Here is a 112,218-nt window from a genome sequence, read left to right on the forward strand (position 1 = left end):
ACGAACTTCAAGGCGTTGCCAGAGCATTTGCAGCCTTGAACCCGTGCGCACGCACAGACACAGACCCGCTTCCGCGAACACCTAAGGCGTTCGCGGAACAGTCACATGACTTATGGGCAGGGCTGCGGAATTTTACGAGTTTTTTCCACCGGCAAGGTTAAACGCCTGTGGATGGGCGGCGGGTCAGATCCAGCCGCCGAGTTCGCGCCGGACAATGTGGGCCAGCACGTCCATGCCAAGATCGCTGTCATTCAGGCAGGGGATGTGGCTGAAATGCTCGCCGCCGCTTTCTTCGAAGATCTCCCCGGCTTCGCCGGCAATTTCTTCCAGTGTTTCAAGGCAATCGGCGACAAAGCCCGGGTTCATCACCGCAACGTTCTTCACACCGTCCTTGGCCAATTGCTCGACGGTCTTGTCCGTATAGGGCTGCAGCCATTCTTCCGGCCCGAACCGGGACTGGAACGTGACCCGTAGTTTCTCCGCGTCCCAACCGAGAACCTCGCGCATCAACCGCGTCGTCTTCATGCAATGGCAGTGATAGGGATCGCCGCGTTTGAAATAGGACTGCGGAATGCCGTGATAGGACGTCAGCACCACGTTCGGCTTGAAATCGAGGCTTTCCAGATGCCGCTCAACTGATTTTGCGAGGGCGGTCACATAGACCGGGTCGTCATGATAGGGCGGCACGGTGCGGATCGCAGGCTGCCAGCGCATCTTCAACAGCGTCTTGCAGACAACGTCATTGACCGTCGCCGTGGTGGTTGCCGAATACTGAGGGTAAAGCGGGAAGACAAGGATCCGGTCACAGCCTTCGTCCTTCAGTGCCTTAAGCCGGTCCGGAATGGACGGCTGGCCGTAGCGCATCGCCCAATCGATTTTCAGCCGTCCGTCCGAATCCCCCATCATCTCGGTCAGCTTGTCCGACTGGCTGCGCGTGATCGTGCGCAGGGGCGACTCGTCCTTTTCCTTGTTCCAGATTTCCTCGTAGGCCTTGCCGGATTTGCCCGGCCGGGTCATCAGAACGATGCCATAGAGGATCGGATACCAAATCGCCCGCGGCCACTCGATGACACGCTTGTCCGACAGGAACTCGCGCAGGTACCGACGCATCGGCCAATAATCCGTGCCATCCGGTGTGCCCAGATTGACCAGAAGCACACCCACCTTGCCGCTCTTGACCGAAGGATGGTCTTTCGGCAAGTCGAGTTTCCTGAATGCGGCTTCCTGGTCGGCTGTGATCGGCGCGGTCGGTTGAACGGTCATCTGCGGGATAAGTCCTAAAACGGTCTGTCTGTCTGACGCCATACATAGGCCAAGCAAGGGGCTGGGCCAATGCGGCATTTGTCATACGCAGAACCAAGGCTGCAGATCACCAGAAAGTCTGATGGAAAATCAACAGGCAAAGACCTCCTCCTGAGAAGGACCGACAGGTCCGTCTCGAAGGAAGGAGAACTTGCTCCCGAGTATGCCGCCCATCCTTCCAGACAGCGCTTGCGCGCTTCCTCAGGACGGGACTGAAATTTGCATCAACTCCGGAGGCACGTTTGTGCGTTGCTCCCAGCCTCAGCCATATTCCCGTTCATCGGCAATCACCTTGCCGTCATTCGGCAACGCACCCGGGGCAACCGTCAGGACATCTCCCTTGAGATGGGTAACTTCGCGCAGTGTTGCCGCGACCCGCTCCGGCAAACCGTTGCCGGCGACTTCGGTTTCCACCGTCAGTGTCATGGCGTCGGCTTCGCCAACGCGGCTGACGGCAAGACGGGCCTTGCTGATTTCCGGATGAGCCGCAACGATCTGCGCGATCTGGGCCGGGTCGACGAACATGCCCTTGACCTTGGTGCGCTGGTCCGCCCGCCCCATCCAGCCCGCAAGCCGCATGTTGGTACGCCCGCACGGCGATTGTCCGGGGATGATCTTGGAGAGATCGCCGGTGGCAAAACGGATCATCGGATAGAGGCTGTTGAAGTTGGTGACCACCAATTCGCCCACCTCGCCATCTGCGACCGGCTCGCCGGTTCCGGGCCGCACGATCTCGACGATGTAATCCTCGTTGACAACCATGCCCTCCCTGGCTTCCGTCTCATAGGCGATGACGCCAAGATCCGCGGTCGCGTAACACTGGCCGACACGGATACCGCCAGCCTCGTATTCCTCGCGCAAGGACGGGAACAGCGCCCCACCCGAGACCAGGGCCTTCTTGATGGAGGAGACATCCCGGCCCTGGTCCCGGCCGCGATCGAGGAGGATCTTCAGATAGTCCGGCGTGCCGACGAAACCGGACGGTTTGAGCACCTCGATCGCTTCGACCTGACTGTCCGTATTGCCGACACCGGCAGGAAAGACCGTGCAGCCGAGCGCAATTGCGCCCTGGTCCAGAATGAAGCCGCCGGGCGTCAGGTGATAGGAAAAGGTGTTGAGAACGACATCGCCCTTGCGGAAGCCGGCCGCGAACAGGCTACGCGCGCCGTTCCACGGATCAAGCCCGGGCGCCTGAGGCTCCCAGATCGGACCCGGCGACATGAAGACCCGGGCTGCGCCCGACAGCTCACCTGCCAGAAATCCACCGAAGGGCGGCTGCGCCCGCTGCTTTTCCAGAAGCTCCGACTTGCGCAGTACCGGCAGACCGGCAAGCGCGGCCCGGTCGGTAACGGCAGCAAGGTCGCAGCCGTCCAGATGCGCGGCCCACCCGGTGGATTTACCGGTGGCATGGGCCAGAAGGTCCGGCAATCGGGCAAAAAGGTCCCGTTCGCGCAGAGCGGCGTCTTGCCGCTCGCGCGCGTCAAACTGAATGTCGCTCATGGTCGTCTCCGCCTGTTTCGGCCCTGTGTCTGAAACCCCGTCAGGCCAGCCAGCGCTTCCTTCGCTTGTAATGTTTGACATTCCGGAACGAGCGGCGGCCCTCGCCGCCAACGCCCAGATAGAATTCCTTGACGTCCTCATTCTCCCGCAATGCCTTGGCATCGCCGTCGAGAACGATGCGGCCGGATTCCAGGATGTAGCCGTAGGTCGCGTATTTCAGCGCCACGTTGGTATTCTGTTCGGCAAGCAGGAAGGACACGCCTTCCTTGTCGTTGAGCTGGCGGACGATCTCGAAGATTTCCTCCACGAGCTGAGGTGCCAGACCCATGCTCGGCTCATCCAGCAGGATCATCTTCGGCCGGCTCATCAGAGCGCGGCCGATGGCACACATCTGCTGTTCGCCGCCGGAGGTGTACCCGGCCTGGCTGCCACGCCGCTCTCGCAGACGCGGAAAATAGTTGTAGACCATCTCAAGGTCTGCCTTCACGGCGCTGTACCCGTCCTTGCGGGTGTAGGCGCCCGTCAGCAAATTCTCTTCAATGGACAGGTGGCCGAAACAATGCCGCCCTTCCATCACCTGGATGCATCCCCGCCGAACCAGATCGTTGGGTGACAGGGCCTGAACTTCGTCGCCCTCGAAGACGATCTTGCCTTTCGTCACTTCGCCGCGCTCGGCGCCAAGCAGGTTCGAAATCGCTTTCAGCGTGGTCGTCTTGCCTGCTCCGTTCGCGCCGAGCAGTGCCACGATCCCGCCCTTGGGGATGGTCAGCGACACGCCCTTCAACACCAGGATCACGTGGTCGTAGATGACCTCGATATTGTTGACCGACAGGATTGTCCCGGCAGCGTCCCGAGCGCCCTGTGAACCGGGCTGTTCTACATCCAGCAATGCCATTCCCTCTTCTCCCTGGAAGCTCCGCCGCACGTTGATGCGGCGCGGCGGAGCGGACTGCCTATCAGTTCGGGCAGGGTTCGGTGCGCGCCGGCCACGGCGCGTTCTTTTCTGCATATTCCGCCGCGGCTGCTTCCAGCAGCGGACGGACCACATCGGTCATCGGCTCGATCCAGTCGGAAGCCTGACGCCACTTCTTGCCGTCCCACTCCTGGATGAACACCGGATGGCTGCCGGCATGGTCTTCACAGGTCACTTTCATCGGATGCGCAAAGCCCTTCAGACCGAGTTCAGCCAGACGGGCTTCGTCCAGGTTGAGAGCTTCCAGACCAAGACGCATGTCTTCGCCCGTGATGACCTTCTTGCCGGTCAGTTCCTGCGCGGTGCGAATGCCTTCCGCGATGATGACCGAGTTCAGGACGCCGCGGTTGTAGAGCGTGCTGCCGATGGTGCTTGCATCGGTGGAGGACTTGCCCGCATCGACAACATGTTTCTTGATGTCATTGAGAGCCGGGAAATCGGCACCGACACCGGAGAAGTTCAGAGCCTTGTAGCCCTTCGCGCCTTCGCCACCTGCGGAAGCATCGTCGTCACCCGCGGACCACCACACACCGATGAACTTGTCCATCGGGAAGCGGATCTTGACCGCTTCCTTGACGGCGGTCGGGTTCATCGCACCCCAGCCCCACATGACCATGTAGTCCGGACGGTCGCGGCGCACGTTGAGCCACTGTGAAGACTGGTTCTGCATTTCCGCACCCGGAACCGGGTACTGCAGCAGCTCGAAGCCGTATTTCTCGGCAAGCTGTTCCAGAAGCGGCAGCGGCTCGCGGCCGTAACCGGCATCGAGGAAGATGTAACCGATCTTCTTGCCCTTGAGATTTTCAAGGCCGCCTTCCTGCTCACCAATGTACTTGATGACCACGGATGCGCCGTCCCAATAGGTGTCCGGCACGTTGAAGATCCACGGGAACGTGGAACCGACAGCGGCTGCCGACAGGCCGTAGCCCATCGAAAGAACCGGAATCTTGTCGACACCGGCCTTCGGAATGAGCTGCAGCGTGATACCCGTGGAATACGGGTTATAGACCAGCGCGCCCTTGCCCTTGGTGGCTTCGTAGCACTCCACGCCTTTCTGGGCGTTGTAACCGGTTTCACACTCTTCCAGCGCCAGTTTGACGCCACCGATGCCGCCATCGCGCTCGTTCAGCATCTGCAGATAGTCATGCATGCCGTTGGCGATGTGGATGCCGGATCCGGCATAAGGCCCGGTCCGGTACGTCAGAAGCGGCACATAGTTGGCATCTTCTGCCTGGACCGCGGTCGTCATGGCGCCGGAGAAACCGACCCCAAGCGCAACAGCGGTTCCCAGCGCGAATTGCTTAATGCTTTTCATATTCTCCTCCCACGCGGCATCGAAAGGAATACCGCCGGACCGGTTACGCCATTCCTCACCGGATCGGTCCATGTCCGGATGGCGGGCGAAAAGGCTGGCAGCCCCTAGTATGGGAACGGCCAGACCCTGAGCTTCTGCTTCGCGATCTGCCAGAGCCGCGCGAAGCCGTGCGGTTCGACGATCAGGAAGAAAATGATGAGCGCACCGACGATCATGAAGGTCGCGTGTTCCACCGTTTCCGCGGCCAGGTCGAAGCCGAGAAGACCCGGCACGAATTTCAGAATGACCGGCAGGATCCAGATGAAGGCAGCCCCCATGAAGGCCCCGCCGAGACTGCCGAGGCCGCCCAGGATGACCATGAAGAGCACCTGGAAGGACAGCCGGATGGAATAGGACGACGGTTCGGCCGCATTCAGCCAGAAGAACACCATCATCGCACCGGCGACACCGCAGATGTAGGACGACACGGCAAAGGCCATCAGCTTGGTCTGCAGCGGACGGATGCCCATGAGTTCGGCCGCAATGTCCATGTCGCGGATCATCATCCACGACCGGCCGATGCGGCCGCGCAGCACGTTCGCCATCAGGAAGGCGATCAGAACCGTGATCCCGAGAACGATGAAGTAGCGTGCCAGCGGCGTTGCCTCGGCCCCTGTGGCGATGATGCCGAAGACTTCGCGGCGCGGCACTTCAATCGCGCCGGAAGCGTTGTAATTGTAGAGCCACGGAATACGGATGAAGCACCATTCCAGGAAGAACTGGGCCGCAAGCGTCGTGACCGCCAGGTAAAGCCCCTTGATGCGCAGACTCGGCAGACCGAAGACCGCGCCGATGGCAGCCGAGAACACTCCGGACAGAAGAACCATCACGATGACATTGGCATCGGGAAAGATCGACGTCAGCTTGTAGGCGGCATAAGCGCCAACCCCCATGAACGCTCCCGTTCCGAGCGATAGCTGCCCGCAAAAGCCGGTCAGGATATTCAACCCGATTGCCGCCAGCGAGAACACCAGGAACGGGATCATGATGGAGGTCAGGAAGAAGTCATTGGCAAGGGCCGGAATGACGGCAAATGCGGTGATGAGAATGACGGCCAGGCCGACGCGGTCCTGGAGGATCGGGAACAGCGCCTGATCCGCCTTGTAACTCGTCTTGAATTGGCCAGCTTCGCGATAAAACATGGGTCAGAAATCCCTAGATCCGCTCGATGATACGTTCGCCGAAGAGGCCCTGTGGCCGGAACAGAAGGAAGATCAGGGCGATGATGTAGGCGAGCCAGGATTCGATCCCGCCACCGACAAGACCACCCCAGTAGAGTTCGCCGATCTTCTCGCCGAAGCCGATGATCAGGCCACCGACGATGGCGCCCGGGATCGACGTGAAGCCACCGAGGATCAGCACCGGCAAGGCCTTGAACGCGACGATTTCCAGCGCGAAGGACACATCGGACCGCGCGCCCCACATGATGCCTGTCGCCAGAGCCACGAGGCCGGCTGCGAACCAGACGATCGCCCAGATCTGGTTGAGTGAGATCCCGACGGAGAGAGCGGCCTGGTGATCGTCCGCCACGGCCCGCAGGGCTCGTCCGATCCGCGTCTTGTTGAAGAAGACGCCGAGCGCCGTCACCATCACCACCGCGATCACGGCTGCGGCAATGTCGATATGCTGCAGGATGACGAGACCCCGGTCGCCGAATTCGAAGGCGGTCGACCCGGTCGGCAGCCCCAGTTGTTCGGTGATCATCTGCTTCGGCTCGCCGCCGAAGACGAATTCGCCGAAACCGACGAGGAAATACGTCAGGCCGATGGTGGCCATCAGCAAAATGATTTCCGGCTGGTTGACCAGAGGCCGCATGACCACCCGTTCAACGCCATAGGCCAGAACTCCCATCACGCCGATGGTCAGGATCAGCGCCAGATAGGCGGGTACGCCGTTTTCGTTGAGGCCCACCAGCGTCAGGCCGGCGAACACTACCATGATGCCCTGGGCGAAGTTGAACACCCCGGACGCCTTGAAGATCAGCACGAAGCCCAGTGCGATCAGCGCGTAGAGAATTCCGGCGACGAAACCTTCCCACAGGACCTGCAGGAAGAAATCCGGCATCTGGTACATCTGTACGAAGGGATCGATGAAAATATCGTAGAGCATGGTTCGTCCCTCCTAGTGGCTCACACCGAGATAAGCGTCGATAACGGCCTGGCTGGCCTGCACTTCCTCCGGTGGCCCGTCGGCGATCTTCTTGCCGTAGTCGAGCACGACCACCCGGTCGGAGAGATCCATGACAACGCCCATGTCGTGTTCGATGAGGGCGATCGTCGTGCCGAATTCTTGGTTTACGTCGATGATGAACCGGCTCATGTCTTCTTTTTCTTCCAGGTTCATGCCGGCCATCGGTTCGTCGAGCAGCAACAGGTCCGGTTCCATTGCCAGCGCGCGGCCGAGTTCGACCCGCTTCTGCAGGCCGTAGGGCAAACGCCCGACCGGCGTCTTGCGGATCGCCTGAATTTCCAGGAAGTCGATGATGTCCTCGACCTTGCGCCGATGTTCGATTTCCTCGCGCTCCGCCGGCCCGCGCCACAGAAGCTGCCAGAAGAAGTTCTTGTGCATCCTCAGGGATCTGCCGGACATGATGTTGTCCAGCGTGGTCATGCCCTTGAACAGCGCCACGTTCTGGAACGTCCGGGCAATGCCCTGGCTGGCAGCCTCGTAAGGCTTCATCTTGCGGCGCACCTGACCCTGCCAGGTGATCGTGCCTTCCTGCGGATGGTAGAAGCCATTGATGACGTTCAGCATCGACGTTTTGCCGGCCCCGTTCGGACCGATGATCGCGCGGATCTCGCCCTTCTGGATGTCGAACGAAATGTCGGTGATCGCCTTCACCCCGCCGAAGGTCAGCGAGACGTTATCGACCCGCAGAAGCACCTCGCGCTCCGCCGCCTCCTTTGCGTCTGCCGGCGGCAGCGTCTTTTCCGTAACAAAGGCGTTCATTCGGCGGCCTCCTGTACGCCCGCTCCGGCGTCATGGGTGGTCATTTCGCGGATCTCGACGGTGGCTTCGATGGTTCCCTTGCGGCCGTCTTCGTAGGTCACTTCCGTGCGCACATGCTTGGAGGTGGATCCATCGTAAAGCGCGTCGATCAGCGGACCGTAACGTTCGGCAATAAAGCTCCGGCGAACCTTCTGCGTCCGGGTCAGTTCGCCGTCATCCGCATCCAGTTCCTTGTGCAGGATCAGGAACCGCTTGATCTGCGCACCCGCCATCATCGGTTCGCGGGCGAGATCCCGGTTCACCTGATCGACATGGCTTTCGATCATGCCATAGACATCGCGGTGGGCGGCAAGTTCCTGATAGGACGCATAATTGACGTTGTTGCGCTCCGCCCAGGAGCCGACCGCGGTCAGATCGATGTTGATGAAGACCGCCACCATGTCCTTCTCGTGACCGAAGGCAACCGCCTCCTTGATGTTGGGGAAGAACTTCAGCTTGTTCTCGATGTATTTCGGCGCGAACAGCGCACCGTCATTGAGCTTGCCGACATCCTTGGCGCGGTCGATGATCTTCAGGTGGCCGTTCTCGGCGATAATGCCCGCGTCGCCCGTGTGCACCCAGCCGTCCGGCGTCTTGGTGCTGGCGGTCGCTTCGTCGTTCTTGAAATAGCCGACGAAAACGCCCGGCGACCGGTACATCACTTCGCCGCTTTCGGCGATCTTCAGTTCCACATCGGGGGCAGGTTTGCCAACCGTGTCACCGAAGATCTCGCCGTCGGGCTGCAGCGTGATATAGACGCTGGCTTCCGTCTGGCCATAGAGCTGCTTGAGGTTGAGGCCGAGCGAGCGGAAGAACTGAAAGATCTCCGGCCCGATGGCTTCCCCGGCCGTGTAGCCGACCTTCATCCGGGTGAGGCCCATGCGGTTCTTGAGCGGCCCATAGACGCAGAACTCGCCGAGGGCATAGAGCACTCGGTCCTTCAGACCGACCTTCTCACCGTTCAGGATCTTCTCGCCCACCTTGCGGGCGACATCCATGAAATAGTCGAACATCGCGCGCTTGGCTTTGCCGGCATCTTCCATGCGCACCATGATCCGGGTCAGCATGTTCTCGAACACGCGCGGCGGTGCGAAGAAATAGGTCGGCGCGATTTCAAGCCGGTCCACATCGATCGTGTCCATGCTTTCCGGGCAGTTGACGCAATAGGCGGCGGTAAAGGCCTGCGCCAGCGAAAACACATGGTCGCCGATCCAGGCCATCGGCAGATAGGCGAGCACTTCCTCGGTCTCGTTCAGGTGGTCGAACTTGTTGCCGTTACGCGCCGAAATTATGAGATTGTCGAAGGACAGCATCACGCCCTTCGGCCGCCCGGTGGTGCCGGAGGTGTAGAGCATCACCGCAATGTCGGAGCCCTTGGCCGCCCGGAACCCGGCCTCCCAGTCGGCCGCCAGAGACGGCGTTGCCGAAATCAGTTCCCTGCCCTTGTCCTGGACCGAAGCATAGCTGTGCAGGTGCGCGTGATCGTAGTCGCGCAGGCCGCGCGGCTCGTCATAGATGATCTCGCTGAGTGATTTCACCTCGTCCGCCATCGACAGCAGCTTGTCGACCTGCTCCTGATCCTCGACCACCGCGAAGGTGACTTCGGCATGTCCGAGCACGAAGGCCATTTCCTCGGCAACACTGTCCGAATAGACAGGTACCGGAACGGCGCCGAGCGCCTGTGCGGCGACCATTGCCCAGTAAAGCCTCGGACGGTTGGCGCCGACGATGGCGATCTTGTCTCCGGCCTTCAGACCCAGAGATTTCAAACCGATGGAGAATGCGCGGATTTCTTCACACACCTCGGTCCAGGTCCAGCTTTGCCAGATCCCGAAATCCTTTTCCCGGAACGCTGTCCGGTCACCGAAGACTTGCGCATTGCGCATGAGAATCTTCGGAAAGGTGTCCTCCTCGCGCGATGAAGCGCTGGCCGACCCTACCATGAACTGTTTCTTCCCCTGAAGCACCCTGCGTTCGGATGAACACAGATGAGATGCCACGTCATTTTTGTCGATCAACAGTCCGCTGTCCGGCACGTTTGACCGTAAGCGGCTTGATCTGGAAGGCGCCCCAATTGTTCGGGGTCGTTACCTGAAGGGTATGAAACAATCTGACGCGCCAACCTTCAACCGGTAAATTGTTAAAGGTGAATAGGCCAGGAGCTCCAAACCCGATAGACGCAGGCTAGGAGGCCGGATTTTCAGCAATATGTTTCAATCATGTCGAATTGTTGCAATTGCGCTGCAGGTGCGAAAGGCACCCTAGGGCGTGGCCTCATAAATGAAGACGAAATGGCGTGAGAAATGGCGAAGCCGCGTTAGGAAGGGTGCGCTGAGCGGGCTTTCTGCCCGGTCAAGCAGGTTGACGTCACGCGGTGAAGCCATTTCCACGTCCTTCGGATTTGACCGGATTGGTCCTCCTCGGCGTTGCGAAAGCTTGAAAATGAGCCACATTTCCTGCGCTGCCGCGCCTTGAGGCAGACCAATCCGCCTCAAACCATTTCGTCTTCATTTATGAGGCCACACCCTAGGCAAGCGGCATCGCACTCTTGCGCACGACCAGCCATGGCTCGAGCTGAACGCTGCCATTGTCTTGCCTCTCTCCGCCGAGAAGGTTGAGCAGCAGCTTTGCCGCCTGCTCGCCAACCGCGCGGCGGGGCTGGTGGATCGTCGTCAGCGGCGGCAGGTAATGCGCCGCGATGTCGATATCGTCGAATCCGACCACCGAAACATCTTCCGGAACGCGAATGCCGGCTTCGTTCAGCGTGGAAATGAAGCCGAAGGCGGTCCGGTCGCTGGCACAGAAAACTGCGGTTGGCCGGTCTGGCAGCTCCATCCAGGCCTTCGCGGCCCTGACACCGGCATCCAGGGTGTAATCCCCTTCGAAGATCCAGGCTTTCGCCGGGTCGAGGCCCGCGCCCCCCAACGTTGCCCGGAACCCGTCAAGCCGGTCCCGGCCGGGCTTGTGCGACAGCAGTCCCGTGACATGGCCGATCTTAGAATGTTTCAACTCGAGCAGGTGAGACACCGCCAGATCCGCGCCCATCAGATTATCGACTACGGAGATGGGAACGGCCGGATCGTCGCTCCACTCGCCGGCAAGGACGATCGGCGGCGCTTTTGGGTTGGACGCCCTGATCCGGGAAATCGAGAAATGCCCGTCCAGAATCACGATCCCGTCGCAATTGTTCTTGCTGAAATAATCGCTCAGCCGCGAATGCGACATGGACGGTTTGCGGGTGTCGGCAATCAGCACCTTCAACTGCCGTTCCGCGCAGACTGTTTCGATGCCCTGCAGAATATTTGAAAAGTGGGAGTTGCCGATATCGGGAACGAGGGCAACGATTGTTCCTGTGTCCCGGCGACGGAGATTGCGCGCCGCATGATTGAGGACATAGCCGGTCTTCTCGACCGCCTCGGATACCCGGCGTCTTGTTTCGGCGGTCACCCTGTCCGGCGTCGTCAACGCACGGCTGACCGTCGCCGTCGACACATTGGCTGCGCGAGCGACATCCTGAACTGTGGGATTTTTCTTTTTGAATTCGGACTTTGGCATTTGCGCGAATGTTAGCCGAGAACATTCTGGCGCCGCACGTTTTTTCAAACGCGGAGGAAAAGAATTTTTCCGACCGGATGTCTCCACAGTCCGGATACACATCTGCCAGTCAGGTCTTTCCTGCAAGACCACTGTGCCCCGCCCCGAAACGGGGGAGGCCCGGCAGTTTGGAGTCTGCCGGGCCGATTGACTGACTGGAGGTCATTTTTAGTCAGTCAGAGTCTAACCATAAGATTAGAACGTGCGCTGCATACGAACACCGAAGAGGAGTTCGTCCTGGTCGCCCTGAGTGTCGGTGTCGACGTTTGCGTAACCAACGTCAGCACCCATCACGAAGCCGGAGACCGGCTCCCACTGAACGGAACCGTCGATTGCGTAACGGGTCACGTCGTTCAGGCCAGCGGCGGCGTCGATGTCGGCATAGGAACCGTCAAGCGCGAGGCCGATCGTGGAAGTTGCCTGGATGTAGGCGCCAGCGGACAGCGAGTAACCGGTGGAGGTGTCGCCGCCGTTGTAGTCGGCTACGCCGTCATACGTGGTGATGTAGGACAGAGCGCCGTCAGCGTAGAAGCCCTGGAAGAAGATGTTCGAACCGGAGTTGAGCATCGGCAGGTTGATGGCAGCGCCACCGCCAACTGCCCAACCAAGGGAGTCTTCACCACCATTGTTGGTGCGGTTGGCTGCTGCATCCGGGTAAACCTGGTGCAGAGCACCGGACAGCTGTGCGGAACCCCAACCCTGGGAAACGCCGAGAGCTGCAACGACGTCAGGGGTACGGGTGCCGCCGTAGTTGCCGTATTCACGATCGGAACGGTCTTCCAGAGCGATGGTCGCGGAGAAGCCGTTGCCGAAAGCTGCGGTGTAAGCGATCTGGTTGGTCGTTACGTCGGACCAGTCACGATCGACGACACCGACAAAAGCCTGACCGGTGAAGATGTCGAAGTTCGAGGTCAAACGACCAGCCGTCAGACCGCCCCACTGAATGTAGGCGTTGTCCAGCGTGGTGCTGTTTTCACCGTTGGTAACGGTGGAGTAGATGGACACGTAGGTGCGCAGGGTACCGAATTCGGTTGCTGTGCGAGCGTCCAGGTACAGGTAGCCGCGAGACAGCCAGGAATAACCATCGGAATCGCGGTCACTGAATGCGCCATCTTCCAGAACGTTGTTGACAACGACCTGGGTACGAACACGGCCACCAACGCGCAGGCAGGTTTCGGTGCCCGGGATGTAGTAGAAGCGTGCGCCGTATGCGTCACAAACGCGAACATAGTCGACCGGCTCCGGTGCTACCGGAAGGTCAGCCGCCTGGGCGGTGGTGGCAGCAGCAGCTGCGGCCGCGCCGAGCATCAGACTCTTGAGTTTCATTACATTACTCCAGTTTCAAATTCGGTCGGAAGGCTGAAGGAACGGATTCGAATACTTTGACGCGACCCCTTCAAACTAACCCTTAGACTACCAACAACAAGCATTTACTTGCACCCCGTTGGCCGTCTCCGCATCAAAAAGCCAGTTCCAACGCAGGAATTCAAGTGCGAATTTCCCTCCGGAGAACATTGGAATTTGGAGTCATATTTTTGCAACACATTGAAAATCAGCCATTTTTTACAATTTTTCACTTTTTCATTTTTCCCCTTGAACTCCCCGAACTCCATCCCCATATGGCTTGCCCCACACTACTTTAAATACTTTACGAATATTTAGGTGTTTTTTCTTTGATTTGCTTCATCGGAAATGAAGAAATTCGTGACTACACTGTTCAGTGTACAGATTACAGAGTCAACGCAATCAAGAAAGAAGAAATCATAGAATTGATTTTGTCAGATATTCCTGGGGTTTTTCGGGGCTTTCTGAACAAATCAAAATTTGCGATCAGTATTTCTTGAAAACTACAGTCGGGATTATGCAAAACGAAAACCCTCGGGTTTCCTAAATCAGTGAAAATCTCTCGACAGAATTTTTATTTGATAAAATTGTGATAGCTACTTGAAAACGGAAGTCATTGGGGAAATATATTTGGGACGGATTGCCTGCGCGCGCGGCACCGCCCTGCCCACGCCCCTCTCCAGCCCCCAATTTCGGAAAAGGAAGTCCCATGGCTGAATCAGAAGAAGGCGCGACATACGATTCGCCGAACCTGATGGCACTCACCGCGGGAATCGTTTCCAACTACGTGACGAACAATCCGGTACCGCAACAGGACCTGATCGAACTCATTCTCGATGTCCACGTCGCCCTGGAAACTGCAACCAACAACACACCAACCGTGTTTCGCGCTCCGCTGGTTCCGGCAGTGCCGATAAAGCAGTCTGTCACACCGGAATTCATCGTCTGTCTCGAGGACGGTAAGAAGTTCAAGTTCCTGACGCGTCACCTGAAGACGAAATTCAATCTGACGCCGGCAGAATACCGCCGCAAATGGGGCCTGAGCGCGGATTACCCGATGGTTGCGCCAAACTATGCGCAAAAGCGTGCTGAAATGGCCAAGGCGGCAAAGCTGGGTCACAGGAAACGCTGACGCGTCGACAAGGTTTTGAGGACCGGGTGCGCAATGCTATATTCCCGGAATGGACTTCAGTCAGATGAAACTCAGCCCGCAGGCCCGCAAGGCGATCATGAAAAACGATCCCTCGGCGCAAATGAAGGCCATGGTCGAGCTTGCACCGGGAAAAACCCCCGATGACCTGGCCATGCGCGACACCGGCACAGGCGGTCCGGAACTTTTGTCCTGGAGCCCGAATAGCCGCATGATGACGCTTCTGGTCACCGCTGAAACTCTCAACGCGCTCGCCAAGGATTCCGCTGTCACCTATATCCAGGTCGGCGGAGCGATGCGGCGCTGAGGGCGCCGCATCCTGTTATCAAAACGTCCAGACAATCAGATCACAGCGTCCGTGCGTCCGGGCTGATCCGGATCGCGCAAGAGACGCAGGGCGCGCGCAGCGTTCACCCTGCCGAAACCCCATGCGACGTCGAACCCCGGCGTGCCGTCGGGATTGTCCGACGTGGCCATGAGAATGTTTGCTACCTGAGGCGCTGACAGGGACCGGGCTTCCTGAAACAGCAAGGCGACGATACCGGCAACATGGGGCGCAGCCATGCTGGTGCCGGATTTGGGCACCCGCACCGGATGGACCCCGCCATTGCCATTGCTCCGCCCGCCTTGCGCGCCGGACGCAACGATGTTCGTTCCAGGTGCGGCAACTTCGGGCTTGTACCGGTTGTCCCGTGTCGGACCCCGGCTGGACGAGGCCGCTGGCGCCAGAGAATGGTGGCTGTAATTCGCAACGGCAATCGCCCGCCGTGTTGTCGCCGGCGTGCCAAGCGTGCGGACAGGATCGAAATCGCCTCCCTGGAAAAAGGATTGGTCGGCATAATTATTGTTCTTGTCCCGCAGGTCACGTTCGATCCAGGCATCGAACTGCCCGTTCTCCCCTTCCAGCGCCTCCAGCTTCACGGTCCAGACGCCGGATCTGAGCATGCCGAGTCCGAACGGCGCTTCCAGTTGCATGTAGATCCGCGCTTGCCCGTTCAAACTCGAAAACCGCTCCGAATCGATGAAGACCTCATCTTGAAGCAGGGATTTTCCGGGGTTTACGGGCCCGTATTGTGTCCCGTCCGGTGCAATCAAGGTCACTGCGAACCTGTCGACACTGGAATACCAGATCTCCAGTTCACTCGACGTCCTGTCCGTTCCCGTCTGGGTGACGGAGCCATCGGGCAAAGGCATGCCGCCACCCGTTTTCCAGCGCAGTTCCCGGCTTTCGCCCGTCTTGATTCTCCCTGCCGCATGCCCATGCCAGACGTGCTCGTTGCCCGCCGCGCTCACGAACGCCCGTCCCAACGGCTCCAGAAGCCGGTCGATGGCCCGTTCGACGAGGCTTTCCCCGTCATGGCTACCCCCGTTCTGCCCGAGGCTCATATTGATGACGCAAGGCATGTCGAGCGCATCCGCCTTGCCCATGATGTAGGCGACTGCATCAACGACATGGCTGGAATCGGTGAAGGTATTCGACCCGTCGCGCGTGTCCGGCTGAACGAAAATCAGCGTGGCTTCGGGGGCGGCTCCCAGATGTGTGCCTTCCGCAAAATTATCATCATGCGACCTGCCATTGCCTGCCGCGATGCCGGCAACATGCGTGCCGTGCGAGCCGGCCTCCGCCCTGTGGCGGACAACGCTGAAGGGATCGGTTGCGTTCAGCGCCTGGTTGATCTGGTCGGCCCCATATTCCACCCCATAGGCGAAATCATCCGGTGCACGCTCGCCCTGCCGGGCATCCAGGCGCTGGTCCCAGAGAAAAGCCAGCCGCGTGGTGCCGTCCGGGTTGCGGAAGTCGTCAAGCGTGAAATCCATACCGTAGTCGATGATGCCGACCAGAACGCCTGCGCCCATGCGCCCCGGAACCCCGGAACTGCCCTGATGAACCGTATCGGCCTTCGTTTCGGCAAGGGAACTCTCCAGCATCGGGAACCAGCGCCGTCCGGCCTCAACCGTTTCGACCAGCGGGTGCCCGTTCAGCTCCACCAGGCGGTTCATGGGAAGCGACACGGAATAGATCTTCCCGGCCACATGCACCCAGTTGAAATCGGCAAAAGCCTCTGGGGGATGCTCCGTCTGAAGTTCGACGAGAACGCGCCTGACTTCGCCAAGCGGGGCCGAACCGGCCGAAGCGCTCTCCAGGGATTCGGGAGCGGACGGGGAGACGTCGAGGTTGGTTTCGTCTTCAAATGATTTCAATTCCGCCTCGGCTGCATACCGGCGCAGCCTCGGATCAAGTTTCTTTAATTGCATGGATGCCTCCATCGCAGGAAAAACAAAGTCAGAAAAACCCGGCCAGCATATCACGAAAGGCGAAGTTTTTCGGCCTGCACGTCACGTAGGTCACCTCTTGTGAACCCGGATCGCATTCTCTTCTCGGATGAATGGTCAAACCTGTTTTTCGGGCTTACTCTCACCCCATGGAGGAAACACAACAGCTCAAGACGCAGCTTGATCTGATGCAGGCGGCGCTTGACCATATCAATCAGGGCTTTTCGGCATTCGACGCCGACCTCAGACTTGTCGCGTGGAATCGGGGCTTGTGGGAAATGCTAGATTTTCCTCAGGAGCTGGCCCGGCGCGGCACGCATCTGGAGGCTTTCCTGCGCGTCAATGCCGAGCGCGGCGAATACGGCCCGGGCGATATCGAAGGCAAGATCCAGCGCCGGCTGGAACGGGCGAAGCTGTTCGAGCCGCATTATTTCGAACGCATCCGGCCCAATAGCCAGGTCATCGCCGTTTCGGGCACCCCCCTGCCAAAGGGGGGATTCGTCACCACCTACTCCGACGTCACCGAGGACCGCCGCCGGCAGGAAAAGCTGGAACGCACGGTGGAAGAGCGCACCCGCGCGCTGCAGCAGTCTGAAGACTGGCTTCGGCTGGTAACGGACAACATTCCGGCCCTGATCGCCTACCTGTCCCCCGGACCGGTGTTCCGCTTCGCCAACCGCCGCTATGCCGACTGGTTCGGCCACTCGGTCGCCTCCATCGCCGGCCGCCCGGCTCCGGAAGTGGTTGGCGAGGAGCTTTTCAAGGAGCTGGAGCCGCACATCAACCGCTCCTTCGAAGGCAACGCCGTCAGCTACGAATATCAGCGCAACCGTTCGGACGGCAGCATCGCCTATATGCGCTCGACGCTCATTCCCGACATGACCAAGGACGGCAGGACCCTCGGGATCTTCGTGCTGTCGCTGGATGCCACCGACCAGAAGCAGGCGGAAGCAGCGCTCGTGCAGTCCCAGCGCATGGATGCGGTCGGCAAGCTGACCGGCGGCCTTGCCCACGACTTCAACAACCTTCTCGCCATCCTGATGGGCAACCTTCTGTCCCTCGGGCGAATGGAAACACCGCTCGACCGGGACACGCTCGACAGCAAGCTGTCACCGATGCTTGAGGCGACCAAGCGCGGATCGGACCTGATCCAGCGCCTTCTCGCCTTCAGCCGCGGCAAGGCCATCGATCCGCAGAACGTGTCTCTGGCCAAGGTGATCGCCAGCGCTGGCCGTCTGCTCGAAGGCTCTCTGCCGCCCTCGGTCGACGTTACGATCACCGCTGAGAAGGCTGAAATCGGCGCCTGCATCGACCCGACACAGATGGAAACCGCGCTGATCAACCTGGCCTTCAACGCCCGCGACGCGATGCCGGATGGGGGCGCGCTGACCATTGCACTCGACACCTGTGAGCTGGACGCCCGTGAAGCCGAAGACCTGGGCATTCCATCCGGCAAATTTGCGCGCATTACCGTTGGCGACACCGGCGGCGGCATGGATGCGGAGACGCAATTACGGGTCTTCGAACCCTTTTTCACCACCAAGAACTTCGGCACCGGCAGTGGCCTCGGCCTGTCCATGGTCTATGGGTTCATTCGCCAGTCCGGCGGGGCGATCCACATTTCCAGTGCCCTTGGCGTCGGCACCTATCTGACCCTTTATCTGCCCTACCAGCGCATTGCCGCCTCCAGCGGAGCGGACACGGAGACAGATGAAGCGGCTCCATTGAAGCCTGGCCAGGGCGAACTTCTGCTCCTCGTGGAGGATGATCCGGATGTCGCCAACACGGTGACGGATCAGTTGCAGAACCTCGGCTACGCGGTTCTGAGGGCCGAAAATGCGGAGGATGCGCGCAGCCTGGCCCTGGACCTTCCGGAACTGCGCGCCGTTCTCAGCGACATCATCATGCCAGGACAGATCAACGGTCTGGCCCTGGCACGAGAAATCCAGCAGAAGCGGCAAGACCTCGGCATCGCGCTGATGTCCGGCTATGCCGACTGGTCGGACCTTGCAGGACAGGAAAGCGCCTGCGAATTTCCGGTCTTGGCGAAACCTTTCGCAGATGCTCAACTTGCAGACACGCTGCAGAAGATTCTCTCACCCGCACCAGATTCAGCCTGATGGTTATGCAAAGAGTATTGCTGATGATCCATCCGACCGATTCTGGAAAACCTTTCCCGCTTGCCGGACGCAGTTGCCAGGCAACCGCGCTCAAGCGAACCATCCGATGGATCGAAACCGGCACCCTTTGACCCAGGACACAGGAACGCGCCTTGCAGACACGCTCCCTCCAGGCAGCCAAACGCACAGTTTTCATTGTCGATGACGAACCGGAGATCGGTAACCTGCTTCTGGATGCCCTTCTCCAGTTCGAGATGGAGGGCAAGGTCTTTGCGACGGCCGCGCAGATGCTGACCGCGCTCAGCCTGGAAACGCCGGATGCCTGTATCGTCGACCTTGGATTGCCTGACATGGAGGGCATGGCCCTTATCAACGAGATCAGACGCCGGTCTTCGGTGCCGATCATTGTGCTATCGGCACGCGGGCATTCGACCGACCGTGTCATGGGGCTGGAACTGGGCGCCGATGATTATGTGGTCAAGCCGTTCGACCCGCGCGAAGTGGTGGCCCGCATCCGTTCGATCCTGCGCCGTTCTTCCGACCTGCCCTCGAAAAAGGCGAGCGTCGACTGCGCCAGGTTCGAGGGGTGGAGCTACCAGCCCGCCTCCCATTGCCTGACCTCGCCGGAAGGAGAGGAAACGTTCCTGTCGACCGGTGAGGCCACCTTGCTGGAAGCGCTGCTGAGAGCACCCAAGCGTGTGCTCTCCCGCGATTATCTGCTGGAACATGGCGGCCGCGACGAGAGCCTTGACCGATCGATCGACGTGCGCATTTCGCGCATCCGCAAGAAGCTCAACCGCAAGAACGAACCGGCCCACATCCGAACCATATACGGTTCCGGCTACATGCTTGCCTGCGACGTAAAGTGGAGCTGAGGCGAGGCCCGGTCATTCTGCCTCCATGGCCCCGTTCCACGCCGTGCCCTGCTGAAAATCGACGGCACCAGCATCGTTCCTGAACGGCAAACTCAATTGACGTTATTCAAACAAAAAGCGGGAGGATTTCTCCTCCCGCTTTCCAATCTTTGTCACGTCAGGATCAGAAGCTCAGGCTGATATCCCGGTGGCTGGACAGACATCCGGCAACATCCAGCGCCATGCCCGTCGGCAGACGATCCTGCGCTCTCACACCAATGTTGGACGCCACGACCTCATCGAAGGCATCCAGCTTCGGCAGGATCTCCTCGGCCCCTTTCCGGCGCCAGGCAAGGTCCGCATCGAGCGCCGCAATCGACTTGTCGATTTCCGCAACAGCTTCTTCCGCATTCGGCTCACGACTGCGCATGATCTTGCGGGCTTCGTTCAGGCCATCGCGAATATCGCTCGTGCCCTCCGCTTCGCCGACCCGCGACCGCATGGCCGAAATCGCCTCTTCGGCAGCCTTCGACTCAAGCGTCGGCACCTCGGCCTTCAGGGCTTCCAGTTCCGGCTTGAAGCTTGCGACCAGATCGGCACTCTTGAGGATCGCTTTCAGCTCCACGATCGGCTCATAGGCCTGGTCGACGGTCCGGCGGTAGCTCAACCTGGCGACATCCTCTGCCTTCTGGATCTTGGCGAAGGTTGCGTAGGTGTCCTTCCAGTCGGACGGGATCTGCGCAATCAGGGCATCGTGCCGGGCTTTCAACTCCTCGATACGAGCCTGAGCGCGTTCGCCCTGTGCGGCGGTGTAGATACCGGTCTCACCCGAGCGATCAACGATCACCTGAAGATCGGCGATACGTTCATCAAGTCGAAGGGCATCGCGTTCAATGGCACGAACCTCGGTATGGATCGGCTTGTAGGCCCCCGCCGCGGCCGCAACATCCGCCTCTGCGGCATGGATGGCTTCCATCTGCGGCAAGGCTTCCTTCGCCTTTTCCAGTCCTTCCATGACATCATCGCGCAGATCTTCCGGCAGATAGCTCATGTCAACGGATTCCATCGACTGGATCGCAGACAGGATCTTGTCGCCATTCTGCTGGAAGTCCTCATAGATGAGTGTTTCCATGCAGTACTGCAGCCGCGGGTTCTTCGGCGGCGGGGCTGTCTCGGACAGGAGTGACGAGCGGTTCGGCAGGTAGTTTACCAGCTGCGGGTACAGCCCCACGATGCCAAGCGCCAGCAACTGCAGGCAGATGAATGCAACCACACCCTTGTACATGTCCAGCGTCTTGACGACCGCCGGGGCAACACCGCGCAGATAGAACAGCGCGAAGCCGAAAGGCGGTGTCAGGAACGAGGTCTGGATGTTCAGGCCGATCATCACGCCCAGCCACACGGCGGTGACGTTGGCTTCCGGATCGGCAAGCAGGATCGGGGCAACGATCGGCACCACAACCACGGCAATCTCGATGAAATCGAGGAAGAAGCCGAGGATGAAGATCACCAGCATCACGATCAGGAACTGGGCCCAGAACCCGCCCGGCAGACCCTGCAGGAAGTTCTTGACCAGTTCTTCCCCGCCGAAGGCGCGGAAGGCCGACGTCAGCATGGCGGCACCCAGAAGGATGATGAACACCAGCGCGGTGGTCTTGGCGGTTTCCACCATCACCCCGCGCAGCGTGTTCTCGAACTTCAGCGTGCGCCAACCGGACCACAGGATCGCGATCAGAAGCAGCGAAACGGCGATGATTGCCAGGGTCAGGGCAAGCACATCGTCACTGGTCTGGATCAGCTTGATGTTGACCGAGCCGAAGAAACCGACCACCACGGCCAGGCCGAGCAAGGCCAGAATGGCGATGATCGCCGGGCTGTAGGCCCCGCGCTTGCCGTCCCGAAGGCGGTAGCCGGCCATGACCATCGCGCCAACAGCGCCGATGGCACCGGCCTGGTTCACGGTGGCAACACCGGCGATGATCGAGCCGAGCACCAGGAAGATCAGCGCCAGCGGCGGCACCAGGGTCAGCACCACCTTGCCCGCAAACGCACGGGTAAAGGTGCCTTCTTCATGGACGGCCGGTGCCGACTTCGGGTTCATCAGCGCAAAGCCCAGGATGAACAGCATGTAAAGGCCAACCAGGACGAGCCCTGGCAGGAACGCACCCAGGAACATTTCGCCGGCACTGGTCGAGACCACTGAATAATCCGACGGCATCGAAAGCTCACCGGTGCTCGTCTTGTAAAGCGTCTGGCGCAGCGAGCCAGCCTGATCGACCGCGCTGGCAAGCTGGTCGGCCAGAATGATCAGCACGATGGACGGCGGAATGATCTGCCCCAGCGTACCGGATGCGGCGATGGTGCCGGTTGCCAGCGGCACCGAATACTTGTTGCGCAGCATGGCCGGCAGCGAGATCAGGCCCATGGCAACGACGGTTGCCCCGACGATGCCGGTGGTGGCCGCCAGAAGAGCACCGACGAAAACCACGGAGATACCAAGGCCGCCCGGCACCGGGCCGAACAGCCGGGCCATGGTGACGAGCAGATCTTCGGCGATCTTCGACCGCTGTAGCATGATGCCCATGAACACGAACAGCGGAATGGCGATCAGCGTATCTCGCTCTGCCTCCCAGTAGATTCCCCGGAAGTTGGTCACCCCCGCGCTGAGCCACTGGCTCGGCCCGCCGTGCGAGAAATAGGCGCCGGGATCCCCGGCAAACAGATACCCCGAGCCGGCAGCGATGCCGATGGTCAGGATGGCCGATCCGGGGAGCGCGAAGGCAACCGGGAAACCGGACCCAAGCGCGATCGCCATCAGAACGACGAGGAGAAGAAGGAAAAAGAGTTCCATATCAAGCGGTCTCGTCAGGCTCTATTGAACAGTGTGGCTGTCATGATCCCGGCCGCCCGGTTCGCCGCGAATGTCGGCAACCGCGTCCAGGAAATAGGCCACGAACTGGATCATCATGGAAACGGCGAAGACGCCAAGGAAACCCGCCATGAGATATTTCACGTAAAGACCGAAACCGGCCTGCGTGGTCTCGTAGGTCAGGATCGGGCTGTTGATGATGTTCTGCTTGCCGCCCATGCCGATGACCAGGATGACGGTGCAAAGGCTGATGCCGAGCACGACGGACCCGACGGCATTGACGATGCCCTTGGCCCTCGTCGACATGCCCGCGTAAAGGATGTCGACCCGCACATGACCTTCCTCCAGCAGCGTGTAGGCACTGGCGAACAGAAACAGCGCCGCATACCAGAACCGGACAAGATCGGCGAGAAAGGCCTGCTCGTAGGAGAACACGAAGCGGCCGATCACGATCATCAGTTCGGCCGCAACCACCAGCAGCGCGAGCCAGGTGAAGCCGAGCGTGCGCGTGAAGGCTGCGATCACGAGGGACAGTGCGATCAGCGGCATATGCAGATAAGGACCGCGGAACTGGGACTTGCCGAGATCGTCGGCGAGCGCCTGCCCGACGACATCGGGCAGAAAGCCCTCGATGCGCAGGAACGAGATCGCGCTGTCGACCAGCCCGACGATCAGCACGGCAAAGAAGCAGGCCCTGATCAGATAGGCGTTGATGTTGCTGATGCGGACGCTGTCTTCACGCAGCGTGTTCCCATTCGTCCGCACATAGCCGAAGGCCAGCAGCATCAGCGCCGCATAAAGCGCAAGCTGCACCCAGGACCACAGGATCGGCATGGAGCCGTTGGCCGCGCCGCCGAAGATGGGTGCGATACCTGGAAGGTCTTGCCAGTAGGTCAGGTAGTTGTTGAGCAGATACGCCGTCATGATCGCCAATACGATCCAGCCGCACAGGCGGAAGAAGCGGGCGCTCTCCGGCGAGGCTTGACCACCGGAATTCATAACAGGCGAGCCGTCTTGAACATTGTCCAAGGCCGTCATCGTGGCTGTGCCTTTTTGTCTTTGTCAATGAAGAAGGGACGGGATTTCTCCCGCCCCTTTTTATCGCTCTGCCAGTTACTTCGGAATGCCGAGGTAACGGTTACGCTTGTTGCTGTAGGCGATATCGGCGATTGCCATGTAGCTGCCGATTTCCTGACGCGCGTTGATGACGCTCTCGAAGATCTTCTTGGACAGCGCGGAATGATCCATCGCTTCTTCCAGAACTTCCTGAGCGGCTTCACCGAAGCTGTCGTAGATCTCGTCGGAGAACTCACGAAGTTCGACGCCGTGCTCGTTGATCAGACGGCTCAGGTACTTACCGTTGTTGGCATTGGTTTCAGCCATCGTGTTGGAGTTTTCTTCCGCACACGCTGCAACGATGATCTGCTGATCGACCTTGTCGAGGCCGTCCCAGAATGCCTTGTTCATGCCCAGAGCAAGCATTGCGCCCGGCTCGTGCATGCCCGGATAGTAGTAGTACTTGGCAGCTTCGTAGAACTTCATGAAGTAGTCGTTGAACGGACCAACCCACTCGGTCGCATCGATAGCGCCGGAAACAAGGTTTTCGTAGATCTGGCCGCCCGGCAGGGACACCGGAGACGCGCCGAGTTTCGCCATGACGTCGCCGCCCTGACCCGGAATACGCATCTTCAGACCCTTCAGGTCGTCAGCGGTTTCGATTTCCTTGTTGAACCAGCCGCCCATCTGAACGCCGGTGTTGCCCATGGCGAAGTTCTTCAGGCCGAATTCACCAGCCAGCTCATCCCACAGTTCCTGGCCGCCGCCGTATTTGATCCAGGCGTCCATTTCAGCCTGGGTCAGGCCGAACGGCACGGCAGTGAAGGCTGCCCAGCCCGGATGCTTGCCTTTCCAGTAGTAGTCGGCGCCGATGTAGGCCTGTGCGTTGCCGGAAGCGACTTCGTCGAAGGAGTCAAATGCTCCGACGCGTTCGCCAGCGGCGAAATACTGAACATTGAGGCGGCCTGCGGTCAGCTCTGCAATACGGGCTGCCAGGCGCTGTGCCGGAATGCCGAGACCCGGGAAGTCGCGCGGCCAGGTGGACACGATAACCATTTCCTTGGTGCCCTGCGCGATTGCCGGTGCGGCAAGCAGGGACCCAGCGGCAACACCGCCGGCGCCAATACCAGCCTTTTTGATAAACGAACGACGATCCATTAGTTTCCTCCCTAATCGGACCCGATTTCGGACCGGGTACACACTTGCACCGATCTCGAAGTATGTCTAGTTGACCGAGCGTCTGAAGCGCTATTCGTGGTTCTGCGCAGCTTCTCAGTAATACTACCGAGAACCAAGCAAGAGAGATGATCGTTTGGCGCGCAATCGCGCAATAAGAGAGCAAAATTCGTGACCTTCAAGACCAAATTGCTTCTCATCACGATTCTGCCATTGATAGCCGTCTCCGTCCTGATCGGCGCGGCCACCTACTATCAGTCGCGGGAACTGATCAATACCCAGACGCGGGCGGTGGAACAGCGCATCCTGTCCTACAAGCGTCAGGAAATTCGAAACTACGTCAGTCTTGTCCTCACCTCGATCGAGCAGATCTACAAGGAGGAACCGGGCGGACGGGAAGCCGCGCAGCAAAGGGTCAAGGAGATCCTTCAACATCTGACCTTCGACTATGACGGCTATTTCTTCGTCTACACGCTCGACGGCACCAATCTGGTACACCCCAAACTGCCGAAGCTTGTGGGTGGCAACTGGTGGGATCTTCAGGACGACAACGGCGACTTCGTCATCCGCAACCTGATCGAGGCCGCCAAGAACGGTGGCGGCTTCCATCAGTATGTCTGGCACAAGCCCTCGACAGGCACGGTAGAGGAAAAGCTCGGCTACGCCATTCTGCTCGAAAAGTGGGGCTGGATGCTGGGGACTGGCCTTTACACCGACGATATCGCCCGCGAAGTGACCGCCATCCGCACGGATTTTGCCCGCTCCATCCGCCAGACCCTGTTCGTGACCTTCATGATCACGCTCGCAGCCATCGTCATCGCCGGCTTCCTCATTGCCGGGGTGCGTTTTTCCGAGCAACGTTTTGCCGACAGCAAACTGAAGGAGCTGACCAACCGGATTTTCCAGGTGCAGGAACAGGAGCGCAAGCGTGTGTCCACCGAGCTGCACGACAGTATTTCCCAGCTTCTGGTATCTGTGCGCTATGGTGTGGAAATGATCCACAGCGAGGCCAACCGTGAACCTGAGCTTCAGGCCCAGGCAGCCAAATGCCTGAAGACACTGGATGGAACAATTGCCGAGGTCAGGCGGATATCACGAGATCTCAGACCCAGCGTTCTTGATGACATGGGCCTCGCCGCCGCCCTCGGCAGTCTCGGCAAGGAGTTCCAGAATCAGTCCGGCATCACCGTCAACGTCCAGGCCGAACAATGTCACAGCCGCTTGTCGGAAGGCGCCAAGACTGCGCTCTACCGCGTTGTGCAGGAGTGCATGACAAATGTCGCACGCCACTCCCACGCCAGCGAGGTCGCAATCTCCCTCAAGGTCGGCGTGCAGCAACTCGTCCTCTCGGTTGAGGACAACGGCGTCGGCCTTCCACGACCTTTGCCGAAATCCGGTGGCCTCGGCTTCCGTAACATGCGGGAGCGGATCGAGACCTACGGCGGCCGGTTAACCCTGAGCCGGCGTGCTTCCGGCGGAACCCGTATTAAAGTCCAGATGCCGCTCGACAATGCGGCGGCAAAAGCGGCATGATAAAAAGATGACAGTTCATTCACCTTCACCGCGCTCGTTCACCAGGCCCATCCGCGTATTGCTGGCAGACGACCATGAACTGGTTCGCGATGGCATCCGGGCCCGGCTTCAAAAGGTGGCTGACCTCGAAGTGGTCGGTGAAGCAACGAACGGTCGAGAAGCCCTGACGCTCGCCCATGATCTGCGCCCGGACGTTCTCCTGATGGATGTGTCCATGCCGGTGATGAACGGGCTGGAAGCGGCAACGCAGATGCGCAAGTTGCTGCCCGAAATCGCGGTACTGATCCTGTCGGTCTACGATAACCCGGAATATGTGCGCGGCGTCGTGCAGGCAGGCGCGCGCGGCTACATCCTGAAGGATATTTCAGCCGCCGAGATGATCACCGCCATCACCAGCGTCGCCAGTGGCGGTTATTATTTCTCCTCCGCGGTTGGCCCGACCCTCGTCGGCGCCGGCACCTCCGCGCCGGTGGAAGACCCTTACGGCCTGACCGACCGGGAGCGCCAGGTTCTGACGGCCATTGCCAGGGGACAACCCAACAAGGAAGTCGCCAAGGAACTGGGCATCAGCGTGCGCACGGTCGAATCCCACCGCCTGAACCTGCGTGAGAAGGTCGGCAACAAGAATGCCGCCCAGCTCTACAAGGTCGCGCAGGATCTGGGATTGCTGGACTGATCCGGCTCGGCTAAATCTGTTAGGGTGTGGACCCATTTCTCATGCCATTTCGTCTTCATTTATGGGTCCACACCCTAGCCAAACTCTTCCGGAGACGCGGGTCTCCCATCTGACAGGCATAAAATGACCAAACCACTCGTCCTGGTAACCGCCGACGTGAAAACCATCGAAGGCTACAACTGGCACGCAGCAACCTCGACGTATCTGCAGGCCGTCCTGAAAGGCTCCGACGCCATCCCGATGATCCTGCCGTCCCTCGGCGCTGATCTGGATCTGGATGCCGCTCTGGATCAGGTCGACGGCGTGCTGGCGACCGGATCCCGCTCCAATGTCAATCCGGAGCTTTACGGCGAAGAACCGACGGAAGAGAACGGTCCTTACGATCCGTCCCGCGATTCCACGACATTGCCGTTGCTCAAACGCGCTGTCGAACGCGGCATTCCCGTCTTTGCCATCTGCCGCGGCATGCAGGAATTGAATGTTGCCCTTGGCGGCACCCTGCTGACCGAGATCCAGACCCTTGATGGCCGGGGCGATCACCGCGCGCCGACATCCGAACGTCAGGACGAACGTTTCCGGATCGCTCACCCGGTGGAAGTCGCAGCCGGTAGCTGCCTGGCAGCCGTTGTGGGCGACGAGCCGATTGAAGTGAACTCGCTCCACCGTCAGGCCGTCGGCAAATTGGGCAATGGAATGATCATGGAAGCGGAAGCCGAGGACGGCACGATCGAGGCTGCCTCCATCAAGGACAGCCCCGGCTATGTGCTGGCAACCCAGTGGCACCCGGAATATTGGGTGTCCACGGACGGCCCGTCAAAAAAGCTGTTCGCGGCCTTCGGGGATGCCGCACGCGCCTACCGTGTGAAACGTCTGGGACTGTGACACCGCCCTGAGGCGAATGAGCATCAGCCCCAGCCGAGCGTTGCAATCAGCAATGTGAGGCCCAGCAGGAAGACAATGGCTGCGCCGACGATCTCGATCGTCCGGTGAACCTTCTGCGCCATCGGGCTGCCTTCGCCGAAAAGCCGCACGGCAAGTTCCTTGGCCCCGACCGCCATGCCGGCTAGCAGCGAAACGGTGATCCCGGTTCCGACCGCCATCGCCAGCGTGGAGGCGATGCCGGCGGCTATCATGCCCTGGGACAGAGCGAACACCAGAACCACCAGCGCGCCGGTGCAGGGCCGCAGTCCCACCGCGAAAATGATCGACACCGCCCGGCCAAGGGTAATCCTGCCCTGCAGCATGTCTGGCGTCGGCGCATGGGCATGACCGCAGGTCGCGCAGACACCATCTGCACCGATTTCATGGTGATGGTCATGATGGTGGTGATGATCGTGAGGGTGATGGTGGCCATCATGGCCATGGTGAGCATGACCGTGGTGACCGGCAGCCGACGCCCCCGCAAGGGCGAACTCGGAGCCCGACTGCCGCGCGGCCAGGCCGACCGCCAGCGGACGGAGCGCCTTCTGCCACAACAGCCAGCCCCCGAGGCCTGTGATCAGCACATAGGACCCGATTTCAAACCACCGCGCTGTGTCCTGTATCGCGATGCTGGTGAGATTGAAGACCACAGCCAGACCGCCAACCAGCACGATAGCGGTTACCGCCTGGGCGAAGGCCGAAGCAAACGAGAGAATGATCCCCTTGCGCAGGGTCTCGTTGTTGGCAACCACATAGGACGTGATGATCGCCTTGCCGTGCCCCGGGCCCGCCGCATGGAAAATGCCATAGGCGAAGGAAAGCCCCATCAGCAGCCAGGCGGCATGCGGATTGTTGCGGAAGGACCTGAGGCTTGCGACCAGTGCCTGGTAGAATTCTTTTTGCTTGACCGCAATCGTGCCGAAAATCGTATCCAGGAAGCCGGCCTTCGGCGCGGCCACCTGTTGTTCCGCCGGTTTTGCCGTATCAAGCGCGGCCGTGATTGCAGCGGCCGCATCACTTGGCGGGGTTGCGGCGCTGGAGGCGGTATCGGTGGGGGTCGATGCGGTGTCCGGCGTCACCGCCTGCGGTGTTTCCGGCGAGGCGGTCGAGGCAGCTATGGCATCGCCGCAGGCAACCAGCATCTGGTTGACCTGCGAAGCGGCGACGGACTGAAGCTCGGGCGGAAGGTCCCTCTGGTCGGCGCCGATCTGCGCAAGCGCATAGGCTTCGGCATCGTCGAGGGGCGGCGGCTCCTTACGGCTCACACGGCAGGTGCCTGGTGCGTTTTTCGTTCCCAGTGCGTCTTCACCGGCACCGAAGCGAAAATCGACATAATACGTCGGGTCGTAGACATCGAGCGTGATCAGGTTCTTGGCGTCGCTGGGCTGTTTGAACGGCAAGGTGAAATGCAGTTCCAAGAGGTCCACATCTTCCGGCATGGAGCCGCCGTTCATGCGGACGTCTTCCTCCATGGCCTCAAAGTCCTCGGGTTTCATCACCCAATAGTCCTTGAGTGGAACCTTGACCACTTCCAGCCAGTAGTCCGTCGGGGCGTCGAAATCGAACTCGACACGGGTGTTGTCGCCGAAGGTGAAATAGCCGTAGTCGGCCATGCTCTCCACATTCACCTTTGCCAGCTCGCTCAACTCCTCGCGGGAGTAATGACCGTCGCCGTCCTTGTCGAAGCCCTGGATTGCGAATGCGGAAAAGGCATCGTCGAAACGAAACACATGCTGAAGGGCAACCGCCTGTCCGGCATCGTCGAAAACCAGCTTGCTTCTGGCCTCAACGAAGACATGCGGATGCGCGCTGGCGCTCGAAAGAGCAGCCATCAAAAAGCCCAGGCCGAGCAGAAAACGGCGAGAGGCCGCAGGTAGAATCTTGGCCGTGAAGGCGGAAAGCAAGCGCAACGGGGTCACCCACTGATCAGATGTAATAAGTTTACATGACACGCAGTGCGTTGTTTGACCAGAGAAGACGGCAGGAAGATGACCGCGACTCTTTCGCAGCGCGAAACGCGAACGGAAAGATTTTCACAGCTGAGCTCATCACATGGAATGTTTGTGCTCAAATTGGCCATCTACCGAGAAGATAAAAGACATTATTCCCGATATCTGGCCTAAAATATTCACAACAATAACCCAATCACCGAGCCAGCTATGAACGCCTTGCATAAATCTGTTCACCACAGCGCCGTTTTCGATCATCCGGAGATGGGCGATCACGAAGACATCGTTTTCGTCCAGGACAAGGCCACGGGCCTGAAGGCAATCATCGCCGTCCACGATACCACGCTTGGTCCAGCTCTTGGCGGCTGCCGCGTCTGGCCCTACGAACATCCTGCTGACGCCTTGACGGATGCCCTGCGCCTGTCTCGAGGCATGACCTACAAGAACGCCCTTGCTGGCCTCGATCTCGGTGGCGGCAAGGCTGTCATCATCGCGGACCCGCGCCGTGACAAGTCCGAGGCTCTGATGGAAGCATTCGGCCGTCATGTGGAGCGCCTGTCCGGCACTTACATCACCGCGGAAGATGTCGGCGTGTCACCGGACGACATGGAAGCCGTCGCCCGTCAGACAGACCACGTGCGCGGCACAAAGGCAACCGGCCTCGGCGACCCCTCGCCCTATACGGCTCTCGGTGTTTTCGAAGGCATCAAGGCATCCGCCAAATTTGTCTTCGGCAGCAGCGATCTGTCCGGCAAGACCGTTTCCGTGCAGGGCCTCGGCCATGTCGGCTTTGACGTTGCCCGCCAGCTTCACCAAGCCGGCGCAAGGCTCATCGTCTCCGACATTCACGCACCGGCCGTGCTGCGTGCCATTGATGCGTTCGGCGCCACCGCGGTGGATCCGGCCGAAGCGCATAGGGTCGAGGCAGACATCTTTGTGCCCTGTGCGCTTGGAGCAGGTCTCAACGCCCGCACGGTTCCGCAAATCCAGGCCAGGATCGTGGCTGGCGCTGCCAACAACCAGTTGCAGACCCCGGCGGACGGCATAGCGCTGAAAAAGCGCGGCATCCTCTATGCTCCGGATTATGCAATCAACGCCGGAGGCGTGATTTCCATCGCGTTGGCAACCGCAAACAGCGGCGACAACGTGGTCCGGGACAAAACCATCGCGATCGGTGAAACCCTGGCAAAGATCTTCGACCGGGCAGCGCACGAGGACACCACGCCGGAACATGTGGCGGACACGATGGTGGAAGAGCGTCTGGCGAAGGCAAAGGCGGCCTGAGCACCTTTGAAGACTGACAAGACGGCGGCCGAAAACCGCCGTTGACGGCTTGGCCCGCTTCCCGGCTTTGCCTGGTCGGCACGTTGTTCGGCAACGCACGAACAAGTGCCACAAATCCTCAAGGGATCAGCGTTCAGCGTTCAGCGTTCAGCGTTCAGGAAAACTGGCTCTCGTTCGAGACTTTGAACATCTGCCTTACAAGACTTTTTGCGTCTTCCACGGCCACTTCGCCCATTTCGGCATAACAGGCCGTGACACCTTCATGCAGCAGATAGAGCCTGGAAGCGAAGCTTTCCTGTCCGCTCAACTCGCCGAAGAATTGCAGCAACTCACCCTTGTGCCGCTTGACCATTGCCGCGATTTCGGTGCTGCCGGGATTGGCCGCAAGCGCCTGACGAAACAGACATTCCTTACCGGCGGTCATGCGCATCCAGCCCCCCAGCTTGTCGAAAAGCTGAACGGTGGCCTCCAGTCCGGGGGAACTCACGCCTTCGCGCACGTAAGACAGATAACGCCGGTGCCTATATTCAAGAGCTCCCAGCACCATGGCTTCGCGCGATGGAAAATGACGGTAAAGCGTCCGCATGCTGACACCGGCACCGGCCCTCAGCTCGGGAACGCTCGGTTCGGCGAACCCGCGGCTCCAGAAGACCTCTTCAAGACGTGCAGCAATGTGCTCTTGCGCGTTTTCCATGAATAAACCTTCGGTTTTACATTTGATTTTTTCAAGGAAAACCTTCACCAAAAGATATTTTAAGTAATTTCCCTTAAAATCCAGAATAGAGTAATTTTCAGATCTTGATCATTCAGCAAAGTATAAAAAGGCCGACGAATTTAGGCACGAAAGGAAATATCGAGAATGCTCAAGACAACTCACATATAAAAAAATTTAGTCAGAGTTTTGACCGGTCGAATACCACTCGACCAGAAAATCAACAAAGGCCCGCACCTTTGCGCTTAGATGACGCCGATGCGGATACACTGCATAAATACCACGCATCGGCTCTTCATGCGACTCCAGAAGCAGAACCAGCCTGCCGTCACGAATCTCCTTGGACACGAAAAACAGCGGCGTCCGCAGAAACCCGAGGTTACAGAGCGCTGCGTCTCGCGCCGCGGCGGCGCTGTTGACTTCCAGCGGCCCCTTCACCGTAACCGAGGTTCGCTCACCGTTGGTGTGGAAAGCCCAGTTCTGCTTGTAGCGGTAGTTCGTATCGATGATGCAGGGCCGCGTGGAAAGATCGGCGGGCACTTTGGGCGCGCCGTAGGTTTCGACGGTCTTGGGCGTGGCGCAAACCACGGTGCGAAAGGGGGCAATCTTTCGGGCGATCAGGCTGGAATCTTCGAGCTGTGCGACCCGGACTGCAAGGTCGAAACCTTCTTCCACCAGATCGACGAAACGGTCTTCCAGCCTGAGATCCAGGTTGATCTCCGGATAGCGGACAAGAAATTGCATCATCGCCTGGTTCAAAAGGTCGTCGCCCATCGAACGGGGCGCGGACACGCGCAACCGGCCACGCACCTCCTGATGCGAAGACTGTACGGAAGCTTGCAGATCATCGATCCGCTGCAGGATTTCCGATGCTTCCTTGTAGTAGGCCTCCCCGACTTCGGTAAGGGACACCTGACGCGTGGTCCGGTTCAGCAGACGCACGCCCAGTTCGTCCTCCAGCTCGCCAACATATTTGGAAACCAGCGCCTTGGATCGCCCCATTTCACGGGCCGCTGCGGAAAATCCATTTGAATCGACAACTTGAATGAAGCAGCGCATCCGCGTAATTGCGTCCATCCGGCATCCTTCCCGTTCGGGCCATCGCAAAGACCCTGCTTAGCGTATTTTCCAGCGGACGGTCAAAGGCTTCACCGAGCGGGTTCCGGCCGGACGATCACTCCCGGACGGGCCTTTTCCGACGACCAACGCGGACGGCACCGATCAGAAGACGCATAACCAGAAGCCCGCCAAGCGCTCCGACACCTGCGCTGGCAAATCCGGCGGGTGTCACCGGCACGGCCGGCTCGTAGTCCGTGGCCGTTGCCTGCGCCAGGGTTGGATCGAAACCGCGTGCAAAGATGATCATACGGTCCAGCGGCCCGGCCGTTTCCAGCTCTGCACGCTGCAACTTCAGCCGGCTCAATCGGATTTCGGCATTCAGCATGCTGTCGCCGCGCGACCTGATGAAGGGATCCTCGGAGGATTTCTGGCGCGCAATGGCTTCTGCCGGCGTCAGCCCGTGGCGGGCGGCATCGCGGTTGAAGTCGGCCAGTATTTCTTCCAGAGCATCGATGGCTCCACCAAGCCGCTGGCGGTATTGCTGCGTGAACTCTGGCAACTGGGATGTCGCGGTTCCACTCAGCAACATGACGATCAGCATCATGATACGTGCCATCGGATGTCAGGACCTCCCTTGCCTGCCACTGGCGGTCAGTCCTGCAGACTGATAATCCCGGCTTCCGCGGTTTCCGTTCCAAAGACCAGCCGAACGCCATCGGCGTCCCACGTCATGCTCGACACCGGGCCCAGACCTGGCCGCCGCAGCAGCACCTCGGCATTGTCCTCGAAACGGCACATCAGGATCATGCCGTCCTGATAGCCGACCGCAACGACATCTTCCTTCGGATGGCAGGCAACGGCACTGACAAGATTGTCGCCCCTTGTGCCCAACTGCAAGGGCGTCTGTCCCATCGGTCCGGTCTTGCCGAAGAACGGCCAGAGGATCGCGGCATTGGCACCGGACGTTGCCAGATACCGTCCCTTGACCGACCAGCTGAACGACTTGACCTTGGCCGGATAGCCCGTCATGCGCATGTCCTGGCTGTCCGAAAGGCGCCAGCCATGCAAGGCGTTTTCCTGCATAGCGGAGACAACATACTTGCCGTCAGGCGAGAAGCTTACCCCCAGATGCGCGCCCTTCCAGCTCAGATCGACCGGCGCCCCCTCCGTCCCGGCCCACCAGAGCGTTACGCCGTCGTAGCGCCCGACCGCAAGCCGCATGCCCTTGGGCGCGAAGGCCAGTCCGCCGACAGCACGGTCATGGGCAAATTCCTTTTCCCGTCCATCCGCGAAACGCACCCAGGCGGTGCGGCCGCTGGCGAAAGCCAGCGCACCGGAGGGGCCGGCGGCAATCAGGTCGATCCACTTGCGCGGCCGTTCGGCAACGCATTCGCTCGACCCGTCCGTCGCACTCACAAAGATGCAGCCGTCGTCGCCGGACGTGATCAACCCCTTGCCGTCGATGGTCGGCTCGGCCGCCAGAAGCCCCGCCTTGTGAGGTCTCAGTTTCGTTTCGCCCTGTCCGGAAAGAACGATGTCGCCTTCTCCGGACGCAAAAAAGGCAGTGTCTTTCAGATAGCCGGCGCGGACGACGTAGCCATCCACCTCAACGGGAGCAACTGTCGGCAAGTGTCTTCTTCCTTATTGCGCGGCGCAGGCCTGGAAACTGTCTTTCAGAACATCCCAGTTGAGATCGCGGCCGATGAACACCAGGCGGCTTTCGCGCGGTTCATCGTCTTTCCAGTCGCGCTGATGATCGCCTTCTACAATCATGTGAACGCCCTGGATGACATATCGTTGCGGATCGCCCTTGAAGGCAAGGATGCCCTTCAGGCGCAGGATGTTCGGACCCTGAACCTGCGTCACCTGGTTGATCCAGGGAAAGAACATGTTGGGGTCGAGATCGCCTGCCTTCAACGAAATGCTCTTCACCGAATGGGGATCGTCATGGTGATGATGGTGATGCCCGTGCCCGTGCCCGTGCCCGTGTTCGTGCCCATGCCCGTGATGATGATCATGGTCGTGGTGGTGGTCGTGGTCGCAATCGGGTCCGCATTCATCGGCATGGTGGCCATGCTCCAGGAAATGCGGATCGAGCGAGAGGATCCGGTCGAGATCGAATGCCCCCCGGTCGAGCACCTTGGCGATATCGATGCCGCACCGCTCGCTTTGGTGAAGCACGGCATACGGATTGATCGAGCGGATGCGCGCCTCGACGGTGGCCAGTTCTTCGGCCGATACGAGATCGGTCTTGTTGACCAGGATCACGTCGGCAAAGGCAATCTGGTCTTCGGCCTCTTCGGTGTCTTCCAGCCGCTGAAGGACATGGCGGGCATCGACCACGGCAACGACAGCGTCAAGTTTGGCAGCCGCGCGCACATCGTCGTCCATGAAGAAAGTCTGCGCGACAGGGGCCGGATCGGCAACGCCGGTGGTCTCCACGATGATCGCGTCAAAGGCGTTCTTGCGCTTCATCAGGTTCTGCACCGTGCGGATCAGATCGCCCCGTACCGTGCAGCAGATGCAGCCGTTGTTCATTTCGAAGATTTCTTCGTCGGATTCGACAAGCAGATCGTTGTCGATACCGACTTCACCAAATTCATTGACGATGACGGCATACCGCTGACCATGGTTTTCGGTCAGGATCCGGTTGAGAAGGGTGGTCTTGCCGGCCCCCAGATACCCCGTCAACACGGTAACGGGAATCTGTGCCTGGCTGTCCTGGGTCGCAGTCATTGCGCGCTTTCCTGGCAGGAGAAAAAGGGTCGCCCGCCGGTCAGCGGGCCGCTTGGGCGCGAATATAAGCATTTCGCTGCCGCATTGGGAGGGTACCCGGGAAATTTCCCTCACCTGCTCCCGCCTGTGGACACTCGCCCGAACGCTTTGTCCGTTCTTCAGCCTTTTCAAATCCTTGTCTGCAGCATTAACGTCGCCAGCAGGAAGCGCGCACAGGCATGGAGACCGAAATGCTGCACACGATTGGCGGATTTGACCGGATTGGCGAGGAAAATGCGTTTGCCGTGCTGGCACGGGCAACGCAACTTGCCGAACAGGGACGCGACATCATCAATCTGGGCATCGGCCAGCCGGATTTCAAAACACCGGATCACATCGTGGAAGCGGCCATCAAGGCCCTGCGCGACGGTCAGCACGGCTACACACCGGCAACCGGCATCGCCCCCTTGCGCGAAGCCGTTTGCGCCGATCTCCTGAAACGTCATGGTGTGGAAACCGATCCCGGCAACGTTCTGATCGTTCCGGGCGGCAAGGTCACCATGTTCATGGCGATCTTGATGTTCGGCGAACCGGGCAGCGAAATTCTCTACCCCGATCCGGGCTTCCCGATCTACCGGTCGATGATCGAGTTCACCGGCGCCCGTCCCGTACCCGTTCCGATCCGCGAGGAAAATGACTTCGCTTTTTCCGCCGAAGAGACGCTGTCGCTGATCAACGACAAGACCCGGTTGCTGATCCTGAATTCTCCGGCCAATCCGACGGGAGGCGTCACGCCACGCGCCGAGATCGAAAAACTGGTTGCCGGGCTGGAACGATTTCCCGATGTCGCCGTCCTGTCGGACGAAATCTATTCGCAGATGACCTACGACGGCATGGAGCACGTCTCCTTGCTGGGCTTTCCGTCGCTGAGCGACCGGCTCATCCTGCTCGACGGCTGGTCCAAGACCTACGCCATGACCGGCTGGCGGATGGGCTTTTCCCTCTGGCCCGACGGCCTGATCGACAAGGCGCGCAAACTGGCGGTGAACGCCTGGTCCTGCGTCAACGCGCCGGCCCAGTTCGGTGCCCTTGCCGCTCTCACTGGACCGCAAACCGCTGTCGCGGACATGGTTCGGGAGTTCGACGGCCGGCGCAAGGTGACGGTTGACGGTCTCAATGCCATCGAAGGCATTTCCTGCCGCGTCCCACTCGGCGCCTTTTACGCCTTCCCGAACATCAGCAAGACCGGCTGGAAGGCCAAGGAACTTGCTTCAGCCCTGCTGGAAGACGCTGGCGTCGCAGTCATTGGCGGCCCCGACTTTGGCGTATTGGGCGAAGGATATATCAGGCTGTCTTACGCGAATTCGACTGCCAACATCCGCGATGCGCTGGTGCGGATCGAAAATTTCCTGAAGGGAAACCGCAAGACCTGACCGCTCGCAAAAATACTGATCACCTGACTCGGCAAAGGTTAATGCGGGCATTTTCTTCAAGATATCTTCCGTTACGTATCCCTTTTATTAAACTTTTATTGCCTTGAATGGCGCTCGGGCCCGCGCGATGGCACGACAACGGGGACGCATATGAACGAGAACATCACTCTGGATCTTGAACAGACGTTCGGTGAACTCAACGAATGCGTCATCGTCACCAACCCCGAGCGCATCATTGTTTTCGCGAACAAGGCCATGGCCCGGCTGCTCAAGGTCGACCGTGAAGAGGTTGTCGGCACGACGACAAAACGATTTTTCGCCGACCCGAACCAGTTCGCCCAGATGGCAGAACTTTACCAGTCGCCGACGGATCAGCGGAACCGCAAGGCCTATGCAATTGACCTGGTTCTCGAAGACAGTTCGACCGTATCCGTCGAGGTGGTCAGCGCCCCCCTGTTTGATGAAGCGCACAATCTGACCGGCATCCTGTTCATCGCGAGAGATCTTGCCGAGCGAAGGGCACTCGAAACCAAGCTCAGTGATATCGCCCTGACGCTTGAAGATGCTCTCGATGCGATTTCGGAAGGTTTTGCGCTCTACGACAAGGATGACCGCCTGGTCATCTGCAACGACAATTACCGCGAGATCTATGCCAACTCGGCTCCGGCCATGTTCCCCGGCAACCGCTTCGAAGACATCCTGCGTTTTGGCCTGAACCGGAAACAATACGACACAGGCGGCCTGTCGGACGACGACTGGCTGCAGGAGCGTCTCCGCCGGCATCTGGCCGGGGACGGTTCGGTCCTTGAACAAAACCTTGCGGACGGCCGCTGGCTACGTATTTCCGAAACCAGGACCCGCAACGGCGGCATCGCCGGCATCCGGTTCGACATCACCGAACTTAAGGAAGCACGGGCGAAGGCGGAAAATGCCTACAAGAACCTGTCCCTGATGGCAGACAACATTGTCGCCAGCGTCACCGAGGTAGACCTGGACGGCAAATGCGTCTTCATCAACAAGACTGCCTGTGACTGGTTCAACGACACAGCGGACAATCTTGTCGGCACGCGGCTGCGCGACCGGTTGCCCTGGAAGGAGCGCGAAACCATCCGCGCGGTCTTCGAGGAAGCGACAAGAGGCGAAAAGGTTTCGACCGAAATCAGCTTGCATTTTCCCGACGGCATTTTGCGCGAATGCATGATGAGCTGTAACCCCCGCTTTGACGACAGCGGTTCGGTTGAAGCAATTGTTGTGCTGATTTCCGACATAACCGACAGGAAGAAGACCGAGCGCACGCTGGCCGAACTCTACGCCATCACCTCGACACGTGAACTCGGCCACGAAGACAAGATCGCCGAAATCCTGCGTCTCGGCACGGAGCATTTCGAAGTTCCCTTCGGCATCATCAGCCATGTGATCGATGACCACTACACGATCACCCACGCCCAGAGCCCGAACGGCGAGCTGGCCCCCGGCTCGTCATTTCCGCTGCAGGACACCTACTGTCTGCTGACGCTCAGGAGCGATGAGCCGACCGCGACCGCCAACGCCTCGAACTCGGAATTCGCCAAACATCCGTGCCATCAGATCTTCAACCTGGAGACCTACATCGGCGCTCCGCTTCTGGTCGATGGCGAAGTTCACGGGACAATCAACTTCACGGCGCCGGACGTGCGCAAACGGGCGTTTACCGCGTCAGATCTTCAGATCGTCCGGCAATTTGCCGATTGGGTCGGGCATGAGATTGCCCGCCAGCGCGATCACCAGGCCCTGATGAATGCCAAGATCAACCTGGAACGGGTTGCCAGCATCGACGACCTGACCCAGATTCTGAACCGTCGCGCGTTCCTGGAACGCGCCAACACCGAAGTTCAACGGTTCCGCCGCACCAAGCGCCCCTTCACCGCCGTGATGATGGACATCGACAAGTTCAAGCAGATCAACGATCTGTACGGCCACGCGACCGGCGATGAAGTTCTCAGGAAATTCGCAGATACGGTCAGCAGCGCCCTGCGTTCGGTCGATATCTTCGGCCGCGTCGGCGGCGAAGAATTCTGCATGATCCTGCACAACGCCGATCTGGAAGATGCCATGCTGGTGTGTGAGCGACTACGGCAGCGGATCATTGCGGAGTGCCAGCTCGACATCGTCAAACAGACCGTCACCTGCAGTATGGGTCTTGCCGCCGTCGCCAGGGAAGACCTGGAATTTTCAACACTCATGCAAAAGGCAGACACGGCGCTTTACGAAGCCAAGTCAACCGGCCGCAACAAATGCGTGACCTGCAAGGCTCCGCAATCGGAGCATACGCCGGCCGTCTGACCGGACCCGATCAGCTCGAACCAGATCAGCTCGAACCAGATCAGCTCTAAATGGGCAGCCAGCCTCGAAATCGCCCCATGGCAGACGATGCCGTAGCGTTTTCCCCGGTACGCGCGCGAAATTCAGACCTTTTTTTCGATCTGGGCGCGCCAATATGTCGCGTCACAGCCTGTTCTTGCCGCTCTTTTGACGCCACCCTCCGCATATGCGACAGTAGTCTAATCACAGCGGAGCGGGACAAAACGACATTACCTTAAAATGGAATACTAAAACGGCCCCTCCGCGCGCGGACCTCTATGGCTTGAATCTTTTATATTCTTGCCCGAACAGATCTTGGAGGGACATTTGTTCACAAAAATACTAGTACCGATTGACTTGGCCCACGCAGATAAACTTGAAAAAGCCATCTCTGCTGGCGCTCACTTGGCCAAGACCGACAGCATTCCTGTAGTGTTTGTGGCCGTAACCTCAAATACACCCAGCGCCCTTGCCCATACACCGGACGAGTTTCGGGAAAAGCTGGCGGCTTTCGCGGCCGCCGAGGGACAGAAACACGGGATCGAAGCATCCGGCCATGCGGAGTTCTCTCATGACCCGGCGATCGACCTTGAACATGCGATTCTCAAGGCTGTTCATGAAACGGGCGCGGACCTGGTGGTCATGGCAACGCATATCCCGAATGTGCCGGACCATTTCTGGCCATCGAACGGCGGCCGCGTCGCAAGCCACGCAGACGTATCCGTCTTCCTTGTGAGATAACCCGTTTCCCGAGCAAAAGGAGCGCTCCCATGAGCGACAATCAAGGCATTCCGGATCCGGAAGGTGCCGCCAATCTCATCGATACCGAATACGAGATTGGCCAGGACAATATCGAAACCTCTGTCGGTCCCTTCAATCTCGACATCCACAATCCGGTCTTCCTGATCTCCGGTCTGACCATCGTCGCCTTCGTCTTTCTGACCCTTGCCTTTCAGACCGAAGTCGGACCGTTGTTCGATCATATGCGCAAGTGGCTGACGTCGAACCTCGACTGGTTCTTCATCATCTCCGGCAACATCTTCGTCCTCGTCTGCCTGGCACTGATCGTCACCCCCCTCGGCAACGTCCGCATCGGCGGCAAGGACGCCGAACCCGACTATACCTATTTCGGCTGGTTCGCCATGCTGTTCGCCGCCGGCATGGGCATTGGCCTGATGTTCTTCGGAGTGCTGGAACCGGTCTATCACATGGCCTTTTCCGAGCCGATCGGCGTGCCAAAACCCTTCGACGCGGACGGCAATCTCATTCCGGAAAATATCGCGGCCGCCAAGGCCATGGGCATGGCCGCAACGATCTTCCACTGGGGCCTGCATCCCTGGGCGATCTACGCCGTTGTTGCGCTGGCTCTCGCCATCTTCTCCTTCAACAAGGGCCTGCCGCTGACCATGCGCTCGGTGTTCTATCCCATCTTCGGTGAACGCACCTGGGGCTGGCCGGGCCACATCATCGATATCCTGGCCGTGCTCGCGACCCTCTTCGGTCTCGCCACCTCGCTCGGGTTCGGCGCTCAACAGGCCAACGCCGGTCTCGATTTCGTCTTCGGCATTCCCGTCAGCACCACGGCGCAGGTCATCCTGATCATCGGCATTACAGGTGTTGCACTGGTCTCGGTACTGCGCGGCCTTGATGGCGGCGTGAAGGTGCTGTCTGAAATCAACATGCTGATCGCGGCACTGCTGCTGGTCTTCGTGATTGCCGCAGGACCGACCTCGACACTGATCTCCGATTTCTTCTCCAACATCGTCGCCTACGGCAAGGAAATCGTGCCGCTGTCGATGCCCTTCGGCCGCGAGGACGACAGCTTCCGTCAGGGCTGGACGTCGTTCTACTGGGCCTGGTGGATTTCCTGGTCGCCGTTTGTCGGCATGTTCATCGCGCGTGTCAGCCGTGGCCGGTCCGTTCGGGAGTTCGTGGTCTGCGTCCTCATCATTCCGACCATCGTGTCGGTGATCTGGATGACCGCGTTCGGCGGCACCGCCATCGAACAGGTTCTGACCAACAGCGACAGCCAGGTGCATGAATATGTGATCGCGAGCTACAGCCCCGAACTGTCGCTGTTCGGCATGCTTGCCGATCTGCCCATGGCCTCGATCACCTCCTTCATCGCCATCATTCTGGTCATCGTGTTCTTCGTCACCTCATCGGACTCCGGTTCGCTGGTGATCGACACGATCACGGCAGGCGGCAAGGTCGATGCTCCGGTACCGCAGCGCGTGTTCTGGTGCACCTTCGAGGGTCTGGTTGCCATCGCGCTACTGCTTGGCGGTGGCCTCGGCGCTCTCCAGGCGATGGCGGTCTCGACCGGGTTCCCGTTCACCATCGTCCTGCTGCTGGCCTGCTACGCCATCTTCAAGGGACTGGCGGACGAACCGCGCTGACCTGAAGTGGTAACGCGACTTGCAACGGGCGGCCCTGGCCGCCCGTTTCTGCATCCGGATACGACCCGCTCCGTTGTGATCGTCCGACCAAGCGAAGCGCGCGCCGGGAGCGGGGTACCCCAGCCTTAAAATTTTCGGATTATTCGAATTTCACTGGAAAGCAGGCGGCGACCGCCACACCCTAGTCGGCCAGCTTGGGTGCCAGCCGCACGCCGGGAGGCGGCGAGCTTTCGCGGATCCGCACGTCGGGCTCGATCACGATGGGTGTGTTGGGCACGCGGTCGCCCGCGATCTGGCGCAGCAAGGTCAACGCCGCCAGGCGGCCGATCTTGTCGGGCTGTGCCGACACTGTTGTCAACGCAGGCGTGCGCGCATCGGCGCCGTCGATATCGTCATATCCGGTGATTGCCATGTCGGGCCCCGGCTCGACGCCCGCCCTCCGGAAGGTGGTCATCATGCCAAGGGCGACGAGGTCGTTGAACGCGACAATGGCCGTCGGCCGGTGCTCGGCTTCCAGGATCTTCGGCACGGCGGCCCGGCCGTCGGCCTGGGTCATCATTTCGGGCAGGTCGAGCTGGCTGGCAGGATCGATCCCCGCTTCTTCCAGCGCCTTGCGCCAGCCCGCATTGCGGTAGCGCCCTGTCGAGCTGCCCCGGCGACCGCCAACCATGGCGATGTTCCGGTGGCCCTGTTTGATCAGGTGCTTGGTGATCTGATAGGTCCCGGCAAGATCGTCGCCGCGCACACAGGGCGCCCAGACGCCTGGAACCTCACGCGCCACCAGTGTCACGGGAATTCCCTGATCCACCAGGCGGTTGATCTCCTCGGCGGAAGTGCCCACCGACGGACACAGGATCAAACCGTCCGCACGATGCTGAAGCAACGTGTTGACGAAGGCGCGCTGGCGTTTGACGTCGTCCCGGTGGTTGCAGATGAAGATCATCTGACCCTGCTCTTCCAGAACATCCTCGAGCGCAGAGAAAACTTCAGCGAAATAGGGGTTCAGGATGTCATGAACGGCGACGCCCACAATCTGGCTTCGGGCAGTTCTGAGGGAGGCTGCCGACCGGTTGTAGATATACCCGATCTCTTCCGCAGTCTGCTTGACCTTTGCCCGGGTTTCCTCTGCAACAAGCGGACTGTCCCGAAGTGCCAGCGACACGGTTGCCGTGGAAATCCCGAGCTGGTCGGCAATGTGCCCGAGCGTGAGCCTTTTACCAGGCTTTTGCGGAAATTCCGGCTGGGAGGGAGGGGAACCGTTGTCTTCAGACATTCCTATTTCTCGATAACCGCAGCGGCGATGGGAGAGACCGTTATAGCTCTCTCCCCTCTGGGTAAACAGGTTTTTCTGTTTTTCCGGAGATTGGGTCGCAGTGCCTTAGGGTGTGGACCCGTAAATGAAGATGAAATGGTTTGAGGCGGATTGGTCTGCCTCAAGGCGCGGAAGCGCAGGAAATGTGGCTCATTTTCAAGCTTACGCAACGCTGAGGAGGACCAATCCGGTCAAATCCGAAGGACATGAAAATGGCTTCACAGCGTGTCGTCAGCGTGCTTGACCTGGCAGAAAGCCCGCTCAGCGCACACTTCCTAACGCGGTTTTGCCATTTCTCATGCCATTTCGTCTTCATTTATGAGCCCACACCCTAGAGAAATCAGCTCCGACCCGCAGGGGCGCTTTCGTCATATTCCTCACGCAGATTGACGACAACCCTGCGGTTTTGCGACTGACAGGTCACCTGATCGCAATCGGTCACCGGCCGCTCCACGCCGTATCCCTTCACCCACATGCGTTTGGGACTGACCCCCAGCTTGACCAGTTCGGCCATGACTGCGTTGGCCCGCTGGGTCGACAAGGTCTTTTGCGCGGCCTCGCTGCCCGGATCATCGGCATGCCCCTGGATCTTGACCAGCCACTTCTTGTTCTTGTTCAGCCACTTGGCCTGATTTTCGATTGTAATGCGGGCTTCATCCGTGACAACGGCCGATCCCTGATCGAAATAGATCCGGCGGCCCACGTTGATGATGAATTCCTCTTCCGAACCCGGCGAAATATTGCCAAAGCCTGCGGCCGGAGCATTGGTCACATCCGGTGACGACAATCCGCCGGCACTGTTACAGCCCGCCAGGCCAAATCCAATCATGAGCGCAAATACCGCGCCCCGGCCTATCCGGCCCAAATGCTTTTCCAAGGAAGCCCCCAAATCCTTTTAATGTTTCCCCCTCGATCGACAGCACTCAGTCCTCAGGACTAAAGCGCCGCCGGCCGATTGCAACGCGTTCCGGATGAGCAGACCTCAGCCCGCATTCTGGCCCAGATGCTCCAGCACCAGCACACCGGTCCCTTTCGGGCAGCGCTGGTAAAGGTCGACAATGTCTTCCGGGAACATGCGGATACAGCCGCTCGATACATCACGGCCGATGCTCCAGGGCTCCAGCGTGCCATGCAGCCGGTAGCCGAGGTCGGTTCCATCCCGGTAGAGATACATGGCCCGTGGTCCGAGCGGGTTGTTGGTGGCTCCGCCTTCGACCAGTCTTGGCAGGTCCGGTTGCCGCTTCAACATCTCGGGCGGCGGCACCCAGCGCGGCCACAGGGCCTTGCGGTCGATACGGGCGCGACCAAACCACTGGAAGCCCTCACGGCCGACGCCGACGCCGTAGCGAAGCGCGGTATTGTTTTCCCAGACCCAGTAGAGGAAGTGGTTGTTGGTATCGACCACCACTGTTCCCGGCGGCTCGTCACTGAAATACTTCACCATCTGCCGATGCCAGACGGGATCGATCTTGTTGAAGTTGGTTCTCCGGTACTGGAACCCGCTATCTTCCTGATAGCCACTGAAATAAGCGTTTGCTGCTGCATTGGCATGTGCCACCTGCGGCAAGGCCAAAACGCCTGCCGTGGCTGCTGCCCCTGTCAAGAACCTGCGGCGGTTCAGCTCCATCCCACACCTCCCTTAAAGGCTGGCGATCCTTCCTGACCGGCGGTTTGATTAACCCCGGCGGGTATTAAGACTGGAACTATCCAAGTCCGTCAACCACCTGGCGTGAATGTGGTTTCGCTTCAGATCCCCTTCACGCGCTCCCGGTAAAGGATGTAAAGGCCGGACGCGACCACGATGGCCGCCCCGAGGATGGTGGTGAAAGTGGGCACGTCGTCAAATATCAGGTATCCCAGCGCGATCATCCAGATGATCTGCGTGTAGATGAAAGGCGCAAGCACCGGTGCGGGCGCGATCCGGTGCGCCATGATGAACAGGAAATGCCCACCCGCGCCAAAAGCACCGGTCGCGAACAGAAGCAGCCAGGTCAGGGCATCGGGCGGCGCGACCCACACCGAAAGACCGGCAGGCGCCATGGCGATTGCGGCGACGATCCCTGAAATGATCAGCATTCCGGCGGAGCTGTCCGTTGCGGTCAACTGGCGCGTCAGCAAGGCGTAGAGCGCGTAGAAGCACATGGCGGCCACGGAATAGAGGGCAGCCCAGTGCATGCCGCCCAGACCCGGCCGGGTGACCACAAGAACGCCGAGGAACCCCACGATGATGGCCATCCATCGGCGCAGCCCGGCCCACTCGCCCAGAAGCGGCCCGGCAAGCGCGGTGATCACGAAAGGCGCGGCGAACAGGATCGACATGGTTTCGGCGAGCTGCAGATAGCGAACGGCCAGAAAATTGAAAATAGTCGTGCCGAGCAGGCACAACGCGCGTACGATCTGAAGGACCGGCCGCCCGGTTTTCAGCAGCGTCGGCTTTTTCCAGACCTGAAACAGAACCAGCGACAGGACCACATGGCTGACGAACCGCATCCAGACAATCTGCAGTGTCGGCAGGCTGGCGGACATGTATTTCGCCGTTGCGTCCAGCCAGGAGAAGCTGAGGCAAGCCAGCACGATGAGACCGATCCCTGCGAGTGGCGCCGTTACAGCGACGCCATTGCCGGCCGAACGGTCCTGTCTGTCATGCGCCATCGCGGGCGGTCCCTTTTCAAACGATCATCCGAGGATGAAAAAGCTGGTAGCGGACATGCCCCGGCAGGACCGGTCCGATTGAGATATATGCGCCAACCCACTACCTAAGCTCAAAAGACAAGCGGGGACGATTATGCCGGTTGCAGAAATTGAAACGTGGCTGGGACGCCTTTCCATTACGGAAGAAAACGGCGCAATCACCCAATTACACTGGAACGGGGCCTCTGGCAAAGAAGAAACACCGCTGCTGCAGGAAGCCGCGCGTCAGGTGCAGGCCTATCTCGCCGGTGACCTGAAGACCTTCGACCTGCCGCTTGCCCCGAAAGGCGGTGACCTGCACCAGGCCGTTTTCAAGGCAATGCTGGCAATCCCCTATGGCGGCACCCGCACCTATGGCGACCTTGCCAGGGAACTGGACACCTATGGCCAGCCGATCGGGCAGGCCTGTGGAGCCAACCCGATACCGATCATCATCCCCTGCCACCGCATTCTCTCGGCCAACGGCCTTGGCGGATATTCCGGTGCGGGTGGCACGGAAACAAAAATCGCCCTTTTGAAACTGGAAGGCGGGTATCCCTTCCTGATCTAGGGAGTGGACCGCATGGTCAGCTCCACGTTTTCAGGAAACACACAGACCTTACAGGATCAGAGAGTCCGCACCCGTGATCTCGACAAACCGCGGACGGCTGTCGGGCAATTCGAGATCGTCGGCAAGAGCCGCCAGCGGGTCTACCTCACTCAATTGACCGAAATCGAAGCCGGACAGTTCTTCCAGAAAGGCGACCGACACCTGGAAGGTCTTGTATTCGCCGAAGGCAAACCCCTCGACGGCTTCCGTCTCGTGGTGATCCTGCAGGTACTTCTGAATGGCCTGCCCCTGGCTTAACAGATAGGCGGTCGCGTGAAGCTTGAGACTGTCGTCGTCCTGCAAGGCGTCCATGACAACAACCTTCCAATATTGCAGGGGCAGGTTGATCCCCACACTATCGAGGAACGGATCTTCCTCGTCATCGAACAGCGGTCCGGTAAAGACCGTTGCGCGGAAGGCGTGGGTCTTGGTGCTGTCGAGGATGTGGTTCTCCAGGCCTTGCCATGTCGACCGGTTCTGGTTCAGCGAAGAGTGTTGCGGCGAGGCGTTTGTATAGTGGAACGTATCGTCGTTCGCCAGTTGCGCCACCGCGCGGTCATCGCCCCAGTTCGGATCCTCACGCCGGACCATATGTCCCCGGTCCAGATCACCCGGGAAATCGCCCTTGCCAAGCTGCGCCTCCACCGGAATGCGCTTGTCGAAGAACCACTTGTCCGGCTTTTTGCGTTTGATCTTGATGGCCTTTTCGCCGTCGATATTGACCGCGGTTACCACAGGGCTCCGGCGGTCCAGATCGTGGAACAGGCCAAAATGGGTGTAACGCAGCTCATGCGGACGGTCCTGTGTCGCATCTGCCGGGCTGGCCAGGTTGAACATGCCGTCCGGCAGCTTCGGAAAGTCTACCCGTTTCGACAGGAAATCCGGGTCGTAGCCGTCCCGGCCGGTAAAATGGCCAGGGTCGTGAAAACCGTCCGCCACTTCCTGGGCCAGGCTTTCCTCGACCAGAATCTGCGTCGGTCGCGTGCCGGACAGCAGATCCCGCAGCGTGCTTGCCCTCACCGCGCTGTTGGCAATTCCATAAGCGCCCGCGAAGTGGAGTCCCACCACCTTGTTGCGATCCAGGCTCAGGACGGGTGAGCCGGAGTTGCCGCCGAGCGTGGTGCAGTCGTGGCTGAGCACGGTTCCCGGTGCAACCGGCATCATCTTGCCCGGGGCAAACCGTTTTACATCGTAAAGCCCCTTGAAATACTTCTCCATCTCGGTGCGGTCGTTCCGGCTGTCGAAGGCCGGATAGCCGATCACGGCGACGATTTCGTCCGTTTCTGCGTCCGTATCCACCAGTGGCAGGGGCGCCAGATTGAAGCCGTCCAGCTTCTCGATACGCCCGATCGCGACATCGGCACTGGCATCATCCGCCAGATAGGTAAAGCGCAGGATCTCTGCCGGGCGCTCGTCGGACGGCAGCGCGCCCGCTTCCTCGTTGAAGTCCACGCGCGCCCCATATCGCACCATCGTGTAGGGAGAGCGCATGAAAACGCCCTCTCCCTTGGCGTTGCGACGCGCGACGATCTTGGCCACATGCCGGTTGGTGACGACCAGGAAATGGCGCCCGTCGGCTTCCTCGCCGACCACCCAGGCGGTTCCGCCCCAGGTCATTGAATGGTTGACGAACTCCACGCGCCCGATCGAGCCGATCCAGTGTTCATTCCGCTTGATCTTGATGTCTATGTCGGCACCGAAATCATCCGGCAGCGGGATCAGCGTGACCGAGCCATTTTCCACGACCATCGGTGGCCGTGTGACCAACCGCACGATGGCTTCCAGTTGCGTCGCCGGCGTGCCGGCTGCCTCAAGCTGGCTGGGCGACATATCCAGTGCGTCCAGGGTCGCCTGTATGTCCAATCCAAATTGCTCAACGAAAGGATGTCCCGTCTCGATGGCGCGTTTCGCAGCCGCAATCCGTCCGCCCGATTTCAATGCCTCAAGGCGCCCACAGCTTTCCAACAATGCTCGTTCGTTCATGGAAATTCCTCCAATATCAATGTCTGTCTTATTGTCCGGTATTCCCCATAGGTGCGCGCGGCGGCAGGGCTGAAAGCCCTTTGCAGTGCAAGCCACCTGAACAGTGCCTGGCTCTCTCCTTTCTTCGTCTTTGACGACCGTTGCTGGCGCGGCCGGTTAAAACAGCACCGACGCGTCGACGGTTGAATTTCTGCTTGCGGCATCGGCCCCGATGACGGCCAGCGCGGCCGTCAGGGCCGGGCCCATGAGCCGAGGCGCGAGTACCGCCGCAATATCCTGTGCATCGCCCGCCGTCATTGCCTTTGCCAGCGGCCGCCTCAACCGCCGCTCGAACACGCTGCGGGCACGCCGTGCGCCTTCTTCCGTGTCGGGATAGTCGGCGGCATAGGCCAATCGCCGCAACAGCGCCCTTGCGGTCGCAGGCGGGTCCTTTTCGGAAAGCAGGCTGTCCACCCGGGCTTCGAGCAAGATATCGCGCTCGCCGTTGCCCCAGTAAGGTGGCGGCGACCCGGGATAGGACCAGATACCACCGCTGAAACGCCGCCAGCGTTCGGCTGCGCGCGCGACCGTCGGCGCATCCGGAACCGCATTGAAAATCGCAAACGCCCCCGCCCAGTCACTGGTCAGGCCAAGCGCCCCCAGGATTTCCGGCCCCTCGATTTCGATATCGCTGGCGTAGCGCTCGAAACTGTCGAAAAGGTCGGGGGTGCCCAGCATCGCCAACGTTTCGTGCAGCCCGTCATAGAAGCCGCGCAGGAATTGCACCATGCGCGGGCTGTGCTGAATGCGTGCCAGAACGCTCAAGGGGGCAATTGCAGGGTTCATGCGGGCGATGGTGTGCTGGTCGGTGACGGGGTTTTGTTCCCCGGTCATGATCGCGAACCGCTCGGCGCGGTTTGAGCCCTGCCGGATGGCATCTGCCGGATAGTCAGAGATCTTCTCACCGAACCTGAAGACGGACATGGCAACCGGATCCAGGATCTCGACGTATTCCGACCGCCCTTCCTGGCTGGCCATGAGAGCGAATTCCAGTGCCCCCTTCAAGGCGATCCGGGAGCCTTCGGCGCGTGCCTGCCATGCAGAAGCTGCCTGTTTCTCGTCGTGGCGCAAGCGGGTGACAAGCCCGTCGAAATCCGCTTCCGCCTCGATTTCCAGCAGAACCAGCCTGTAAAGCCCGGGATCTTCTTGGGCCAACCGCTCCAGCAGGGATTTCGGCAATTTCCGCCAAAGGGACATTGCCCGTGCCCACTGGCCGGACAGCCAGAAATAGGCAAGCGTGGCGGCAGCCTCCGGACTGGTCGGCGCCGGATTTCGGGGAAAGGCATTGTTGAGCGTGAAGATGTGATCGGCCTCGAACACATCGCCGCGGCGAAGGGTCTGCTCGAGCTCACGGATCAGTTCCGGCTCGATTTCAGCTGGTTTTTCAGCTGACTTTCGGGCCGCAACCGGTTCTGCTGCCCCTTGCTCGGCGCTGCCGTAGCGCGCCCGGCGCGACCGCTGCCCGCGCTCCTGCAAGATGGCATTGGCTGCCGGAAGAGGAAGCTCGTCCAGTTCGTCATCGCTGAGGCCCGCAACATCGGCAGCGGTGAACGGAGGCATCGCATCCCCCGCCCGCGTTGCCTGAAAGGCGTGATAAAGAGCGGTCTCGCGGTCGATCCCGGCAAACCAGTTTGCCGCCGCCCGGTCTATCCCTGCGGCCAGTTCCGGCTTTTCGACATAAAGCATGGGCAGGATTTCCCGCCTCAGGTCGCTGCGATGTTTCAGCCAGTCCTGACCGTCGACGGCCACCAGCCAGTGATGGCTGCTGAGTTCCTGCCAGAGACGCTTTGAGGTCGCTTCATCGATGTCATCGCCAAGTTCGAGAGCCGGAGCCAGAACGAACTGGATCGCCTCGGCGCTGATCCGGCGAAGAACAAGACCGGGGTGCGCCAGCCTTGCCAGCAACGGGTCGTCAATGCGCGAGAGGATCGCCCGGTAGAGATAGGCTTCCGTGATGCTGCCAGCTTCGCCGTATTCCAGCTCGCCCGGATCGAAGTCCTCCGCCTGGGTTACTTTCGCCGACAGTCGCAACATAAGCGGATTGCCGCGCGAGAGTTCAAAGATCCTGTCGTGCAGGTCTGGCGGCGCACCCAGTTTGTCCAGCAGGTTGCGGGAGTCTGTCTCGCTCAAGCCGTTCAGCTCCAGCGGCAAGCCCTCGATGCGTTTTCGGACGGAATCGAGCGCATCACCCCGTCCGGCCGCGATGATCGAGATCGGAGACAGCCCTGCCCGCACCAGGTTGTCCAGAACCTCGAACAACAGAATGGGCCGGGTTTCGCCATGGCCGCGCAACACTTCGAGCGTATCCAGCACCAAGACGACCTGTCCGCCCTGCGACCGCACGGCAGCACCCATGGCATCCACCAGTTCAGTCGGCAGAAGGGTACTGCTGACCGTCGTGCCGGAGGTATCGGCACTGCCGGAATACTTGAGCCGGAGATCGCGCAGCCTTGGCGCTTCCTCGGTCAGGATGTCGCCCAACTGGCGGGAGAGTTCATGCACCAGCTTGTCGGGGTCTTCCAGGTTCAGCCCGCGCCGGTCGAAATCCAGTCGCAGAACGATCGGGGCCTTCTGCTGGGTCCTGTATTCCGCTATTGCCCGGTCGATCAGAAAGGATTTGCCGATGCCCGGCAGGCCGGTGATGAACAGGGCGCTGACAGGCGTTTTCTCCTGAGGCCGGTTGCACCAGTCAAGCAGGCGCGCCAGTTCCTTCTCGCGGCCGAAAAACTCCCGGCTCAGCATGGTCTGTGCCCGCCGCGCGGCATCCACGCGGTTCATGACACCGCGCAGGCGCACCAGCAGCGGATAGGCCGGCGCACTCGGCCCGGCCCGGTCCAGCTCATCCGATATGTCCTCGATCCGCTTGAGCTGGTCCTGGTTAGGCAGATCCGGAGTCTCGGCAATCAGCCGTTCGATGCTTTCCTGCGAGAAGGGTTCGTCGCCGCGCAGCGCTCTGGCGACAGACGTATCTTCCTCAGGCGTTTCGATGGTTTTGAGCACGCCGTGGCGCGCCCCGTTGCGCAGCGACCAGACCGGTCCGGAGGACACTTCCTGAACGACCTTGTTCAGTTCCGCCAACAGCCGGGCAATGGTCAGAGGCGTCAACTTGTCCTGCAGAACCTTGGAGGCCGCTTCCACCGCATCGCGCGGCGTGAAGGTCTTGCGCGTGGCGGCAAACCGCATTGCCGCCTTCAGGCCTTCCGTCAGTTGGTCGGTGTCCTTGCTCATGGCGCGCTCGCTCCTTCCGGCGGAAGTTTGTCCGCAAGGAACCTGCGCAAGTTTTCCGACACGGTCTTCACCTCCGAGCTGCGGTAGACCGTTCCCTGGCTTTCAACGCCAGCAAGTGCCTTGTCCAGAACATTGTTGACGACATCAACATCCAGGCCAAGTCCAAGGGACCGGTTGATCGCCTCCAGCGTGTAACGGACATCCTCGCGGTCGAACTGGCCGATATAATCCACCATCACCCCCGGCGCTGTCAGCGCGCTGGCATTTTCCGCCTTCGGGCCGGGCACGCTGTAGGTCTCCCCGCCAGCCATCACAAATCGCAGACGCGTATCGCTCAGGATCATTGCCAGCAGGAGTTCCAGTTGCTGCTGAGCCGCCTTGCGCAAGCCGCCGCGCGGGTTGTCGAAATAGATCCAGCCCGGTTTGTCTTCGGTTGCCCCGACCGCCTTGGCCAGACGATCCACGAGTTGCCTGGCGCGATCCTTGTCGCTTGCGCCTTCGCTGGTTTCATCATCTGCCGCTCCCGGCCGTGCCGTCAGCGGCATTCCGCCCTGCAATCGTTCATTCAACGTTTCGAGAAGGTCTTCCATCCCCAGAGACAGTTCGACCCGGAAAACCTGTGCCGATTGACCGTTCTGCGCGAGAACCTGACACAAGAGATCGTAGGAGAATTCCAGTCCTGTCGTCTGGTCGATCTCCATCCGCTTGATCCAGATCCCGCGCAAGTGCGGCGCAGCACCGCTCACGACATCGTGGATGGCATGACAATAACGTTGACGCCCGATAATGAGATGACCATCGACACGTCCCGTCAGGGAAAAGATGAAAGGCGGTGCCAGATCCTCGGCAATTGCCTTCAAAAAAGCATCGATGCCCGCGAAGATCGTATAAGGAACGATCCTGGACACACCATTCAGTTTGGCCTGGTGAAAGCCAACAAACTCTAGATCAGTGTTAAAGACCGATCCCCCCGATGAGCCGGGCCTGGTGACGCCGTCTTCCCATTCCAGTTCAATGCGCGGCGGATCATCGACTGTTGCCCGTCCGGTGACGAAAGTCACTCCTTTGCCTCTATCATCCTGTTTATGGCTCAGACAGAGCTTCTGCCGCCCGGTGCGCCATGGCAGAGGATTGGCCGGCAATTCGCAATAGCTCATCATTGGCTGTTCGATAGCGAGCAAGGCAACATCAGGATGGTCGCGCAGGATGTTGGCATCCTGAACACCACGATCCCATTCACAATCATGACAAGGCTTTTCGAAACGCACACCAAGCACGCGGATCAGCTTGTTTTCGTCCACCGTGCGCACCGTGAGACCGGTTCGGCGCTCCTTCTGTTGATCCTTGACCGTCACATGCCAGGCAGTCAGCGCCAGCCGGTGGGAAATAAGCGTCGCGACACCGCAAAGTCCGCCTTTGTCGTAAACAAAGAGCTTGAAGCCCAGCATCTTGTGCGCGAAAGCGCCAAGGTCTTTGAGGTCGAAATTGGCATCGTTGATCGGCTCAGTGGGCCGGGAGAGGTGATACATGAAATCCCAGCCGAGATTTTCGTCATTCAGAAAATCAGCCAGAAGATCTTCCAGGGGCTGCCCGGTGATGTCCACCGTGCTGCGCAAGGCGTCCAGCGTCATCAGGGAATCCGTGAAACCCTGAACCCGGCGCAACACCCTGTCGACGACGGCCTCGTCGTCCTCCAAAAACGGCTTCAGCTCTGCTCCGGTTACCGGCATGATCAAACACCGTGTCGAGAAATGTTAAAACAATGGAGCCTGTTTCTTTGGGCCGGTAGGCCTTTCAGCAATCGGCAATCGACAGAGAATATGCGTTTTGCCGGTCAAAATAAGGCCGACCACACACTCTCACAGGCTGCAAAATACATTCAAACACAATTATAGCGATTTTCCAGAGAAGATAAACGCATAAGTATACACCACCCCACAAGCCGCAATACCCTAAGACGCCAGAGTTCAAAAGCGGCAGCCTTGCGATGTTTCAAAGCTGAGAGACAAAAAGCGGCGGACGGTCGTGCCGTTCGCCGCAGGATCAAGTTTCGCCGGTCTTTGATTGAACAGCACCGTTAGACGGCGGTTACCTGCCTTGAGGAAAGCTCACACCTAGAGCACCATCATTCCGATGAAGACCATCACAATGGCCAGCACGCTCCAGGCCATCAGTTCCTGGACTTGTGATTGGCGGGATCTGACTTCATTCCAGGTGCGGGTCTGCAGAGCGTGTCTCAATCCGAACTGCGACCGGTTGGTGGAAGCCTCCGACACGTGACTGAACCGGTCGCGCAGCTCCGCCGCCCGGCGGGCACCACGGTCTTCGTTTATCGTCCGATACCTCAATTGCATGTGTATCCTCCGTATATGCCTGTGTGGCTGAAACGGAGGTAAGAAGCAAAAAGGGCCTTTGCAAATGACGGATTTTTAATCTTTCGCCAACCGGTGCCCCACGACGCAAGCGCACCGGCTGGTGCGGAAAAGCGGAACCGAAGCCACCTCAGGCGGCAGACAGTTCCTTTTCCTTGGCCTTGTCTTTTTCCTTGCCTTCGGCCTCGGCGGCTTCATCCCCGTCGGTGTCGAAATCGGCTTCATGTTCCGGATCGTTGTCGACGGAGATCGACAGGTTCTTTTCCACCTGCCGAAGCAGCTTGCGCAGTTTCTTGCGGTCCTTGTCCTCCAGTCCGGACATGGCTTCCCGCTCAAGGCGCTTCCAGGCCTTGTCAACCGATAGCACAAGCTCGCGGCCGATATCGGTCAGATAGACACGGGCAAGACGGCCGTCCGTATCGGAGACCTGACGGCGGACATACCCCTGGCTGGAGAGCCGGGTCACCATCTTGGTGACGGTGGGCGGCTGCACACCGAGCGCGAGAGCCAACTGGCTCATCGTGCGTCCATCCGTATCCGCCAGCACCTTCAGCACCAGTTCCTGGCCAGGGTGCAGTCCGATCCGCATAAGATGCGACCCGGACCGGGCCCGCTGCGCCTTCGCGGCCTGAACCAGGCGGAACGTTATGCTTTTCTTGTAATTGAAAGCCATCGCTGCAACCCCGTCTTCCAGTCAACTCGAATCACGTTCATCAATGATGCGGCGGAACCCTAGCGGGAGTATTTAACCGTCAAATGACAATCGACCGGCAAAAGTCGATTTTAACGACACTGCGCAGACTTGCCGCCTGTTATCCAGCTAACTTTTGACACATCGGCCCTTCAAAGCGCGTCGGCGGGTTCCAGTGCTCCGTGCAGCGCGCCGGACACCTCGCGGCAATATTGACTGTATTCCGGAGACGTCCGGAAACTGTCTTCCCGCGGATAAGGCGCATCGATATCCAATTCGCGGATGACCCGTCCCGGACGGGACGCCATCACAACGATGCGGCTGGAGAGATAGACGGACTCGAACACCGAATGCGTCACGAAAAGCACGGTCCAGCCGAAGGTCTTCTGCAGTTGAAGCAGATCATTGTTGAGCTTGAACCGTGTGATCTCGTCGAGCGCGGCGAAGGGTTCGTCCATCAGGAGAACCTTTGGCCGGGTGACAAGCGCCCGGGCAATCGAGACCCGCATCTTCATACCGCCGGAAAGCTGGCGGGGAAAATCTTCGGCGAAATCGGCAAGACCGACGGTCGCGAGCGCTTCCATGACACGGTCTTTTGCCGCCTGCCGGGAAACGCCCTTCAGCCGGAGCGGCAGCCAGACGTTGGAAAAGACCGTGGCCCACGGCATCAGGGTCGGCTCCTGAAAAACGAACCCGAGCTCGTGCTCGCCATGCCCGCTGCGCTCCGCCGGCCAGGAAACCGTGCCGAAAGAAGGGCCGGACAGTCCGGCGATAATCCGGAGCGCACTCGACTTGCCGCAGCCCGAAGGCCCGAGCAGGGACACGAACTCACCCTCGCGCACATCCAGCGAGAAATTCTCGAGCGCGGTCGTACCGTTTTCGAAAACCTTGCCGATCCCGTTCAGGGATACGACAACAGGGGCCTTGTTCAGTGACGTCATATGATCGCTCCCGGCTTTCCTGTTGTGTGAACCGCCTCCGCAGCGTCCGTCAAGACTTGACCTTGAGCGCCCCTGCAAGCATCGGAATGGCAACCGTCAGTACCGCGACGGTGACGAAAGACGCCCTGAGCGACAGATAGTCGCCAACGAAACCAAGCAGCGGCGGCCCGAACAGAAAGGCCCCGTAACCAAGCGTGGCAACAGCTGCAAGAGCTGCCCCTTTCGACATGTGCGGATCGCTGGCCGCCCGGGACATGGCGAGCGGAAACAGCACGGCATAACCAAGGCCCATCACGAAACATCCTGCCCAGACCGACCACAGACCGGCTCCGGAGACCAGCAGAATGCATCCAAGCAAGGCTACGATACCGCTCGCGCGTGCTGTCCGCACCGGTCCGAAACGGGCAATCACCTTGTCACCAGACAAGCGCATGATCACCATGGCAACTGAGAAGATCGTGAAGGCGGCCGGCGCAACCGATTGGGAAATGCCAAGATCCTCGATCTGATAGAGCGCCGCCCAGTCCGTCACCGCACCTTCGCCAAGCGCGGCCACCAGAGCCATCAGCCCGACCAGCACAAGAGCGCCCTTGGGCAAGGCAAACAACGGCGCCTTGCCGCCATCTTCGCTGTGCGCCTGGACTTGCGGCCAGGCCTGACGCCAGTACCAGACGAGGAACGGTGCCGCGACAACGCCCCAGAGCACAAAATGCGACAGGACGCTCAGCCCTGCCATGATCGCAAGCCCGCCGGCCAGCGCGGCGACGCCTGCACCCAGGCTGTAAAGCCCGTGATAGGAGGACATGATCGGGCGCTCCAGCGCCTTTTCCACTTCAGCCCCCCAGCCGTTCATGGAAATGTCCAGCGCGCCGATGCAGAGACCAGCCAGAAACAGGGCTGCGGTCAACAAGGTCACGTTGGGCGCAAGCCCGATCAGAACGAAACTGACGATGTTGGCAACCGCCAGCAGCTTGGTCATGGGGGCAGCCCCCAGACGGTCGATCAGCATTCCCGTGACCGGAAAGGCGACAAAGGCACCACAAGCCATCACAAGCAGGAGAATGCCAAAGCCGCTTTCGTCCATTCCGGTTGCGGATTTGATATCGGGAATGCGCGAGGCCCACGTCCCGATACTGCTACCGCACATGAAGAAGATTGCCGAAACGACGCGGCGCGCAGCAATGGCTTGGCGCTGGATTGAAACTGACATGAAGCTAACATTTTCTGGGAGGGCAACCGCCCGAAAGGGAACCGCCTTTCTGTCACGCACACGCCAGCCTGACAAGCACCAATCCGGGCGAAAGCAACCGCCAGTTATACCTGTTCGCGTGATGGCAGGAAAAGTTTGCGGTACGCCACGCTGCCCGTTAGCAGCCCAGGATATTCGCTTACGTATTCAGACCGAAGAGCCGGGACTGGATTTCACTGGTTCGCTGGACGGCGGACTGATAAGCGGAAATGGCAGCAGCGGTTTCAGCATTGGCCCTGTCGCCCCCCGCTCCACCCGAGCCTTCGTCCCCCTTTTCACTCGCAGCTCCGTCAGCGCTCTCCCCACCTTTGGCGTCATCCGGGCCGGCAAGGTCCCTGTCGGGACCCGTTGCGGCATCGACGTCCCCATCGCCATCATCGCCGGACAATTCTTCCGTCTTCTTCTGCCGCACCTCGGCCTGCGCTTCGGAAATCTGCGCTCTTGCCTGCTGCGCCACTTTCAGGTCCTGAGAGGACGGATCGGCCGGCGCGGTGGCTGCCCGAATGACGATCTGCATCTTGCGGATCGTCGCTTCAGGTGTGCGCTCCTTGGAGGTATCGATCTGAACCTCGCCGCCTATGGCATACCGCTTGCCGTCCGGACCCTGCTGAAAGGTATAGCTGGGCGCCCCGGCGTGAGCGCCACCGACACGGGCATGAGCCTGCTCATGGGCACGAACTTCCTGGTCGCGCTGCTTCAGCTTATCGACCTGTTTTTCCTCGGCCTGGTCGAGACCGTCACCATCGGGGTCTTCGTCCTTGGCGCCTTCGTCCTGTGCCTGACCGGCACCGTTGCCGGCAGCTTCAGCCTCCGCGTCTGCGCCTTCACCAGTCGGTGCCGCATTTGCGGGACTGCTGGTCTCGGCATCTCCGCTTGCGGAAGTATTGGATGCGGGCGCCAGGCGGGATCGGCCCGGCGCATCGGCGGAACCGTCTGCTTCCTGCAATGCGATCACGGCTTGCGCAGTCAGGATCGGTGTGTTGCCGGAGCGGGTCGCAATTGCCTGGGCATTTGCCTGGCTTGAGCGTGCAGAAGCCTGGTCCCGGCCAGGGGTGTTTTCCCCCGAACCAGGATCGCGCTCGGCCGCGACACCGTTTCCTCTCAGGATCGTCGCCGGCGTATTTGACAGAATTGCGCCGATCATGGCGCCTACTCTCCCGCAAAGACGTCAGCAATTTCTAAACACCGGTTAAGAAACCGGGATCATAACTTCGTGAAGATCGGCCAGCATCAAGGTCTCTCCTCCACCGCCCCTTGCCTGTCTGAAGGCGCTATGCGAAGGAGAAACCAACGTAGTTTCAAAGCGGAAGAGACCGATGCTGCCCAAGCCGTACTGGCAAGATATGACGACGCTCGACTTCCAGTCTCCCGGCGTTGAAGACTGGATCGCGGTGTTGCCCGTGGCAGCCATTGAACAGCACGGCCCGCATTTGCCGTTGTCGACGGACACGACGATTGCCGAGGGGCAAATTCAGCGCGTTCTGGAGCTTCTGCCGGACGGTCTGCCGGTTACCTTCCTGCCGGTTCAGGCTGTCGGCAAATCGGACGAACACATCTCCTCCCCCGGCACGTTGACGCTTGCCTGGGACACGGTCACGCGCTGCTGGCTGGAACTGGGCGAAAGCGTCGCCCGTGCCGGAATCCGCAAGCTTGTGCTGATCAATTCCCACGGTGGCAACGTGCCTGTTCTGGACATTGTGGCCCGGGAACTTCGTGTGAAGCACGGCATGTTCGTGACCGCCACCAACTGGCTACGTTTCGGTCAGCCCGACGGGCTCTACGCAGACGAGGAATTCACCTACGGCATTCATGGCGGCGACATCGAAACCTCGCTGATGCTGCATCTGCGCCCGGATCTTGTCCGAATGGAGCTTGCGGCCGACTTTCCCTCGCAACAGCAAAGCTACCTCAAGGAATTCAAGCATCTGCGCGGACACGGCAAGGCCCAATACGGCTGGAAGGCGCAAGACCTCAACGAGACGGGCGCGCTCGGCAACGCCGCGCTCGCAAGCGCTGAAAAAGGACGCCAGTCGCTTGACCATGCGGCACGTGGCTTCATCGAACTGCTTGAGGACGTCAGAAGCTTCGATCTGGAAAGGCTCTGGTCACCGCCACGTTAAGGCGGACCGGAAACGGCCTTGAAGGTGCGGCGGCAGCTCTATCTTACGTAAAGGTAACAACCTAAAACGGTAATATCCCAATATTACGGATTTAATATCAGTAATATTCGCATTAAATGAGCTAAACCCACAATAATACACAACAAATTTCCGCATGTATTGACCTGAACCTATTTAGGCGACACACTAATCCATGTAGAGATTTGGGAGGGCGGTTCCCGCGGAACCATGAATCTTTCTATTCGGCAGCTAGCGACCTTTCGAGAGGTCATGCGGAGTGGCTCCATTTCCGAAGCTGCGCGCACGCTTGGCCGAACGCAACCTGCCGTAAGCTCCACCATTGCCGGCCTTGAAACAGAGCTTGAACTGAAGCTGTTCGTGCGCGAACAGGGTCGGCTGGTGCCGACACCGGAAGCAGAATTCTTTCTGGAAGAAGCCGAAGCCATCCTGAAGCGGCTTGAAATCTCCAAACGCACCCTGCGCGGCCTCGCCAACCGGGAACACGGACAGTTGCGGATTGCCGGCATTCCGGAAGCGACCGCCGACTTCCTGCCCAACAGCCTGGCGCATTTCATCGCCGACAAGCCAAGCGTCAAGGTTGCCCTGGCAAGCAGAACCTCAGCCGAAATCGAAGAACTGATAGCCGCACAGCAATTCGACATCGGTTTTGCCGAAACTCCGCGGGCCCGCAACTCTTTCGACCAGATCGATTTCGAGCTGGAATGCATGTGCGCAGTGCCCGCGACCGACCCCTTGGCTTCCATGGAAGTCATCACACCGAACGAACTGGATGGATACCCGCTGGCGCTGCTTCATTCCGAGCATCGCAGCCACCGCCAGACACTCGCCCGCTTTCGCGATGCCGGCGTCCGGTTCAACCAGCGCTTCGAGCTTCAGACAGCCTGGCCCGGCCTCCGCTTCGTTGAAGCAGGCCTTTGCGCGCTCATCTGCGACATGATCACGGCCTACAAGGCCCAGGAAAAAGGCCGCCTTGGCATGGGGCCGCCCATGATCGTCTTTCGCCCGTTCCGGCCGCGCATTCAAAACAGCCTGTCGATCCTGACACCGACACACCGGCCAATTTCCATCGTCGCGAAGGATTTTTGCGAGTTTCTTGGCACCGAGGTGGAAAGCATCCGCACGTCCATGATCAAACGGGCGGTCTGACAGTCTGCCGGAAAGGCAAAACTGGCCGGATGAACGTAATCACTGGGGCGTTTTATCGATCTACCCGCTGCAAACGGCTGACGGCGATGGCGCCGTCAGACAGGCTGCGTTTCGCGTTTTTCTGGCGTTATCACGCGGCCGATGGGGCTGGCACAATTCTGGAAGGTACACCCGTGAGCGAACAACGCACTGCAGGTGCAGCGACAGATCAGGATAGACCGGCATCCGGACACCCGTTCGTTTGCAAACGGGCGTCCGGACGGTCAGTCTTGCACCGTGTCAGGCGGTTGCGTTGTGAAAAATCGCGCTGTTGGCAGCAACGATAGCAACCGCGTTGGTGCGGTTTTTCGCCCCGAGACGGGTGATGGCATTGCGGATGTGCGCCTTGACGGTCGCAATCGACACATCCAGCTCATAAGCAATCTGCTTGTTCACCTTGCCTTCGCACAGCTTCACCATGATTTCGAGCTGGCGCGGCGTCACCAGGTCGGTGAGATTGATCGGCCAGCGGATGCCTGCGGCAAACGGGCCGGTGCTACCATTGACTGTGGAACTTGTCGGCAATGCGAAATGAGCGGTCATCACTATGTTCCTTGGGTTTGTTTTCCTCCGTGGTGGCAGGACTTTTCATGATTACCCGGCTATTGTAAAATGTTAAATAGCATACTGCATATTGTTAAAGTTTTGCAATTTGATCGTGGAGACAGTCGAGCGTGAGCAAAAAACTCTATTCCGGCCACACCTTGAGGCAAATCCGCTCCGATTTCGGCCTGTCTCAGGTAGAGTTTGCCAAGAAGATCGGCCTGTCCACCGCCTATGTGAACCAGATCGAAAACAACAACCGCCCGGTCACCGCATCGGTGTTGCTAACGATTAACAGGATTTTCGGCGTCGACCTGTCCGCCTTCGAACAGAACGATCTCGACCGTGTGGTGCAGGATCTTCAGGAAATCTTCGCCGACACCCAGTTTCTGACGGCCTCCGTCGGCCGGCAGGAAGTGCATGAACTTGTGTCACGGGCTCCTGGCGTCACCAAGGCGATCATGGATCTCTATGGGGCTCTGCGAACCTATCATGACCGGGAAGCGAACGAGGACGATCTGGTCCAGCTCGGCGGCAGCCCCGAAAGCGGTCCCGGCCCCCGAAAATCGGCCTACGAAGAAGTCCGCGACTACTTCCACTACATGGACAACTACGTCGATTCTATCGACCGGGCGGCTGAGAAACTGTCTCTGGAAATCGGCCTTTCCAAAGCCCCCTCCAAGTTCGCCGCCCTCACCGCCTGGCTGAAGGAGCGCTTCGGCATAACGGTGAAGGAATTTCCCGAGTATCGCGGCACCCTGATCCGTCAGGACGATTTCGCCCGCACCATCACCCTTTACAGCGCCACGCCGCAGTCGACCAAAAGCTTCCTGCTCGGCTCTGTCATCGCGGAACTCTGCGTGCGCGACCTCATTTCCGAAGAGGTCGCCAAGGCACGGTTCAAGACCAAGTCGGCCGAAAGCATCGCGCGGCTCGCGCTCAGGAACTATTTCGCCGGCGCCTTGATCCTGGCCTATGACGATTTCCTGAAAGCGGCCGCGGAAACCCGGCACGATATCCAGCTCCTGTCCAACCGGCTGGATGCCAGCATCGAAACCGTCTGCCACCGCCTGTCGACGCTGCAGCGCCCGGGCGCCAAGGGCCTGCCGTTTTACTTCGTCAAGATCGACCGGGCCGGCAATGTCGTCAAACGCCACAGCGCAACCCGGTTCCAGTTCGCCCGCTTCGGCGGCTCCTGCCCGCGCTGGAACGTGCATCAGGCCTTCGAGCAGAACTCCAACAAGTTTACCTCGCAGGTCGCCCAGATGCCGGACGGGGTGCGGTACCTTTGCGTTGCAACCAGCATCACGAAGCACCAGCCGGACTATCGCAGCGGCGAGCGCCGCTACGCGCTCGGCATCGGCTGCGAGGTGCAATATGCCGATGCCGTGGTCTATGCCGACGGTCTCGCCGTCGACGAAATTGCCTCGCCCGAACCCATCGGCGTCAACTGCCGCATCTGCCCACGCGACAATTGCGACCAGCGCGCTTTCCCCGCCGTCGACAAGGAACCCTTCATCGACTCCGGCCAGCGCGGCATTGTTCCCTATCGTGTGAAGGCCGCCGATTAAGGTTGGTTTTCAGGAGTTTGGGGCACTGACAGACCGACACGGACCGCCGCCAGACCCCCCTCTCCCTCATCCTGAGGAAGCGCGCTAGCGCTGTCTCGAAGCAACCATGTTTTTAGGTGCTCATCGGCTGCCATTCCCTATTGTCCCTGACCATTGCGTTGAGGATGGTCAGGAGTTTCCTGGAGCAGGCGATGATTGCCTGTTTCTTGCCTGTTCCACCTTTGATGAGGCGTTCGTAGAAGGTTTTGATGATGGGGTTGTGGCGTGCCGCTGACAGGCTTGCCATGAACAGCATCTTGCGCACCTTGGCCCTGCCGCCGGCGATCCTGCGTTGCCCCCGCATCATGCCACTGTCTCTGGCGAAGGGCGCGACGCCAACCAGGGCAGCAATGGCCCGCCGCGAGACCTGCCCCAGTTCGGGCAGGAACGCCAGGAGGCTGACGGCGGCGACCGGCCCGATGCCCGGAACGGCCCTGAGCTGGTCATAGCGCTGGCTCACCTCGGCCTTTTCGCGAATGCAGCTCTGGATCATGCGGTCCAATTCCGCAAGCTTGGCCTCTATCGTCTCCAGTATATCCCGGTGCATGCGCTCCAGATCAGCATCGTCATTGAGGCCGAGCTGATTGCGCAGCCGGGTCTTCTCGGCAACAAAGCTGTCCCGAGCAGAGGCATAGCGCGCAAGCTTCGCCTCGACGTCGCCCGGACGAGGAGCCGACGGCGGATCAAACACCTGCGCATAGTGGGCCAGAACGGCTGCATCCAGCCGGTCGGTCTTGGCCAACCGACTACCGGCCTTGGCAAAGTCCCGGGGGCGGGCCGGATTGACCACACAAACATGGTACCCCTGCTGCTGCAGCGCCTGCACCGCCTTGCGTTCATAGACACCCGTCGCCTCAAGGACCACGCGCTCGACTGGATGGGATGACAACCATCCCTCAAGAGCCGCATGGCCGTCACCATCATTGGGAAACCGCTGGCTTTTGCCGACTGGCAGAACATGCACATCCAGCGCTGCCTTCGACACATCAATTCCGACAAAGTGCTTGGTCTCGTCCATCTGTCCCTGCCTTATCTACGCACTCTTGCGCGAGCAACCATTCGGGATAAGTTGGAAAGTGGACCGGGAACCTGGCTTCGAACGGACTTGCCGAGTACCCAGGATGGTACGGTCTCCGGCCCACTTGGGAGGGCAGCAACCGGCCCTCCCAAGACCAATCTAATCAAATCTCAACAGATAAGGATGGGCGGCATGCTCGGCATCCGGACGCCCATCCTTCGAGACGGACCTCGCGGTCCTCCTCAGGATGAGGGAGAGAGAGGAGGCAGCTCCCTTAAATCAGCCACCCTCAAGCCCGTCGTTCGGCGCGGATCATGTCCGCTGCCTTTTCCGCGATCATCACCACGGGCGACGCCGTATTGCCCGAGACGATCTTCGGCATGATCGAGGCATCGATTACCCGAAGCCCGTCGAGCCCGCGAACCTTGAGCTGGGGATCGACCACGGACTGCTCGTCCACCCCCATGCGGCAGGTGCCGACCGGGTGAAAGATCGTGGTGGCGATATCGCCGACCTTTTTAAGAAGGTCCTCATCGCTATCGACCTTCGGCCCCGGCAGGATCTCCTCTGGCTGATACCTCTGCAAGGCCTTTGCCGTCATGATCTGCCGCGCCTGCTTCACGGATTTGACGGCAACGATCTTGTCCTTTTCCGACGACAGATAGTTCAGCCTGATATCGGGCTGCTGTGCGGTATTCCGGCTCTGGATATGGCTCGAGCCGACGCTTTCCGGACGAAGGTTACACACCGACACCGTGATAGCCGGGAACGGATGCAGCGGATCGCCCAGCTTGTCGGTCGAGAGCGGCTGGACGTGATATTCGAGGTCCGGCGTTTCCAGCGAGGGGTCTGACTTGGTGAACATGCCGAACTGGCTGGGCGCCATCGACATGGGCCCGGATCGCATCAACCCGTATTGAAGCGCAATCGAGGCTTTTCCGAACAGGCTGTTGGCCATGGTGTTCAAGGTCTTGGCGTTCTTGACCTTGTAGACTGTTCGGATCTGCAGGTGATCCTGCAGGTTCTCGCCCACACCGGCCCGTTCATGTTTCAGCTCGATACCGTACCGGGACAGCACGTCGCCGCTGCCGATGCCCGAAAGCTCCAGGAGCTTGGGGGAATTGATCGCACCGGCCGCCAGCAGAACCTCTCGCTCCGCCCGCGCGCTCATCTCCTGCCCCTTTACGGTGAAGGTCACCCCCACTGCCCGCTTGCCCTCCAGCAGGATCGATTTCGTTTCCGCGTGGGTGATGAGACGCAGGTTCGGTCGCTTCAGAGCAGGCCGAAGGAAGCCCTTGGCCGTATTCCAGCGCACGCCGCCATTCTGGTTGACCTCGAAGAAGCCACTGCCTTCGTTGCTGCCGTCGTTGAAATCCGCACGTGGCTCGACGCCGAACTCCTGCGCCCCTTTCTGCACGGCTTCCAGGATTTCCCATTTCAGGCGCTGCCTGGAGACCTTCCATTCGCCACCACTGCCATGCAAACCGGACTTGCCGGCATGATGGTCTTCCGATTTCAGGAAGTAGGGTAGCACATCGTCCCACGACCACCCGGCATTGCCGAGCTGACGCCAGTGATCGTAATCCGCCGCCTGACCGCGCATGTAGATCATGCCGTTGACCGAGGTGCAGCCACCCAGAACCTTGCCGCGCGGATAGACCAGGCTACGCCCGTTGAGGCCCGGCTCGTTGGCTGTCTTCATCATCCAGTCGGTGCGTGGATTGCCAATGCAAAAGAGATATCCGACCGGGATATGCACCCAGTGGTAATTGTCCGAGCCGCCCGCTTCCAGAAGCAGAACCTTGACCGAAGGATCCTCGCTGAGCCGGTTGGCCAGAACGCAGCCGGCCGTTCCGGCCCCGACGATCACATAATCGTACGTTCCCTCAAGTGAAGTCGGACCGCTCATGTCGTTTCCCGTTTCCTGCCCATTTCCCGCCCACAGTCTTTCGCGCTGCGGTCCAAACATCGATGATCTGCGTCATGCCGGACAGGTCAATCTCATGAAATGTCCGGACGCATGCCGGTGCGGTTTCGCCCGACTGTTTTTCTCACAGTAGAACATCCTGGCGTCTCGGCAATTCCCCCAAGAGGACTATTGGTCCACCGCCTGCATTTCCGCCCAGATGGGCCGCAGGGCATCCGTCAGCTTGCAATAGGTCCGGTAGCGCCGGTCGTAATGCGGCTTCATTGCCTCATCCGGCAGGTATTCCCTGTGCGCTCTGGTCATGGCGGCAACCGCCGCCTCATAGTCGGCAAACAGACCGGCACCGACACCGGCCCCGATCGCCGCGCCCAGCGCCCCCGTCTCGCGGGCCTCGGCAACGGTGATCGGCACACCCATGCAATCGGCGAACATCTGCGGCCAGACCGGACTGCGCGCCCCGCCCCCCGAAAGCACCGCCCGGTCGAAGCTGACCCCGGTTCGCCCGAGCACCTCGATATGGCGGCGATGCTCGAAGACAACCCCTTCGAACAAGGCCCTGAGCAGATGCCCTTCGGTATGCCAGCCCGCCAGACCATAGACGCCGGCACGAAAATCCGCCCCGAGCCTGGAGCCATAAAGGAACGGGTGAAAGAACGGGTCGTCTGCAGCAGGTGCAATCTCCGCAATCCGGGCATTGCAATAGCCGAATGGATCGTCGTGATGCTTGCCCCGCTCCACCAGCTCCCGGACATACCATTCCAGATTGGCGGCTGATGTTGCGCTGGATTCGATATTGACGAAACGGCCGGGTGCAAAGCCGGAAGCCATGAACATGGCCTTGTCGACAATCGGTGCTTCCGAAAACACCTGGTTGATGCTCCAGGTGCCGGCAATGATCGAGGCTTCGCCGGGATGGATGACGCCGGACCCAAGCGCGCTGGCAATTACATCGAAATAACCACCGACAACAGGCGTTCCTTCCTTCAGTCCGGTCGCGTTCGCGGCTTCTGCCGTAATGTGACCGGCGGTTTCCACCGGCTCGACCAGACGCGGCAACAGCGTTTCGGCCTCGCCAAGGCCGTAGAGAGCCAACAGCTCAGTGTCGTAACAATTGTCCGGCAGGCGCAACAAACCGCAGCCCGACATGTCGGAAATATCGCTGACGCGGTCTCCGGTCAGCTTGAAGGTGATGAAGTCCTTGCACAGGAGCACGGTTCCGGCCCGGACATAAAGATCCGGCCGGTTGTCCTTGATCCAGGCAAGCAGCGTCGGTGTCTGCGATGGCCAGGGCTCCTGCAGGCACAGGGCATGCAGCCTGTCGCCATTCGCCTCGCGCAGCTTGCCTGCATGATCCGCCGCGCGTGTGTCCAGCGACTGGATGCCGAGCAGCGGTTCATGGTTCTTGTCCAGCAGATAAAGACCGTTGCCGTGCCCGGCGCACCCCACCGCCGCGATCTGCGACGGCGCAACGCCTGCACTGTCGAGGCAATCGCGGATCACCGTTTGCGCATTGCGCCACAACTCGCCGAGATCGCGTTCCACATGGCCGGGAGCGGGCGAAAACGATTGCCCGTCCAGCGCGCTCATCGCCACCTGACGGCCCGCCAGATCGAACAGGACAGCCTTGATCACGGTGTTGCCGGCATCGAGCCCCAGCAGATAGATCCTGTCGTCAGCCACGGTTATAGATGTCCCACGCTTCGTCGCCGCCAGCACCGTTGTGGATCATCGCCATCAGCGCTGCAACCACCGCCTTCGGATTGTCGTGCTGATAGATGTTGCGGCCATAGACCATGCCCTTGGCACCCTGACGCATAAGCGCAGCGGATTTGTCGAGAACGGCCTTCAGATCTTCCTTGCCGCCGCCACGCACCAGAACCGGGACCCGCGCCGCTTCCACCACCCGGTGGAAGTCCTCCGCGTGCTCGGTCGGGTCCGCCTTGATGATGTCGGCTCCCATCTCGCTTGCCAGCCGGACAAGGGTCACGATCTTGTCTGCGTCGCCATCGACCTGATAGCCACCGCGAATATCATTCGGCAACATCACCAGCGGCTCGATCATCAGCGGCATGCCGTATTTGTGGCAGGCAGCGCGCACCCTGGAGATATTCTCCACGCATTGGCGGAACAGCTCGGGCTCGTCCGGCAGCATGAACAGGTTCACCACCACGCAAGCCGCATCCATCTCCAGCGCGCCGATAATCGGCTCGTCGGCATTTTGCAACATCGACCACATCACCCGGTGGCGCTGGTCGTTATACGGGTTGCCCATGTCGATGCGCATCACCAGCGCGGGCTTGTCTTTCTCCGGACGCGACTGCAACAGGTCCGCCTGGCCATAGGCCATCTGGATCGCATCCGGGCCGGCCTTCACCAGGGTGTCGACGACACCGGCCATATCTTCCAGACCAACCAGGAAGCTCGGTTCGTTGCACACGCCGTGATCGACGGCAACATCCAGACAGCCGCCGTGGGTGAACATCCGGTTCATCCGGGCTTTCGGGCTCAAACGCATATTCTGCTCCTGCTCATGTTTTCGTTTCGGCGGCCGTCAAGGGTGACGCCGTGATAGGTGGAAAGGTCTTCAATCAGCCGGTCGCGCTGTTGCTCGCGCTCCTCCTCGGACCAGCCGAGTTCTTCACCGGCGACAGCAGCCAGCTTGTCGAGCAGGGCCTCGCTCAAAAGCCCTCTGATGGCGAGTGTGGTCCGCCGCAGGACGATGTCGGCGAGGGTCACCACATTTTCATGCTGCGCGAGAAAGGCGACTTCCGCTGCCGTTATCTCTGTGTCGGAGCCGAGCGCCTCGTCGTCCGCTCGTTCCTGACAGAAAGCCAGGAGCTCCAGCGCCGCTGTACCGTAAGTCTCGGCAAGGTGAGCTGCCCGTTTCGGGCCGATCCCGAATTTCGCAGCAAGGTCACGCTCCAGGATCGCGGCCTTTTGCGGAAAGTTCCTGCCACCACCAATGGGAAGCTTCAGCGTGTCGACTTTCCGCGTCCGGCCGAGTTCGCCGAGCACCTCGTCCGCCGCCTGTTCGGCAAAGGCACGGAATGTCGTCCACTTGCCGCCAATCATGCAGATCTGCGGTACGGGACCATCGATGCGCGTGGTAAAATGGCCTCTGGAAATCCGGCCGGTGAAATCATGGTCGCTCTTCGGCAACGGCCGAATGCCGCTGTAACTGAAAACGACATCATCCGCGCTGAAGTCGATCTCCGGAAAGACGAGGCGAAGCGAGCCCAGGATATAGGCTTGCTCTTCCGGCTCGCAGCGCACGCGTTCAGCCGTCTTGACGCGAATATCGGTCGATCCGGCCAGCACCTTGCCGAAGAACGGAAAGACGATGCAGACCCGGCCATCCGAATTCTCGAAATAGACCATATGTCCGCCAAGCGCCTTTTCCAGCGCCGGATTGTCGAGAATGAGATGAGACCCCTTGGTGCCCGACACCAGCCGTTCGTGGCTGGCATTGCCGGCAAGCTCATCGATGGCATCGTCCAGCCAGGCACCTGTCGCGTTGACGATGATCTTCGCCGAGATTTTCTCGCTGCGCCCGCTTGCTTCGTCGCGCAGGAGGAAGCCATCCCCGTCGGGCTCAAGACAGGCATAATTGAGGGCAACACACTCCGGCGCCGTTTCTTCCACTTCTCTGACCAGTTCCAGCCCCAGCCGCTCCGGGTGGCTGATCCAGGCATCGTGGTAGGTCGCCGAGCAGCGAATGGCACCGGTGAGGCCCGGCCAGGTCTCGCGGGTTGCCTGTGCGCCCCGAAACTCATGCTTCGGCAACAGCCGGCGTTTGCGGGTCACCCAATCGTAGAGCGTCAAGCCGAGCTTGATCGGGACCGCCCCCCGGCTGGCGGGCTGGCCGGAAAAACCGAAGAAGCTTGCCGCGCTGTTCAAGAGCCCGGAGAAGAGCGAACCGATGGGAATGACCGTCGGTAGCGGATGGACCAGATGAGGTGCATTGACCAGCAGCGCGTCCCGTTCGCGCAAGGATTCGCGCACGAGGTCAAACTCGCCGTTTTCCAGATAGCGCAGTCCCCCGTGGATCATGCGCGACAGGGCAGAGCTGCATCCTGAACAAAAGTCGTTGCGTTCCACCAGCAGCACCCTGACACCCTGCAGTGCCAGATCCCGGTAGACCCCGATCCCGTTGATACCGCCGCCCACGACAACGGCATCGAAGGCGCCGTCACGCGCGACGCGGTCCCATTTTTCCTGCCGTTGTTCGGACATGCCTTCCCCGTTCACCGGACGGATGTCCGGTGCCCTTTCCAATTTCACGTGTCACAATCTCTTAAGCGGCGAGGTCCGTCAGATGTGTCGCGGCGGCGGTGCCGATGACCCCGATTTCTTCACGCGTCAATCTGAGACGCCCTGCCTTGGCATTTTCCCGCGCCTGATCCGGATCACGCGCCCCGCACAGGGAAAAGGTTATGCCCGGCTGCTGCAGCGTCCAGGCAATCACCACCTGGGCCTTGGTCGCGCCGTGGGCCTCCGCAATCGGTGCAATCGCGTCCATCAGCCGGGCGACCTTGCGACGGTTCTCGACCGAAAAGCGCGGATTGTCCTTGCGCTGGTCATCGCCTTCAAACGTCCGGTCCGGGCCGATCTTGCCGGTCAGAAGACCCAGCGCGAGCGACGAATAGCTCAGCACCGAGACCTTTTCCTGAAGACAGAGCGGCACATGGGTTTCCTCGATGTCGCGCTTGATCATCGAATATTCTTCCTGGATGGCGTCCAGTTGCCCGGCAGCCAGATAGGCTTTCACATCGTCGACTGTCGTGTTGCTGGCCCCGATGGAGCGGATCTTGCCCTGAGCCTTCAGGGTCTCCAGCGCTTCCATGGTTTCGGATATCGGCGTTGTCGGGTCTTGCCAGTGGGTGATGTAGTGATCGATGTAATCGGTCCCGAGCCGCTTCAGGCTCTGCTCCACTTCATAGACGATCGCATCCTTGCCGAGATACCGGTGCACCGGCTTGCCGTCGTAATCGAAAAAATGATTGCCCTTCTGAGTGTGCCAGACGAGACCGCATTTGGTTGCCAGCACCACCTTGTCGCGGCGGCCTGCAATCGCCTTGCCGACGATCTCCTCCGACAGCCCCTGGCCATAGGCCGGCGCGGTGTCGATCAGGCTGACGCCTTCGTCGATGGAGGCCTGGATTGCGGAAATCGACTTCGCCTCATCAGTGCCGCCCCACATCCAGCCGCCAATGGCCCAGGTGCCGAGCCCGATAGCCGACGCATTTATGTTTGAGCGTCCGATCTCGCGTGTCAGCATTTCATGCAACATTCTGTTTGCCTTCCATGGTTGCAAGGACCGCCCCTGCGGTGTCCTCGTCCAAGATGAGTGAATTCAGATAGTTTCCGTTGAGGACCGCCCGGATCGGCCAGATCTTCTCGTCGCCCGATGTCACTCCGATAACGCGCTTGAAGCGCCGCAGCTCCTCCGGTGCCAGGGCAACCAGCCGCGAATTGAGCGCGTAGTCGGCAACCGTCCCGTCCTGGCGCATCAGGTAGGCCAGAAATTCGGCGCTGACGCCGCTGCCAATCAGCATCTTGCGGTCCGATTCCGGCATCGGGTGCAGGTCGTAGTAGCTCGACCCGGGCGCTGCGATGGAGCCGATGCCGACCAGAGCAATGGTCGCCTGCCGCGCCAGATCCAGAACCTGCCGGATGGAGGCCACCTCCATCAGCATGTCGCGCTGTTCCCGGCTTTCGGCAAAGAGCGGCGCATGAAGCTGCAGCGCGGTGCCGCCCAGTTTCTCGGCCATCAGGCTGGCCTGATGGTTGACGTCCGTGTGGTACTTGCCCTGCACCCCGCCGGTCAGCGGCACCACGGTGACGTCGAACTTCCGGTCCGTCTCGATGTTCTGCACCACCGCACCGACCGCCTTGCCGCCCGTGATCGCGATGATATCGCCGTCGCGGATAGTCTCCACCAGATGATTGGCGGCGGCCAGGCCGACCTGCTTCAGCGTCGTGTTCGGGCTGCCCTCGACGGACGAGGTGACCAGTGCCTTTGAGAGCGGCGTCGCCTGCTCCAGCAGATGCTCCAGATCCGTCAGCCGCTGGAACGGGTTTTCGATATCGATCTTGATCATGCCCATCTTGCGGCCCTGGGTGATCAGCCTGTTGACCTTCGAGGTCGACAGGTTGAGCAGCTCGGCGATCTCCGACTGTTTCTTGCCTTCCAGGAAATGCAGCACAAGGACCGTATGCATCTGGCGCATCAGCTCGATATCGTTTTTCTTGTCCGCCATCGGATTGCCTCTTCGCTGGTGCCGGGTCAGGCGCGTTTCTTGACGAGATAGTGGTCGATGGAGACGGCCGTCAGCAGGATCGAACCACGGATGATATCCTGCCAATAGACCGAGACATCCAGAAGCGCGAGCGAGCTGGAGACCACCGACAGCAGCACTGCCCCGAGGATCGCCCCGAATATGGTGCCCGAGCCACCCTTGAGGCTCGCCCCGCCGATGACGGCGGCAGCGATGACGTTCAGCTCCATGCCGATGCCGAAGGTCGGCTGGGCCGAGCCGAAGCGGGCCATGTAGATGATGCCGGCAACACCGCAGAGCGCTGAGCAAAGGGTCGTCGTGAAGAACACCACACGCTTGGTGCGGATGCCGGAATAGGCTGCCGCCTTCTCGTTGCTGCCGGTGTAGAATACCTTGCGGAACATGGTCGTGCGGCGCAGCAGGAAGTCGAACCCGATCACCACCACAAGGAAGATCAGGATGACGACCGGGATAGGCCCAATGGAGCCCTGACCGATGAACTTGAATTCCGGCGGCAGGGTGAAGAGACCGAGCGGACGTCCGCCTGTCCCCAGAAGGCACGCCCCCCGGGCTATCACCATGATCGCCAGCGACACGATGAAATGATGCAGGCCGACGCGGGTGACAAAGAAGCCCATGAAAGCCCCGATCGCCGTGCAGGCGGCGATTGAAATCGCAGAGGCCACCCAGGGGTCGACACCATTGAGGAACAGCCATCCGGCAATCACCATGGCCAGTGCCGTCACCGAACCGACCGAAAGATCGATACCGCCCGAAATCAGCAGGATGGTCATGCCGACCACCACGATGCCTTCCACCGCAAACGCCATGACCATGGCGCGCATGTTCACCCAGGTCAGGAAGTAGGGCGAGGCGAAGGACATGACGATGAACAGCACGAGAATGATCGCGATCAGCCCCGTTTCGCGCATGCGCAGCAGCTTGCGGATAAAAGATACGTCCGCCGGTTTGCCGTTCGGCGCGTCTGTCACGGAGACGGCGTCTTCCATGATTTCCCCCACGATTAGTGTATGGTCGCCTTGGCGCCCACGGACGCCAGGTGCATTATGTTTTCTTCAGTCATCTGCGCGCCCGTGACCTCGCCGCTGATCCGTCCCTCCCGGACGACCAGCACACGGTCGCAAACGCCGATCAGTTCCGGCAGCTCCGAGGAAATCACCAGAATCCCGACCCCGCTGCTTGCAAGGTTGCGCAAGATGCGGTGAATCTCTGCCTTCGCGCCCACATCCACGCCGCGCGTTGGCTCGTCCAGGAAAATCAGCTTCGGATTGACCGACAGCATTTTCGCGATCGCGACCTTCTGCTGGTTGCCCCCCGAGAGCGAGGACACCGGGTCCGACAGCGAGCCGTACTTGAGGTTCAGCCGCTTGCCGAGCCTTTCGGCCTGGGCTTCTTCCCTGGTCCCGGCGATCAACCCGAAGGGGGTCGCCACCTGTTCCAGCTTGAGAGCGGACACATTGGCGGCAATCGACATGTCGAGAAAGATGCCGTCGCCCTTCCGGTCTTCCGACAGATAGACGATGCCTTCGGCAATACTGTCGCGATAGGTCTTCAGCGAGAGCTTACGCCCGTTGAGCGTCACCTCGCCCGTGACGTCGCCTTCAAGCCGGCAGATGCCCTTCACGATCTCGCTTCGCCCGGCACCGATCAGCCCGGCGATCCCGAGGATTTCCCCCTTGCGAAGCTCAAACGTGACATCCTTGAACCGCGTGCGTTCGCTCAGGTTGCGCACGTCCAGAATGATGCCGTCCGTCTTTTCGCTTTCCGACTGCTTGCGCGGATAAAGCTCGTCGATCACGCGGCCCACCATGGCATTGACCACGTCGTCGGGCTGGATCTCCGCAACATTGCGGGTGGTGATGTAGTTTCCGTCCCGGAAGACGGAGACGCGGTCGCAATTGTCGAAGATCTCGACCATGCGATGGGAGATGTAGATGATCGAGATACCCTTGCCGGCGAGACGGCGCATGATCTTGAAAAGGATCTGCGCTTCCTTCTCGGTCAGCGCCGCTGTCGGCTCGTCCAGGATCAGCACCCGGCAGTCAAGCGTCAGCGCCTTGGCGATCTCGACGAGCTGCTGGTGGGAAATCGACAGGTCCCGGACGAGTGTCGCCGGATCGATGTCGCCAAGCTGGCCCAGCACCTCGGCAGCCTTCTTTTCAAGCGCGCGGTAATTCATCAGGAAGGACCGGCTGAGATTGGTCGTCGCCATGAAGATGTTCTCGGCAACCGTGACATCGGGGCACAGCGCGATCTCCTGGTGAACAAAGCCGATGCCCAGCTTTTGCGCCACGGCGGGCGACGAAATGACAACTTGTTTGCCGTCTAAATAAATCTCACCACTGTCCGGCTGCAAGATCCCGTCGATGATATTCATCAGCGTGGACTTGCCGGCGCCGTTCTCCCCGGCAAGCGCGTGGATTTCGCCTTTGCGCAGTTCGAAGTCCACGCCCTTCAGTGCCTGAACGGGTCCGAAGGATTTCGTTAGATTGGAGATCTTCAGGATCACATCGTCAATCATGGCAAGGCCGATTTGCTCAAATTTCCGGAAAAGAACGGGCTGCCTGATCTGCTTCATCGACTGCAGGCAGCCCGCCGTTTCGACCGGGGCCCGACAGGGCCCCGGCTCGTTCGTCAGCTCGGATCGCGGCCTTCCATGTAGGCGTTGAGATCGAAGCTATCGGCGTTTTCCTTGGTGATCACGGCAAAGCCGTTGTCGACGTAGGGGATCTGCATCGGGTTGTAGCCAGACACCTTGTAGTCGTTGAACGGATCGAACACGTCGGAGTGCGCAGCCAGGAACACGGCCATGAAGCCCATGAACCCCTGCATGCCCTGGTTCGGGTTCAGCGCCATGTGGATGTTGCCTGCCTTGATGTGCTCCAGCGTGGTCGGCGTCACGTCCGCATGCATGATCAGAACCTTGGCTTCCGCCTCCAGCACGGCGGCAACGGCCCCTTCGGCAGAGCCCGCTTCCGGGATCCAGAGCGCGGCCAGGTTCGGGTTGGCCTGAAGGATCGAGGCCGTTGCCCGGTAGGCGGCGTTGCTGTCCTGGTTGGTTGCCTGGCGGCCGACCAGTTTCATGTTCGGGTAGTTCTTCTCCATGTAGTCGATCAGCGCGGTCACGCGCAGGTCGTGGTTCGACTGACCCGGGTTCTCAAGAACCGCGTATTCGGCACTGTCGCCAACCTGCTTGACGATTTCTTCGGCCGCGAACTTGGCCTCGGCAAGGTTATCGGAGGTGACATAGGCGCTGCGCTTGGATTTCGGAGAATCCGCCGCAAAGGTGACGATCTGCGTACCGCTGTCGACCGCCCGGTCAATCGGCTCGATGAACGGGTCGGACTGCATCGGATGCAGCAGAACACCGGCAGGCTGCTTGACCATGTCCTGCTCGAACGACGCAATCTGCTTGGTGATGTCGTAGTCCGGCGTGCCGGAGAAGATCGTCTCGCAGCCGAAGGCGGCCGCGGCCTGCTTGAAGCCCTGATAGACCGGCACCCAGTAAGGATGACCGGAGACCATGACGTTCATGATGTAGGTTTCACCCGGCTCGCATTGCAAGCCGTCCGCAGCCGCCGGAGCGGCGGTCAGGACAGTGGCTGACAACATGCCGGAAGCCAGAATTCCCTTGAAGATAGAAGTGCCCATAGTTTCCTCCCTGGACCCGCGGTCTCCCGGCCGCAAGCAGCCGAACCTCCGTTGGGTGATCGATTTCAGATTGTCAGGAAAACCGCCTGCGCTCCTCAACGCAGTCAGCCCTGACGCTGCTCCTCCCGCTCTTGCAACCCAGCCTGTCAGAGGCTTCTAGATTTGCAAGAAATTTCAATCACTGGTTTTTATCCCAGCGACACCATGGATAAGAGCCGCCCCCGGAAACCGTCAAACTTTTTTGGCATTTATTTCTTTTTCTGAAATTTATTTCAAATTTCACCACGCTTGAACAGGTGAAAGCCCGACCCTCCCCGGTCGGTCAACCATCTGATATTGTTTATCTTTTTGCCAATACACTGAAATTCGCATCCAATCCGACTTCAAGTACCCGATTAAACCGAGGCATGACGCGTTTGATGTCAACGGCTCGATTTCGAAGGTGAGATGAGACACTCAAAAACACCACCCCAACTTCGTGAGAAGCGTGAATCTGAATTCACAAAGTCGCCACGGCTGGCTATATTCTCTCTGCGGTCGAAGGCCGCTTGTTTACTGATTTGATATTCATTATGAATTTCCCTCACATTTCCGGAGAGTTTGTTGTGCCGGTAAAAGAATTGCGAATACTGATATGTTCTGCAGGACGCCGCGTTGGATTGCTTCAGTGCTTCCGATCTGCCGCCGAACGCATGGGCATCCAGGTGGAAATACTTGCCTGTGACCTCGCTCCGGATTTAAGCGCAGCCTGCGCAAGTGCAGACCGGTCCTTTGCCGTGCCCCGATGCACTGACCCAGGCTATGCCGACGCCATTCTCGACATCGTGCGTTACAATCAGGTCGACCTGGTGGTTCCGACGATTGACCCGGAGTTGATGCCTCTTGCGGAAGTCTCGGACGCCTTCACTCGTCTGGGAGCGCGGCTGCATGTTTCTTCGACGGACGTCATCGAGATCGTCAGGGACAAACGCCTGACGTCTGAAGTGCTCGAGGCGGCAGGCGTGCCCGTGCCCGGATCGCTCGGACACGAAGCGCTGCTGTCCGATCCGGACGCGCTCGGCTGGCCGATATTTGCCAAGCCAAGTGGCGGCAGCGCCAGCCGGGGATTGCAGGTCTTTCAGACGATCGGCGAGCTGCCGGACAGTTTCGAAGAACCCATGGTCTTCCAGCAGCTTCTGCGTGGCCAGGAATATACCATCAACATGTTCGTCGATTCAGACGGCCGCCTGAGAACCGTGGTTCCTCATCTGCGCATTCAGATCCGCGCGGGTGAGGTCGAGAAGGGAAGAACGGTTCGCCGCGACGATTTTCGGCAGATTGCCGAAGGCGTTCACCGGGCCTTGCCGGACTTGCGTGGTGTGGCCTGTTTTCAGGTGATCGACGACCCGGATCTTGGACCGCGTGTCATTGAAATCAATGCAAGATTCGGTGGCGGTTATCCTTTGGCCGACCATGCCGGCGCCCATTTTGCGCAATGGCTGCTTGAGGAAGTGCTGGGCCAAACGTGCAGCGCAAATGATGACTGGCGAGAAAATGTCAAAATGCTCCGTTTCGATAGCGCGATCTATGACGGCTAACCGTCCTGAACGTCGGCAAGCGGCAATTGCTTTTCGCCGACATCCACTCATCAGGCTCGCCGCTGTCGTTAGACCACCGGCCCGATATAGCTTGCTTGGTGGATGGCGATGATTGTTTTTGATCTGGACGACACGCTCTATCTGGAGCGGGATTTTGCCTTCAGCGGCTATCGCTATCTCGATGGCTGGATGAAGGAACGCGAAGGCCTCAAAGGCTTTGGCAATGCCTGCAGGAAGGTGTTCGAGGACGGCGAGCGCCGCCAGGTCTTCAACCGCGCGCTTGAAAGTCTCGGACACAGTGGTGACGGCAATCTGATCCCGGATCTTGTAGCGGCTTACCGCGGCCACCCGCCGCAAATTTCACTGGCTCCGGATGCGGCGCGCTATCTCGAGCGCCGACGCGGTCCGTTTGGCCTCATTACCGACGGACCGGCGGCAATGCAAAACGCCAAGATCATTGCTCTTGGTCTTGACCGGTGGATCCGGAATATCCGCAAGACCGGAGACTGGCCGCAAGGATATGGCAAGCCTCACCCCCGCGCATGCGAGGAAATGGAGGGACTTGCGGCAGACGGCGGGCCGATGGTCTACATCGCCGACAATCCCGCCAAGGATTTCGTGACACCGAAAGCGCGCGGCTGGATCACCGTTCAGATCCGGCGGACGGGTGCGGTCCATTCACCGCACCCGAAGGACGACGCACACGCGGCTCACGTCGAATTATCGTCGCTCGATGAGCTTGATGCCGCGCTGAAGGTCCAGATGCAGTCCGTCAAATAGCTATCGGAATGGCGCATGTCAGCCGTCAGGCAGGAACGCGCTGCGACAGGACCTCCCGGTACTCATCGAGAATATGCGTCACCTGATAGTTCTCCTCGACCCGCTGTCGAGCCCTTCGCCCCAGATCGGCGACCTCTTCGGCGGTCAGGCGGGCGACGTCGGCTATTGCCTCGGACAGTGCATCCGGGTCCCCTGGCGAAACGACCTTGCCGGTATCTGCCACAATGAGTGCCGCGTCGCCGACATCGGTGGTGACCACCGGGCGGGCGTGGCTCATGGCTTCTGCGACCACATTCGGAAACCCTTCTGTGCGGGACGACAGGACGAGAACATCTATCTGCGAATAGAAGTCCTCCATGTCACGCAGCTCACCGAGCAATTTCAGACGTGCCGGATCGAGACCTGCTTCCGCGACCATGGCCAGAACCTCGCCGTTGCGTTCATCGAGACCGTGACCTGCGGCAACAAAGCGAGCATCGGGAAATTGCGCGGCGATCTGGGCCGCAGCCCGGAAGAAGGTCAGATGGTCTTTCTGCGGATGAAACCGGGCGGCAATCCCGAAGACTCGGGCCTTGCGCGGTGTAAGGTCCAACCGCATCGGCACCACAACACCGTTCGGGATGACCTTGCCGTATCGCGCAGCATAACCATACTGCTCGTGCTGCTCTCTTGCCCGGGCCGAATTGTAGACAATCCCGGCAGCGCGGGACGACAGAATACGCGCACCCGCGACGGCAATGCGGGTACTTCGGGTCAGGCTGCGCGGATCGTCAAGCGCCTGGCGCACCGTCCAGAAGACCGGTGGCGCGCCCGCCAGCCGCGCTGACAAGGTACCCACAACCATCGCATGATACATCCAGCACAGCACCGCTCGCGGCCGCTTCTCCCGCATAAGCCCGGTCAGTTGCAGGATTGCGCCCGGCATCTGCACCGCTCCACGGGCGTTGAGCGAATGATATTCGACATCCGGACGCCCGGCCAAATTCAGATTGCGCTCGGAAACGTCGATCAGGGACACGACGACTGCCGGATCGCTTGTCGCTGCAAGAAGTCTTGCCAGCATCGTTTCCGCGCCGCCGCTGGCGGCGAAATTGGTGATGACATGCATCACCGGCGCGCCAGCGTCTGCTCCAGCGTCCTCCACAAAACCGTCGCTGGCAAATTCGTCCATGCGCTCAGGCCCCGCGCATGTCGCGCCAGACGTCGAGCGGCCTGCCGATCCGCTGCTCAAGCTCGCTGACTTCCGGAGCGTAGAAATCCTGCAGCCTTTTCTCCAGATCCGGGCTCAATGGCGGGTATTCCTGCGGCCGGGCAACGGCATCACGAAGAACCTTGATTGGCTTCGTATGCCGGACGCCGTCGAGGACCGGGCGAAACGGCTTCAGCACCCTGCGCAGGGACAGCGGAACGACGGCGGCGTTCTTGTCCTTGACCTTGCTGTCCACCGGAGCGGCCAACGGCGCATCGTGACCGATATGGGAGGCAAGGCGGGCGAGCTGAGCTTCCGGCTCACGCCGGATATCCTCGAACAGCAGCAGCAGGATCTGCTCCGGCGGGAACAGATCGTAGAACCGGCGAAGATGCATGGCATAACGGCCGTTGTTGATGAACCGCTTGTCCGCTGCCCTGGCCGGATCAAGATGATCCTCGATGTTTCGGGACACCTCCCCCCGCCGAAAGAGCATGCAATAATCGGAGTAGGCCCGCGCCGCAGGCTCACGCATCTGCACGATCAGCCGGACATCGGGAAGGTCTTTCCGGATGCGCTCCGCCGCCTGGGGAACTGTCAGATAAGTGTTCGACTTTTCTCCGACGAGAGCGTCAGGTTTGTCGAAGTTGAACTGAGACAGGTACCAGTCCGGTCCCCGGTGATACTCATCGGAAAAATAATGCAGCTCCGGACTGGGCATCGAAATCGTCGGACTGCGCTCAAGAGATCTTTGCAGCCAGGTTGTTGCGGACTTGGCAGCGCCGAAAATCAGAAATCGTATATTTGAATCAAGCATATGCGGTACCTGCTACCTGTGGGCCCACGACGAGCTTTTCGTAAAGGCGGGAAATTTCGGAAACGTGGCGTTCGGCCCCGTATTTGGCCGAAGCATCTGCCTGCGCGGCTTCGGCAATGCGGGTTTGCAGCGCAGGGTCGCTAATCAGGCTGCTGATCGGTTCGACAAAACTCTCCGGAATATCCGGTTCGACGAGAAATCCCGTCACACCGTCCGCGATCGCTTCGACGTTTCCGCCGTGGCGCGTCGCGACGACAGGTGTGCCCAGATACATGCTCTCGATCAGGGTCCGCCCGAACGGCTCGTTCACGGCTGGCACGAGCATGACGTCGACACCGCTCATCGCCTCGAAAACCGGTGAGCGGAAGCCCATGAAATGGAAGTTGTCTGCCAGTGCCAGGCTGTCGGCCAGTGCCTTGCAGGTTTCGTCCAGTCCCCGGGTTGCAGCGACGGCATCTCCGAACAGCAATCCGTGCACCTGACGGTCCGGCAGGGCGCGGCGAACCGCGTCAACCACCCGGACAAAGCCGTCTGGACGCTTGCGTTTGATAATCGAGCCGAAATACCCGAGCAGCACCGCATCCCTCGGCAGACCGAGTTCGTCACAAAGCGCGGCATGGGCGGCTGCGCGGTCGGGCCGGACGGCGGGGAAGTCGAACGGACTGCGGATCACGCTGGCCCGGTTGCTGATCGACCGGATCGGACGCGATGGCATGGCGTAGTGGGAAACGCTCACGATGTGGTCGGCCAGCAAGGGCGCGAGAGTGTTCGCTCCTCTGGCTGCCGGGTCCTGACGATGATGCCAGAGGTGACGGCAACCGGATAATTTGCTGGGTACGATCCAGTTGGCGTGCATGCGTCCTTCGTTCGTATGCACGATATCAGGGTCGATCTGCTTCAGCGTCCGGCGCAGAGCCGGCAATGTTCGCGTGAGATAGCCCAGCGGGCCCACACGGCCCGGCAGAGGCAGGCCGGGCGACGACATCAGCGGCGTGTCCTCCAGCACCTCGAAATCGAGCCCCAGATCCCGTGCCCTCTGGCCAATGGCACCAGGCTCGAAATGAACGAGGACACGAGGCTCGAACCGGTTCGGATCAAGCGAGGCGGCAAGACTGAGCGCCGAGATGTGACTCCCGCCAAGAACCGGTCCGCCGACGAACGGAAATAATACTCGAATGCGTCTCATGACTGCTCCGGACTTATCTGGACGCTGGCTCGGATACTGCCAGGGTGATTGTCAGACTGTCACCGGGACGCATGAAGGCGTTCAGATCGACATTCAGGCTCTGCATCTCGCCGTTCTCGAACCGCGATATCCTGTAGGAAGGTGTGACGATGGTCTCCGTTTCGGTGGCGTCGACAGAGTTTGTCGCGAGTGCCTCGGCGTAGACCTTGTGGGCCAGATCGAGACGGGCTTCGACGTCGAAACGCTTCGATTTCACCTCCATGAGTTCGGAGAGCTTTTCCCCGCGGGCCTTGTCGAACAGGGTGGCGGCGTCCCGTAATGCGAGATTGAGACGCTGCTGCGCGTCGAGACGGGCGACTTCAAGCTGCAGGCGTTTTGCCTCGAGGTCGTTGAGCGCCGTATTGGCAGCGGACACACGCGTCGTCACGGCCAGCCCCTTGTCCTTCAGATGCTCCATTGAGGCGAGATCCTGGCGGGCCAGCTCGATCTGCTTGTCGCGCAGGACGATTTCTTCGGACAGTTGTGAGATTTTCTCGGTGAGCAGGACGCGAAGATCCTTGAGGCTCTGGATCTCGGCCTTGATCACCTTGATGTTGACGGAAAGGATCTTGGCCTGCACCGGATCTGAGGATTCTGACTCGACCGAGTCAGGCAGCTCTTCCGCCGAATAAAGCTGGACTTCCTGCTCAAGCCTTTTCTGCTGCTCCGCCAGGCCGGCTGCCGTTCCGCGAAGCTGATTGATCTCCCCGGTTATCTTGGTAAGCGAGGTCTGCCGCGTCCCGTCTTCGTTCGGAAGGCGATAAAAACCGCCGGCGATCGCAAGAGCTTTTTCAACCGTCATGCCGGGTGTGAAATCAAATTGACCGGGGGCCGTCACGGCTCCCCCCACGAACACGGGCGCATACCGCGATATTTCGACCGACACCGCGGGCAATTCCGTCAAGCCGACGATACGCTGCATCCGGCTGGCGATTGTGTCCGCGACCTCATCCAGGGTCTTGCCGACGACTTCCACGGCGCCCGCAATCGGGACGTAGATATTGCCGTCCGGCGCCATCTTGTAGGAGCCGGCAACGCCATCCCAATTGGCAAAGGTCTTGTTTCTGGCATCCCAGGCGCCGGCGCGAAGCTCAAGCGTCTCACCTCCGGAGAGCCTGTACTGTTCGGCAGCAAGACCGGAGCCAAGAAAAGCCATCAATGAAATCAGGGCAATTAACAACCGAATACTCAACGCACAAACCCCCGGATTAATACCAACTTTTAAAAACAGAATTATTCTCAATATCGATCAGAATATCACAGAAACCGGCAAACACCTCAAAAGAAACACTGTCAAAAACAGCATCTCCCAATAATCCTGGATGCTGACCTCGCATCCGGCTGCTTCTGTATGTCCATTGACCGTTGGAGTGCACATTTTCCATGGATCACATGGACTCCCGCTTTGTCTGTCGGCGCCCCCCGAAGCCCGAAAGGCAGATCGCAGCCGGAAGCAGAAGCGGCACGCACAGGAACCTTCCGTAGATGTGGGTCACGCCATTCAGGGCGAATGCGAACATGAGCAGTATCGTGAACATCAGCACTCCGGCCCAGCGCGTCTCGGGATTGCTGAACGCCCGCCAACCGACGAACACCAGCGTGAGCAGGACGCCGACGAGACCGAGCAGCGCAACGACACCGCCTTCCGAAAACAACAGCAGGTAGGTGTTGTGAACCGGCGCACCCAGCTGGCTGATCAGCCGGTGCTGATCCACTCCGACGCCGACCCAGATGGACCGGTCGATCATGACAATTGCTTCGCGAATGAGAAGCATGCGGCCATCGAATGTGCCTGCCTCACTGGAATCGCCGGTCGTCAACGCGCCGTAGACCCGCTCCAGAAACACTTCCGGCAGAAAATATTCCCCGAAGAAAAACAGCGCCACGAGCCCGACCACCGCCACCGCGACGAAAACCAGGATGTGTTTGGCCGAACCATAGAAGAACGAAATTCCGAAGATCCCCAAAACCGAGACGATGAACCCGGAATTCGATGCGGACAGCAGCAGGCCGTAGGCGACCGGGGCCGCCGAGGCTACGAACAAGATGCCCGAGATCTGGGCGATGAAGTAGAGCCAGGTCAGGTAGACCAATCCCACCCCAGCCAACAGCCCGACCCCGTTTTCCCGCTCGATCAATCCGGTCAGGCGTCCGTTTCTCGAAAAGAACCGGGCATCGTCCGGGCTGAACACGGAATAGAGCACCCCGTGCAACATCACGAAGACGAAAGAGAAGGCCATCACCTTGCACAGGAACATCGTTTCCCGCGCCGGTCGCCCCAGAAGCAGCATAGGCATGAGAACGAGCGAAAATCCGTATTGGCCAACACCGACAGCCCCGGTCAGCGGGTCGCCGGACATCAGCGATCCGACAATCAAACCGCCGCAAAGAAGCAGCACGGAGAACAGCCAGAAAGACGTCATGTCCGCGAAAGGACGAAGCGGAATACGTCTGTTGGCAATCATCACGACGAAGGCCGCACTGGCGACGAGATCCGACAGCGTGAAGAACACGATGTCGGTTCGCAGATAGGTCATCGGCGAAAGGAACACCGCGACGATGACAAGCAGGCGCTCCAGTTCCTGACTGGCCGTCCCTGGCAATGCTGGGCTTCGGTGCGGAGAGACCGGGATCGCGCTCAGGGTCAAGACGTCCTCCTCACATCGCGCTGCCGGCGCGACCAGTAGAGAACGAAGAGAGCCCCTGCCACGAGCGTGCCGTTGAACAGCACATGTGCCGCGGCAGCGCCAACCGGCCCCAGGACCCGAACAAGCGGCACGAAACAGGCGAGGAAAACCACGCTTCCGAGCAGGGTCACCCACAGAAGCTCACGGTCGCGCCCCATGCTCAGCATTGCCGGATTCAGCACCATCGTTGCCAGCAGCAATATGACGGCCAGCAATTGAACGTTGACCATGCTCGCCGCCCCATCGAAGCCTGCACCGAAAACGAACGACAACAGGGATGGCATCAGGAACGCGGCGGGGATCAGTACGGTCAGGCAAAGGCCTGCGATTGCCAGCAGCACGCCATTGACCAGCTTGTGAAAACCGCGCTCCTCGCCGGAGCTCCATTTGCGCGCCAGTTCCGGAAAGATTGCCTGGTTCAGCGGACGTCCCAGCTTGAGCGCGCTGTCGGCGACCCGACGGGCAATATGAAAATACCCGACGAATTTTTCATCCACGAGCACCGACAGCAGGATCACGTCTAGGCGCTGGACCGTCTGACGGATGATGACATTGAAGTTCGAGTTCCAGAGGAAGCGCAGAATTCCCGGGTTCTCGCTGCGTATGCCCTTGATCGGAAGCTGCATGAACGTGCCGTAGCCGCGCTCGCGGACATAGCGCAGCGAAAAGACAAACGGCAGCAAACTGTTCGCCAGGCCCTCGATCACCGCAACAAGAACAAATCCCCAAAGGCCGTAACCCATCGCCCATATTCCCGCGGACAGCACCAGCCGCATAAGGGCAATACCGACGTCGACCTTGGCGAGAACGTCGAACCGGTCGAAAATCCTCAGCACTGCGACCGCAGTCGGCTTGAGGTTGAAGAGAAGCGCCAGGGAAAACAGCGCCAGATAAGCTGAACTGTCCTGTGGCCAGCCCATCATTCCTGCCGTCACCTGGGCGGCGAGGGCCGCAACCCCGGCAGCGAGCGTGCTGCCTGCAAGGTTCACGTAAACCGACGCTTTCAGCAGTCGCATGAACCGGTCGTTGTCATTGTCGGACAAGGCCTCAACGCCGTATTTGATAACGGCCTGCCAGGGCTCCAGCCGCAGAAGCCGGTCGACGATACGCACATAGGCCTGGAAGATTGCAAACAGGCCGAGACCTGCCGGACCGAGCGACTGGGCCATGATGGCCAGGGTCCCGATGCTGATCAGCCCGCTGACCGCCTGGGACGAGAAGACCCATGAAAAATTGCGGATGAGCCGCCCGGCGATCAGGCTGTCTTCGGCAGAGAGGTTGAGCAGGCGGGCCATCAGTCATCCAGCTCCCTGTCACCGGCAAGCTCTGCCAGCCAAAGCTCAATGTGCGTCTGGTCCGTTCCCGTGGCGATCTGCCAGGGGTCGTTCGGCTGGCTGGCATCAAGCCCCGCTGTCGCTTCTTCCCAGGCGTCCGGAAACCCGTCGCCGTCACTGTCCGCGACCCGTTCCTCCGGCTGGAGATCCGGCCAGCCACCGACTTCGGAGGGAGAATTGATCACCCTGCCCGTGCAATTGCGAACCGTGTCGACAAGCTGCCGGTCCAGCGGGTCCCGGTGGCGGTCCGAAGGCAAGCGGTCGCCAACCCCTTCAAGGACGAGATCGAACACTTCGCTCGCCCTGATGCGCGGGACGGACAGCGTGCCGGTCACCCCTTCGACGATCTCCGCCCCCGGATCGGCATCGACCTGCCGGAAGGGACGGTTTCGATCGCAGCGACCGCGGTCGATCGCAAGAACGTCATCGACCTGAACCTCGAGACTGTACTGGTCGCTTGCCATGATTGCCTCGACAGCGGCGGGCCGTCTGCGAACGGTGTTCGGACCGGTCAGCGCCACATTGCCGGCATAGATGATAACCGCGTTGCCGTAGTAGTTTCGGAACTCTCCGAATTGACTGATCGGATTGTAGAAAATGCTGTTCACGACTTCGACCGGGCCGCTGTCGTTGCCGTAAATGTCGGGATTACGGTCTCGATTGTGGGCAAAGAGGTTTCGCCAGAGGCTCACGCGTCCGCACTCGAAGGTCGAGCCGTTCCCGGAGCAGATCAAGGCTCCCTTGGAGTGGCGCCCCTTCGGATGATTGGCGTGATCCAGACCCCAGGCGGAAATGCTGTTGGCGACCGTTATGTCACTGGACCGCTCGCCGGAAACGTGAATGCTGAAGTTCTCGTCGGTCGCAAACATCAAGGACAAATGATCGAGATAAACGCGCGAGGCGTTTTCAAGCGTCACCGCATCGACCGACGAGGAAGGCTGCTGGCTTGGCCCAGGGCGCACCTTGAGATACCTGACGACGACATCGCTGGCATTCTTGATGATCACGGCCGTGGCGCGGGATTTTCCAAGCCTGATCTGGATACCCAGCCCGGGCGCCGTCTGACCTGCGACATAGAGGTTTGACCGGAAATAGAGCGGGCTGTCGAGCGTGATCGTTCCACTCACCTGGAAGACGCAGATCCGGGGCATCTCCCCCTTTTCGACGCAGGCGCGCAGAGAACCCGCGCCGGCATCGGCCAGCGTGGTCACCGGAATGACCTCGCCACCAGTCCAGCCGGTCGCAAACGCTCCGAAGCCGACAGCCCCCGGAAACGCCCGAGGCGCGGCCTCGGCCGAAAGCGTCAGCGAAAGCAAGAGGCCAAGCGCGAAAACGATTGCAGTCTGTGTCCTGTTCTCAGCCATCATTCACCACAATCCCGACGTTTGAGGCATTGTTCAGCTCGAGTTGCTGGGCGGCTTTCGAAAGATCTTCGAAGCGGGTCTTCTTCATGCGGGCGACCAGCAGCACCGACTGTGCGACACTGCCGAGGCGGCATGCCACATCGTCACACAGCACAGGCGGGCAATCGACCACGATCAATGAATACTTGCGGCGCAGGACGCTGAGCGCCGTCGTGACGCCAGCCATATTGCCGAAACGCATCGGCATGGCACCCGGTGCGGGCGCGATTATCGACAGGCTCGGATGGCCGGGCAGATGCCACGCGGCCGCATCGATCCTCAGAGGATTGGCAAGCAGATCGTGGAAATTGCTCGCGGTGCGTTTGCGCGACAGGGTCGAGATCAGGTCCGTTTGCGAAGGGTCGAGATCGACAAGCAGGACATTCTCGCCGCCCGCGGCCGCATGCGCCGCAAGGGCAAAACTGATTGTGCTCCGCCCCTCCCGGCTCCCCGGTGAAGTGACCAGAACCATGGCGCCGATCTCGTTCCCGGTGCCAATCCCAGCGCCGATCCCGGTCCCAATCCCGGTCTTCGCCCGAAGGGTCGTATAAAGCGGCGAGATCTTGTGCAGCGCCCGCACCAGGCTTCCTCTTCGGGTGGCCCAGGCCATGCGTTTGACGAACTTACGTGAAAGCGGAGGCAAGTGCCCCAGAACCGGCGCGCGAAACGCGGTTATCTGCTGTGGCCACCGCAAACGTCCGCGAAGGTTTTCCCTCAGAAGCGCAAGAATGAAACCGAATGTGAGCCCGCTGATCAGCGCCCCGGCCATTTCGGTTCTGGGAGACGGAGAAACAGGTCTTGTCGACGGGCTCGCAACGGTCACCTGACGCGCAACCGGGCTCAGAAGCGCGTCCTGCATTGCAAGCGCCTCGATCTGATCGAACAGAAGATCATCCTGTCTTCGCATCGACTCCAGCTTCCGCTCGTAGCCGGCTTTCTCGATTTCGGCTGCCGCGCGCGCTTCGAGTTTCGCAAGTGTCGCGTCCCGTTCTGCCTGGAGTTCCGCAGCATCTGTCGAAAGCTCTCCCCCTTCGCTGGCCAGCGCCAGTTGCGCTTCCAGGCGGCGAAGGGTGTCAGTCAGGGTTTGCGTCACGGTCAGATCGTCGAGATTGTTGGTCTTTGTGAATGCCAGCAGATCGGCCTCCGCACCTGCCATCGTCTGCTTCAACGCGGACTGGCGCGACAGGATCGACATCCTGGTCCGCTCGATATCGGCACGCTGTATCTCCAGCGTGTAGTCGGCGTAATTGCTGGCAACCCCGTTCGCAATTTCGGCAGCCATTTGAGGACTGGCGTCGGTCGCAAGGATATCGATGGCGAAGGTCGTGGGATGCCAGATGGTCTGGTAGCTCTCCAGAACACGGTCAATCGCGTCCTCCTTGCCGGACGAGACGCCTTGACCGGATTCGGCAGCCGCGTCGGAAGCCTCCTCGGGCAATACTTGTTCCGCCACCCTCGCGGCAAACTCCCGAGAGTTCATGACCTCGACTTCGGTGGCCAGTTGAAGCATCGACAAGGTTCTGGCCCGCAACCGGGCTCCGAAGGGGTCGAGACGCAAGATCACATCGTCGAGCACCAGCGTGGCCTGCGCGCTGTAAGTCGGCACGATGGTAGCGAGCCGGTACCACATCAGGGCGCCACTGGCCAGGATGCACAGGACGATCAGAAACAGGTTCCTGAGGATCAGCGTATGGATCTGAAGGTTCTCAGGTCTGAAATCGGCAGCACTCTCGCCAGGGCGATCCCGTTTTGACACCGGATCAGCCACCTTGCCGGCAGTTTGAGAACTGGTGTTGATCAAAGACAGGGATCGTCTCCTTCACTGTGTTGCGCGTTCGCGCCGGACCTTGCGATCGTTTAAAATTGCCGAACGCCCGAACATCCTTTGAACGGCCCCGTGCGGCTCTCAATGCGATTTTCAAAAAGCTGCGACTGAAACTCCGGCACGCAGCAAAATTCCAAAAAAACGTCAGATATACCGACTTGTCAGACCCAATGCCTTTCGGTGGATCGCGATGACTGAAAAGGGAGCGCCATCGCGACAGAGGCTGTCTCACTGAGGCGATTTGTAGATGTAGCTGTTGTTATAGGCGTAATATCCTCCTACGCGGTGAGCTCCGTAGTCGCGCAGCGAGTAACGCCGCATGTCGACGTCGTTCAACACCACGCCAGCGAGCGGTACCTGATTGTACCGCAAGGCTTCGGCTGCGGTTCCAAGCGCATCTTCCGACGTGCGCCCCCAGCGCGCGATCAGGATCACGAAATCCGCAAGAGCCGCCAGACGGTTCGCTTCGTCGGCTGCCAATACGGGGGCCGTATCAATCAGGATGACGTCATAGGTCGCGCGCAATTTCTTCAAGATGGCCTTGCCGCGAGGCGTGTCGAACAGGCGTCTTGGAACGATGACATCCTGCGAGAACGACAGGAGATTGACCTGCCCGAACCGGGCACATGGCACGATCTGCTCGTCGATTGTCTTCTGGTCCTGCCAGATATCCTGGGGCGTATCTTTCGGAATCGCGCAGCCTGCCATGCGTGTCAGGCCGTGCCGGTGGATGTCGAGATCGATCATCAGCACCCGGTGTCCTTCCCGGGCAGCGGACACCGCGAGTGAGAACGTCAGGGTCGTCTTGCCTTCGTTGGCAAGTGCCGACGTCACGGCCATGACCATGCTGTCCTTTTTGCGCATCTGATTGGAGAGCAGCGTGAGCAGGCTCCGAAGCGCGAGCTGGTACGGCGAATTCTCCTGCCTGGACGTTTTGCTCAGGAAGAGGTCCTGCTTGTCCCTCTTCCGCCAAAAACGAATTCGCGGAACATAGCCGATGGTGCGCAGGCCCAGGTACTGCATCGTCTGAGTACCGGTCCACACCCGGCGGTCGAACAATTCCCGCAAGAGCACGAACGCCAGACCGACAATGAGCCCGCCCGCAAGACCAAGGGCAAGGATCGCGATGCGGTTTGGTGTCGCCGGTTTCAGCGGCGCGGAAGCCACCGTCACCTGCCGGGCATCGGGCTGAAGAAAGTCTACCTGCGTTTCCAGCGCGTTACGCCGTTCAACAAGTGCCTGGTACCTGGCAAGATCCGCATCCAGCGACCTCTGCAGCTTGGACTGTGTCAGTTCCGCGCGCGTGCGCTCTTCCAGTTTCTTTTCCACCTCCGCTAGGCGCAGTTCGGCCTCGTTGACCCGGATGGAAGACGCGTTCTGGTCGCCTGCCAGACTCATGATCGAAGTCAACCTGCCGAGCTCTGCCCGCAACTCGTCGCCGAGGCTGGTGTCGTCCAGTTCGTTATCGCGAATGAGAGCAGCCAGACGCGCTTCCATCTCGCTCAGGCGTCCGCCAAGCAACGCGATCCGGTCCCGCAACTCGGAGATGGAAGACTGTACGACTTCCTTTTTCTCCCGAAGGGAGCTTTCGATGTAGGTCTTTGAAAGCGTATTCGCCAGTTGCGCCGCCATGCCGGCATCCGGGTGACGCACACGAATGTCGAGCGCCAGGCTCTCTCCCCGCCGCTCAACCGTGTAGCTGTCGAGCATTCGCACCAGAACCGCTTCGAATTGCTGGTCCTGGTTGGGCACCGGCGTTTCGGTTGCCGACAGATACGGATTGAAATAACTGTCCGAGATCAGGTTCAGTTCGCTGGCAACCTTGCGGGCGAATTCGACGGATCGAAGCAGGTCGATCTCGGTCTCCACGTGGATAAGCGACGTGTCGGAGTTCTCGATTGTCGTCTCGGTCGGATTAATCCGCGTTTCCACGTTCGCCAGAATGATGGTCGACCGCGCGGCGAATTTGGGCTGAATGACCTGAAGCGCCTGATACGCGGCACCAAGGCCAAGCAGCATGGCCAATGTCAGCCAGAGCCAGTTTCTTCGCAACACCTTGAACATGGCGAAAAAGCCGAACTGAATCGGCCGTTCCGACAAGGCATATTGCTCCTGCTGCGAGTCAACAACAATGCTCATAGAAATCCCCCAAATGCAGCCGAATTCTGCTGGATTGTCCTGTTATCGAAGTCGTTCTTTTTGGGCGCTCCGGCACCGGTTCGCGGCATGTCCGCCGCGACGGACATGCCAGCGCCCGCAGAGGTGAAAGCTTCACGCATTTGCATGTGAATAGCCCTCCCCTGCCGGCTTGCCGTGTCTGAATGCCCCCTTCCTGGTGGCATCGGAAATCGTCCGGTCCCAGAGGGCAAGAATGGTCGCCGGTGACAGTTTTTGCTGCAGGCGGGTTTTGGCAGCCGCCATTGCAGCCCTCTGGGCCGGGCTGGAAATCAGGTGATCGATCGCCCTGGCAAGTGCCTCGACATCGCCATCGCGAACCAGCAGTCCGTTCTCCCCATCGAGGATCAACTCCCGCGGGCCGTAGGGGCAGTCGAACGCAACGACGGGAAGCCCGCTGACGGCAGCTTCGGCCAGAACATTCGGAAACCCTTCGAAACGGGAAGAAAGAACAAGAATGTCTGCGTTCCGGATCCATTCCCCCGGCCTGGTGCTCTTGCCCGGCAGGGAGACGACATCGCGAAGACCAAGGCGGTCACGCTGCGCTTCCAGGCAAGCGCGGGCGGCACCTTCTCCATAGATCGTCAGTCTTGCGTCCGGTTGTTTTTCGCGCACCAGCGACATTGCGCCGATGAGCAGGTCAAAGCCCTTCTGGTGGTCGAGGCGCCCGACGGCAACCAGCCTGCTTCCATCAGGTGAAGGCGCTACCCCTGCGATAGGCGCACATGGGTTCGGGATCACCTGGGTGCAGGACCGCACCCGCGCCGGCAAGTCCTGCCGTGCACGTTCAGTTTGCATCACCATGGCGGCGGCCCTCGGCATCAAGGCATTCTGCGCACGGCGCCAGACCGGATGCGCCTTCTGTGCCAGCGGGTTGTTGCGCTCGGAGGCAATCACGGGCACCGAAGAACCGGCAGCCAGAAGAGTCAGGACGTTGATCTTGGTCAGGAACGACAGGCAGGCATCGGGCGACAGAGACCGCACCAGCTTGCGGATATTTGCAAGCCTGCGCAGCGACAGAGGCAGCAACCCCTTGCCCTCTGGCTGGTCGAGAACGTGAAGAACGACGCTGTCCGGATAAGCGAAATACGATCCCGCTTCGGGGCAGGTCATTGCGGCAACATGCACCTCATCGCCAAGCTCAGCACGATGTGCCGCCAGCATGGCAACGATCTTTTCCGTGCCGCCTGCGCCAAATCCAGCCTGAACGAACAGCAGTTTCATGGTCTATTCTGCCGCCTCCACCAGGGTACGGCGACGGTCCGGGACGGTATCGTTGTCCTGTCTGCTGCCGTTCAATTCGATTTCAACGAGTGGCCGGTTCAGGTTTTTCGACTGCAGGAATATCCGGCCGATATATTCGCCCAGAATGCCGAGGAACATCGCGTTCAAAGTCATCGACAGCAGGATCAGCGTCGTGGTCGTCGCAAACCCGGCCGGCCAGTCCTGACCAAAGACAAGCTTGCCGATGATGTAACCCGAAAGCAGCAGGAAGGCGCACAGTCCGCCCACGAGGCTGATCAACGAAGCCAGCCGCAACGGCAGAAGCGAATGGTTGATCAGGCCATCCACCGCCAGAGCGATCATGGCCCGGAGCGGAAACTTGGATTCACCGGAGACGCGGGCGTTACGGTCATACTCAAAACCGATCTGGTTGAAGCCCATGCCGCTGATCAGCCCGCGGACATAGGGCGAGCGGTCTTCCACGCGGCGCAGCTCATCGAGAATGCGCCGGTCGGTCAGTCGGAACTCACCCGCGTTCCGGGGAAGGTCGTCCTGACTGATCGCGTCGATCAGCGTATAGAAAGCTCTGCGCAGCCACGCGACAACAGGACCATCCGGCAGGCTCCTCCGGATTCCGTAGACGACATGATAGCCCTTGCGCCAGGTATCCAGCATCTGCGGGATCAGTTCGGGCGGGTCCTGGAGGTCGCAATCAAGCTGTATGGCGCAGGCGCCTTCAGCGGCCCTGTAGGCGGTCAGCACCGACGACTGATATCCGACATTGCGCGAAAACCGTATCACGCGAACCCGCGGATCCTTGGCGGCGATTTCCGTGAGAATGCCGAAAGTCCGGTCACTGGAATGGTTGTCCGTGAAAATGAGCTCAGGCTCATAGTCGGGAAGCTGGTCGAACACGTCCATGACACGCTTGTAGGTGTTGCGAACGTTGTCCTCTTCATTCAGCGTCGGGATCAGGACAGAAACGAGAATCATGCCTGCATCTCCGCTGCGAACTCTGGAATGATGTTCTCTCGTGCCCATTTCACGGTCCTTTCGAGGCCATCTTGAAGCTGGATTTCGGGCGACCAGCCAAGGCGGTCGCGGATGCGTTCGGCAGAGACGATCAATTCGACCGGATCGCCGGTTTGATCGCCGAAATTCACGAGACCAGCGCCGGCACCGGTCAGCTTGATCAGGGTCTGCATGACCTCGGCGACCGTCGGGGTATGTCCCGTCCCCACATTGACCACCGGCCCCGCATCTTCGGGGGTGTCGCCCAGCATCATAAGCGCCCTGGTCACGTCATCGACATGGATCAGATCACGGCGATCCAGGGGGCTGCGGACACTCACTTTCTGTCCGGTCAGCAATTGAGAAATGGCGCGCGGGATCAGGAAACTCTCCGACTGCCCCGGTCCATACGTCAAAGCCAGCCGCGCGGTGACGGCTAAGAATGGCAAACGCGGTTGCGCCATTTCCAGATAGTGCGTCCCGGCCAGAAGAGAGGCGGCGTATGACCCAGCAGGTCTTTCGCGCGCTGTTTCCGTATAGGGCGTCGCACAGTCCCCGTATTCGGCAATCGTTCCCGTCCTGACGAAACTCCGGGGCGGGCAATCGCAAGTGGCCAGAGCCGACAGGAGTGCGACCAGCGGCGTGACATTCTCCTCGACGCTGCCTGCAAGATCCTGCAAGTCCGGCCGGTTTTCGAAACGGGTGCGCGCGCCCGCATGGAAAACGATCTCCGGCCTGGTTTTTGTCAGGCAGTTGCCGAGAGCCCGGGCATCGGTGAGATCAAGCCTGTAGAGGCCGATGCGCGATCCGATACCGGCGAGCCGGGCCACGGACGAGCGAGGCCGCACGACGACGCTAACCTCGTCGCCTCGCTGCAAACAGGCTCGGGCCAGGTTCGATCCGATGAAGCCGGATGCTCCGGTTATGAGAACGCGCGCCATAAGCCTGCCTCAGGGTACAATCTTCGGCGCCGGAAGCGGCACGATGAACTTGCCGCCCTTTGCCTCGAAATCGGCCATCTGCTGGCGGATCTCGTCCAGGAAATTCCAGGCAAGAACCAGCAGGTAATCAGGCTGCTTCTCGGCCACGGCTTCCGGTCCCAGAACCGGAATGTGCTTACCCGGAGAGTAGAGCCCCTGTTTCAGCGGATTCCTGTCGACCAGAAAATCGAGTGTCTCCGTGCCGATGCCGAAAAAGTTGAGCAGCGTATTGCCTTTAGCGGGGGCGCCGTAGCCGGCAATCGTCTTGCCCTCTGCCTTCAGCTCCGCCAGCAAATCGGTGAGATCCTTGCGAATCTGATGAACGCGGTCGGCGAACTCCTCGTAGGTCGCAGCCTGCGTCATGCCGGCCTGGCGTTCTTCTTCAAGCATCTCATCGACGATTGCAGCGCGCTTCACCTTCAAGGCAGCTGGCTGCATGAAGACGCGCATCGAGCCGCCGTGGACCGGAAGCTTGGTGACATCCACCACATCCAGACCGACGCTTTCGCCCAGGCGCACGATGGAAAGCAGGCTCAGTTCCGACAGATGCTCGTGATAGACATTGTCGAATTCATTGGTCTCAAGGATCTCCTTGCCCCACGGCACTTCGATGATGAAGACGCCATGATCGTCCAGAAGCGTCAGCACACCTTCGGTGAAGCCGTGCAAGTCGTCGATATGGTTGAAGGTGTTGGAGGTCGTGATGACCGCCGCCGGTCCTTCGGACTCTCGCAAGGCCGCGGCCGTCTCTGGGTTGAAGAACGCCGTGTGCACCCTGACGCCGCGCTCTTGCGCGATGGTCGCAAGGTTTGCCGCAGGGTCCACACCAAGCGTCTTGCCGCCGAGCTTGTTCGCGTGGGACAGCATGAGCCCGTCGTTGCAGCCGATGTCGACGATCAACCCGCCGTCCGCCTTGTCCACGGCAACCTTCGCCAGCTCCGCGAAATGGGAATGCATCGTCGCGGCACCCGATGGCACGTAGAGGTAGTTGGTGAAAAAGTCCGCCGGCACCTGATCGGCAACCTGGATCAGACCGCAATCAAGGCAGGCTTGCGTGTTCAGCGGAAAGGCGACCTGCGGCTTACCGCGATCAGCCTCGCTGGCAAACATGTTGGCCGGCGGATGGGTACCCATCGGCAGGAACAGCAAAAGATCCTCGGAACCGCAGGTTCTGCAGGTACGGCGGATGGACTTGTCTAACTCGAACTTATTCATTGTTTTCAATCGCTCTTAAAATGACTTGGACTGTCTAGGTTCTTGTTCACTGCCAATTCCGCACGGGAAATTCCGCGCCGATTCAAGCTGTCGATGCCGCCCCTTCGGAAATGTGTTCCCGCAAGACCTGGCGGGTCTCACCTGATGGAAACGGCAGGTTCGACATCATCCGACCCTCTCGTTGCCTGCTGCCATGGCACTGAAACCGGCAGAAAACCGGCTCAGGAAATCGGCGACACGCGCGTGCATGTATTCAACCTGATCGTCGTCGAGGCCGTGGTGGCAGGCCAGAAGGATGCCGCCACGCATCACCGCGTCGGCGATCGGATAGCCTGACGGATCGACCCGGCAGTCGACGTCTTTCATTGCCGGCTGGCGCAGGATATTGCCGGTGAAGACCGGGCGGGTCTGGATGTCGGCCTTTTCGAGATAGATCTGCAGCTCACGCCTGGTAAACGGCGCATCGGCGCGGATTGTCAGCGGAAATGCCAGCCATCCCGTCCTGGCGCCTTCAAGCTGGCGCGGCAGAACGAACCAGTCCTCATAGTCGGCGAAGAACCGCTTGTGCGCTTCGAAATGCCGTTCGCGCACCGCGATATTGTGCTGCAACTTGCCGAGCTGTACGAGCCCGAACGCCGCGCTGATTTCCGAAGGCTCCAGATTGTAGCCGAGCGCTTCAAAAACGAACTTCGCGTCATATTCGATGTCATCGAGCCGGACATTGAACCGGTTTTCGATTGCCTCCGATTCAACGAAGAGCGACGAACTGCGGCCCCAGGAACGCAGCAACAGCGCCTTGCGCGCCAGCTCCGGCGTGTTGACACACAGCATGCCGCCGTTGCCTGCCCCGTTGATGACGTGCGAACCGTAGAAACTCGTCGTCGAGACATCCGAGTAGATCCCGGTGCTTTCGCCGGAAATCGTCGCGCCCAGCGTATCGGCGCTGTCCTCGATGACCTTGAGGCCATGCGCATCTGCGATCTCGCGAATGCGCTTCCAGTTCGGCAGGTTGCCGATCAGCGAGGGGATCATCACCGCAGAGGTTGCGGGCGTGATCATGCGTTCAATGGCCGTCTCGTCGATGTTGTAGGTTCCCTCGGCAGCGTCGACGAACGCGGGCACGAGGCCCTGGCGGACGAGCGGGGCAACCGTGGTGGCAAATGTCAGCGCGGGCGTGATGACCTCGCTGCCTTGCGGAAGGTCCAGGATCTCGACGGCCAGATAGTTGGCCGAAGACCCCGAGTTGACCATGATCCCGAAGTTCTTGCTGAAAAGCTCGGCGACCTTCTGCTGCATGTCACGAACACGCGGCCCCATCTGGGTCGAGGTCTTGAGCACTTCGACCACGGCGTCGATTTCTTCCTGTCCGTGTACCGTCTGACCGTAATTAACTCGCATGTGCCAATTCTCCGGTAATCTCGCGATGTCTATTCAGCGACCATCGCATAGCGCGCGAGGCTGCTGCCAGCCATCAGGGCGCTGTAACCTGCAATCTGCTGTTCGCTGCACTCATTCATGTCTTCGCCAAGGGCGTGGGCCTTGTACCAGTCGACGGTCATCCCGATTGCCTCGGCCAGCCTGAGCTGCGGCCGCCATCCGAGGCGGGTGCGAGCCTTGGTGCTGTCGAGGCGCAAGATACCGGCTTCGTGCAAAGCCGCGGTCCGTCCCGGCTGCTGCTCGGGAAAACGGACCTCCGGAGCACCCTGGCCCCAGGCTGTCCGCATCATCTGCATCAGCTCGCGCACATTGACCGTGCTTTCAATGTCAGGACCGAAGTTCCAGGCACCCGCAAACTCGGCGCCGTCCTCGACAAGCCGGGCGGCAAGCTGGAGATAGCCCGAGAGCGGCTCCAGAACGTGCTGCCAGGGGCGCACCGCCTCGGGGCTGCGGATCTCGAGCGGCACACCGCTCGAGGCGGCCCGCACGATGTCCGGCACCAGGCGTTCCTGCCCCCAGTCGCCGCCGCCGATGACGTTGCCAGCCCTGGCCGTGGCCAGTTGCGGTCCCTCGCTATCTGCGAAGAAGGCGTGGCGGTAGGCCTGCGCGACAAGTTCGGTACATCCCTTCGACGCGCTGTAGGGATCATGCCCCCCCAGCGGATCGATCTCGCGATAGCCCCAGGTCCATTCGCGGTTGTCGTAACACTTGTCGGACGTGATCACGACGACCGCGCGCAGCGACGGCATCTGGCGAACCGCATCCAGGACGTTGGCCGTTCCCGACACGTTGGTCGCGAAGGTTTCCGCCGGGAACCGGTAGGAATGGCGCACCAGGGGCTGGGCGGCCAGATGGAAAACGATCTCCGCATCGACGCCCTGCAGGGCCTTCTGCACCGCTGCCGGATCCCGGATGTCCGCAATCCGGCTGTCCATCCTTCCGTCGAGACCGCAGGATCTGAAGACCCCCGGCCCCTCGTTGGGAGGCAGGGACAGGCCGACGACATCGGCTCCAAGATGCAGCAGCCAGGCCGACAGCCAGCCGCCCTTGAACCCGGTGTGTCCCGTGATCAAGACCCGGCGGCCAGCGAAGGCACGGCCGATATGAGGATCGATAAACCCGGACATGGTCGACATCTCAGATCGCGAGCGCCGGCATGTCGGCAGGCATCTCCTGGTTGAAACGCAGCCACGGCGGCGGCAGCTCATCGCACAGCGAATTGAGCGTATCCCGGTCACGGACGGTATCCATCGGATGCCAGAAACCGTCGTGACGATAAGCCATCAGCTCGCCGTCCTTGGCCATCTGGGTCAGAGGCGACTGCTCCAGCGGCTCGGCATCGTCGACCATGTAGTCCAGGACGCCAGGTTCGAAGACGAAGTAGCCACCGTTGATCCAGGTGTCGCGCTTGCGCACCTTTTCGGTAAACGCAAACACCCGGTCGCCCTTGAGCTCGATGTTGCCGAAGCGCGCAGGTGGCTGAACGGCCGTGACGGTGGCAAGTTTTCCGTGCGACTTGTGGAAGTCCAAGAGGGCATTGATGTCGATATTGCCCAGACCGTCCGAGTAAGTACACATGAAGGTTTCGTTGTTGAGCCAGTCGCGCAGCCTGCGAATGCGGCCGCTGGTCATCGTGTGGGAGCCCGTGTCGACAACGCACACGTTCCAGCCGCCTGGCTCCGACGGCACGAGACGCAGCTTTCCTGTGTCCACGGACACGGAAATATTGTTGGCGATCAGGTGGTAGTTGGCGAAAAACTGCTTGATCAGCAACGCCTTGTAACCAGCCGCAACGACAAAGTCGCGGTGGCCGAAATGGCTGTAAATATCCATGACGCGGGCAATGATCGGCCTACCGCCAACCTCGACCATCGGTTTGGGAATGGTGACTGTCTCTTCAGCCAACCGCGAACCCAACCCACCGGCAAGAAGTACAGTTTGCATTTTCTTCTCCCTGATTGTCTAAACACTGAAAACAAAATCTTGGTTTGAAACGAAGTCAGTCCGACTGAAATGATCGCGCTGACACTTGATCCAGAGCCGCAGACCGGCAGCTCAGTCCTGGCCTCCTCTGGTTCGAACAAAAAGTCGGCCTTGGCCGTAACGGTTGCTCAATTCGGTAACCGGAACTTCCAGGTAGTTGTTTGCCTGCGCATACTCGACCATCGGCGCTTCCAGGTCGGGCTCGTAGCCCACCAGGATGGCCGCCGGAGGCACTTTGCCGAACAGGTCTTCCAGGTCGTCGGCGCCGGCCATGCGATAAAATGCGGCAAGCTCGGCGTCCGTATATGGTGCGGTCCGGTAGGCGAACTGACCGGACACAAATTCCGGATAGACTTCGAGACCGGCCTCCATCGGGTAAAGAGGCATGAAGGTCGCCACCGGTCCTTCGGGCACATTGTGAGAGGCAAGGGCCTGCTGCAATTCCTGACCGCCGCGAACCATGCGTGCGGAGGTAAACTTGTCCGGGGCAGCAAGGCTTGCCAGCCCGGGCAGGAGCCGCGGAAGCGTGATGACGAGCATGACAAGCATGCTGGCGCAAAGAACCGGCACCACTTGCTGACGGTCTTGTGTCCCGATCCGCCGATAGAGCAACGCCCCGAGGATCGGCAGGCAGACGAGCGGCTGAATGTAATACTGCGGGAAACCCGGTGTCGGCACGAAGCTGAGCGCGGCCGCAAGTGCGATAACCGCAAGGACGACACCAATCTGACCACGGCAGTCGCCGCCCTGGGCCTCACCTTTGTGCTGAGCGCGAAGCGCCACCCAGAAGAGGTAGACCAGCACAGTTGCGAGGATCAGAGGACCTCCCGCCAGCCAGGCTTCATACGCAAGCTGCAACTTGCCGCCCAGCCCCATCGCCAGGCCGGGTTCGCCGGCCGCATTCGCTATCCAGTAATCAATGTGCGGGCCGGTATGAAATGACAGCACATGCGCAAGAAACAACTGCGGGTCGTCCAGCAGATACCAGAAGACCGGCAAGGCTCCGACCAGTCCGCCGGCAGCGAGCGGAAGCACGGTTCCGATCAGCCGTGTGCGCAAGGAAACACGGGCCGGCAGCAGGAAAGCGGCAAGCGCGACCGGGGGAATGAAAACCACCGCGCTGATCTTGCTGCCCGCGGCGAGCGAAAGGCACAGCCCGGCAACGAAAATCAGGCTGGATCGCGGCCGCTGTTCCATGGTCTCGGCCAGAAACAGACCGATCCCCAGAACCGCAAAGGGCAGCGGCAGCAGGTTGTTGGTCGCAGCCATCCCGGCCTGGCCGAGCAACGGATCCGCCGCGACAATGGCCACGGCCGAGAAGATCGCCAGCAGCCAGGACCGCGAGATGCGGAGCGTGGTCCAGACAATCGCAAGGATCAGCAGCACCCAGAGAAGAAAGACGCCTGTTCTTGCCGAGCCGAGCAATCCCTGATCGCTGAACGCGATATGCATGAAGTGGAAGAACCAGGCGACATTCGGCACATGGTTGAAGAAGGCGTCTCTGTAGAGCTCCCAGTCCGGCAGATACTGCGCGGGCGGAACGAACATCATCTCGTCGCGCCGCACGCCAAAGGCCATCAGCCTGCCGTAGAGGGCACCCAGCAACAGCGCGACGCCAGCAACGGATGCCGCACTGACAGCAAGCCGCAGCCATTTCTGGAGGTGTCCGGCATGCGAAACCTCGTCCAGTGCGACGGTCAACTCGTTGGACTGCAGGACACTCATCGCTGTAAGCCCTTTCCGCTTTCCCGCGCGCCAAGCGCACGGGCAACAAGAACGTAGGAGAGAGCCACGACGGGCGGCAGCGACAGGAGCTGCGCGCCAAGCGCAGGCACCCCGGCTCCGGTCAGGACTGCAAGCAGCAGGGCGTTGAATGCATATGCGACCACATAGGCAAGCCCATAGAGTGGGAGCCTGCCAAAGCCGCTGACACCGAAAACAAACCGGGCATGGATGGAGTAGTTCCAGATGACCCCGAGACCGAACTGCGCCACAAGAGCGACTTGCGGGTGCACACCCGCCAGCACGAGGATTGCAAAGACCCCGTATCCAAAAGCCGTGTTGATTATGCCGGCGCCAACAAAACGCACGACCCGGGACGTCATCAGGTCGGTCAATACCGTGCGGGTCGATGCGACTGACAGGGTCATGAGAGGGCAACCTCCGAGACCTGGCGGGCCACTTCCGCATCCGCAACCGGATCCGGTTTACGTACGCCGGAAGCATAACGTACGGCCTCGATGCCCATGAGCTGCATCAGCCTGGCATTTACCTGGTGAATGTCGTTCCTGCTGCAGACGAGGTCACGGGCGGCAGCGCCCATGACGGCTGCCCGGTCTGGCTTTTCGATGAAGCTTTTCATCGCCCCGGCCAGAGCCTCAACATCGTCGCGCGGGACGACGAAACCGGAAACACCGTGTTCTATCGTCTCTCCACAGCCCGGGGCATCGGTGGTAATGACGGCGCGCCCGCAAGACATGGCCTCCAGGATCGACCGCGGAATGCCTTCGCGTAGCGACGTCGGAAGGACCAGCACACTGCTTGCGTGCAGGAACGGCACGACATCGTTTGTCGCTCCGCGATATCTCAACACACCTTCATCCTGCCACGCCTTGAGCTGCTCCGGCTCGATCGCATCGGGATTGCTGTCGGTTGGGCCCAGAATGTCCAGCTCGAATTCATGGCCTTCGGATTTGAGGCGTTTTGCGGCTTCTGCAAGAAGAGCAAGCCCCTTGGAGCGAAGCAGCCGGCCGACGAAAAGGAAGCGTATAGGCCCTTGCGGAACGGGCGTTGCCGAGAAGCGTGCCGTGTCCACGCCTGAACCTGGAATATCGTGCAGCGGCACCCGGTCCGGTATCAGCCGGAAGGTCCGGATGTCCCGGCGATCCGCACGGTTGTAGCAGAAAGCCGCGGTCAGCCTGCGCAGTGCGATCCGGTGCAGCCAGACGGAGGCAGCGCGCACGTAGCGCCGGCGGCCAACCGGCTTGTCTTCCATAAAGGCATAGCCGAGCCCGGTGAACAGGGCGTAGCGGGACCGGATGCCGACCAGTTGCGCTGCAAGGCAGGCATAGACGATCGGCTTCATGGTGTATGCCAGGACGAGTTCGGGCTTTTCCTCGCGAAGTGCGCGCATCAGCGCCCAAAGACTGACGAGATCGCTGAAGGGGTTCGTCCCCGTGCGGTTCATGGGAATTTCGCGATGGGCGATCCCGTTCTCGTCCAGAATTCTTGCGGTCTCGGCGTCGATCTCGGCAGCGAGAGCGATGACCTGATAGCCGTTTGCCTGGAAGCGCCGCATCAGGTCCAGCCGGAAATTGACCAGCGAATACCCGAGGCTGCCGACAATCACGGCTCGCCTGCGGCGGCCGGAATTGCCCCCCTTGCCTGACGTCGCAGACACACTGACGGCGTTGCGCATATGGTTGACGGAAGCGCTCATTAGCCCGCACTCAGCACTTCAGGTGCGCTGGCGGGCCGAAGAACGGCGCTCGCCGGGACCGGCAGTTTCATGGGCAGGTCCATCGCACCGACACGGGCAATACTGCCGGCCGCGGCTTTGGCCGTTTCCACCGTATAGGAACTCTTGGTGCCATAGCCGGGCACCAGATCCCGGAGCAACTGATTGACCAGAGGCCCGTTCTGACGCCGCGCCGCAAGCTCCAGCTTCAGGATCATCGCCCGTAGCCGTGCTATCGGAACGCCCTCCGGACGAGCGGCGCTGACACCCGGTATGCCGCAATCGGCCCGGCTTTCGGATTTGTCGAACAATTCCTCGAACAGCTTCTCGCCGGGACGCATGCCGATGAAATTGATCTTGATGTCCTTGTGAGGCGTCAGTCCGGCAAGCCGGATCATGCGCTCGGCAAGATCGACGATCTTGACCGGGCTGCCCATGTCCAGGACGAAGATTTCCCCCTGGCTGGTGTCGAACTTCAGGCCGCTCGCGGCAGAAACCAGTGTCAACTGAACCGCTTCGCGGATCGTCATGAAGTACCGTTCCATCTTGGGATCGGTGATCGTGATCGGCCCGCCGTTCGTGATCTGGCGCTGGAACAGGGGGATCAGCGATCCTGACGACCCCAGGACATTGCCGAACCGGACCGAGAAGAACCTCGTGCGTTCTTCCGTCTCGTTAGTGATGCGGTCCTGCGCCTGGACATAGAATTCCGCGACCCGTTTTGTCGCCCCCATGACGTTGGTCGTGTTGACGGCCTTGTCGGTCGAGATCTGCACCATTGCGAGAGCCCCGACTTCCCGGGCGGCATCGGCAACATTGCGCGATCCGACGACGTTTGTCAGAACGCCCTCGCACGGGTTGAGCTCGACGATCGGCACATGCTTCAGGGCAGCCGCGTTGAACACCAGCTCCGGTCGGTGCTGTCTGAAGATCGAGTTGACGCGGTCCGCATCGACAATCGAGGCCACATACATCCGCCGCGGTACATTGGGGAAATGCTGCGACAGATCCATGTCGATCGAATAGGCGTTGAACTCGCAGTTATCGATGATCACGATCTCTGCTGGATTGAAGGACGCAATCTGCCGCGTCAGCTCGCTGCCGATAGACCCTCCGGCACCGGTCACCAGGATCCGCCGCCCCCTGAACACTTCGAACAGCAACGACCGTTCGACTGCCTTTTGCGGGCGATCCAGAATGTCATCCGGATCGACGGTTCTCATGTTCTGGCCATCGCCAAGGTCTTGCGCGCCGAGATCTTCCAGCCCGTTCAGCCGCGAGACGGTCACCCCGTGCCCGCTGGCCCAGACGGTCAGTTTCTGGATGCCCTCACTGTCGAAATGAGTTATCGGCTCCGTCAGAAGCAGCCGCTGCGGCAGAACATTCCACTGTGACAGCCGTTCGAGGACATTTTCAGGATCGCGCAGCGAACCGATGATCTGGACGTCGTGGAAGTAGAGCCCCTGAGCGTTGCGGGCATCGTCGATGATCCCGACCGGCTGGTAGCGAGAGCCGGTATTGCGCAATGAACGCAGGAAGAGGTCGCAACTCGCGCCGGTTCCCACCAGAAGAACCGGAATCTTCGTGTTTCCCTCTTTGAGCTGGCGGCTTTGCCGGGTCAGTTCACGGCCCCTGGCGATCACCCGCAATGCACCGAGCGCGGGCACCGCGAGATAGAACTGAACGACCACAACAGGAATAGGAACGGAGGAAGTTACCTGATTCAGCCGCGACAGAATTGCAATCGATACACTTGCGAGCAGGGCGCCCTTGAGCAGAACAACGATGTCTCTCAACGAGGTGGATCGCGTATCGCGACGATAGAACCCGGCCAAAGGAAAGATCACGAGGCCGCAGACACACGCCAACGCCGCGAAGGGCAATATGGCAGGCAACAACTGCTTTTGCGCTGATCCGGTCACGGTCAGAAGCACCGCAAGTGCGGCCGAGAGCGTTATGGAAACGACGTCACCGAGAACAAGTCTCCGGTTAGCTTTCAACTCGGTCACCAGCTGCTGCCACCACCGATGAACCCCCGGCAAGGTCGGCAGGAAAGAGTGACTCGAAGCCTTTATCCTGATCTTCGACAAAGTCTCAGAAGAATAAAAATCAGCCATAAGCAACAGCTCCACTAAGCACTGGAGGCGTGAAAATTCACGACGCCTCGTTGTCCGTTTTTTTCTAACGAACTGATTATTCTTGGTTTTGCTTTGCTGCGACGGCGGCTTATTTACAAAATGGAAAATATAAAATCAGATTTCCACTTTTCGAATGTAGTAACGACAAATATTTTCAATTTTTCCGAAGATTGCCCATTTGCTGGACGTAGATCACTTAAAATGATGATCCGGTTTAAAAAATATAATCTTCAGAACATGAAACAAGCGCTAACGTCACAGGATTTCATGTCAAATTTAGTCTTGCAATTTCAAACCATGATGTAGCACATACCGCAAGGTTAATAAATAGTTTTTTTCCACAAATTTTTTTAATCGTTTCATCCAGCGCCCATCGCGGCACCCCTGACACGGGAGAAAACACAGAAAAAACAATAAAAATCAGCGAGTTCCGCATACCGCATTTTGACAGTGCAAAATACGTCATCCCCACAATCGACAAGCCTTGTTTATGACGAGCACACCAGGGAATCGTGGCAACCGGATCGGCTCATCAAGCCACCCTTTGCCGCCCGGATTACGGAGCTGCCGGAGTGGGCTGGATGAAACCGGCATGGACAGGCAACTCCCCGCCCGATCGTTTCGAGTCCCCACTGCAACCATGCCGTTAAATTTTTTATCGGCTTTGAAACAGGTGAACTCCATGCCCCCGACACCTTTAAACCGGCAGATTCTCAAAGGGTTCCTCGAGGGCACATACAGGTGGCAGCCCCATTGTTCGAACGCATACGTGAGTTTCACTTGTAAATTCTCGCGAGGCGCGCCAATAATACGGGACCGATGCTTCTAAGGAGATCGTTGTTTTCTTTATATTCTGGTTTTATTGGCCTTCAGAATTTTCTCTGTGTTTTTTTTAAATTTCAGGAGCCAAGGATTCCGATGAACAGGTTTATTGAAGTTTTTTTGTGCCTTTGCGCGCTTATCGTTGCTTTACCGTTGTTCATGCTCGCTGCTTTCGCCACGTTTCTTACGCTTGGTCAGCCGGTTCTTTTTCGGCAAATACGTGCTGGTAAAGGCGGCTCAGTGTTCTATCTCGTCAAGCTGCGCACCATGAGCGATGCACGCGACGCCAGCGGGAATTTGCTTCCCGACGACAGACGCGTTTCCACGGCTGGAATTTGGCTGAGACGCATGCGGCTCGATGAATTTCCGCAGCTCTTGTCAATCATTCGCGGTGACATGGCCTTGGTCGGACCGCGCCCGTTGAAGCCCGAGACAGTTGCGCAATTCGGTCAGGACGGATTGCGGCGTGGATCCGTGCGGCCGGGGCTGACCGGTTGGGCGCAGGTAAGCGGCAACACGACGCTGAGCAACGAGGAGAAATTGCGGCTGGACCTTTGGTATATTGCCCATCGGTCCGCGGCGCTTGATTTCCAGATCCTCTTTGAAACGGTTGGGGTCGCCCTATTCGGTGAGCACCGTAACGCAAGCCGGCTGGAAGCCGCAAGCTCCTGGCGAGATCTCGACAACGGGATAGAAAACAACCGGGTTTCCGCATGAAGATCGTCTTTGTGGGTGCGGTTGAAGGGTCTCTTGAAGCTCTTGCCGCAATTTGCGCCGCAGGTCACATTCCCTCCCTCGTGGTGACGCTGCCACCGGAACTGTCCGGCCGGCACTCCGATTTTGCCGATCTTGCGCCGACAGCTGAAAAGCACGGCGTGCCGGTCCACCACACCGCACGATCCGGCTCCGAGGAGACGCTCAACGTTCTTCGGGAAGTCGCCCCCGATTTGATACTTGTCATCGGCTGGTCCCAGATCTGCGGACCGGACTTTCGCGCGATACCCCGGCTCGGCTGTATAGGGTTCCATCCCTCTGCCCTGCCGCGACTGCGCGGCCGGGGTGTTATTCCCTGGACGATCCTGCAGGGCGAATCCGAGGCCGGCGCGACCCTGTTCTGGCTAGGCGAAGGCGTGGACGACGGTGCAATCGCAGCGCAGATGCGCTATGAAATAGACCCGGAAACAATCACGGCCCGCGAGCTCTATGACCGCGTCCGGAGCGCGGTATCGCAGATGCTTCCGCCGCTGTTGACCAGGATCCGGTCCGGAGACATTCCGTCGGAACCGCAATCCGAGGATGGCGTCAGCATATGTGCGCGGCGGCGTCCGGAAGACGGCCTTATCGACTGGACCCGCCCCGCAGCCGAGATCCACAGGCTCATCCGGGCCGTCGGCCCTCCCTATCCCGGAGCTTTCACGCAAACGTCCAACGGCGACACGCTGACCGTGCTCCGTGCAAGGCACTGCCCTCACAAAGGCCGTTACATCGGCCTTCCAGGCCAGGTCCAGGCGGTTGACGGATCTGTTTTCACCGTCGCATGCGGCGACGGGCAGTGTCTTGAAATTCTCGACTGGACCGGTCCCGACCGGTGCCCCGGTCTTCATTCCAAACTCAGCAGTCGGGCAGTATCATGAATTCTCCAATCTTCAACGGCAACGGCCCGGCGCTTGTGATCGCGCCCCATCCCGATGACGAGGTGCTGGGTGCCGGAGGCACCATCGCACGTCTTGCGGATCAGGGCAGAGCGGTGCATGTCGCAGTCGTCACGCGGGGCCGCGCACCCCGGTTTTCTGACGAGCAGATCAACAAGGTTCGTGAAGAAGCCGCTGCTGCGCATGCGCATCTGGGCATTGCACAGACCCACTGGCTTGATTTTCCAGCGGCTGAACTGGCCGAGCATCCTCATGCCGAACTGAACAATGGACTGGGGACGCTCGTGCGAGATCTCGACCCGACCCTGGTCCTTGCTCCGCATCCGGGCGACATCCATCTCGACCATCAGCTCTGCTTTCTGTCCACCTTGGTTGCCAGCCGGCCTCACCAGGCGCGGCATCCATCGGTCATCGCCGCTTATGAAACGCTGTCGGAAACCAACTGGAATGCGCCGTATCTGACGCCGGCATTCGTTCCGAATGTCTTCGTGGACATTTCATCAACGCTTGAGCGCAAGCTTGAGGCTTTCCAGCTTTTCGCGAGTCAGGTTCGGGAGGCTCCCCATGAAAGGTCGGTGGAGGCCCTGCGGGCACTGGCCACCTTGCGCGGGGCGACCGTTCACCGTTCTGCCGCCGAGGGGTTCGTCCTCGTGCGTTGCGTAGCCTGAGGAGAGGGACATGGGCAGTTGGCCAGTCTACACCGATGAAGAAATCGACGCCGTCGCCGGCGTCCTTAGGTCCGGCAAGGTGAATGCCTGGACCGGCCCGGACGTCTTTGCCTTCGAGGCCGAATATTGCGACTACACGGGCGCTGCACACGCGATCGCGATGGCCAATGGCTCGGTAACGCTGGACACGGCGCTGCGGGTCCTCGATATTCAGCCGGGCGACGAAGTGATCGTGACCCCGCGCAGCTTCGTTGCGTCTGCAAGCTGCGTGCTCCTGGCCGGCGGCGTTCCGGTGTTCGCCGACATCGATCCGGACAGCCAGAACATCACACCGCAGACGATTGCTCCCCTCATCACCCCGCGAACGGTCGGCATCCTGCCTGTGCATCTGGCAGGCTGGCCCTGCGACATGGATGGTATCCTGGACCTCGCCGGCGCCAACAATTTGTGGGTGATTGAGGATTGCGCCCAGGCGCATGGCGCGATGATCGGTCAGCGACATGTGGGAACGATGGGTGATTTCGGGTCCTATTCCTTCTGCCAGGACAAGATAATCTCGACCGGCGGCGAAGGGGGTATGCTTCTCACCGACAACCCAGACCTCTGGTCCCAAGCCTGGAGCTTCAAGGACCACGGCAAGGGCTACGCCACAGTGTTCGAAAAGTCCCGCCAGCCCGGCTTCCGGTGGCTGCATGATTCAGGCCCGGGCACCAACCTGCGCATGACGGGACCGTCGGCAGCAATCGGGCGCATACAGTTGTCGCGGCTCGCTGAAATGCGCGCCTACCGGACGCGCAATGCTATGACGCTTGCCGAGATCCTCAGCGGGTCGAGTGCGTTACGGGTTCCCGTTCCACCTCCGTCCCTCACCCATGCCTATTATCGCTTTTACGCATTCGTGCGTCCTGCGGCGATGGCCGATGGCTGGTCGCGCGACCGGATCCTTGCCGAAATTTCCGAAGCCGGGTTGCCCGCGTTTTCCGGCAGCTGTTCCGAAGTCTACCGTGAGGCAATCTTTCGCGATCGTGGGCTCGAACCCACCGAACCGCTTCCCGTGGCCAGACAACTGGGCGAAACAAGCCTTGCTTTCCTCGTCGATACCACCTGGGACCACGAGAGAATTGTTGAACTGGCCGAAAGGGTCGCCTCGATCGCAGACCGGTCGCTTGCGGCGTCGCCCAGATCACCCGCCGCGGTCACCGTATGAGGCACACCTAAACCGCTTCCTGCCGGGAAGATCCTGTCAGCTCCTGATGCCACAAATGGGCCCCCCCCGACCGGTCATCGAAGGCACATGCCCCCTCTCTCAAGCGTTTTGAATCCGCCTGTTCCGGTAGATTTTCTGGCCGAAATAGATCTGGTAGGGCATTCGCTCGAATATCAGATAGGAAAAATGCGAAAACAGAGTCGTCAGCAGGAATACGGTCGCCCCGAACAGCAGCAAGGACATGAATATATTCTCGCCAAACAAACCCATGGAAGAGAACAGGTATCTGGTCGCAAAATATATATATGGATGAACGAGATAGAAGCTGTAGCTAATCGTTCCGAAATAGAACATCACCCTGTTGTTCAGCAATTTTCCGGTCAGGCTATCTCTCGACGCAGCAAAGAAGAAATAGGTCGCGGTGGAGAGGATCAGCAGAGCGGGGCCCGGAATGACGGTCGGATAGGCTTCGAAAAACTCGTAGGTCCGAAACTTGAAATCCCAAGTAGCAGCCAGATACACCCAGACAACAAAGGCAATTGCTTCAAGTGTCTTGGAATATTTCAGTCCGTTCGTGATTTCGCTCTTGTACATCCAGAAGACGGCGGCCCCGGACAGAAAGAACAGGGCTTTCGGATAGTGATAGGTAAACAGGATCGGTATCGCTAGGGAAGCAATCTTCCAGAAAACGTTCATTTTCCGTGTCAGGAAAAAATACGTCATGCAGGACAACGTATAGAACATCACTTCATAGGTCAGGCTCCAGGCGTTCGGGGCAACCTGCTTTGTCGTCGTGAACAAGTCCAGGAAAGTCAGGGAAAACAGCACTGACTCGACGTTGTTCAGCTCCGGATATCTGTTTGTCACGCCATTGAGAGCGGCAAAGAACAACGTCGTCACCAGAAAGAGTGGATAGAGCCTCAGCAGGCGCCTCAAGGCAAACTCTCTTGGAGAATATCTCATCACACTCGGCAGGATGACGAACCCGCTGATTGCGAAAAACAGCATCACGCCAAATGTTCCGAAATTGTGGAACGGCACGATCCCATCAACGTATCCTGGCCTGTCGCTGTAAATATGTTCAGCCGTACCGCCAAGAATATGGGCAATCAGAACCATGATCGACGCAACGCCGCGCAGACCGTGTACGGAATAGTTGAATTGTGAACTTTGCTGCGAAGTGGAATTCATAGCGGACCATATTCAATTTGCAAAAACAAAGGGGATAAACAGTTATCGTCAGTCAGATTGCGGACGGAACGACTTACGTCGCCGACATCAAAAAATTCAGTCAGAAGTCTTATCTTGAGCCTGATCGGCTTATGCGCTCGCAGCTGTCCGTTCGATATCAAAGACCGTGCGATTGCGAACGTTATTGTTCAATTTAAAATTAGTATTTCGGAAATAGTATCTCAAACGATAGCGATGTCAATTTTGATTTGCTTGCCGATAAATTCCATTAACTCACGCGCAATCTCGCCTTTCGTAACGTTCATAGCGCTTTCTAATCGGATTCTTGGATTTCTGCTTGAAGCCACAGGGTCTTGTCAGGCTTTCCGTCGAATAGGTCGGCCCTCTCGAGACGAGGCCGGAATTTGAAAAGTCAGCAAGTTGGTGATGCCCACCTGCACCATCGAATTACCGGGAGATCGCAAAGCACTGCCGGTTTTCTAGTTCGCGTTACCGGCGATATTCTGGCGCTTTCGCCGCCTTTGATCGTTGAGGAAGATATGGTGGACGAGATGGTTTCGACTTTGGGCCGTGTTCTGTCGGAGACGGCGTAGGTTTCCGGCCCCGCTGGAACGACAAAAGCCCCGCTGTTTGTTCGGCGGGGCTTCTGTTTTTTATAAGCTGGGGTCACGAACGCGAACGGCCCCCGCTTGGGGGATGGGGCTTTTGTTTTTTTTGCTGATGCTTTGGTTTTGTTTCTGGGCTTCTGCGGCGAGCTTTCGCTGAGCTTGAAGGGTGCCTGTGAGGGTCTGGCCTGTGTCCGTTACCAAACAAAAAAGCCGCCCTTACGGACGGCTTTTTTGTTTGGTTGCGGGAGCAGGATTTGAGAGTTTTCTGCCCTTCTGCGTCGGGCATAGCCCTCCTTGCGGGCCCCTGGTCAGTTTAAAATCTGTATCCGTTACCAACAAAAAACCCGGCGCGAGGCCGGGTTATTTGTTGGTTGCGGGAGCAGGATTTGAACCTGCGACCTTCAGGTTATGAGCCTGACGAGCTACCGGGCTGCTCCATCCCGCGTTATTCGGTTGTTTTCGGGGTACCGAGGTATCCCGGATGGGCTTGAGTAAGCCCGGAGATTTTAGTTTTGTTTGTCCTCGGCGCTTTGGTCCTGGGGGCAAACTGGGCTGCTGCATCAAGGCTGCGGCAGCGTGTTTCGTGTTGCCTTGAGTGCTGCGCTGTTAGGGGACAAGAAGTTCCGGAGCGCAGCGGAGGCAAGGCCAAGTGGCCGCCGGCCAGACTTTGTATTTGGCAGGCCGCCCCGCGGAGCGCAGCCCGAAGGGCGTTACGCGCGTGAGCGACAGACAAATTGAAGAGGTTTCAAATTGCGATTAGCAGGCCTGGCGGCGACCTACTCTCCCACACCTTAAGATGCAGTACCATTGGCGCTGGGGAGTTTCACGGCCGAGTTCGGGATGGGATCGGGTGGGGGCTCCCCGCTAGGGCCACCAGGCCGGCGAAGCGCAATTTGCGTGAACTGGTCTATATATTTATTTGATTTTGATCTGGTTTTCCTTCTGCTTTGCAAGGAACAAGAGCTCCGAGCGCAGCGAAGGCAAGGCCAAGTGGCCGTCGGCCGGTCAGGCCGCGTGGTTCGCAGGACAGGTCCAAAGGACCGGTACGTCCGTGAGAACAAAACCATTATCTCAAACGCGCTCAAGCAGCCCAAAGGGCGATAGCGCACTTAAGATGATCTTTTTGATGCGCCAGGGGCGCATCCAAAAGATGAACATTGACTAATGAGAGGATCAAGCCGAACGAGCTATTAGTAAAGCTAAGCTTCATGCGTTGCCGCACTTCCACACGCTTCCTATCGACGTGGTGGTCTTCCACGGCTCTTCAGGGAGAACTGGTTTTGAGGTGGGTTTCCCGCTTAGATGCTTTCAGCGGTTATCCCTTCCGTACATAGCTACCCTGCAATGCGGCTGGCGCCACAACAGGTCCACCAGAGGTACGTCCATCCCGGTCCTCTCGTACTAGGGACAGATCCTCTCAATTCTCCTACACCCACGGCAGATAGGGACCGAACTGTCTCGCGACGTTCTGAACCCAACTCACGTACCACTTTAATTGGCGAACAGCCAAACCCTTGGGACCTGCTCCAGCCCCAGGATGTGATGAGTCGACATCGAGGTGCCAAACAATGCCGTCGATATGGACTCTTGGGCATCATCAGCCTGTTATCCCCGGCGTACCTTTTATCCGTTGAGCGATGGCCCTTCCACGAGGGACCACCGGATCACTATGGCCGTCTTTCGACTCTGCTCGACTTGTCAGTCTCGCAGTCAGGCAGGCTTATGCCATTGCACTCAACGAGCGATTTCCGACCGCTCTGAGCCCACCTTCGCGCGCCTCCGTTACCATTTGGGAGGCGACCGCCCCAGTCAAACTACCCGCCACACACGGTCCCGGATATTGTTGTACCGCGGTTAGATATCCATGACGACAAGGGTGGTATTTCAAGGGTGACTCCACAAGAGCTGGCGCTCCTGCTTCAACGTCTACCACCTATCCTACACATGTCGTGACGAATACCAGTGTGAAGCTGTAGTAAAGGTGCACGGGGTCTTTCCGTCTGACCGCAGGAACCCCGCATCTTCACGGGGAATTCAATTTCACTGAGTCTATGCTGGAGACAGCGGGGAAGTCGTTACGCCATTCGTGCAGGTCGGAACTTACCCGACAAGGAATTTCGCTACCTTAGGACCGTTATAGTTACGGCCGCCGTTTACTGGGGCTTCAATTCGGTGCTTGCACACCTCCTCTTAACCTTCCAGCACCGGGCAGGCGTCAGACCCTATACGTCGCCTTACGGCTTCGCAGAGCCCTGTGTTTTTGATAAACAGTCGCCACCCCCTGGTCTGTGCCACCCCACAACGGTTGCCCATCGTGAGGTCTCCCTTCTCGCGAACTTACGGGAGCATTTTGCCGAGTTCCTTCAGCATAGTTCTCTCAAGCGCCTTGGTATTCTCTACCAGTCCACCTGTGTCGGTTTCGGGTACGGTTTATACGGTGGAGCTATTTCCTGGAACACCTTCGCTGCACCCCCAATCCAATAAGGAGATACAACACACGGCATCCGTCACTACCACCAAGCTGCAGAATATTAACTGCATTCCCATCGACTACGCCTTTCGGCCTCGC

87 protein-coding genes, 1 tRNA gene, 2 rRNA genes and 1 pseudogene (1 of these 91 running past the window's edge) are annotated in these 112,218 nt (G+C 59.7%); 23 read left to right on the forward strand and 68 right to left on the reverse strand.

Annotated features, from left to right (window positions below):
- Positions 1 to 183: 183 nt before the first annotated feature.
- From hemH to SIAM614_RS03890, 11 genes are all read right to left on the reverse strand, one after another.
- The gene (gene hemH, locus SIAM614_RS03840; RefSeq protein ID WP_006932246.1) at positions 184 to 1,263 is read right to left on the reverse strand and encodes a ferrochelatase; all 1,080 of its coding nucleotides are present in this window, start codon (positions 1,261 to 1,263) and stop codon (positions 184 to 186) included.
- A gap of 300 nt (positions 1,264 to 1,563) precedes the next feature.
- Positions 1,564 to 2,802 carry a phenylacetate--CoA ligase family protein gene (locus tag SIAM614_RS03845; protein WP_006932248.1) on the reverse strand — a complete coding sequence of 413 codons (1,239 nt, stop codon included), beginning with the start codon at positions 2,800 to 2,802 and terminating at the stop codon, positions 1,564 to 1,566.
- 40 nt (positions 2,803 to 2,842) lie between these two features.
- Positions 2,843 to 3,697, reverse strand: coding sequence for an ABC transporter ATP-binding protein (locus SIAM614_RS03850; protein ID WP_006932249.1), 855 nt, complete (start codon positions 3,695 to 3,697; stop codon positions 2,843 to 2,845).
- Between the two features lie 61 nt (positions 3,698 to 3,758).
- A complete protein-coding gene (locus SIAM614_RS03855; protein WP_040439222.1) occupies positions 3,759 to 5,090 on the reverse strand; it encodes an ABC transporter substrate-binding protein in 1,332 nt (443 codons plus the stop codon).
- Between the two features lie 104 nt (positions 5,091 to 5,194).
- The gene (locus SIAM614_RS03860; protein WP_006932251.1) at positions 5,195 to 6,271 is read right to left on the reverse strand and encodes a branched-chain amino acid ABC transporter permease; all 1,077 of its coding nucleotides are present in this window, start codon (positions 6,269 to 6,271) and stop codon (positions 5,195 to 5,197) included.
- Between the two features lie 13 nt (positions 6,272 to 6,284).
- Positions 6,285 to 7,238 (reverse strand): branched-chain amino acid ABC transporter permease, encoded by a 954-nt coding sequence (locus SIAM614_RS03865; protein WP_006932252.1) that lies wholly within the window; start codon positions 7,236 to 7,238, stop codon positions 6,285 to 6,287.
- A 12-nt stretch (positions 7,239 to 7,250) separates the two neighbouring features.
- On the reverse strand, positions 7,251 to 8,078 hold the full coding sequence (locus SIAM614_RS03870; RefSeq protein WP_006932253.1) for an ABC transporter ATP-binding protein: 828 nt from the start codon (positions 8,076 to 8,078) through the stop codon (positions 7,251 to 7,253).
- Positions 8,075 to 10,003, reverse strand: a complete 1,929-nt coding sequence (locus SIAM614_RS03875; RefSeq protein ID WP_229597936.1) for an AMP-binding protein — start codon at positions 10,001 to 10,003, stop codon at positions 8,075 to 8,077. The genes SIAM614_RS03870 and SIAM614_RS03875 overlap by 4 nt, the downstream gene beginning before the upstream one ends.
- A 375-nt stretch (positions 10,004 to 10,378) precedes the next feature.
- Positions 10,379 to 10,501 carry a hypothetical protein gene (locus SIAM614_RS33285; RefSeq protein ID WP_267871936.1) on the reverse strand — a complete coding sequence of 41 codons (123 nt, stop codon included), beginning with the start codon at positions 10,499 to 10,501 and terminating at the stop codon, positions 10,379 to 10,381.
- Between the two features lie 142 nt (positions 10,502 to 10,643).
- Positions 10,644 to 11,774 carry a LacI family DNA-binding transcriptional regulator gene (locus SIAM614_RS03885; RefSeq protein WP_081455176.1) on the reverse strand — a complete coding sequence of 377 codons (1,131 nt, stop codon included), beginning with the start codon at positions 11,772 to 11,774 and terminating at the stop codon, positions 10,644 to 10,646.
- 132 nt (positions 11,775 to 11,906) lie between these two features.
- Positions 11,907 to 13,037 carry a porin gene (locus SIAM614_RS03890; protein ID WP_006932258.1) on the reverse strand — a complete coding sequence of 377 codons (1,131 nt, stop codon included), beginning with the start codon at positions 13,035 to 13,037 and terminating at the stop codon, positions 11,907 to 11,909.
- A 727-nt stretch (positions 13,038 to 13,764) separates the two neighbouring features.
- Here SIAM614_RS03890 and SIAM614_RS03895 point away from each other — a divergent pair.
- Complete coding sequence (locus SIAM614_RS03895) at positions 13,765 to 14,187, forward strand: MucR family transcriptional regulator (protein WP_006932259.1); 423 nt, start codon at positions 13,765 to 13,767, stop codon at positions 14,185 to 14,187.
- A gap of 64 nt (positions 14,188 to 14,251) precedes the next feature.
- Positions 14,252 to 14,512 (forward strand): hypothetical protein, encoded by a 261-nt coding sequence (locus SIAM614_RS03900; protein WP_157139662.1) that lies wholly within the window; start codon positions 14,252 to 14,254, stop codon positions 14,510 to 14,512.
- 35 nt (positions 14,513 to 14,547) lie between these two features.
- Here the strand turns inward: SIAM614_RS03900 and SIAM614_RS03905 are convergent, their stop codons facing one another.
- Positions 14,548 to 16,461, reverse strand: a complete 1,914-nt coding sequence (locus SIAM614_RS03905) for a S8 family peptidase (protein ID WP_157139663.1) — start codon at positions 16,459 to 16,461, stop codon at positions 14,548 to 14,550.
- Between the two features lie 167 nt (positions 16,462 to 16,628).
- On the opposite strand from SIAM614_RS03905, the gene SIAM614_RS03910 reads away from it, so the two are divergent.
- The gene (locus SIAM614_RS03910; RefSeq protein ID WP_006932262.1) at positions 16,629 to 18,599 is read left to right on the forward strand and encodes a PAS-domain containing protein; all 1,971 of its coding nucleotides are present in this window, start codon (positions 16,629 to 16,631) and stop codon (positions 18,597 to 18,599) included.
- A gap of 152 nt (positions 18,600 to 18,751) precedes the next feature.
- Positions 18,752 to 19,474: a response regulator transcription factor gene (locus SIAM614_RS03915; RefSeq protein WP_006932263.1), complete on the forward strand. Its 723-nt coding sequence runs from the start codon at positions 18,752 to 18,754 to the stop codon at positions 19,472 to 19,474.
- 163 nt (positions 19,475 to 19,637) lie between these two features.
- On the opposite strand, the gene SIAM614_RS03920 is transcribed toward SIAM614_RS03915, so the two are convergent.
- From SIAM614_RS03920 to SIAM614_RS03930, 3 genes are all read right to left on the reverse strand, one after another.
- Positions 19,638 to 22,304: a TRAP transporter large permease subunit gene (locus tag SIAM614_RS03920; RefSeq protein ID WP_006932264.1), complete on the reverse strand. Its 2,667-nt coding sequence runs from the start codon at positions 22,302 to 22,304 to the stop codon at positions 19,638 to 19,640.
- A gap of 21 nt (positions 22,305 to 22,325) precedes the next feature.
- A complete protein-coding gene (locus tag SIAM614_RS03925) occupies positions 22,326 to 23,360 on the reverse strand; it encodes a TRAP transporter small permease subunit (RefSeq protein WP_006932266.1) in 1,035 nt (344 codons plus the stop codon).
- 75 nt (positions 23,361 to 23,435) lie between these two features.
- Positions 23,436 to 24,536, reverse strand: a complete 1,101-nt coding sequence (locus tag SIAM614_RS03930; protein ID WP_006932267.1) for a TRAP transporter substrate-binding protein — start codon at positions 24,534 to 24,536, stop codon at positions 23,436 to 23,438.
- Between the two features lie 189 nt (positions 24,537 to 24,725).
- Between SIAM614_RS03930 and SIAM614_RS03935 the strand changes: the two genes are divergently transcribed.
- From SIAM614_RS03935 to SIAM614_RS03945, 3 genes are all read left to right on the forward strand, one after another.
- On the forward strand, positions 24,726 to 26,087 hold the full coding sequence (locus SIAM614_RS03935; protein WP_006932268.1) for a cache domain-containing protein: 1,362 nt from the start codon (positions 24,726 to 24,728) through the stop codon (positions 26,085 to 26,087).
- 7 nt (positions 26,088 to 26,094) lie between these two features.
- Positions 26,095 to 26,763 carry a response regulator transcription factor gene (locus tag SIAM614_RS03940; protein WP_040439076.1) on the forward strand — a complete coding sequence of 223 codons (669 nt, stop codon included), beginning with the start codon at positions 26,095 to 26,097 and terminating at the stop codon, positions 26,761 to 26,763.
- Between the two features lie 123 nt (positions 26,764 to 26,886).
- Positions 26,887 to 27,645: a gamma-glutamyl-gamma-aminobutyrate hydrolase family protein gene (locus SIAM614_RS03945; RefSeq protein WP_006932271.1), complete on the forward strand. Its 759-nt coding sequence runs from the start codon at positions 26,887 to 26,889 to the stop codon at positions 27,643 to 27,645.
- A 23-nt stretch (positions 27,646 to 27,668) separates the two neighbouring features.
- On the opposite strand, the gene SIAM614_RS03950 is transcribed toward SIAM614_RS03945, so the two are convergent.
- Positions 27,669 to 29,516, reverse strand: a complete 1,848-nt coding sequence (locus tag SIAM614_RS03950) for a HoxN/HupN/NixA family nickel/cobalt transporter (RefSeq protein ID WP_157139664.1) — start codon at positions 29,514 to 29,516, stop codon at positions 27,669 to 27,671.
- A gap of 327 nt (positions 29,517 to 29,843) precedes the next feature.
- Here SIAM614_RS03950 and SIAM614_RS03955 point away from each other — a divergent pair, with 327 nt between their 5' ends.
- The gene (locus tag SIAM614_RS03955) at positions 29,844 to 30,917 is read left to right on the forward strand and encodes a Glu/Leu/Phe/Val dehydrogenase dimerization domain-containing protein (RefSeq protein WP_006932274.1); all 1,074 of its coding nucleotides are present in this window, start codon (positions 29,844 to 29,846) and stop codon (positions 30,915 to 30,917) included.
- A 154-nt stretch (positions 30,918 to 31,071) separates the two neighbouring features.
- Here the strand turns inward: SIAM614_RS03955 and SIAM614_RS03960 are convergent, their stop codons facing one another.
- From SIAM614_RS03960 to SIAM614_RS03980, 5 genes are all read right to left on the reverse strand, one after another.
- Positions 31,072 to 31,611, reverse strand: a complete 540-nt coding sequence (locus SIAM614_RS03960; protein WP_040439079.1) for a TetR/AcrR family transcriptional regulator — start codon at positions 31,609 to 31,611, stop codon at positions 31,072 to 31,074.
- 195 nt (positions 31,612 to 31,806) lie between these two features.
- Positions 31,807 to 32,706, reverse strand: coding sequence for a LysR family transcriptional regulator (locus tag SIAM614_RS03965; protein ID WP_040439083.1), 900 nt, complete (start codon positions 32,704 to 32,706; stop codon positions 31,807 to 31,809).
- Positions 32,707 to 32,803: 97 nt separating this feature from the next.
- Positions 32,804 to 33,304, reverse strand: a complete 501-nt coding sequence (locus SIAM614_RS03970; protein ID WP_006932277.1) for a DUF2937 family protein — start codon at positions 33,302 to 33,304, stop codon at positions 32,804 to 32,806.
- A gap of 35 nt (positions 33,305 to 33,339) precedes the next feature.
- Positions 33,340 to 34,317, reverse strand: coding sequence for a WD40 repeat domain-containing protein (locus tag SIAM614_RS03975; RefSeq protein WP_006932278.1), 978 nt, complete (start codon positions 34,315 to 34,317; stop codon positions 33,340 to 33,342).
- Between the two features lie 12 nt (positions 34,318 to 34,329).
- Entirely contained in the window at positions 34,330 to 35,424 is a 1,095-nt protein-coding gene (locus SIAM614_RS03980; protein ID WP_040439086.1) for a CobW family GTP-binding protein, read from the reverse strand.
- Between the two features lie 230 nt (positions 35,425 to 35,654).
- On the opposite strand from SIAM614_RS03980, the gene SIAM614_RS03985 reads away from it, so the two are divergent.
- The 4 genes from SIAM614_RS03985 to SIAM614_RS04000 all read left to right on the forward strand — a co-directional run bounded on the left by SIAM614_RS03985 (position 35,655) and on the right by SIAM614_RS04000 (position 41,575).
- Positions 35,655 to 36,836, forward strand: coding sequence for a pyridoxal phosphate-dependent aminotransferase (locus tag SIAM614_RS03985; RefSeq protein ID WP_040439233.1), 1,182 nt, complete (start codon positions 35,655 to 35,657; stop codon positions 36,834 to 36,836).
- A 150-nt stretch (positions 36,837 to 36,986) separates the two neighbouring features.
- A complete protein-coding gene (locus SIAM614_RS03990; protein WP_006932285.1) occupies positions 36,987 to 39,158 on the forward strand; it encodes a diguanylate cyclase in 2,172 nt (723 codons plus the stop codon).
- Positions 39,159 to 39,476: 318 nt separating this feature from the next.
- Positions 39,477 to 39,917 (forward strand): universal stress protein, encoded by a 441-nt coding sequence (locus SIAM614_RS03995; protein WP_229597937.1) that lies wholly within the window; start codon positions 39,477 to 39,479, stop codon positions 39,915 to 39,917.
- 29 nt (positions 39,918 to 39,946) lie between these two features.
- Positions 39,947 to 41,575: a BCCT family transporter gene (locus SIAM614_RS04000; RefSeq protein ID WP_006932294.1), complete on the forward strand. Its 1,629-nt coding sequence runs from the start codon at positions 39,947 to 39,949 to the stop codon at positions 41,573 to 41,575.
- Positions 41,576 to 41,756: 181 nt separating this feature from the next.
- On the opposite strand, the gene SIAM614_RS04005 is transcribed toward SIAM614_RS04000, so the two are convergent.
- The 4 genes from SIAM614_RS04005 to SIAM614_RS04020 form a co-directional block, all read right to left on the reverse strand.
- Positions 41,757 to 42,848 carry a LacI family DNA-binding transcriptional regulator gene (locus SIAM614_RS04005; protein WP_006932298.1) on the reverse strand — a complete coding sequence of 364 codons (1,092 nt, stop codon included), beginning with the start codon at positions 42,846 to 42,848 and terminating at the stop codon, positions 41,757 to 41,759.
- A gap of 379 nt (positions 42,849 to 43,227) precedes the next feature.
- Positions 43,228 to 43,716 carry an OmpA family protein gene (locus tag SIAM614_RS04010; protein WP_006932301.1) on the reverse strand — a complete coding sequence of 163 codons (489 nt, stop codon included), beginning with the start codon at positions 43,714 to 43,716 and terminating at the stop codon, positions 43,228 to 43,230.
- A 153-nt stretch (positions 43,717 to 43,869) separates the two neighbouring features.
- A complete protein-coding gene (locus tag SIAM614_RS04015) occupies positions 43,870 to 44,514 on the reverse strand; it encodes a L,D-transpeptidase family protein (RefSeq protein ID WP_006932306.1) in 645 nt (214 codons plus the stop codon).
- A gap of 119 nt (positions 44,515 to 44,633) precedes the next feature.
- Positions 44,634 to 45,539: a DMT family transporter gene (locus SIAM614_RS04020; protein WP_006932308.1), complete on the reverse strand. Its 906-nt coding sequence runs from the start codon at positions 45,537 to 45,539 to the stop codon at positions 44,634 to 44,636.
- 133 nt (positions 45,540 to 45,672) lie between these two features.
- On the opposite strand from SIAM614_RS04020, the gene SIAM614_RS04025 reads away from it, so the two are divergent.
- Positions 45,673 to 46,128 carry a methylated-DNA--[protein]-cysteine S-methyltransferase gene (locus SIAM614_RS04025; RefSeq protein WP_006932310.1) on the forward strand — a complete coding sequence of 152 codons (456 nt, stop codon included), beginning with the start codon at positions 45,673 to 45,675 and terminating at the stop codon, positions 46,126 to 46,128.
- Positions 46,129 to 46,176: 48 nt separating this feature from the next.
- On the opposite strand, the gene SIAM614_RS04030 is transcribed toward SIAM614_RS04025, so the two are convergent.
- The 8 genes from SIAM614_RS04030 to SIAM614_RS30425 form a co-directional block, all read right to left on the reverse strand.
- On the reverse strand, positions 46,177 to 48,150 hold the full coding sequence (locus SIAM614_RS04030; protein ID WP_050789311.1) for a DNA/RNA non-specific endonuclease: 1,974 nt from the start codon (positions 48,148 to 48,150) through the stop codon (positions 46,177 to 46,179).
- Positions 48,151 to 48,306: 156 nt separating this feature from the next.
- On the reverse strand, positions 48,307 to 51,417 hold the full coding sequence (locus tag SIAM614_RS04035) for an ATP-binding protein (RefSeq protein ID WP_006932312.1): 3,111 nt from the start codon (positions 51,415 to 51,417) through the stop codon (positions 48,307 to 48,309).
- On the reverse strand, positions 51,414 to 53,147 hold the full coding sequence (locus SIAM614_RS04040; RefSeq protein WP_006932314.1) for a S1 family peptidase: 1,734 nt from the start codon (positions 53,145 to 53,147) through the stop codon (positions 51,414 to 51,416). Before SIAM614_RS04040 ends, SIAM614_RS04035 begins: the two co-directional genes overlap by 4 nt.
- 384 nt (positions 53,148 to 53,531) lie before the next feature.
- Entirely contained in the window at positions 53,532 to 53,771 is a 240-nt protein-coding gene (locus tag SIAM614_RS04045) for a hypothetical protein (protein WP_006932316.1), read from the reverse strand.
- 148 nt (positions 53,772 to 53,919) lie between these two features.
- Positions 53,920 to 54,462, reverse strand: a complete 543-nt coding sequence (locus SIAM614_RS04050; protein ID WP_006932318.1) for a MarR family winged helix-turn-helix transcriptional regulator — start codon at positions 54,460 to 54,462, stop codon at positions 53,920 to 53,922.
- Between the two features lie 170 nt (positions 54,463 to 54,632).
- Positions 54,633 to 55,421, reverse strand: a complete 789-nt coding sequence (locus SIAM614_RS04055; RefSeq protein WP_006932320.1) for an ABC transporter ATP-binding protein — start codon at positions 55,419 to 55,421, stop codon at positions 54,633 to 54,635.
- 49 nt (positions 55,422 to 55,470) lie between these two features.
- Positions 55,471 to 56,631 (reverse strand): MFS transporter, encoded by a 1,161-nt coding sequence (locus tag SIAM614_RS04060; protein ID WP_006932322.1) that lies wholly within the window; start codon positions 56,629 to 56,631, stop codon positions 55,471 to 55,473.
- Between the two features lie 178 nt (positions 56,632 to 56,809).
- Positions 56,810 to 57,814 carry a putative metalloprotease CJM1_0395 family protein gene (locus SIAM614_RS30425; protein ID WP_006932323.1) on the reverse strand — a complete coding sequence of 335 codons (1,005 nt, stop codon included), beginning with the start codon at positions 57,812 to 57,814 and terminating at the stop codon, positions 56,810 to 56,812.
- A 172-nt stretch (positions 57,815 to 57,986) separates the two neighbouring features.
- On the opposite strand from SIAM614_RS30425, the gene SIAM614_RS04070 reads away from it, so the two are divergent.
- Together SIAM614_RS04070 and SIAM614_RS04075 are read left to right on the forward strand one after the other, a co-directional pair.
- Positions 57,987 to 58,790 (forward strand): creatininase family protein, encoded by an 804-nt coding sequence (locus SIAM614_RS04070; RefSeq protein ID WP_006932324.1) that lies wholly within the window; start codon positions 57,987 to 57,989, stop codon positions 58,788 to 58,790.
- Between the two features lie 228 nt (positions 58,791 to 59,018).
- Positions 59,019 to 59,957 (forward strand): LysR substrate-binding domain-containing protein, encoded by a 939-nt coding sequence (locus SIAM614_RS04075; RefSeq protein ID WP_040439098.1) that lies wholly within the window; start codon positions 59,019 to 59,021, stop codon positions 59,955 to 59,957.
- Between the two features lie 279 nt (positions 59,958 to 60,236).
- On the opposite strand, the gene SIAM614_RS04080 is transcribed toward SIAM614_RS04075, so the two are convergent.
- A complete protein-coding gene (locus SIAM614_RS04080; protein ID WP_050789312.1) occupies positions 60,237 to 60,539 on the reverse strand; it encodes a helix-turn-helix domain-containing protein in 303 nt (100 codons plus the stop codon).
- A 131-nt stretch (positions 60,540 to 60,670) separates the two neighbouring features.
- Between SIAM614_RS04080 and SIAM614_RS04085 the strand changes: the two genes are divergently transcribed.
- Positions 60,671 to 62,110, forward strand: a complete 1,440-nt coding sequence (locus SIAM614_RS04085; RefSeq protein WP_006932329.1) for a helix-turn-helix domain-containing protein — start codon at positions 60,671 to 60,673, stop codon at positions 62,108 to 62,110.
- A 112-nt stretch (positions 62,111 to 62,222) separates the two neighbouring features.
- On the opposite strand, the gene SIAM614_RS04090 is transcribed toward SIAM614_RS04085, so the two are convergent.
- The 10 genes from SIAM614_RS04090 to SIAM614_RS04135 form a co-directional block, all read right to left on the reverse strand.
- The gene (locus SIAM614_RS04090; RefSeq protein ID WP_006932330.1) at positions 62,223 to 63,167 is read right to left on the reverse strand and encodes an IS110 family RNA-guided transposase; all 945 of its coding nucleotides are present in this window, start codon (positions 63,165 to 63,167) and stop codon (positions 62,223 to 62,225) included.
- Positions 63,168 to 63,456: 289 nt separating this feature from the next.
- Positions 63,457 to 65,076, reverse strand: a complete 1,620-nt coding sequence (locus tag SIAM614_RS04095; protein ID WP_040439246.1) for a GMC family oxidoreductase — start codon at positions 65,074 to 65,076, stop codon at positions 63,457 to 63,459.
- Positions 65,077 to 65,262: 186 nt separating this feature from the next.
- Positions 65,263 to 66,774: an FGGY-family carbohydrate kinase gene (locus SIAM614_RS04100; RefSeq protein ID WP_006932332.1), complete on the reverse strand. Its 1,512-nt coding sequence runs from the start codon at positions 66,772 to 66,774 to the stop codon at positions 65,263 to 65,265.
- Positions 66,767 to 67,609, reverse strand: a complete 843-nt coding sequence (locus SIAM614_RS04105; protein ID WP_040439101.1) for a class I fructose-bisphosphate aldolase — start codon at positions 67,607 to 67,609, stop codon at positions 66,767 to 66,769. The genes SIAM614_RS04100 and SIAM614_RS04105 overlap by 8 nt, the downstream gene beginning before the upstream one ends.
- Positions 67,600 to 69,327 carry a glycerol-3-phosphate dehydrogenase/oxidase gene (locus SIAM614_RS04110; RefSeq protein WP_040439251.1) on the reverse strand — a complete coding sequence of 576 codons (1,728 nt, stop codon included), beginning with the start codon at positions 69,325 to 69,327 and terminating at the stop codon, positions 67,600 to 67,602. Before SIAM614_RS04110 ends, SIAM614_RS04105 begins: the two co-directional genes overlap by 10 nt.
- Positions 69,328 to 69,388: 61 nt before the next feature.
- Positions 69,389 to 70,384, reverse strand: a complete 996-nt coding sequence (locus SIAM614_RS04115) for an aldo/keto reductase (RefSeq protein WP_006932335.1) — start codon at positions 70,382 to 70,384, stop codon at positions 69,389 to 69,391.
- The gene (locus tag SIAM614_RS04120) at positions 70,374 to 71,354 is read right to left on the reverse strand and encodes a sugar-binding transcriptional regulator (protein ID WP_006932336.1); all 981 of its coding nucleotides are present in this window, start codon (positions 71,352 to 71,354) and stop codon (positions 70,374 to 70,376) included. Before SIAM614_RS04120 ends, SIAM614_RS04115 begins: the two co-directional genes overlap by 11 nt.
- A 26-nt stretch (positions 71,355 to 71,380) precedes the next feature.
- A complete protein-coding gene (locus SIAM614_RS04125) occupies positions 71,381 to 72,304 on the reverse strand; it encodes an ABC transporter permease (RefSeq protein ID WP_229597941.1) in 924 nt (307 codons plus the stop codon).
- Between the two features lie 92 nt (positions 72,305 to 72,396).
- Positions 72,397 to 73,911 carry a sugar ABC transporter ATP-binding protein gene (locus SIAM614_RS04130; protein ID WP_040439254.1) on the reverse strand — a complete coding sequence of 505 codons (1,515 nt, stop codon included), beginning with the start codon at positions 73,909 to 73,911 and terminating at the stop codon, positions 72,397 to 72,399.
- A 116-nt stretch (positions 73,912 to 74,027) separates the two neighbouring features.
- A complete protein-coding gene (locus SIAM614_RS04135) occupies positions 74,028 to 75,044 on the reverse strand; it encodes a substrate-binding domain-containing protein (RefSeq protein ID WP_006932339.1) in 1,017 nt (338 codons plus the stop codon).
- Positions 75,045 to 75,616: 572 nt separating this feature from the next.
- Between SIAM614_RS04135 and SIAM614_RS04140 the strand changes: the two genes are divergently transcribed.
- Together SIAM614_RS04140 and SIAM614_RS04145 are read left to right on the forward strand one after the other, a co-directional pair.
- Positions 75,617 to 76,621, forward strand: coding sequence for an ATP-grasp domain-containing protein (locus tag SIAM614_RS04140; RefSeq protein ID WP_050789313.1), 1,005 nt, complete (start codon positions 75,617 to 75,619; stop codon positions 76,619 to 76,621).
- A 108-nt stretch (positions 76,622 to 76,729) separates the two neighbouring features.
- Entirely contained in the window at positions 76,730 to 77,401 is a 672-nt protein-coding gene (locus SIAM614_RS04145) for an HAD family hydrolase (protein ID WP_157139665.1), read from the forward strand.
- Between the two features lie 25 nt (positions 77,402 to 77,426).
- On the opposite strand, the gene SIAM614_RS04150 is transcribed toward SIAM614_RS04145, so the two are convergent.
- The 20 genes from SIAM614_RS04150 to SIAM614_RS04245 all read right to left on the reverse strand — a co-directional run bounded on the left by SIAM614_RS04150 (position 77,427) and on the right by SIAM614_RS04245 (position 103,372).
- Complete coding sequence (locus SIAM614_RS04150; RefSeq protein WP_006932342.1) at positions 77,427 to 78,572, reverse strand: glycosyltransferase; 1,146 nt, start codon at positions 78,570 to 78,572, stop codon at positions 77,427 to 77,429.
- Positions 78,573 to 78,576: 4 nt separating this feature from the next.
- Positions 78,577 to 79,407 carry a sulfotransferase family protein gene (locus tag SIAM614_RS04155; protein WP_006932343.1) on the reverse strand — a complete coding sequence of 277 codons (831 nt, stop codon included), beginning with the start codon at positions 79,405 to 79,407 and terminating at the stop codon, positions 78,577 to 78,579.
- Positions 79,400 to 80,593 carry a glycosyltransferase family 4 protein gene (locus tag SIAM614_RS04160; RefSeq protein WP_006932344.1) on the reverse strand — a complete coding sequence of 398 codons (1,194 nt, stop codon included), beginning with the start codon at positions 80,591 to 80,593 and terminating at the stop codon, positions 79,400 to 79,402. The genes SIAM614_RS04155 and SIAM614_RS04160 overlap by 8 nt, the downstream gene beginning before the upstream one ends.
- Before the next feature lie 13 nt (positions 80,594 to 80,606).
- Positions 80,607 to 81,788, reverse strand: coding sequence for a polysaccharide biosynthesis/export family protein (locus SIAM614_RS30430; RefSeq protein ID WP_006932345.1), 1,182 nt, complete (start codon positions 81,786 to 81,788; stop codon positions 80,607 to 80,609).
- Positions 81,789 to 82,020: 232 nt separating this feature from the next.
- Positions 82,021 to 83,280, reverse strand: coding sequence for an O-antigen ligase family protein (locus tag SIAM614_RS04170; protein ID WP_040439107.1), 1,260 nt, complete (start codon positions 83,278 to 83,280; stop codon positions 82,021 to 82,023).
- Positions 83,277 to 84,614, reverse strand: coding sequence for a lipopolysaccharide biosynthesis protein (locus SIAM614_RS04175; RefSeq protein WP_006932347.1), 1,338 nt, complete (start codon positions 84,612 to 84,614; stop codon positions 83,277 to 83,279). Before SIAM614_RS04175 ends, SIAM614_RS04170 begins: the two co-directional genes overlap by 4 nt.
- Positions 84,614 to 86,017 (reverse strand): hypothetical protein, encoded by a 1,404-nt coding sequence (locus SIAM614_RS04180; protein WP_157139666.1) that lies wholly within the window; start codon positions 86,015 to 86,017, stop codon positions 84,614 to 84,616. The genes SIAM614_RS04175 and SIAM614_RS04180 overlap by 1 nt, the downstream gene beginning before the upstream one ends.
- A complete protein-coding gene (locus SIAM614_RS04185) occupies positions 86,010 to 87,857 on the reverse strand; it encodes a GumC domain-containing protein (RefSeq protein ID WP_040439110.1) in 1,848 nt (615 codons plus the stop codon). The genes SIAM614_RS04180 and SIAM614_RS04185 overlap by 8 nt, the downstream gene beginning before the upstream one ends.
- 252 nt (positions 87,858 to 88,109) lie before the next feature.
- Entirely contained in the window at positions 88,110 to 90,020 is a 1,911-nt protein-coding gene (locus SIAM614_RS04190) for a GumC family protein (protein WP_006932350.1), read from the reverse strand.
- A 132-nt stretch (positions 90,021 to 90,152) separates the two neighbouring features.
- Positions 90,153 to 91,280, reverse strand: a complete 1,128-nt coding sequence (locus SIAM614_RS04195; protein WP_006932352.1) for a glycosyltransferase family 4 protein — start codon at positions 91,278 to 91,280, stop codon at positions 90,153 to 90,155.
- Between the two features lie 3 nt (positions 91,281 to 91,283).
- On the reverse strand, positions 91,284 to 92,273 hold the full coding sequence (locus SIAM614_RS04200; RefSeq protein ID WP_006932353.1) for a glycosyltransferase family 2 protein: 990 nt from the start codon (positions 92,271 to 92,273) through the stop codon (positions 91,284 to 91,286).
- Entirely contained in the window at positions 92,270 to 93,232 is a 963-nt protein-coding gene (locus tag SIAM614_RS04205; protein WP_006932354.1) for an NAD-dependent epimerase/dehydratase family protein, read from the reverse strand. The genes SIAM614_RS04200 and SIAM614_RS04205 overlap by 4 nt, the downstream gene beginning before the upstream one ends.
- 9 nt (positions 93,233 to 93,241) lie before the next feature.
- Positions 93,242 to 94,486: a class I SAM-dependent methyltransferase gene (locus SIAM614_RS04210; protein WP_006932355.1), complete on the reverse strand. Its 1,245-nt coding sequence runs from the start codon at positions 94,484 to 94,486 to the stop codon at positions 93,242 to 93,244.
- 165 nt (positions 94,487 to 94,651) lie between these two features.
- Positions 94,652 to 95,884 carry a DegT/DnrJ/EryC1/StrS family aminotransferase gene (locus SIAM614_RS04215; protein WP_006932356.1) on the reverse strand — a complete coding sequence of 411 codons (1,233 nt, stop codon included), beginning with the start codon at positions 95,882 to 95,884 and terminating at the stop codon, positions 94,652 to 94,654.
- Positions 95,885 to 95,913: 29 nt separating this feature from the next.
- The gene (gene rfbG / locus SIAM614_RS04220) at positions 95,914 to 97,050 is read right to left on the reverse strand and encodes a CDP-glucose 4,6-dehydratase (RefSeq protein WP_157139667.1); all 1,137 of its coding nucleotides are present in this window, start codon (positions 97,048 to 97,050) and stop codon (positions 95,914 to 95,916) included.
- A 10-nt stretch (positions 97,051 to 97,060) separates the two neighbouring features.
- Entirely contained in the window at positions 97,061 to 97,867 is an 807-nt protein-coding gene (gene rfbF / locus SIAM614_RS04225; RefSeq protein WP_006932359.1) for a glucose-1-phosphate cytidylyltransferase, read from the reverse strand.
- Positions 97,868 to 97,978: 111 nt separating this feature from the next.
- The gene (locus SIAM614_RS04230; protein WP_006932360.1) at positions 97,979 to 99,631 is read right to left on the reverse strand and encodes an ArnT family glycosyltransferase; all 1,653 of its coding nucleotides are present in this window, start codon (positions 99,629 to 99,631) and stop codon (positions 97,979 to 97,981) included.
- Positions 99,628 to 100,056 (reverse strand): GtrA family protein, encoded by a 429-nt coding sequence (locus SIAM614_RS04235; RefSeq protein ID WP_006932361.1) that lies wholly within the window; start codon positions 100,054 to 100,056, stop codon positions 99,628 to 99,630. Before SIAM614_RS04235 ends, SIAM614_RS04230 begins: the two co-directional genes overlap by 4 nt.
- A complete protein-coding gene (locus SIAM614_RS04240) occupies positions 100,053 to 101,345 on the reverse strand; it encodes a glycosyltransferase family 4 protein (RefSeq protein ID WP_006932362.1) in 1,293 nt (430 codons plus the stop codon). Before SIAM614_RS04240 ends, SIAM614_RS04235 begins: the two co-directional genes overlap by 4 nt.
- Positions 101,345 to 103,372: a polysaccharide biosynthesis protein gene (locus tag SIAM614_RS04245; protein WP_157139668.1), complete on the reverse strand. Its 2,028-nt coding sequence runs from the start codon at positions 103,370 to 103,372 to the stop codon at positions 101,345 to 101,347. Before SIAM614_RS04245 ends, SIAM614_RS04240 begins: the two co-directional genes overlap by 1 nt.
- 966 nt (positions 103,373 to 104,338) lie before the next feature.
- Here SIAM614_RS04245 and SIAM614_RS04250 point away from each other — a divergent pair.
- Genes SIAM614_RS04250 through SIAM614_RS04265 form a run of 4 tightly spaced genes read left to right on the forward strand, consistent with a single transcriptional unit; the run spans position 104,339 to position 107,850 of the window.
- A complete protein-coding gene (locus SIAM614_RS04250; RefSeq protein ID WP_208983888.1) occupies positions 104,339 to 105,040 on the forward strand; it encodes a sugar transferase in 702 nt (233 codons plus the stop codon).
- The gene (locus tag SIAM614_RS04255) at positions 105,037 to 105,957 is read left to right on the forward strand and encodes a methionyl-tRNA formyltransferase (RefSeq protein ID WP_006932366.1); all 921 of its coding nucleotides are present in this window, start codon (positions 105,037 to 105,039) and stop codon (positions 105,955 to 105,957) included. Before SIAM614_RS04250 ends, SIAM614_RS04255 begins: the two co-directional genes overlap by 4 nt.
- The gene (locus SIAM614_RS04260) at positions 105,954 to 106,643 is read left to right on the forward strand and encodes a PIG-L deacetylase family protein (RefSeq protein ID WP_006932367.1); all 690 of its coding nucleotides are present in this window, start codon (positions 105,954 to 105,956) and stop codon (positions 106,641 to 106,643) included. The genes SIAM614_RS04255 and SIAM614_RS04260 overlap by 4 nt, the downstream gene beginning before the upstream one ends.
- A gap of 10 nt (positions 106,644 to 106,653) precedes the next feature.
- On the forward strand, positions 106,654 to 107,850 hold the full coding sequence (locus tag SIAM614_RS04265; protein WP_006932368.1) for a DegT/DnrJ/EryC1/StrS family aminotransferase: 1,197 nt from the start codon (positions 106,654 to 106,656) through the stop codon (positions 107,848 to 107,850).
- Positions 107,851 to 107,949: 99 nt separating this feature from the next.
- Here the strand turns inward: SIAM614_RS04265 and SIAM614_RS04270 are convergent, their stop codons facing one another.
- A complete protein-coding gene (locus SIAM614_RS04270) occupies positions 107,950 to 109,041 on the reverse strand; it encodes an acyltransferase family protein (protein WP_006932369.1) in 1,092 nt (363 codons plus the stop codon).
- A gap of 473 nt (positions 109,042 to 109,514) precedes the next feature.
- On the opposite strand from SIAM614_RS04270, the pseudogene SIAM614_RS32865 reads away from it, so the two are divergent.
- Positions 109,515 to 109,634: pseudogene (locus SIAM614_RS32865) on the forward strand (aminotransferase class III-fold pyridoxal phosphate-dependent enzyme); the annotation flags it as partial.
- Between the two features lie 383 nt (positions 109,635 to 110,017).
- On the opposite strand, the gene SIAM614_RS04275 reads toward SIAM614_RS32865, so the two are convergent.
- The 3 genes from SIAM614_RS04275 to SIAM614_RS04285 form a co-directional block, all read right to left on the reverse strand.
- Positions 110,018 to 110,094, reverse strand: a tRNA-Met gene (locus SIAM614_RS04275).
- 318 nt (positions 110,095 to 110,412) lie between these two features.
- Positions 110,413 to 110,527, reverse strand: a 5S ribosomal RNA gene (gene rrf, locus SIAM614_RS04280).
- A 291-nt stretch (positions 110,528 to 110,818) separates the two neighbouring features.
- Positions 110,819 to 112,218, reverse strand: a 23S ribosomal RNA gene (locus tag SIAM614_RS04285) (it continues 1,323 nt past the right edge of the window).

Source organism: Roseibium aggregatum IAM 12614 (assembly GCF_000168975.1).
GTDB classification, from domain to species: Bacteria; Pseudomonadota; Alphaproteobacteria; order Rhizobiales; family Stappiaceae; genus Roseibium; species Roseibium aggregatum.

Coding starts and splice junctions, on each gene's coding strand:
- hemH (WP_006932246.1), bottom strand. CDS start 1,263: ATGACCGTTCAACCGACCGCGCCGATCACAGCCGACCAGGAAGCCGCA.
- SIAM614_RS03845 (WP_006932248.1), bottom strand. CDS start 2,802: ATGAGCGACATTCAGTTTGACGCGCGCGAGCGGCAAGACGCCGCTCTG.
- SIAM614_RS03850 (WP_006932249.1), bottom strand. CDS start 3,697: ATGGCATTGCTGGATGTAGAACAGCCCGGTTCACAGGGCGCTCGGGAC.
- SIAM614_RS03855 (WP_040439222.1), bottom strand. CDS start 5,090: ATGAAAAGCATTAAGCAATTCGCGCTGGGAACCGCTGTTGCGCTTGGG.
- SIAM614_RS03860 (WP_006932251.1), bottom strand. CDS start 6,271: ATGTTTTATCGCGAAGCTGGCCAATTCAAGACGAGTTACAAGGCGGAT.
- SIAM614_RS03865 (WP_006932252.1), bottom strand. CDS start 7,238: ATGCTCTACGATATTTTCATCGATCCCTTCGTACAGATGTACCAGATG.
- SIAM614_RS03870 (WP_006932253.1), bottom strand. CDS start 8,078: ATGAACGCCTTTGTTACGGAAAAGACGCTGCCGCCGGCAGACGCAAAG.
- SIAM614_RS03875 (WP_229597936.1), bottom strand. CDS start 10,003: ATGCGCAATGCGCAAGTCTTCGGTGACCGGACAGCGTTCCGGGAAAAG.
- SIAM614_RS33285 (WP_267871936.1), bottom strand. CDS start 10,501: ATGGCTTCACCGCGTGACGTCAACCTGCTTGACCGGGCAGAAAGCCCG.
- SIAM614_RS03885 (WP_081455176.1), bottom strand. CDS start 11,774: ATGTGTATCCGGACTGTGGAGACATCCGGTCGGAAAAATTCTTTTCCT.
- SIAM614_RS03890 (WP_006932258.1), bottom strand. CDS start 13,037: ATGAAACTCAAGAGTCTGATGCTCGGCGCGGCCGCAGCTGCTGCTGCC.
- SIAM614_RS03895 (WP_006932259.1), top strand. CDS start 13,765: ATGGCTGAATCAGAAGAAGGCGCGACATACGATTCGCCGAACCTGATG.
- SIAM614_RS03900 (WP_157139662.1), top strand. CDS start 14,252: ATGAAACTCAGCCCGCAGGCCCGCAAGGCGATCATGAAAAACGATCCC.
- SIAM614_RS03905 (WP_157139663.1), bottom strand. CDS start 16,461: ATGCAATTAAAGAAACTTGATCCGAGGCTGCGCCGGTATGCAGCCGAG.
- SIAM614_RS03910 (WP_006932262.1), top strand. CDS start 16,629: ATGGAGGAAACACAACAGCTCAAGACGCAGCTTGATCTGATGCAGGCG.
- SIAM614_RS03920 (WP_006932264.1), bottom strand. CDS start 22,304: ATGGAACTCTTTTTCCTTCTTCTCCTCGTCGTTCTGATGGCGATCGCG.
- SIAM614_RS03925 (WP_006932266.1), bottom strand. CDS start 23,360: ATGACGGCCTTGGACAATGTTCAAGACGGCTCGCCTGTTATGAATTCC.
- SIAM614_RS03930 (WP_006932267.1), bottom strand. CDS start 24,536: ATGGATCGTCGTTCGTTTATCAAAAAGGCTGGTATTGGCGCCGGCGGT.
- SIAM614_RS03940 (WP_040439076.1), top strand. CDS start 26,095: ATGACAGTTCATTCACCTTCACCGCGCTCGTTCACCAGGCCCATCCGC.
- SIAM614_RS03945 (WP_006932271.1), top strand. CDS start 26,887: ATGACCAAACCACTCGTCCTGGTAACCGCCGACGTGAAAACCATCGAA.
- SIAM614_RS03950 (WP_157139664.1), bottom strand. CDS start 29,516: ATGGCTGCTCTTTCGAGCGCCAGCGCGCATCCGCATGTCTTCGTTGAG.
- SIAM614_RS03955 (WP_006932274.1), top strand. CDS start 29,844: ATGAACGCCTTGCATAAATCTGTTCACCACAGCGCCGTTTTCGATCAT.
- SIAM614_RS03960 (WP_040439079.1), bottom strand. CDS start 31,611: ATGGAAAACGCGCAAGAGCACATTGCTGCACGTCTTGAAGAGGTCTTC.
- SIAM614_RS03965 (WP_040439083.1), bottom strand. CDS start 32,706: ATGGACGCAATTACGCGGATGCGCTGCTTCATTCAAGTTGTCGATTCA.
- SIAM614_RS03970 (WP_006932277.1), bottom strand. CDS start 33,304: ATGGCACGTATCATGATGCTGATCGTCATGTTGCTGAGTGGAACCGCG.
- SIAM614_RS03980 (WP_040439086.1), bottom strand. CDS start 35,424: ATGACTGCGACCCAGGACAGCCAGGCACAGATTCCCGTTACCGTGTTG.
- SIAM614_RS03985 (WP_040439233.1), top strand. CDS start 35,655: ATGCTGCACACGATTGGCGGATTTGACCGGATTGGCGAGGAAAATGCG.
- SIAM614_RS03990 (WP_006932285.1), top strand. CDS start 36,987: ATGAACGAGAACATCACTCTGGATCTTGAACAGACGTTCGGTGAACTC.
- SIAM614_RS04000 (WP_006932294.1), top strand. CDS start 39,947: ATGAGCGACAATCAAGGCATTCCGGATCCGGAAGGTGCCGCCAATCTC.
- SIAM614_RS04005 (WP_006932298.1), bottom strand. CDS start 42,848: ATGTCTGAAGACAACGGTTCCCCTCCCTCCCAGCCGGAATTTCCGCAA.
- SIAM614_RS04010 (WP_006932301.1), bottom strand. CDS start 43,716: ATGATTGGATTTGGCCTGGCGGGCTGTAACAGTGCCGGCGGATTGTCG.
- SIAM614_RS04015 (WP_006932306.1), bottom strand. CDS start 44,514: ATGGAGCTGAACCGCCGCAGGTTCTTGACAGGGGCAGCAGCCACGGCA.
- SIAM614_RS04020 (WP_006932308.1), bottom strand. CDS start 45,539: ATGGCGCATGACAGACAGGACCGTTCGGCCGGCAATGGCGTCGCTGTA.
- SIAM614_RS04025 (WP_006932310.1), top strand. CDS start 45,673: ATGCCGGTTGCAGAAATTGAAACGTGGCTGGGACGCCTTTCCATTACG.
- SIAM614_RS04030 (WP_050789311.1), bottom strand. CDS start 48,150: ATGAACGAACGAGCATTGTTGGAAAGCTGTGGGCGCCTTGAGGCATTG.
- SIAM614_RS04035 (WP_006932312.1), bottom strand. CDS start 51,417: ATGAGCAAGGACACCGACCAACTGACGGAAGGCCTGAAGGCGGCAATG.
- SIAM614_RS04040 (WP_006932314.1), bottom strand. CDS start 53,147: ATGCCGGTAACCGGAGCAGAGCTGAAGCCGTTTTTGGAGGACGACGAG.
- SIAM614_RS04045 (WP_006932316.1), bottom strand. CDS start 53,771: ATGCAATTGAGGTATCGGACGATAAACGAAGACCGTGGTGCCCGCCGG.
- SIAM614_RS04050 (WP_006932318.1), bottom strand. CDS start 54,462: ATGGCTTTCAATTACAAGAAAAGCATAACGTTCCGCCTGGTTCAGGCC.
- SIAM614_RS04055 (WP_006932320.1), bottom strand. CDS start 55,421: ATGACGTCACTGAACAAGGCCCCTGTTGTCGTATCCCTGAACGGGATC.
- SIAM614_RS04060 (WP_006932322.1), bottom strand. CDS start 56,631: ATGTCAGTTTCAATCCAGCGCCAAGCCATTGCTGCGCGCCGCGTCGTT.
- SIAM614_RS30425 (WP_006932323.1), bottom strand. CDS start 57,814: ATGATCGGCGCAATTCTGTCAAATACGCCGGCGACGATCCTGAGAGGA.
- SIAM614_RS04070 (WP_006932324.1), top strand. CDS start 57,987: ATGCTGCCCAAGCCGTACTGGCAAGATATGACGACGCTCGACTTCCAG.
- SIAM614_RS04075 (WP_040439098.1), top strand. CDS start 59,019: ATGAATCTTTCTATTCGGCAGCTAGCGACCTTTCGAGAGGTCATGCGG.
- SIAM614_RS04080 (WP_050789312.1), bottom strand. CDS start 60,539: ATGACCGCTCATTTCGCATTGCCGACAAGTTCCACAGTCAATGGTAGC.
- SIAM614_RS04090 (WP_006932330.1), bottom strand. CDS start 63,167: ATGGACGAGACCAAGCACTTTGTCGGAATTGATGTGTCGAAGGCAGCG.
- SIAM614_RS04095 (WP_040439246.1), bottom strand. CDS start 65,076: ATGAGCGGTCCGACTTCACTTGAGGGAACGTACGATTATGTGATCGTC.
- SIAM614_RS04105 (WP_040439101.1), bottom strand. CDS start 67,609: ATGCGTTTGAGCCCGAAAGCCCGGATGAACCGGATGTTCACCCACGGC.
- SIAM614_RS04110 (WP_040439251.1), bottom strand. CDS start 69,327: ATGTCCGAACAACGGCAGGAAAAATGGGACCGCGTCGCGCGTGACGGC.
- SIAM614_RS04115 (WP_006932335.1), bottom strand. CDS start 70,384: ATGTTGCATGAAATGCTGACACGCGAGATCGGACGCTCAAACATAAAT.
- SIAM614_RS04120 (WP_006932336.1), bottom strand. CDS start 71,354: ATGGCGGACAAGAAAAACGATATCGAGCTGATGCGCCAGATGCATACG.
- SIAM614_RS04125 (WP_229597941.1), bottom strand. CDS start 72,304: ATGCGCGAAACGGGGCTGATCGCGATCATTCTCGTGCTGTTCATCGTC.
- SIAM614_RS04135 (WP_006932339.1), bottom strand. CDS start 75,044: ATGGGCACTTCTATCTTCAAGGGAATTCTGGCTTCCGGCATGTTGTCA.
- SIAM614_RS04140 (WP_050789313.1), top strand. CDS start 75,617: ATGAATTTCCCTCACATTTCCGGAGAGTTTGTTGTGCCGGTAAAAGAA.
- SIAM614_RS04145 (WP_157139665.1), top strand. CDS start 76,730: ATGATTGTTTTTGATCTGGACGACACGCTCTATCTGGAGCGGGATTTT.
- SIAM614_RS04150 (WP_006932342.1), bottom strand. CDS start 78,572: ATGGACGAATTTGCCAGCGACGGTTTTGTGGAGGACGCTGGAGCAGAC.
- SIAM614_RS04155 (WP_006932343.1), bottom strand. CDS start 79,407: ATGCTTGATTCAAATATACGATTTCTGATTTTCGGCGCTGCCAAGTCC.
- SIAM614_RS04160 (WP_006932344.1), bottom strand. CDS start 80,593: ATGAGACGCATTCGAGTATTATTTCCGTTCGTCGGCGGACCGGTTCTT.
- SIAM614_RS30430 (WP_006932345.1), bottom strand. CDS start 81,788: ATGGCTTTTCTTGGCTCCGGTCTTGCTGCCGAACAGTACAGGCTCTCC.
- SIAM614_RS04175 (WP_006932347.1), bottom strand. CDS start 84,614: ATGGCCCGCCTGCTCAACCTCTCTGCCGAAGACAGCCTGATCGCCGGG.
- SIAM614_RS04180 (WP_157139666.1), bottom strand. CDS start 86,017: ATGGCTGAGAACAGGACACAGACTGCAATCGTTTTCGCGCTTGGCCTC.
- SIAM614_RS04190 (WP_006932350.1), bottom strand. CDS start 90,020: ATGAGCATTGTTGTTGACTCGCAGCAGGAGCAATATGCCTTGTCGGAA.
- SIAM614_RS04195 (WP_006932352.1), bottom strand. CDS start 91,280: ATGAAACTGCTGTTCGTTCAGGCTGGATTTGGCGCAGGCGGCACGGAA.
- SIAM614_RS04200 (WP_006932353.1), bottom strand. CDS start 92,273: ATGATTCTCGTTTCTGTCCTGATCCCGACGCTGAATGAAGAGGACAAC.
- SIAM614_RS04205 (WP_006932354.1), bottom strand. CDS start 93,232: ATGGCGCGCGTTCTCATAACCGGAGCATCCGGCTTCATCGGATCGAAC.
- SIAM614_RS04210 (WP_006932355.1), bottom strand. CDS start 94,486: ATGAATAAGTTCGAGTTAGACAAGTCCATCCGCCGTACCTGCAGAACC.
- SIAM614_RS04215 (WP_006932356.1), bottom strand. CDS start 95,884: ATGCGAGTTAATTACGGTCAGACGGTACACGGACAGGAAGAAATCGAC.
- rfbG (WP_157139667.1), bottom strand. CDS start 97,050: ATGTCCGGGTTTATCGATCCTCATATCGGCCGTGCCTTCGCTGGCCGC.
- rfbF (WP_006932359.1), bottom strand. CDS start 97,867: ATGCAAACTGTACTTCTTGCCGGTGGGTTGGGTTCGCGGTTGGCTGAA.
- SIAM614_RS04230 (WP_006932360.1), bottom strand. CDS start 99,631: ATGAGTGTCCTGCAGTCCAACGAGTTGACCGTCGCACTGGACGAGGTT.
- SIAM614_RS04235 (WP_006932361.1), bottom strand. CDS start 100,056: ATGACCCTGTCAGTCGCATCGACCCGCACGGTATTGACCGACCTGATG.
- SIAM614_RS04240 (WP_006932362.1), bottom strand. CDS start 101,345: ATGAGCGCTTCCGTCAACCATATGCGCAACGCCGTCAGTGTGTCTGCG.
- SIAM614_RS04255 (WP_006932366.1), top strand. CDS start 105,037: ATGAAGATCGTCTTTGTGGGTGCGGTTGAAGGGTCTCTTGAAGCTCTT.
- SIAM614_RS04260 (WP_006932367.1), top strand. CDS start 105,954: ATGAATTCTCCAATCTTCAACGGCAACGGCCCGGCGCTTGTGATCGCG.
- SIAM614_RS04265 (WP_006932368.1), top strand. CDS start 106,654: ATGGGCAGTTGGCCAGTCTACACCGATGAAGAAATCGACGCCGTCGCC.
- SIAM614_RS04270 (WP_006932369.1), bottom strand. CDS start 109,041: ATGAATTCCACTTCGCAGCAAAGTTCACAATTCAACTATTCCGTACAC.